The organism is Paracoccus sp. Arc7-R13, from assembly GCF_004010775.1.
Lineage (GTDB): Bacteria > Pseudomonadota > Alphaproteobacteria > Rhodobacterales > Rhodobacteraceae > Paracoccus > Paracoccus marcusii.
In genome coordinates this window covers 2,795,005-2,905,629 of the sequence record NZ_CP034810.1, presented here as the reverse complement: position 1 = coordinate 2,905,629, position 110,625 = coordinate 2,795,005, and the positions used below count along the sequence as shown (strand labels likewise).

General features: G+C 68.6%; 110 protein-coding genes and 1 tRNA gene (2 of these 111 cut by a window edge). 61 read left to right on the top strand and 50 right to left on the bottom strand.

The genetic code is table 11. The annotated features are described in order from the left end of the window. The 7 genes from EOJ32_RS14410 to EOJ32_RS14380 all read left to right on the top strand — a co-directional run. Window positions 1–647, top strand: partial view of an ABC transporter permease gene (locus EOJ32_RS14410; protein ID WP_127899033.1) — the 3' portion only. Its footprint begins 235 nt before the window's first position; 647 of the gene's 882 nt are visible here — the last part of the coding sequence; the start codon falls outside the window, past its left edge; its stop codon occupies window positions 645–647. After that, window positions 644–1,468 carry an ABC transporter permease gene (locus tag EOJ32_RS14405; protein ID WP_127899032.1) on the top strand — a complete coding sequence of 275 codons (825 nt, stop codon included), beginning with the start codon at window positions 644–646 and terminating at the stop codon, window positions 1,466–1,468. Before EOJ32_RS14410 ends, EOJ32_RS14405 begins: the two co-directional genes overlap by 4 nt. A gap of 4 nt (window positions 1,469–1,472) precedes the next feature. Beyond that, on the top strand, window positions 1,473–2,804 hold the full coding sequence (locus EOJ32_RS14400; RefSeq protein WP_046001093.1) for a glutamine synthetase family protein: 1,332 nt from the start codon (window positions 1,473–1,475) through the stop codon (window positions 2,802–2,804). A gap of 84 nt (window positions 2,805–2,888) precedes the next feature. Next, window positions 2,889–3,386: an Lrp/AsnC family transcriptional regulator gene (locus EOJ32_RS14395; RefSeq protein ID WP_127899031.1), complete on the top strand. Its 498-nt coding sequence runs from the start codon at window positions 2,889–2,891 to the stop codon at window positions 3,384–3,386. Between the two features lie 170 nt (window positions 3,387–3,556). Continuing rightward, window positions 3,557–4,699 carry a glycine cleavage T C-terminal barrel domain-containing protein gene (locus EOJ32_RS14390; RefSeq protein WP_045981978.1) on the top strand — a complete coding sequence of 381 codons (1,143 nt, stop codon included), beginning with the start codon at window positions 3,557–3,559 and terminating at the stop codon, window positions 4,697–4,699. Window positions 4,700–5,084: 385 nt separating this feature from the next. Continuing rightward, the gene (locus tag EOJ32_RS14385; protein ID WP_127899030.1) at window positions 5,085–5,660 is read left to right on the top strand and encodes a methylenetetrahydrofolate reductase C-terminal domain-containing protein; all 576 of its coding nucleotides are present in this window, start codon (window positions 5,085–5,087) and stop codon (window positions 5,658–5,660) included. Beyond that, entirely contained in the window at window positions 5,657–6,643 is a 987-nt protein-coding gene (locus EOJ32_RS14380; RefSeq protein WP_127899029.1) for a methylenetetrahydrofolate reductase, read from the top strand. Before EOJ32_RS14385 ends, EOJ32_RS14380 begins: the two co-directional genes overlap by 4 nt. A gap of 6 nt (window positions 6,644–6,649) precedes the next feature. Here the strand turns inward: EOJ32_RS14380 and EOJ32_RS14375 are convergent, their stop codons facing one another. Next, a complete protein-coding gene (locus EOJ32_RS14375) occupies window positions 6,650–6,928 on the bottom strand; it encodes an SH3 domain-containing protein (RefSeq protein WP_045982978.1) in 279 nt (92 codons plus the stop codon). 352 nt (window positions 6,929–7,280) lie between these two features. On the opposite strand from EOJ32_RS14375, the gene dctP reads away from it, so the two are divergent. Genes dctP through EOJ32_RS14360 form a run of 3 tightly spaced genes read left to right on the top strand, consistent with a single transcriptional unit; the run spans window position 7,281 to window position 10,109 of the window. Beyond that, window positions 7,281–8,276, top strand: coding sequence for a TRAP transporter substrate-binding protein DctP (dctP, locus tag EOJ32_RS14370; RefSeq protein WP_127899028.1), 996 nt, complete (start codon window positions 7,281–7,283; stop codon window positions 8,274–8,276). A 10-nt stretch (window positions 8,277–8,286) separates the two neighbouring features. Further along, window positions 8,287–8,844, top strand: a complete 558-nt coding sequence (locus tag EOJ32_RS14365) for a TRAP transporter small permease (RefSeq protein WP_127899027.1) — start codon at window positions 8,287–8,289, stop codon at window positions 8,842–8,844. After that, window positions 8,841–10,109 (top strand): TRAP transporter large permease, encoded by a 1,269-nt coding sequence (locus EOJ32_RS14360; RefSeq protein ID WP_127899026.1) that lies wholly within the window; start codon window positions 8,841–8,843, stop codon window positions 10,107–10,109. Before EOJ32_RS14365 ends, EOJ32_RS14360 begins: the two co-directional genes overlap by 4 nt. A 39-nt stretch (window positions 10,110–10,148) precedes the next feature. Here the strand turns inward: EOJ32_RS14360 and EOJ32_RS14355 are convergent, their stop codons facing one another. After that, the gene (locus EOJ32_RS14355) at window positions 10,149–11,039 is read right to left on the bottom strand and encodes a hydroxymethylglutaryl-CoA lyase (protein ID WP_127899025.1); all 891 of its coding nucleotides are present in this window, start codon (window positions 11,037–11,039) and stop codon (window positions 10,149–10,151) included. Then, window positions 11,036–12,247 (bottom strand): CaiB/BaiF CoA-transferase family protein, encoded by a 1,212-nt coding sequence (locus EOJ32_RS14350; RefSeq protein WP_127899024.1) that lies wholly within the window; start codon window positions 12,245–12,247, stop codon window positions 11,036–11,038. The genes EOJ32_RS14355 and EOJ32_RS14350 overlap by 4 nt, the downstream gene beginning before the upstream one ends. A gap of 197 nt (window positions 12,248–12,444) precedes the next feature. Between EOJ32_RS14350 and EOJ32_RS14345 the strand changes: the two genes are divergently transcribed. From EOJ32_RS14345 to EOJ32_RS14320, 7 genes are all read left to right on the top strand, one after another. Beyond that, window positions 12,445–13,152 carry a GntR family transcriptional regulator gene (locus tag EOJ32_RS14345; RefSeq protein ID WP_127899023.1) on the top strand — a complete coding sequence of 236 codons (708 nt, stop codon included), beginning with the start codon at window positions 12,445–12,447 and terminating at the stop codon, window positions 13,150–13,152. Window positions 13,153–13,271: 119 nt separating this feature from the next. Beyond that, window positions 13,272–13,784 carry a GNAT family N-acetyltransferase gene (locus EOJ32_RS14340; RefSeq protein ID WP_127899022.1) on the top strand — a complete coding sequence of 171 codons (513 nt, stop codon included), beginning with the start codon at window positions 13,272–13,274 and terminating at the stop codon, window positions 13,782–13,784. Window positions 13,785–13,996: 212 nt separating this feature from the next. After that, window positions 13,997–15,127, top strand: a complete 1,131-nt coding sequence (locus EOJ32_RS14335) for a glycosyltransferase 61 family protein (protein ID WP_052714852.1) — start codon at window positions 13,997–13,999, stop codon at window positions 15,125–15,127. 52 nt (window positions 15,128–15,179) lie between these two features. Continuing rightward, window positions 15,180–15,308 carry a hypothetical protein gene (locus EOJ32_RS20540; protein WP_255352789.1) on the top strand — a complete coding sequence of 43 codons (129 nt, stop codon included), beginning with the start codon at window positions 15,180–15,182 and terminating at the stop codon, window positions 15,306–15,308. A gap of 310 nt (window positions 15,309–15,618) precedes the next feature. Next, a complete protein-coding gene (locus EOJ32_RS14330) occupies window positions 15,619–15,846 on the top strand; it encodes a hypothetical protein (protein WP_127899021.1) in 228 nt (75 codons plus the stop codon). Window positions 15,847–15,857: 11 nt separating this feature from the next. Beyond that, entirely contained in the window at window positions 15,858–16,319 is a 462-nt protein-coding gene (locus tag EOJ32_RS14325; protein ID WP_127899020.1) for a hypothetical protein, read from the top strand. A gap of 30 nt (window positions 16,320–16,349) precedes the next feature. Beyond that, complete coding sequence (locus tag EOJ32_RS14320) at window positions 16,350–17,036, top strand: hypothetical protein (protein WP_127899019.1); 687 nt, start codon at window positions 16,350–16,352, stop codon at window positions 17,034–17,036. A 54-nt stretch (window positions 17,037–17,090) separates the two neighbouring features. On the opposite strand, the gene EOJ32_RS14315 is transcribed toward EOJ32_RS14320, so the two are convergent. Then, window positions 17,091–17,166 (bottom strand) — tRNA-Ala (locus EOJ32_RS14315). 190 nt (window positions 17,167–17,356) lie between these two features. Further along, window positions 17,357–17,674, bottom strand: coding sequence for an FYDLN acid domain-containing protein (locus tag EOJ32_RS14310; protein ID WP_045982970.1), 318 nt, complete (start codon window positions 17,672–17,674; stop codon window positions 17,357–17,359). Window positions 17,675–17,771: 97 nt separating this feature from the next. On the opposite strand from EOJ32_RS14310, the gene EOJ32_RS14305 reads away from it, so the two are divergent. From EOJ32_RS14305 to EOJ32_RS20275, 4 genes are all read left to right on the top strand, one after another. Next, entirely contained in the window at window positions 17,772–18,467 is a 696-nt protein-coding gene (locus tag EOJ32_RS14305) for a M48 family metallopeptidase (RefSeq protein ID WP_127899018.1), read from the top strand. A gap of 31 nt (window positions 18,468–18,498) precedes the next feature. After that, complete coding sequence (locus EOJ32_RS14300; RefSeq protein WP_084693866.1) at window positions 18,499–19,143, top strand: GntR family transcriptional regulator; 645 nt, start codon at window positions 18,499–18,501, stop codon at window positions 19,141–19,143. Between the two features lie 66 nt (window positions 19,144–19,209). Further along, window positions 19,210–19,476 (top strand): hypothetical protein, encoded by a 267-nt coding sequence (locus EOJ32_RS20280; RefSeq protein ID WP_205963153.1) that lies wholly within the window; start codon window positions 19,210–19,212, stop codon window positions 19,474–19,476. A gap of 9 nt (window positions 19,477–19,485) precedes the next feature. Then, window positions 19,486–19,923, top strand: coding sequence for a hypothetical protein (locus EOJ32_RS20275; RefSeq protein ID WP_205963152.1), 438 nt, complete (start codon window positions 19,486–19,488; stop codon window positions 19,921–19,923). Here EOJ32_RS20275 and EOJ32_RS14290 read toward each other — a convergent pair. Together EOJ32_RS14290 and hemB are read right to left on the bottom strand one after the other, a co-directional pair. Further along, window positions 19,920–20,546 (bottom strand): YSC84-related protein, encoded by a 627-nt coding sequence (locus EOJ32_RS14290; RefSeq protein WP_045982966.1) that lies wholly within the window; start codon window positions 20,544–20,546, stop codon window positions 19,920–19,922. The genes EOJ32_RS20275 and EOJ32_RS14290 overlap by 4 nt on opposite strands. A gap of 70 nt (window positions 20,547–20,616) precedes the next feature. Then, a complete protein-coding gene (hemB, locus tag EOJ32_RS14285; RefSeq protein ID WP_045982965.1) occupies window positions 20,617–21,612 on the bottom strand; it encodes a porphobilinogen synthase in 996 nt (331 codons plus the stop codon). A gap of 94 nt (window positions 21,613–21,706) precedes the next feature. Here hemB and EOJ32_RS14280 point away from each other — a divergent pair, with 94 nt between their 5' ends. From EOJ32_RS14280 to EOJ32_RS14265, 4 genes are read left to right on the top strand one after another with little or no spacing between them, the layout of a single operon-like run. After that, window positions 21,707–22,279: a hypothetical protein gene (locus EOJ32_RS14280; RefSeq protein ID WP_127899017.1), complete on the top strand. Its 573-nt coding sequence runs from the start codon at window positions 21,707–21,709 to the stop codon at window positions 22,277–22,279. Between the two features lie 40 nt (window positions 22,280–22,319). Further along, window positions 22,320–25,802 (top strand): transcription-repair coupling factor, encoded by a 3,483-nt coding sequence (gene mfd / locus EOJ32_RS14275; RefSeq protein ID WP_127899016.1) that lies wholly within the window; start codon window positions 22,320–22,322, stop codon window positions 25,800–25,802. After that, window positions 25,799–26,929 (top strand): aminodeoxychorismate synthase component I, encoded by a 1,131-nt coding sequence (locus tag EOJ32_RS14270; protein WP_127899015.1) that lies wholly within the window; start codon window positions 25,799–25,801, stop codon window positions 26,927–26,929. Before mfd ends, EOJ32_RS14270 begins: the two co-directional genes overlap by 4 nt. Further along, window positions 26,890–27,531 (top strand): aminotransferase class IV, encoded by a 642-nt coding sequence (locus EOJ32_RS14265; protein ID WP_164871451.1) that lies wholly within the window; start codon window positions 26,890–26,892, stop codon window positions 27,529–27,531. The genes EOJ32_RS14270 and EOJ32_RS14265 overlap by 40 nt, the downstream gene beginning before the upstream one ends. A gap of 164 nt (window positions 27,532–27,695) precedes the next feature. On the opposite strand, the gene clpA is transcribed toward EOJ32_RS14265, so the two are convergent. Continuing rightward, complete coding sequence (gene clpA, locus EOJ32_RS14260) at window positions 27,696–30,020, bottom strand: ATP-dependent Clp protease ATP-binding subunit ClpA (RefSeq protein ID WP_127899013.1); 2,325 nt, start codon at window positions 30,018–30,020, stop codon at window positions 27,696–27,698. A 216-nt stretch (window positions 30,021–30,236) separates the two neighbouring features. Then, a complete protein-coding gene (gene gloB / locus EOJ32_RS14255) occupies window positions 30,237–30,983 on the bottom strand; it encodes a hydroxyacylglutathione hydrolase (RefSeq protein ID WP_127899012.1) in 747 nt (248 codons plus the stop codon). Between the two features lie 57 nt (window positions 30,984–31,040). Here gloB and EOJ32_RS14250 point away from each other — a divergent pair, with 57 nt between their 5' ends. The 7 genes from EOJ32_RS14250 (at window position 31,041) to EOJ32_RS14220 (ending at window position 37,428) form a co-directional block, all read left to right on the top strand. After that, entirely contained in the window at window positions 31,041–31,814 is a 774-nt protein-coding gene (locus EOJ32_RS14250; RefSeq protein ID WP_046001073.1) for a methyltransferase domain-containing protein, read from the top strand. A gap of 273 nt (window positions 31,815–32,087) precedes the next feature. Continuing rightward, the gene (locus tag EOJ32_RS14245; protein WP_045982959.1) at window positions 32,088–32,654 is read left to right on the top strand and encodes a F0F1 ATP synthase subunit delta; all 567 of its coding nucleotides are present in this window, start codon (window positions 32,088–32,090) and stop codon (window positions 32,652–32,654) included. Next, window positions 32,654–34,189, top strand: coding sequence for a F0F1 ATP synthase subunit alpha (gene atpA / locus EOJ32_RS14240; protein WP_045982958.1), 1,536 nt, complete (start codon window positions 32,654–32,656; stop codon window positions 34,187–34,189). The genes EOJ32_RS14245 and atpA overlap by 1 nt, the downstream gene beginning before the upstream one ends. 11 nt (window positions 34,190–34,200) lie before the next feature. Continuing rightward, a complete protein-coding gene (locus EOJ32_RS14235; protein WP_045982957.1) occupies window positions 34,201–35,073 on the top strand; it encodes a F0F1 ATP synthase subunit gamma in 873 nt (290 codons plus the stop codon). Window positions 35,074–35,094: 21 nt separating this feature from the next. Further along, the gene (gene atpD / locus EOJ32_RS14230; protein ID WP_045982956.1) at window positions 35,095–36,519 is read left to right on the top strand and encodes a F0F1 ATP synthase subunit beta; all 1,425 of its coding nucleotides are present in this window, start codon (window positions 35,095–35,097) and stop codon (window positions 36,517–36,519) included. A gap of 9 nt (window positions 36,520–36,528) precedes the next feature. After that, window positions 36,529–36,978: a F0F1 ATP synthase subunit epsilon gene (locus EOJ32_RS14225; protein ID WP_045982955.1), complete on the top strand. Its 450-nt coding sequence runs from the start codon at window positions 36,529–36,531 to the stop codon at window positions 36,976–36,978. Between the two features lie 102 nt (window positions 36,979–37,080). Beyond that, window positions 37,081–37,428 (top strand): H-type lectin domain-containing protein, encoded by a 348-nt coding sequence (locus EOJ32_RS14220; RefSeq protein ID WP_045982954.1) that lies wholly within the window; start codon window positions 37,081–37,083, stop codon window positions 37,426–37,428. Here EOJ32_RS14220 and EOJ32_RS14215 read toward each other — a convergent pair. Further along, the gene (locus tag EOJ32_RS14215; protein WP_127899011.1) at window positions 37,425–38,201 is read right to left on the bottom strand and encodes an alpha/beta fold hydrolase; all 777 of its coding nucleotides are present in this window, start codon (window positions 38,199–38,201) and stop codon (window positions 37,425–37,427) included. The two genes, EOJ32_RS14220 and EOJ32_RS14215, sit on opposite strands and share 4 nt — an antisense overlap. Next, complete coding sequence (locus EOJ32_RS14210; RefSeq protein WP_127899010.1) at window positions 38,198–38,794, bottom strand: 2-hydroxychromene-2-carboxylate isomerase; 597 nt, start codon at window positions 38,792–38,794, stop codon at window positions 38,198–38,200. The genes EOJ32_RS14215 and EOJ32_RS14210 overlap by 4 nt, the downstream gene beginning before the upstream one ends. 84 nt (window positions 38,795–38,878) lie before the next feature. Between EOJ32_RS14210 and EOJ32_RS14205 the strand changes: the two genes are divergently transcribed. Further along, window positions 38,879–39,898 (top strand): ribose-phosphate pyrophosphokinase, encoded by a 1,020-nt coding sequence (locus EOJ32_RS14205; RefSeq protein ID WP_045982951.1) that lies wholly within the window; start codon window positions 38,879–38,881, stop codon window positions 39,896–39,898. Between the two features lie 63 nt (window positions 39,899–39,961). On the opposite strand, the gene purD is transcribed toward EOJ32_RS14205, so the two are convergent. Beyond that, window positions 39,962–41,218 carry a phosphoribosylamine--glycine ligase gene (purD, locus tag EOJ32_RS14200; protein ID WP_127899009.1) on the bottom strand — a complete coding sequence of 419 codons (1,257 nt, stop codon included), beginning with the start codon at window positions 41,216–41,218 and terminating at the stop codon, window positions 39,962–39,964. 62 nt (window positions 41,219–41,280) lie between these two features. Between purD and xseA the strand changes: the two genes are divergently transcribed. Further along, complete coding sequence (gene xseA / locus EOJ32_RS14195; protein ID WP_127899008.1) at window positions 41,281–42,864, top strand: exodeoxyribonuclease VII large subunit; 1,584 nt, start codon at window positions 41,281–41,283, stop codon at window positions 42,862–42,864. Window positions 42,865–42,866: 2 nt separating this feature from the next. Here xseA and EOJ32_RS14190 read toward each other — a convergent pair whose 3' ends face one another. Together EOJ32_RS14190 and eda are read right to left on the bottom strand one after the other, a co-directional pair. After that, a complete protein-coding gene (locus EOJ32_RS14190; protein WP_127899007.1) occupies window positions 42,867–44,063 on the bottom strand; it encodes an MFS transporter in 1,197 nt (398 codons plus the stop codon). Between the two features lie 2 nt (window positions 44,064–44,065). After that, on the bottom strand, window positions 44,066–44,707 hold the full coding sequence (gene eda, locus EOJ32_RS14185) for a bifunctional 4-hydroxy-2-oxoglutarate aldolase/2-dehydro-3-deoxy-phosphogluconate aldolase (protein WP_045982919.1): 642 nt from the start codon (window positions 44,705–44,707) through the stop codon (window positions 44,066–44,068). Window positions 44,708–44,968: 261 nt separating this feature from the next. Between eda and rpsB the strand changes: the two genes are divergently transcribed. Next, the gene (rpsB, locus tag EOJ32_RS14180; RefSeq protein WP_045982920.1) at window positions 44,969–45,751 is read left to right on the top strand and encodes a 30S ribosomal protein S2; all 783 of its coding nucleotides are present in this window, start codon (window positions 44,969–44,971) and stop codon (window positions 45,749–45,751) included. A gap of 84 nt (window positions 45,752–45,835) precedes the next feature. Then, the gene (gene tsf, locus EOJ32_RS14175; RefSeq protein WP_127899006.1) at window positions 45,836–46,747 is read left to right on the top strand and encodes a translation elongation factor Ts; all 912 of its coding nucleotides are present in this window, start codon (window positions 45,836–45,838) and stop codon (window positions 46,745–46,747) included. 187 nt (window positions 46,748–46,934) lie between these two features. Here tsf and EOJ32_RS14170 read toward each other — a convergent pair whose 3' ends face one another. After that, entirely contained in the window at window positions 46,935–47,693 is a 759-nt protein-coding gene (locus EOJ32_RS14170) for a LuxR family transcriptional regulator (RefSeq protein ID WP_127899005.1), read from the bottom strand. A gap of 210 nt (window positions 47,694–47,903) precedes the next feature. On the opposite strand from EOJ32_RS14170, the gene EOJ32_RS14165 reads away from it, so the two are divergent. After that, on the top strand, window positions 47,904–48,491 hold the full coding sequence (locus EOJ32_RS14165) for a d(CMP) kinase (RefSeq protein ID WP_127899004.1): 588 nt from the start codon (window positions 47,904–47,906) through the stop codon (window positions 48,489–48,491). A gap of 37 nt (window positions 48,492–48,528) precedes the next feature. Here EOJ32_RS14165 and ade read toward each other — a convergent pair whose 3' ends face one another. The 5 genes from ade to EOJ32_RS14140 all read right to left on the bottom strand — a co-directional run bounded on the left by ade (window position 48,529) and on the right by EOJ32_RS14140 (window position 53,546). After that, window positions 48,529–50,223 carry an adenine deaminase gene (gene ade, locus EOJ32_RS14160; RefSeq protein ID WP_127899003.1) on the bottom strand — a complete coding sequence of 565 codons (1,695 nt, stop codon included), beginning with the start codon at window positions 50,221–50,223 and terminating at the stop codon, window positions 48,529–48,531. A 61-nt stretch (window positions 50,224–50,284) separates the two neighbouring features. Next, window positions 50,285–50,914, bottom strand: coding sequence for an imidazole glycerol phosphate synthase subunit HisH (gene hisH / locus EOJ32_RS14155; RefSeq protein WP_127899002.1), 630 nt, complete (start codon window positions 50,912–50,914; stop codon window positions 50,285–50,287). Beyond that, the gene (hisB, locus tag EOJ32_RS14150) at window positions 50,914–51,501 is read right to left on the bottom strand and encodes an imidazoleglycerol-phosphate dehydratase HisB (RefSeq protein ID WP_046001062.1); all 588 of its coding nucleotides are present in this window, start codon (window positions 51,499–51,501) and stop codon (window positions 50,914–50,916) included. Before hisB ends, hisH begins: the two co-directional genes overlap by 1 nt. 45 nt (window positions 51,502–51,546) lie before the next feature. After that, window positions 51,547–52,893: a TrkH family potassium uptake protein gene (locus EOJ32_RS14145; RefSeq protein WP_240542445.1), complete on the bottom strand. Its 1,347-nt coding sequence runs from the start codon at window positions 52,891–52,893 to the stop codon at window positions 51,547–51,549. Next, entirely contained in the window at window positions 52,890–53,546 is a 657-nt protein-coding gene (locus tag EOJ32_RS14140; protein ID WP_045982927.1) for a TrkA family potassium uptake protein, read from the bottom strand. Before EOJ32_RS14140 ends, EOJ32_RS14145 begins: the two co-directional genes overlap by 4 nt. Window positions 53,547–53,751: 205 nt before the next feature. Here EOJ32_RS14140 and EOJ32_RS14135 point away from each other — a divergent pair, with 205 nt between their 5' ends. The 4 genes from EOJ32_RS14135 (at window position 53,752) to EOJ32_RS14120 (ending at window position 56,803) form a co-directional block, all read left to right on the top strand. Continuing rightward, window positions 53,752–55,521 (top strand): BCCT family transporter, encoded by a 1,770-nt coding sequence (locus tag EOJ32_RS14135; RefSeq protein WP_127899001.1) that lies wholly within the window; start codon window positions 53,752–53,754, stop codon window positions 55,519–55,521. Between the two features lie 104 nt (window positions 55,522–55,625). After that, on the top strand, window positions 55,626–56,096 hold the full coding sequence (locus EOJ32_RS14130; RefSeq protein ID WP_052715294.1) for a hypothetical protein: 471 nt from the start codon (window positions 55,626–55,628) through the stop codon (window positions 56,094–56,096). 1 nt (window position 56,097) lies between these two features. Further along, on the top strand, window positions 56,098–56,460 hold the full coding sequence (locus EOJ32_RS14125; protein WP_045982928.1) for a cell division protein ZapA: 363 nt from the start codon (window positions 56,098–56,100) through the stop codon (window positions 56,458–56,460). 43 nt (window positions 56,461–56,503) lie between these two features. Beyond that, window positions 56,504–56,803, top strand: a complete 300-nt coding sequence (locus tag EOJ32_RS14120; RefSeq protein WP_127899000.1) for a hypothetical protein — start codon at window positions 56,504–56,506, stop codon at window positions 56,801–56,803. On the opposite strand, the gene EOJ32_RS14115 is transcribed toward EOJ32_RS14120, so the two are convergent. Further along, the gene (locus tag EOJ32_RS14115) at window positions 56,800–57,576 is read right to left on the bottom strand and encodes an alpha/beta fold hydrolase (protein WP_127898999.1); all 777 of its coding nucleotides are present in this window, start codon (window positions 57,574–57,576) and stop codon (window positions 56,800–56,802) included. The two genes, EOJ32_RS14120 and EOJ32_RS14115, sit on opposite strands and share 4 nt — an antisense overlap. 54 nt (window positions 57,577–57,630) lie before the next feature. On the opposite strand from EOJ32_RS14115, the gene EOJ32_RS14110 reads away from it, so the two are divergent. Then, window positions 57,631–58,029, top strand: a complete 399-nt coding sequence (locus tag EOJ32_RS14110) for a hypothetical protein (RefSeq protein WP_240542444.1) — start codon at window positions 57,631–57,633, stop codon at window positions 58,027–58,029. A 99-nt stretch (window positions 58,030–58,128) separates the two neighbouring features. Continuing rightward, entirely contained in the window at window positions 58,129–59,328 is a 1,200-nt protein-coding gene (locus EOJ32_RS14105; RefSeq protein ID WP_127898998.1) for an MFS transporter, read from the top strand. On the opposite strand, the gene EOJ32_RS14100 is transcribed toward EOJ32_RS14105, so the two are convergent. Continuing rightward, window positions 59,234–60,010, bottom strand: a complete 777-nt coding sequence (locus tag EOJ32_RS14100) for a DUF599 domain-containing protein (protein WP_046001060.1) — start codon at window positions 60,008–60,010, stop codon at window positions 59,234–59,236. The genes EOJ32_RS14105 and EOJ32_RS14100 overlap by 95 nt on opposite strands. 91 nt (window positions 60,011–60,101) lie before the next feature. Between EOJ32_RS14100 and EOJ32_RS14095 the strand changes: the two genes are divergently transcribed. From EOJ32_RS14095 to EOJ32_RS14080, 4 genes are all read left to right on the top strand, one after another. Beyond that, window positions 60,102–61,559, top strand: coding sequence for an FAD-linked oxidase C-terminal domain-containing protein (locus EOJ32_RS14095; RefSeq protein WP_127899412.1), 1,458 nt, complete (start codon window positions 60,102–60,104; stop codon window positions 61,557–61,559). After that, window positions 61,549–62,586 (top strand): FAD-binding protein, encoded by a 1,038-nt coding sequence (locus EOJ32_RS14090; protein WP_127898997.1) that lies wholly within the window; start codon window positions 61,549–61,551, stop codon window positions 62,584–62,586. The genes EOJ32_RS14095 and EOJ32_RS14090 overlap by 11 nt, the downstream gene beginning before the upstream one ends. Continuing rightward, entirely contained in the window at window positions 62,586–63,881 is a 1,296-nt protein-coding gene (gene glcF / locus EOJ32_RS14085; RefSeq protein ID WP_046001058.1) for a glycolate oxidase subunit GlcF, read from the top strand. The genes EOJ32_RS14090 and glcF overlap by 1 nt, the downstream gene beginning before the upstream one ends. Window positions 63,882–63,995: 114 nt before the next feature. Continuing rightward, the gene (locus EOJ32_RS14080) at window positions 63,996–64,448 is read left to right on the top strand and encodes an Hsp20 family protein (protein ID WP_045982934.1); all 453 of its coding nucleotides are present in this window, start codon (window positions 63,996–63,998) and stop codon (window positions 64,446–64,448) included. A gap of 96 nt (window positions 64,449–64,544) precedes the next feature. Here the strand turns inward: EOJ32_RS14080 and recR are convergent, their stop codons facing one another. From recR to EOJ32_RS14025, 11 genes are all read right to left on the bottom strand, one after another. Beyond that, window positions 64,545–65,144: a recombination mediator RecR gene (recR, locus tag EOJ32_RS14075; RefSeq protein ID WP_127898996.1), complete on the bottom strand. Its 600-nt coding sequence runs from the start codon at window positions 65,142–65,144 to the stop codon at window positions 64,545–64,547. A gap of 5 nt (window positions 65,145–65,149) precedes the next feature. Then, a complete protein-coding gene (locus EOJ32_RS14070; protein WP_045982936.1) occupies window positions 65,150–65,494 on the bottom strand; it encodes a YbaB/EbfC family nucleoid-associated protein in 345 nt (114 codons plus the stop codon). Between the two features lie 3 nt (window positions 65,495–65,497). Then, the gene (locus EOJ32_RS14065; protein ID WP_127898995.1) at window positions 65,498–67,282 is read right to left on the bottom strand and encodes a DNA polymerase III subunit gamma/tau; all 1,785 of its coding nucleotides are present in this window, start codon (window positions 67,280–67,282) and stop codon (window positions 65,498–65,500) included. A gap of 55 nt (window positions 67,283–67,337) precedes the next feature. Further along, window positions 67,338–67,997 carry an HAD family phosphatase gene (locus tag EOJ32_RS14060; RefSeq protein ID WP_046001056.1) on the bottom strand — a complete coding sequence of 220 codons (660 nt, stop codon included), beginning with the start codon at window positions 67,995–67,997 and terminating at the stop codon, window positions 67,338–67,340. A 91-nt stretch (window positions 67,998–68,088) separates the two neighbouring features. Further along, on the bottom strand, window positions 68,089–70,110 hold the full coding sequence (locus EOJ32_RS14055) for a bifunctional sugar-binding transcriptional regulator/dihydroxyacetone kinase subunit DhaK (RefSeq protein ID WP_127898994.1): 2,022 nt from the start codon (window positions 70,108–70,110) through the stop codon (window positions 68,089–68,091). Next, on the bottom strand, window positions 70,107–70,769 hold the full coding sequence (dhaL, locus tag EOJ32_RS14050) for a dihydroxyacetone kinase subunit DhaL (RefSeq protein WP_127898993.1): 663 nt from the start codon (window positions 70,767–70,769) through the stop codon (window positions 70,107–70,109). The genes EOJ32_RS14055 and dhaL (EOJ32_RS14050) overlap by 4 nt, the downstream gene beginning before the upstream one ends. A gap of 57 nt (window positions 70,770–70,826) precedes the next feature. Beyond that, window positions 70,827–72,578, bottom strand: coding sequence for a dihydroxyacetone kinase subunit DhaL (gene dhaL, locus EOJ32_RS14045; RefSeq protein ID WP_127898992.1), 1,752 nt, complete (start codon window positions 72,576–72,578; stop codon window positions 70,827–70,829). Window positions 72,579–72,589: 11 nt separating this feature from the next. Beyond that, entirely contained in the window at window positions 72,590–73,345 is a 756-nt protein-coding gene (locus tag EOJ32_RS14040; protein ID WP_127898991.1) for a GolD/DthD family dehydrogenase, read from the bottom strand. 62 nt (window positions 73,346–73,407) lie between these two features. Then, window positions 73,408–74,388, bottom strand: coding sequence for a substrate-binding domain-containing protein (locus EOJ32_RS14035; RefSeq protein ID WP_205963219.1), 981 nt, complete (start codon window positions 74,386–74,388; stop codon window positions 73,408–73,410). A gap of 58 nt (window positions 74,389–74,446) precedes the next feature. Beyond that, on the bottom strand, window positions 74,447–75,454 hold the full coding sequence (locus EOJ32_RS14030; RefSeq protein ID WP_232303354.1) for an ABC transporter permease: 1,008 nt from the start codon (window positions 75,452–75,454) through the stop codon (window positions 74,447–74,449). A 50-nt stretch (window positions 75,455–75,504) separates the two neighbouring features. Beyond that, window positions 75,505–76,986 carry a sugar ABC transporter ATP-binding protein gene (locus EOJ32_RS14025; protein WP_127898989.1) on the bottom strand — a complete coding sequence of 494 codons (1,482 nt, stop codon included), beginning with the start codon at window positions 76,984–76,986 and terminating at the stop codon, window positions 75,505–75,507. 199 nt (window positions 76,987–77,185) lie between these two features. Here EOJ32_RS14025 and EOJ32_RS14020 point away from each other — a divergent pair, with 199 nt between their 5' ends. Continuing rightward, window positions 77,186–77,689 carry a cell wall hydrolase gene (locus tag EOJ32_RS14020; RefSeq protein ID WP_045984169.1) on the top strand — a complete coding sequence of 168 codons (504 nt, stop codon included), beginning with the start codon at window positions 77,186–77,188 and terminating at the stop codon, window positions 77,687–77,689. 7 nt (window positions 77,690–77,696) lie between these two features. Here EOJ32_RS14020 and EOJ32_RS14015 read toward each other — a convergent pair whose 3' ends face one another. From EOJ32_RS14015 to EOJ32_RS14000, 4 genes are all read right to left on the bottom strand, one after another. Continuing rightward, window positions 77,697–78,626 (bottom strand): bile acid:sodium symporter family protein, encoded by a 930-nt coding sequence (locus EOJ32_RS14015; protein ID WP_127898988.1) that lies wholly within the window; start codon window positions 78,624–78,626, stop codon window positions 77,697–77,699. Between the two features lie 265 nt (window positions 78,627–78,891). After that, a complete protein-coding gene (locus tag EOJ32_RS14010; protein ID WP_127898987.1) occupies window positions 78,892–79,917 on the bottom strand; it encodes an HlyD family secretion protein in 1,026 nt (341 codons plus the stop codon). Next, window positions 79,914–81,521, bottom strand: coding sequence for an MFS transporter (locus EOJ32_RS14005; RefSeq protein WP_127898986.1), 1,608 nt, complete (start codon window positions 81,519–81,521; stop codon window positions 79,914–79,916). The genes EOJ32_RS14010 and EOJ32_RS14005 overlap by 4 nt, the downstream gene beginning before the upstream one ends. Further along, a complete protein-coding gene (locus EOJ32_RS14000) occupies window positions 81,518–81,946 on the bottom strand; it encodes a MarR family winged helix-turn-helix transcriptional regulator (protein ID WP_045983896.1) in 429 nt (142 codons plus the stop codon). Before EOJ32_RS14000 ends, EOJ32_RS14005 begins: the two co-directional genes overlap by 4 nt. A gap of 221 nt (window positions 81,947–82,167) precedes the next feature. Here EOJ32_RS14000 and EOJ32_RS13995 point away from each other — a divergent pair, with 221 nt between their 5' ends. Beyond that, entirely contained in the window at window positions 82,168–83,673 is a 1,506-nt protein-coding gene (locus EOJ32_RS13995) for an ABC transporter substrate-binding protein (protein ID WP_127898985.1), read from the top strand. A gap of 33 nt (window positions 83,674–83,706) precedes the next feature. Here EOJ32_RS13995 and EOJ32_RS13990 read toward each other — a convergent pair whose 3' ends face one another. Continuing rightward, the gene (locus tag EOJ32_RS13990) at window positions 83,707–84,843 is read right to left on the bottom strand and encodes an alpha-D-ribose 1-methylphosphonate 5-triphosphate diphosphatase (RefSeq protein ID WP_127898984.1); all 1,137 of its coding nucleotides are present in this window, start codon (window positions 84,841–84,843) and stop codon (window positions 83,707–83,709) included. 95 nt (window positions 84,844–84,938) lie between these two features. Here EOJ32_RS13990 and EOJ32_RS13985 point away from each other — a divergent pair, with 95 nt between their 5' ends. After that, a complete protein-coding gene (locus EOJ32_RS13985) occupies window positions 84,939–85,604 on the top strand; it encodes a DUF1045 domain-containing protein (RefSeq protein WP_127898983.1) in 666 nt (221 codons plus the stop codon). On the opposite strand, the gene phnN is transcribed toward EOJ32_RS13985, so the two are convergent. The 8 genes from phnN to phnG are packed head-to-tail and all read right to left on the bottom strand — an operon-like array spanning window position 85,580 to window position 91,047. Then, window positions 85,580–86,107, bottom strand: coding sequence for a phosphonate metabolism protein/1,5-bisphosphokinase (PRPP-forming) PhnN (gene phnN, locus EOJ32_RS13980; protein ID WP_127898982.1), 528 nt, complete (start codon window positions 86,105–86,107; stop codon window positions 85,580–85,582). The genes EOJ32_RS13985 and phnN overlap by 25 nt on opposite strands. Further along, entirely contained in the window at window positions 86,104–86,787 is a 684-nt protein-coding gene (gene phnL / locus EOJ32_RS13975) for a phosphonate C-P lyase system protein PhnL (RefSeq protein WP_127898981.1), read from the bottom strand. The genes phnN and phnL overlap by 4 nt, the downstream gene beginning before the upstream one ends. Before the next feature lie 2 nt (window positions 86,788–86,789). Beyond that, window positions 86,790–87,548, bottom strand: coding sequence for a phosphonate C-P lyase system protein PhnK (gene phnK / locus EOJ32_RS13970; RefSeq protein WP_127898980.1), 759 nt, complete (start codon window positions 87,546–87,548; stop codon window positions 86,790–86,792). Beyond that, window positions 87,545–88,405, bottom strand: coding sequence for an alpha-D-ribose 1-methylphosphonate 5-phosphate C-P-lyase PhnJ (locus EOJ32_RS13965; RefSeq protein ID WP_127898979.1), 861 nt, complete (start codon window positions 88,403–88,405; stop codon window positions 87,545–87,547). The genes phnK and EOJ32_RS13965 overlap by 4 nt, the downstream gene beginning before the upstream one ends. Beyond that, the gene (locus EOJ32_RS13960) at window positions 88,402–89,001 is read right to left on the bottom strand and encodes an HAD family phosphatase (protein WP_127898978.1); all 600 of its coding nucleotides are present in this window, start codon (window positions 88,999–89,001) and stop codon (window positions 88,402–88,404) included. The genes EOJ32_RS13965 and EOJ32_RS13960 overlap by 4 nt, the downstream gene beginning before the upstream one ends. Continuing rightward, window positions 88,998–90,065: a carbon-phosphorus lyase complex subunit PhnI gene (locus tag EOJ32_RS13955; RefSeq protein WP_127898977.1), complete on the bottom strand. Its 1,068-nt coding sequence runs from the start codon at window positions 90,063–90,065 to the stop codon at window positions 88,998–89,000. The genes EOJ32_RS13960 and EOJ32_RS13955 overlap by 4 nt, the downstream gene beginning before the upstream one ends. Beyond that, window positions 90,065–90,613 (bottom strand): phosphonate C-P lyase system protein PhnH, encoded by a 549-nt coding sequence (gene phnH / locus EOJ32_RS13950; RefSeq protein WP_127898976.1) that lies wholly within the window; start codon window positions 90,611–90,613, stop codon window positions 90,065–90,067. Before phnH ends, EOJ32_RS13955 begins: the two co-directional genes overlap by 1 nt. Next, window positions 90,610–91,047, bottom strand: a complete 438-nt coding sequence (gene phnG, locus EOJ32_RS13945) for a phosphonate C-P lyase system protein PhnG (protein ID WP_127898975.1) — start codon at window positions 91,045–91,047, stop codon at window positions 90,610–90,612. The genes phnH and phnG overlap by 4 nt, the downstream gene beginning before the upstream one ends. 87 nt (window positions 91,048–91,134) lie before the next feature. Here phnG and phnF point away from each other — a divergent pair, with 87 nt between their 5' ends. Then, window positions 91,135–91,842 (top strand): phosphonate metabolism transcriptional regulator PhnF, encoded by a 708-nt coding sequence (phnF, locus tag EOJ32_RS13940; RefSeq protein ID WP_127898974.1) that lies wholly within the window; start codon window positions 91,135–91,137, stop codon window positions 91,840–91,842. On the opposite strand, the gene phnE (EOJ32_RS13935) is transcribed toward phnF, so the two are convergent. The 4 genes from phnE (EOJ32_RS13935) to phnC all read right to left on the bottom strand — a co-directional run bounded on the left by phnE (EOJ32_RS13935) (window position 91,839) and on the right by phnC (window position 95,794). Beyond that, window positions 91,839–93,152, bottom strand: coding sequence for a phosphonate ABC transporter, permease protein PhnE (phnE, locus tag EOJ32_RS13935; protein ID WP_127898973.1), 1,314 nt, complete (start codon window positions 93,150–93,152; stop codon window positions 91,839–91,841). The genes phnF and phnE (EOJ32_RS13935) overlap by 4 nt on opposite strands. After that, window positions 93,149–93,994 (bottom strand): phosphonate ABC transporter, permease protein PhnE, encoded by an 846-nt coding sequence (gene phnE, locus EOJ32_RS13930; protein ID WP_127898972.1) that lies wholly within the window; start codon window positions 93,992–93,994, stop codon window positions 93,149–93,151. Before phnE (EOJ32_RS13930) ends, phnE (EOJ32_RS13935) begins: the two co-directional genes overlap by 4 nt. A 62-nt stretch (window positions 93,995–94,056) precedes the next feature. Beyond that, on the bottom strand, window positions 94,057–94,956 hold the full coding sequence (phnD, locus tag EOJ32_RS13925) for a phosphonate ABC transporter substrate-binding protein (protein WP_127898971.1): 900 nt from the start codon (window positions 94,954–94,956) through the stop codon (window positions 94,057–94,059). 19 nt (window positions 94,957–94,975) lie between these two features. Beyond that, window positions 94,976–95,794, bottom strand: a complete 819-nt coding sequence (gene phnC / locus EOJ32_RS13920) for a phosphonate ABC transporter ATP-binding protein (protein WP_127898970.1) — start codon at window positions 95,792–95,794, stop codon at window positions 94,976–94,978. 200 nt (window positions 95,795–95,994) lie between these two features. On the opposite strand from phnC, the gene EOJ32_RS13915 reads away from it, so the two are divergent. From EOJ32_RS13915 to EOJ32_RS13870, 10 genes are all read left to right on the top strand, one after another. Further along, entirely contained in the window at window positions 95,995–97,929 is a 1,935-nt protein-coding gene (locus EOJ32_RS13915; protein ID WP_164871450.1) for a TonB-dependent receptor domain-containing protein, read from the top strand. Between the two features lie 156 nt (window positions 97,930–98,085). Beyond that, a complete protein-coding gene (locus EOJ32_RS13910; RefSeq protein WP_127898968.1) occupies window positions 98,086–102,705 on the top strand; it encodes a DUF3320 domain-containing protein in 4,620 nt (1,539 codons plus the stop codon). Between the two features lie 30 nt (window positions 102,706–102,735). Next, window positions 102,736–103,419, top strand: coding sequence for an HAD family phosphatase (locus EOJ32_RS13905; RefSeq protein WP_127898967.1), 684 nt, complete (start codon window positions 102,736–102,738; stop codon window positions 103,417–103,419). After that, window positions 103,416–104,372 (top strand): sugar-binding transcriptional regulator, encoded by a 957-nt coding sequence (locus EOJ32_RS13900; protein WP_046001030.1) that lies wholly within the window; start codon window positions 103,416–103,418, stop codon window positions 104,370–104,372. Before EOJ32_RS13905 ends, EOJ32_RS13900 begins: the two co-directional genes overlap by 4 nt. 132 nt (window positions 104,373–104,504) lie before the next feature. After that, window positions 104,505–105,830 carry a sugar ABC transporter substrate-binding protein gene (locus EOJ32_RS13895; RefSeq protein WP_127898966.1) on the top strand — a complete coding sequence of 442 codons (1,326 nt, stop codon included), beginning with the start codon at window positions 104,505–104,507 and terminating at the stop codon, window positions 105,828–105,830. 68 nt (window positions 105,831–105,898) lie between these two features. Continuing rightward, window positions 105,899–106,768, top strand: a complete 870-nt coding sequence (locus EOJ32_RS13890; RefSeq protein WP_127898965.1) for a carbohydrate ABC transporter permease — start codon at window positions 105,899–105,901, stop codon at window positions 106,766–106,768. 10 nt (window positions 106,769–106,778) lie between these two features. Beyond that, window positions 106,779–107,603, top strand: a complete 825-nt coding sequence (locus EOJ32_RS13885) for a carbohydrate ABC transporter permease (RefSeq protein ID WP_045982117.1) — start codon at window positions 106,779–106,781, stop codon at window positions 107,601–107,603. A 10-nt stretch (window positions 107,604–107,613) separates the two neighbouring features. After that, window positions 107,614–108,618 carry an ABC transporter ATP-binding protein gene (locus EOJ32_RS13880; RefSeq protein ID WP_045982118.1) on the top strand — a complete coding sequence of 335 codons (1,005 nt, stop codon included), beginning with the start codon at window positions 107,614–107,616 and terminating at the stop codon, window positions 108,616–108,618. Continuing rightward, window positions 108,615–109,385 (top strand): L-iditol 2-dehydrogenase, encoded by a 771-nt coding sequence (locus EOJ32_RS13875; RefSeq protein WP_127898964.1) that lies wholly within the window; start codon window positions 108,615–108,617, stop codon window positions 109,383–109,385. Before EOJ32_RS13880 ends, EOJ32_RS13875 begins: the two co-directional genes overlap by 4 nt. Before the next feature lie 81 nt (window positions 109,386–109,466). Further along, window positions 109,467–110,625, top strand: the 5' portion of a protein-coding gene (locus EOJ32_RS13870) for a mannitol dehydrogenase family protein (protein WP_127898963.1). 323 nt of this gene lie beyond the right edge of the window; only the first 1,159 of its 1,482 coding nucleotides appear in the window; its start codon is at window positions 109,467–109,469; its stop codon lies off the right edge, out of view.

Genomic DNA, 110,625 nt, shown 5'->3' with positions numbered 1-110,625 from the left:
TGCCGGACATCATCTTCTTCCTGTTCGTGCCGATCGCGCTGGACCAGGGCTTCGAATGGGTGCGCCATCAGGTCCTGTGCGACAGCAATGCGCCCGTCCGGCAGGGCAACGATTTCGTCGTCTGCGCCGCGGCCAAGCTGCCGCTGAACGATGCCGCGCCCTGGGTGCATGACGTCTATGGCATCTTCCTGGCGGTCATTGCCTTCTCGATCGTCTTCGGTGCCTTTGCCGCGAACGTGCTGTCCGGCGCCATGGCGGCCGTGCCCCGCGCCCAGCTGGAGACGGCCGAGGCCTATGGCATGTCGCCCGCGCAGGTGAACCGCCGCGTGCTGATACCGCAGATGTGGACCTATGCCCTGCCGGGCCTGTCGAACCTGTGGATGATCCTGATCAAGGCCACGCCGCTTCTGTTCCTGCTGGGGGTCGAGGACATCGTCTATTGGGCGCGCGAGCTGGGCGGGTCCAAGACCAGCGCCTTCACCTATCCGCATCCGGACTGGCGGCTGTATTACTTCCTGGCGATCCTGGTGTTCTATCTGGGCATGACCTGGATCTCGGAACGCGTGCTGGGCCGCGTCACGCGGCGGCTGTCGCGCGGCCAGGCCACGCTTGGCGGCGAGGCCGAGCGCAAGGGAGCCCCGGCATGAGCTGCGTGCAGACCATCCAGGACTATGCCCTGCGCTCGATCGGCTATGGCGAACGGCTGTTGCCGCGCGAGGGATATGACCTGTGCCAGCAGGCGGTGCTGATCGGGTCGGGCCTGATCTGGAACCTGTACTTTGCAGTGCTGGCGTTGTCGGTCGGCTTCTTCATCGCGACGGGGTTGGCGCTGGCCAAGGCCAGTGCCAACCCCTGGCTGCGCAAGCCCGCGAACGCCTTCATCTTCGTCTTCCGCGGCAGTCCCTTGTTCATCCAGTTCTTCATCGCCTATGAATCGCTGGTGCTGCTGCCGCGGGCGGGCATCGACGTCTTGGGGATGACCATCCAGACCAGCTGGCTGACGCGGGCCTGGGCCGGGGCGCTGATCGTGCTGATCCTGAACACCGCGGCCTACAGCGCGCAGATCTTTCACGGCGCGCTGATGTCGGTCCCCAAGGGAGAGGTCGAGGCCGCCGACGCCTATGGCCTGACCGGCTGGAAGCGGTTCCGGCGGATCGTCTGGCCCACCATGCTGCGCCTGGCCTGGCCCAGCTACACGAACGAGGCGATCTTCCTGTTCCACGCCACGACGCTGGTCTATTTCAGCGGCTTTCCGGCGTTCCAGCAAAAGGGCGACGCGCTGTACTATGCCAGCTACTTCGCGGACCGGACCTTCAACCCCTTCGTCGCCTATCCCATTGCCGCCGCTTATTTCATCGCTGCCACCTTGGCATTGATCTGGCTTTTCGGCAGGGTGAACAGGCGGCTGAACCGGCATCTGCCGGGTGCGACCAGCCGCGTCCGGTACCGTCCCCAGTTGATGAGATAATCCCATGGAATGGCTGCGCGAACACCCCGAGGTCAAGACGATCCGCGTCGCGGCAGCAGACCTGAACGGTGTCGCGCGGGGCAAGCGCGTGCCCGCCCGCTATGCCGGCAAGCTGCTGGAGGAGGGGACCAAGTTTCCCTATTCGGTCCTGAACCTGGACATCTGGGGCGAGGATGTCGAGGACAGCCCGCTGGTCTTCGAATCCGGCGACCCCGACGGGCTGCTGCTGCCCACCGAACGGGGGTTCCTGCCCATGCCATGGCTGGACGCGCCCACGGGGCTGCTGCCCTTGTGGATGTTCCATCCCGACGGCACCCCCTATGACGGCGACCCGCGCCAGGCGCTGGCCCGCGTGGCCGAACGCTATGTCGCGGCCGGGCTGGTGCCGGTGGTGGCGACCGAGCTGGAATTCTTTCTGATCGACGACAGCGGCAAGACGCTGCGCGTGCCGCCCAGCCCGAAATCCGGCAAGCGGCGCACCGGCGGCGAGGTCCTGTCGCTGCGCGCGCTGGATGCCTTCGACCAGTTCTTCACGACGCTCTATGACGCCTGCGAGGCGATGGACATTCCCGCCGACACCGCCATCTCGGAGGCGGGGCCGGGACAGTTCGAGATCAACCTGATGCATCAGGCCGATCCGCTGAAGGCCGCCGACGACACCTGGCTGTTCAAGATGCTGGTCAAGGGCATCGCCCGGACCTACGGCTTTGCCGCCAGCTTCATGGCCAAGCCCTACGAGATGTTCGCGGGCAACGGGATGCACATGCATTTTTCGATCCTGGACCGGGCCGGGCGAAACATCTTCGACAATGGCGGAGAGGAGGGGACCGAGGCGCTGCGCCAGGCTGTCGCCGGCTGCCTGCGCGCCATGCCCGGATCGACCCTGCTCTTTGCCCCGCACGAGAACAGCTTTGACCGCCTGGTTCCCAACGCCCATGCCCCGACCGGCATCGGCTGGGCCTATGAGAACCGCACCGCCGCGATCCGCATCCCCTCCTCGGGCCCCAAGGCCCGGCGGATCGAGCATCGCGTGGCCGGCGGCGACGTGAACCCCTATCTGACCATCGCCGCCATCCTGGGGGCCGCGCTGAACGGGATCGAGGACCAGCTGGTCGCCCCCGCGCCCTTCAAGGGCAACGCCTATGACCAGAAGCTGGCGCAGCTGCCCGGCGACTGGGGCGCCGCGATCGAGGCGTTCGACAGCTGCCCCGAGATCCGCCGCATCCTGCCCGCGCATCTGGTCGACAACTATCTGATGACCAAGCGCCAGGAACTGCATTACATGGCCGAGCTGTCCGACGAGGAGACGGTCGAGCTGTACCTGGACACGGTCTGATCGCGACGATGGGCCGTCCGCCTGTTTCCGGGCAGCAGGGCCGTGGGCAATGTTCGCCGTCCGTGACGGCAAGTGAGGCGGTGGATGAGCAGGCCAGGCCTTGATGCGACCGACATCCGCATCCTTGCGGCCGTGCAGCAGCACGGGCAACTGAGCAAGGCGCGACTGGCCGAGCTGGTGAACCTGTCGCCCACCCCCTGCTGGGCGCGCCTGACGCGGCTGCGCGAGGCCGGGCTGATTCGGGGATACCGGGCCGACATCGCGCTGGAGCGCATTGCCAATGTCACCCAAGTCGTCGTCACCGTATCGCTGGCGCAGCACCGCAAGGTCGATTTCGACCGGTTTGAAGGCCATATCGGCGCCCTGCCGGAGATCACCGAATGCATCGCGACCGGCGGCGGGATGGATTATGTCCTCAAGGTCGTCACCCAAAGCCTGACGGCGTTCCAGACCCTGATGGAATCGCTGCTGGAGGCCGATCTGGGGATCCAGCGCTATATGACCTATATCGTCACGCGACAGGTTAAGGCAGCACAGCCCGACCTCAAGGCGCTGACGCGCGCGCCCGCGCACCCCGCCTGACCCGGCGCGGGATTCTCCGGCCAAGATCGTCCGGTCTGCAGTCCACCCCAAGAACAGCCCGACCGGCCTGTTTGCGCGCCGGATTTGGCCCGTGCGTCGTCCGCATCCGCGCTTAGATGGCAGATGTCCCGCCCCGGCCACCGGCCCATTTTCGTGGAAGAAGACGTCAGATGACCCAGATCCAAGATTTCGGTTTCGGAACCCAGATCCGCAAGTCCCCCTATTTCGACGCGACCGTCCGATGGGGCGCCACGGGGTTCTCGGTCTATAACCACATGTACATCCCGCGCGACTTCGGCAATCCGGTGCAGAACTTCTGGAACCTCATCAACGACGCGATCCTGTGCGACGTCGCCGTCGAGCGTCAGGTCGAGATCACCGGCCCCGACGCGGCGCGGTTCGTCCAGACGCTGACCCCGCGCGACCTGTCCACGATGGCGGTCGGACAGTGCAAATACGTGCTGATCACGAATGCCCAGGGCGGCATCCTGAACGACCCGGTCCTGCTGCGGCTGGCGGAAAACCATTTCTGGATATCGCTGGCCGACAGTGACATCCTGCTGTGGGCGCAGGGGGTCGCGGTGCATTCGGGAATGGACGTCACGATCAGGGAACCGGACGTGTCGCCCCTGCAGCTGCAGGGGCCGAAATCGGGTGCGGTGATGCGGGCGCTGTTCGGCGACGCGATCATGGACCTTCGCTATTACTGGTTGCGCCGGGTCGATCTGGACGGCATCCCGCTGATCGTGTCACGCACCGGCTGGTCCAGCGAGCTGGGATACGAGCTGTATCTGCAGGACGGCAGTCGTGGCGACGCGCTGTGGGAGCGGATCATGGCCGCGGGTGCGCCCCTGGGGCTGAAGGCAGGCCACACCTCGTCGATCCGCCGGATCGAGGGGGCGATGCTGTCCTATCATGCCGATGCCGACATCGACACCAATCCCTATGAGCTGGGTCTGGACCGGCTGGTGGACCTGGACATCGAGGCCGATTTCATCGGCAAGGACGCGCTGCGCCGGATCAAGGCCGACGGCCCCGCCCGCCGCCAGGTCGGCCTGGTGATTGACGGCGCGCCGCTGAAGGGGCCGAACACGACCTTCTGGCCCGTCACCCGTGACGGCCAGGTCGTGGGCAAGGTCACCTCGGCGATCCATTCGCCGCGGCTGGATCGCAACATCGCGCTGGCGATGCTGTCGGCCGGATCGGCACAGATGGGCGCCCAGGTTCAGGTCCGGACCCCGGACGGCACGCGGTCCGCGACCATCGTCGAGCGGCCCTTTCACGACCCCAAGAAGACCATCGCCGTCGCCTGACCCTGCCCCCGGATCACGGAGCCTCAGTCATGTCCGATCTGTTCTGCCCCACAAGGTGCATTGTGTCCCTGTCCGGGAGCCGCCGGGTACTGATGCCTGGGAATGCAGATGCCCGATAAGGCGATGTCGCTGCAGCCCCCCGGGGCAGGGCGCACCTTTCCGGCGACGCGTGGTGCACTGTCGTCCTGCGCCCGCAAGGGGCCGGCCGCGTGCGGGCGGGTGATCAGGGTTGCCCCGGTGCGTCGCCGGTCTGGCACCCGGCGAACACGCCCGACCAGTTCAATCACCCCGCCCGATCGGAATGCGCGTGCTGCGCGATCGGGTCGGGCGACTGAACGCGGCGACATGATGGGCAACCGGCCTTCCCTGCGGCGGGGCGGATAGCATGTACCACCTTCGCCGTCTTGCCGTCCGTCATGCCCGCGCCTTCGAATGGGTCTATGTCCGGTTCGAGGCCGCTCTGGTCGCCCTGGACCCGCTGTTCCGGCGCATCGGGTATCACCGGCTGGAACGCCCCGTCGCCGCGGTCGAGCGGTTGACCAAGGGCCTGCTGTTCGACTGCCGGATGTGCGGGCAATGCGTGCTGTCCTCGACCGGCATGTCCTGCCCGATGAACTGCCCCAAGACATTGCGGAACGGTCCCTGCGGCGGCGTGCGCCCCGGCGACTTCTGCGAGGTCGATCCGCAGATGCGCTGTGTCTGGGTGATGGCCTGGGAGGGGGCCGCCCGGATGCGCGACGGCGCGCGGATCGGCGACGTCCAGCCGCCCGTGGACCGCAGCCTGCAGGGGTCGTCGTCCTGGCTGCGCGTGGCGCGCGAAAAGGCGGCGCACCCGGCCGGGCCGTCCGACGCCCCCCGCGGCACCATCGCCCGCGCCTTTCCGCAGGCCCGCGCCCATGAACCAGCGGCCGCGCCCCTGGCGGTCGAGCCGCGACCGGCCGACCGGGGGCCGCGCCGATGACCGACATTCCGCCCGTCGATTTCGACCGCTGGCAGCCGTCCTATGACCCGCCGCCGCCCGGCCATGTGTCGGGCAGCCGGTTGGAGCGGGTGCTGCGCCAGGGTCATTTCGCGGTCACCGCCGAACTGAACCCGCCCGACAGCGCAGACCCCGCGGATGTCTTTGCCGCCGCGCGCCCGCTGGCCCGGGTCGCCGACGCGATCAACGCGACGGATGCGTCGGGGGCCAACTGCCACATGTCGTCGATCGGCATCTCGGCCCTGCTGACGCGGGCGGGGATCGGGACGGTCTATCAGATATCCTGCCGCGACCGGAACCGCATCGCGATCCAGGGGGACGTGCTGGGGGCGGCGGCGATGGGGGTGCGCAACGTGCTGTGCCTGACCGGCGACGGGGTGGGGCTGGGCGATCAGCCCGGCGCGCGACCGGTCTTCGATCTAGATTCGATCTCGCTGCTGCGCACCATCCGGACGATGCGCGACGATGGCATGTTCCTGTCGGGCCGCCGCATCACCAGCCCGCCGCGCATGTTCCTGGGCGCGGCCGAGAACCCCTGCATCGCGCCGTTGGACTGGCGTCCCGACCGCTTGGCCAAGAAGGTCGAGGCGGGCGCGGACTTCATCCAGACGAACTATATCTTCGACGTCCCGACCTTCGCGCGCTTCATGGCGCGGGTCCGCGACCTGGGCCTGAACCGGCGGGTGTTCATCCTGGCCGGGGTCGGCCCGCTGGCCTCGGCCAGGGCCGCCCGCTGGATGCGCAGCAACGTTCCCGGTGTCCATATCCCGGACGCGGTGATCGCCCGGATGGAGCGGGCCGCCGATCCCGGCGAGGAGGGCAAGCGCCTGTGCATCGAGCTGATCCAGCAGATCCGCGCGATTGCGGGCGTCAGCGGCGTACATGTCATGGCCTATCGCCGCGAACACCTGGTGTCCGAGATCATCGCCCAGTCCGGGGTGCGCGACGGGCGCCCGGCGGACTGACCGCCGTCAGCGATGCGCCAGGTACTCTGCCGCCACATAGCCCGAGACGCTGGGCCGGTCGGCAAGCATCACCCTGCACCAGACCTTGCCGTCGGTGGTCACGCAGTTCTGGCGCGTCAGGCGCGTGCCGTCGGGCAGGCCGATGATGATCCTGTGGTTCAGCCCCGGCCCCTCGCGCAGCTTGAGAAGGTCGTCGGGGCCGGCACCCTGCACCACCGCGCCGGAGCCGACCGCGCAGGCCGTGACCGTCATGAGCGCAAGAAAGGCGGCAAGATATGGTCGCATTGTAGGTCCCTGATCGTTTCGCCGCCGATACGACACCATCGCGCCCATGACGGCAATCGGGTTCGCACCGGTCGCGGTCGATTGACGCTGCTTTGGATGCCGGGAAGGTGGCGTTGCTCAAAGCATTGGGGCCACCGGTCAAGGGACGAACCCTTGACGGAAATTGTGTGCAAGGCGAGTTGGGTGGCCGATACTATTATTCGTCGATGCCCTTTCTGCACGTTGAACGGCGATACCAGATCGTCTGCGCCGCTTTACAGCAAAAATATTGTATGCATTATCTGAAAGTATCGGCACTCGGGGAGGAGCGGCCGGATCACGGCGAGGGGCCGGGAATATCAGGGAGGAAGTGATGAAACACGCGATAGCGGCTGCCGTCATGAGCGGCGCGATGTGCCTGATGGCCGGGGATGCGTCGGCCGAGCGGACCTTGCGCATGACCGTCCAGGTCGGTGCCAACCATCCCGTCGGCGCGAACACCCATTATTTCGCCGAGCAGCTGAACGAGATTTCCGGCGGTGAGATGACCGTGCGCGTCTTTGACAGCGCCTCTCTGTTCAAGGGGCAGGAGGTGCCGCAGGCGATCTCCAGCGGCGCGATCGACATGGGCATCGTGCTGGCCGACGAATATGCGGGGTCCGTCCCGGCAGCCGGCATCTTCTCGGTCGCGTTCATGTTCCCGGACTATCAGATCCTGGCGCGCGCCGCCGACCGTGAGGGCGCGTTCCGCACGACCTTTGACAACCTGCTGCTGGAGGCCGGGTCCAAGGTGCTGTGGTGGCAGGATTACGGCCCGGTGCAGATGCTGTCCAAGGGCGCGCCGGTCGTCTCTCCGGAGGACATGCGCGGCAAGATGGTGCGTGCGACCGGCAAGCCGACCGGCGATCTGATCGAGGCCGTAGGCGGATCGGCGGTGGTCGTCGGCGGCGCCGAGCAGTTCGTGGCCTATCAGCGCGGCCTGGTCGATATCGGGATGAGCGGGACCACCGCGGTCAAGTCGCGCGCGCTCTATGAGGTGATGGATCATGTCACCATGACCAGCCACGGCCTGGCCGAATTCATCGCGGTCATCAACCCGGCCCTGTGGGACAGCATGTCCGAACAGGAGCAGGCCTGGATGACCGAGGCCGCCATCCGCGCCGAGGAGAAGATGCGCGCCGAGACCGAGGCCGAGAATGTCGAGGCCGCGCAGTGGCTGGCCGAGAACGGCCATGCGACCGTCACCGAACTGACGCCCGAGCAGATCGCCGTCTGGCAGGAGGCCACCCGCCCCGCGGTCGAGCAGTTCCGCCAGGAGGCGGGTGAGGCGGGAGACCAGCTTCTGACGGCGCTGGACGCGCTGCGCTGAGGGCAGGGGCATGACTGCATCCCGTGGCGCGCTGCGCCTGGCGGACGGGCTGTCGCTGATCGCGGCGCGCCTGTCCGAGGTGGGCATCGTCGCCATGACGATGCTGCTGACCTATGAGGTGGTGGCGCGCTATGTCTTTCGCGCCCCCACGCATTGGACATCGGACGTCGCGACTACGGTGATGATCTGGCTGACCTTCCTGGCGATGGGCTATTGCCTGCGCGACGGGCACATGATCCGCATCACTGCCGTCATCGGGCAACTGCCCCCCGCAGGCCGCAAGGCGGCCGAGGCGCTGAGCCTTGTGGCGATCCTGGGGTTCTCGATCTTTGTTCTGTGGGTCGCCACGGGATCGATGCTGGACTCGATCGCCTTCGGGCGGCGCCAGCCCTCGATGCTGCGGATGCCGACCTGGATCGCCGAACTGCCGATCATCCTTGGCTTTGCGATCCTGGCCTTGCAGGCGCTGGCGGACCTGATCCGGCTGCCGGGCCGTCCCGCCCCCGATTTCGCCAGCAGCACCGAACAGGAGCTGTCGCACAACGCTCCTGGGGAGGCCGGACGATGACCCCGTTCCTGATCTTCGGCGCGCTTCTGGCGCTGCTGATGACCGGCATTCCGGTGGCCTTCACGCTGGGCATCCTGGGTGCGGGGCTGTTGGCCATCGACGGGTTGCCGCTGTCGATGGTCGCCAGTACGCTGTTCGGCGGCATCAACGATTTCGTGCTGCTGGCCATCCCGCTGTTCCTGCTGATGTCGAACCTGCTGCTGCGCGGGGGGATCGGGCGCGACCTGTTCGTCGCGATGCAGAACTGGGTCGGGCATTGGCCCGGCGGCCTGGGCATCGCGGCGCTGCTGTCCTGCGGGGTCTTCTCGGCCATTTCGGGCAGCTCGATCACCACGGCCGCGACCGTCGGCACCGTCGCCATCCCCGAGATGGTCAAGCGCGGCTATTCGCGCAGCCTGACATTGGGCCTGATGGCGGCAGGCGGCACGCTGGGGATCATCATTCCGCCCTCGGTTCCGCTGATCATCTATGGCGCGATCACCGAACAAAGCATCGGTCAGCTGTTTCTGGCCGGCGTCGGTCCGGGCATCCTGCTGATCGTGCTGTTCGGCGTCTATGTGGTCATCGCATCGGCGATTCAGGGCACCCATCAGGCGATGCCGCGCGCGACCTGGCCCGAACGCCTGGCCGCGACGCGGCGCGCCCTGCCGACGCTGCTGCTGGCGGGCACGATCCTGGGCGGCATCTATGGCGGGATCTTCACCCCGACCGAGGCCTCGGGCATCGGCGCGTCCGTCGCGTTGCTGATCCTGGCGGCAGGCGGACGGCTTAGCCGCGCGGTGTTTCTGGGCGCGGTGCGCGACACGGTCAAGACGACGACGGTCATCTTCCTGATCGTCATCGGCGCCAAGATCTTCGGCCAGGCGATCACCCTCTATCAGCTGCCCGCGCAACTGGCCTGGCTGTTCGAGGACTACTTCAACACGGCGACGCTGGCGCTGCTGCTGATCGCGGTCATGCTGATCTTCATCGGCTTCTTCCTGGAAAGCATGTCGATGCTGCTGATCATGGTGCCGGTGCTGATGCCGACGGTGATCGCGCTTGGCATCGATCCGATCTGGTTCGGCATCTTCTTCGTGCTGCTGATCGAGGTCGCGCTGATCACCCCGCCGGTCGGGCTGAACCTGTTCGTGATCCAGTCGCTGGACCGTGCGCCATTGTCGGTGGTGGCCAAGGGCGCGCTGCCCTTCGTCGCGATCATGCTGGGGTCGGTGTTCCTGATCGCGCTGTTCCCGCAGATCGTCCTGGCGATACCGGGGCTGTAGTGATCGGCGCCCGGCCGGACGGCCGGGCGCCGATGCAGGTCAGGCGCCGAACCAGCCTGCGCGGGCCAGCTGGCCGGTGATCTTGTCCGGCACGCGTTCGGCCAGCCACTCCACCAGCAGGGCCAGCCGGTCGTGATCCAGACCGGTGTCGATCCCCTCGCGGTGCAGCAGGTAATGCACGTCCTCGGTCGCGATGTTACCGGTGGCGCGGGGCGCGAAGGGACAGCCGCCAAGCCCCCCGATGGACGCATCGATGATGCCGGCGCCGCGTTCCAGCGCGGTCATCAGGTTGGCATAGCCAGTGTTGCGGGTGTTGTGCAGGTGCACGCCCCAGGCAATGCCGTCCAGCGCGTCGCGGCAGGCGTCATGGACCCGCGCGATGTCGCGGGGGGCGGCGACGCCGATCGTGTCGGCCAGCACGATCCGGTCGGCGCCCGCCGCGCGCAGCGCCTCTGCCATCTGCGCGATCCGCGCGGGCGCGATCTCTCCCTCGAACGGGCAGCCATAGGCGGTGGCGATCACGCCGGTCAGCTGCCGCCCGGCCTGGCCGACCATCGGCGCCACGGCGGCAAAGGCCGCGAGGCTGTCGTCGCTGCCCATGTTCTGGTTGCGCCGGCAGAACGTGTCCGACGCGACGACCGCAAAGCGCAGTTCGCGCACCCCGGTCGCCAGGGCCCGTTCGGCCCCCCTGCGGTTCAGAACCAGGGCCGACAGCTGGACCGCCGTCAGAGACGGCAGCGCGTCCAGCACCGCCTCGGCATCCGCCATCTGCGGGACGCGGGCCGGGTTTACCATGCTGACGGCCTCGATCTGGCGCAGCCCCGCGGCTACCAGTTCGGCGATCAGATGCGCCCGCTCCTGAACCGAGAACAGGCGCGGCAGGTTCTGCAGCCCGTCGCGCGGGCCGACCTCGCAGATCGTGACGCTCATATCACGCCCCGCGCCTTGAGATCCTCGATCGTCTCCTCGCCAAGGCCGATCCGGGCATAGATCTCGGCGTTGTGCGCGCCCACCTGCTGCGGGCCCAGCCAGGCGATGTCGCCGGGCGTCTCGGACAGGACCGGGAAGACGCCGGGGATGGTGATCGTGCCGAAGTCATCGTCGTGATGGTCACGCACCATGCCGCGTTCGCGGAAGTGCGGGTCCTGGACCACCTCGGCGATCGAGTTGATCGGGCCGAAGACCACGCCGAACTGTTCCAGCCGCGCGGTCAGGTCGGCCACGTCCAGCGACGCGGACCAGGTCGCGATCATCGAATCCAGCAGCTCCGCGTTCTCGCCCCGCGCGATATGGGTCACGAAGCGCGGATCGTCCGCCAGATGCGGCTGGCCCATCGCCTGCGTCAGACGGCGGAACATCGCATCCACATTGGCCGCGATCACCACATAGGTGCCGTCCCTGGCCGGATAGATGTTCGACGGCGCGATCTTGGCAAGCCCGGTGCCGGACGGCTGGCGGACCTCTCCGGCCTTGGAATATTCCGTGACCGTGCTTTCCAGCATCGCAAAGCAGCTTTCGGTGATGGCCGCGTCCACGACCTGGCCGCGCCTGCCGTTCCGGTCGCGGTGATACAACGCCATCATCATCCCCTCGAACGCGAACAGCGCCGTCAGCGTGTCGCCAAGCGAGATGCCATAGCGCGGCGGCGGCATGTCCGGATAACCGTTGATATAGCGCAGGCCAGACATCGCCTCGCCCACCGACGCAAAGCCGGGTCGCGCCGCATAGGGGCCGGTCTGGCCAAAGCCCGAGACCCGCACGATCACCAGCCCGGGGTTCAGGGCGTGCAGCTGCTCCGGGCTCATGCCCCACCGTTCCAAGGTGCCGGGCTTGAAGTTCTCGATCAGGACATCGGCCTGCGCGATCAGCGACCGCGCCAGCTCCTGCCCCTCGGCGGCACGCAGGTTGATCGAGACGGATTTCTTGTTGCGTGCCATGATCGGCCACCACAGCGTCTTGCCCTCGTGCTGCAGGCGGCCCCAGCTGCGGATCGGATCGCCGCTGCCCGGCGCCTCGACCTTGATGACCTCGGCCCCGAAATCGGCGCAGCGGCTGCCGACGAACGGTCCCGCCAAAAGCTGCCCCATCTCGACGACCCGCAGACCCTGCAGCGGCCCGAACGGTGCTTTCCCTGTCATCGCCATCCCTCCCTGATGCGTTCATGACGGTTTTAATCCGCGCGGCCTAAAATTTGTATCCATTTTTGTGGCTGAAGATCGATTTTCTATGGTACCAGTGAAGCATGCCGGATTTCCTGCACTCATTGCCGGGGATTGTAATGCCCCCGACCAGATGATGAACTGCGCCCCAGCAGCACGTGGCGGAAGGGTTCGAGATGCAGCCGGAATCAGCCGAAAGTGCGTCCAGGCGGGCCTATCGCGAACTGCGCCAGGCGATCCTGGAGCGACGCCTGCCGTCCGACCGCAAGGTGACCGAGGTCGGGCTGGCCGAGGACCTGGGCATCTCGCGCACGCCCATCCGCGAGGCGATCAAGCGCCTGCTGCTGGAGGGACTGCTGGAGCGTCGCAAGGGGCAGGGGCTGTGGTGCGTGGTCCCCGACGCCGACGAGGTCCGCGAGATCTTCGAACTGCGGTTGCGGCTTGAATCCTATGCCGCCGCCAAGGCCGCCGAACGCGCGACGCCCGCCCAGATCGAGGCGCTGACCGCCTCCGCCCACCGCATGCAGGCGCTGGCGCAGGTCGCCAAGGACAGCGAAGCCCTGATCGCCGGCATCGACCAGGAGAACGCCCGGTTCCACGCGCTGATCGCCGAGGCGACGCAATCCCCCAGGCTGATGCACCTGATCCGCGCGACGGTCGACGTGGCGCTGGTCACGCGCACCTTCCGCCGCTTCACGCCCCAGCAGCGGCGCCGTTCGGCCCAACATCACCTGGAGATCGCCGCCGCCATCGCCGCCCGCAAGCCGCACTGGGCCGAACGCATGATGCAGGTCCACATCCTGTCCGCCGAGGATACGATGGACAGCGATCCCGCCCCGGACGCGTCCGCCGAAAGCCTGTTCCAGGCTGGCGGCCATGACTGATCGCACCCGACCAATCATCGGAACGCGGCCATCTGCGGTGCCGGTATCCTGCCGGATTTGCGGCGTATGAACTGGTTGCCGGTGGGCCCGCACGCAACGTCCCGATCAAAGGCGATGGCATGAGATTTCGCCTGGCCGAACCTTCCGATGCCCCGATGCTTGCCGCCATCTCGATCGAGGTCTGGCTGGGCACATACATCCGTCACGGCGTCAGCGACGCTTTTGCCACTTGCGCCCTGACACAGTTCACACCCGCAAGGCTGGCCGCGGTGATCGGCGACCCGGACGAACATGTCATCGTCTCTCAGAACGACGACGGGCCGGACGCGTTCATCCGCATCAGCAGCGGAAAGGCGGCGCCCGTCGCTGGCTGCTCCACGACCGAGATATCCACCCTCTATATCCAGCCGCGTCACCAAGGCCGCGGTCTGGGTCGGGCGCTTCTCCACCAGGGATTGGATCATGCGGCGGGCAAGGGCGCCGGTTCGGTCTGGCTGACCACGAATGCCGAGAACGCCCCGGCGATCGCCTTCTATCAAGGGAACGGGTTCGACAGGGTCGGCACCACGGCGTTCCGGATCGCCGATCAGGCCTATCCGAACGCCGTGTTCAGCCGCGCCACCGCCCGATAGGGCCACGACACCACGGCGCGCCGGACGGGAATGCCGCCGGGGTGGATTGCGGCGGTCATCCCATCCGTCCGAACGGCATTTGCTGCATTTGAGCGTGGCCGGGGCGCGTAGCGGCTGGACCGGATCGCTCCGGTCCTGTACCGTTCTCTCCTAAGTTGAAGCATCATGTACCATTTCACCCCGAAGATTTGCAGCCATCGGAGCGTTTGACGATGTTCGACCTCGAAGCCCCCGACGATCTGGTTCTTGTTCAGGACGCGATCCTGGTGCCACCGCCCGTTGACGGGCGGGGCCGCCAGCAGGCGTCGGGCGTTCTGACACCCGACGGGCGGATGGTCGAAAACTCGATCAGCTGGTCGAACAGCCGGGAGCCCGTGAACGCTGCGCCCGCCATGCCCGACACGGTCGAAACCCTGTCCGGCTGCTGGATGTTCGGGGGAACGCTGTACGGTCATTTCGGCCATTTCATCACCGAAAGCTTTGCCCGTGCATGGGCGCTGGACGCGCTGCGGGGCCAGATCGATGGCGTGCTGTTCACGCCCAAGCAAAGCTCGGCCAACCTGGAACCGATGCTCAAGGCCCTGCGGCCGCTGATGGATTCGCTTGGACTGGATGTGCCGGTCCGCTGCATCACCACGCCCACCCGGGTCGAGCGTCTGCACGTGCCGCGCCAAGGCGTCGGCATGGGCGATCTGACCGTCGGCAGCGCCAAGTTCCGCGACTTTGTCGGCGCGCATGCCGGCGCGGGGATCGACCCGGCGGGGCCCGAACGGATCTATGTCTCGCGCAGCCTGCTGCCCGCGCAGCGCGGCGGCCTGATCGCCGAAAGCTTGCTGGAAGGGTATCTGGCCCAGGAAGGCTATCAGATGTTCCATCCGCAAAAGCACCCGGCCGCGGTCCAGATCGCGCATTACAAGGCGGCGCGGGACATCATCACGGTCGACTGCTCTCCGCTGCACATGATGGCCTATGTCGGCAATGCCGCGCAGCGGGTGGCGATCCTGACCCGGCGCAGCATGGACTTTGCACCCGGCTTCGTCCGCCAGCTGCAGACCTTCACCGGCATGACCGCGTTCGAAATCAACACCTTGGAACGCGACTGGGTTCAGGGCGGCGCGCTGCGCCCCGGACGTGGGTCGTTTGGCGAGATGGACTTTCCGCGGACTTGGCGGATGCTGCGCGATCGCGGCATGATTAGCGGCGACACGCCATGGCCGGCACTGACCGACAGCCAGCGCGACGCGGATCTGCAGCGAATCGCCGACCTGCACGGACAGGCCTTCAACCCGTTGGACGAAAATCTGGAACGTCACGCCAGAAGAACGGCCAAGGTCTCGGCATGAGGGGCCATGATCTCTCGGCATCGGGCAGGTCCGGCCGGGTGTCGCCGGCCCGATGACCGGCAGCAACGTGTCCGACGGCTCGACCCCGGGGTCGGATGGCGCATCGGTGCCCGCGCCCATGGTCCTGACGCTGCCTGACACCCCGGACAGTCAGGTCGCCGCGGTCACGCTGCGGGGCTAGCGCGACCTTTCGCTCAGGGCGCATCCGCCCGGCACGGTTCTGTCCGCCGGGCCGGATAGGATCGATATTGTCCAGGGCACCAGCCTGCGATGCGTCCTGCCTGCGACGGCGTTGCTGCAGGCAGAGGCCATTCTGGTCGAAATATGCTTTTCACAGAAAGAGCCATCTCCGCACGGCACCCTGCTGTCATTGATCGATCAGAGCGGGCTGAGTTTGTCGTTTCGCGATATGGGAACCCGTTGGGTTGCGAGGGTCGGTACCGCCCGGGTTGATTTCGCAAGCAAGCTGAACACGCGCCGGACGGTCTGCTTTGTATTTTACCGCGTCCGGCCATCTGCTGACCTGTCATGACGATGGACTGATCGAAGAGGCCGCAGCCTTCGATGCAATGCCGCTGTTGCAGATTCGACAGATTCACGCCGGTACCAAGGCCGCCGTGACACTTCATGATCTGACGCTTCAGGTTCTGAACGAAACCGATATCGGTGCACTGCGCGACTGGCTTTCGTCCCGCCGGGCGGGGCAGGCGAAGCGGTAAGCGGATCACCGTTGCTGATTCATTTCAATGGCCAATCCTTGGCCCTTGGTCCCGATGTCCCGGCTGTCGACAAGCTTGCGCTGGCTGACATCGCTCGTCTGAATGTGCAAATGCTGAGCGGAATCCACACCGGGCCCGAGCGTCGCATCATTGAGCTGCAGGGCTTGCAGAAGCGCAGCGGTCCTGTTGCGCTGTCTGAGGCCGAGTTCACGCGTGTCAGGATATCCAAGCCGGTTCCGCCGGCCCTGCCAATGGCGCGGGCCCTGGTTGGACACGGGGATGAGGCAGAGGACGTGCAGCGTTTCGCGCCGATCAGCATCTCCGGAAATCCTGTCGCCGGTCAGTCGATCGCGCTGTTGGAGGACCCCGACGGGTTGGTCCGTCACAACATGGACATAATCATCGACGGCACGCACCTTGCGTATCTGCGGGAGGGGAGCGCGCCAGAGACGGTCGTCTATTTCTGGATCTAGGGAGAAGCCGACCGCCAGGCCGCGCCGGGTGTGTATCTGAACGCCTTGCAGGCGCACTGGAACCGCATCCGGGCCCGGCTGGACGATCTTTACCCCGCCGCGCGCAAGATGATCCTGTTGATGCAGACCGCGGGGTCGGACCAGTCGCATCACGGCAGCGACACGAACCATGCCGCCGCCGATCAGCTGGCCTTCGTGGCCGGGCGCGACGATGCCGTGATGGTGGGGCCGATCTATCCCTCGGCCTTGTCCGACCGCGTGCACCCGGACCTGCATCATTCCCGCATCATGGGAGAGCTGGCGGCATGGGCTTTGCAAGAAACCATGGCAGGGCGCGGCTGGACGATCCCGCGCCCGACCGCACGGCGTCAGGGCGACCGGATCACGTTGCGCTTTGCCCTGCGCCCGGACGAAGCCCTGGCGGGCCATCAGGCCTCGCCCTATGGCGGCCGGGGCATCGACGCGTTTCTGGGCGTCGAGGTCACCGGCGGCGGCATGATCACCGCGCTGGCCCTTGACGGCCATGATCTGCACCTGACCATCGACGGGCCGGTTACCGGCGTACGCTATGCGATGCAGCGCCAGAACATGCGGGTCGAGGGGAATGCCCATCCGGCCCGCCGCGGCCTGTTGCGCACGACGCTGTCGCGCCCGGCCGTTCACCTGCCGGGGACAATGCTGCACCGCTGGCTGCCAGGCTTCGAGATCGACGTCTAGACAGGCCGGCCCTGCGGGTCGGCTCATCTGTCTGAAATATCAAAGAAAGTCTAATGGTGGAGCCAAGGGGAATCGAACCCCTGACCTCTTGAATGCCATTCAAGCGCTCTACCAACTGAGCTATGGCCCCACCGTGAGGTCCGCGAAGCGCGTCTGCGCCGCCGCGTGTGGGGTCTATAGGAGGGGGCGCGGCGGGGTGCAAGCGGAAAATCGGCGGCGCCGTGCAGTTTCCGGAAATTCCCCCGGCAGGCCTGTGCGGCGCTCCGCATCGATGCGCCGCAACGAAGAAGGCCGCGCCATTTCGGGCGCGGCCTTGGGTCTTATTCCTCTTCGTCGCCCGCGACATCGGCGATGTCGTCCAGCGACACGTCGCCGTCGTCGTCGTCCTCTTCCAGCAGGTCGTCGTCGATCTCGCCCGCGTCGTCGGCGATATCCTCTTCGTCGTCGACCAGTTCGTCGTCATCGTTCGCCGCGGCCGTCTTCTCGGTCACCAGCGTCTTGCCACGACCGTCGGTCAGGCTGGTCACCGTGAATGTGTTCCCGCAGGCCGGGCAGGTCATCGGATCTGCCTTCAGGTCGTAAAAGCGGGTGGCGCAATGCGGGCACAGGCGTTTGGTGCCCCATTCCTCTTTGGGCATGGTATTCTCCTTCAGCCGCGATTAGGGGAAATCGGGTGATCCCCTGCCACAGAGGCCAAGGGGTGTCAAAGGCTTTATCTGGCAGGCCAAGGCGGGCATGGCAAGCGGCGATCAGCGGATCATCATCGAAGAGGGGCTGGCGGTGCGTCTGCGACGGTCGCCGCGCGCACGGCGGATGACCCTGCGCGTGCCCCGCGACGGGTCGGGCGCGGTGCTGACCCTGCCCGTGGGGGTGCCCCTGGCCGAGGGGCAGGATTTCGCGCGGTCGCGCCGGGACTGGCTGCGCGCGGCGGTGGGCCGGCTGCCCCTGCGACAGGCGGCGGTGCCCGGCGCGGCCCTGCCGGTCGAGGGGCGGGCGCTGATCCTGACACCGGCACCGGTGCTGCGCGCCCAGGTTCAGGACGACCGCCTGCTGATCCCCGAAGGACGCCCGGCGGGCGCCGTTGCGGCCGCCTGGCTGAAGCATCTGGCGATGCTGCGCCTGCGGGTGGCCTGCGACCGGTTCGCGGAGGCACTGGGGCGGCCCTATGCCGCCATCGCCCTGCGCGACACGCGGTCCCGGTGGGGCAGCTGTACCCATGACGGGCGGCTGATGTTCTCGTGGCGCCTGGCGATGGCGCCCCCGGTCGTGCTGGCCTATGTCGCCGCGCACGAGGTCGCGCATCTGGCGCATATGGATCATTCGGCCCGGTTCTGGGCCCAGGTCGAGGCGCTGATGCCCGGTCACGCCCCGCATCGGGCGTGGCTGCGCGCGCAGGGGGGAGATCTGATGCTGTGGCGGTTCCGCGATTGACGCAGCCCGGATTTGTGATCACATCATAGCCATGAGCCCGACCGACCCCACCGCCCATGAACGCCTGTATCGGAGCCTGCGCAGCCAGATCATGCTGGGGGAACTGCCGCCGGGCAAGGCGCTGACGCTGCGCGGCATCGCGCGCGATCACAACCTGTCGATGACCCCCGCGCGCGAGGCCGTGCGCCGCCTGGTCGCCGAAGGCGCGCTGACCCTGTCGGGATCGGGACGCGTGGCCACACCCGCCCTGTCCGACGATCGGATCGAGGAATTGGCCGCCCTGCGCGCGCTGATCGAGCCCGAGTTGGCCGCCCGCGCCCTGCCGCGGGCGCATTTCGCGCTGATCGACCGTCTGGCGGTGATGAACGGGCGGATCGCGGATGCCGTCGAGCGTCACGATGCCGTGGGTTATATCCGCTGCAACCTCGATTTTCACCGCATGCTGTATCTGCGGGCGCAGGCTCCCGCGATGCTGGCCATGCTGGAGACGATCTGGCTGCAGCTGGGTCCGACGATGCGCGCGCTTTATGGTCGTGTGCGGCGCAACGAACCGCCGCGCCATCACCGCATGATCCTGGCCGCGCTGCGCGCCGGCGACGAGCCCGCGCTGCGCCTGGCGGTGCGGGCCGACGTGACGCACGGCCTGCGGCACCTGACCTCGACCGAGGGCGCCTGACGGCAATGTGACTTTGCCCGCGCGCCCCGCCGGGCATCATGGCATCCCGACCACAGGAGATGCCCGATGATCGACCGCCGTCAGCTGTTGCGAAGCCTGGCCATCGCCGCGCCGTCCGTGCTGGGCATCGGGGCGGTGGGGCAGGCGCTGGCCCAGGATGCCCGTGCCGCCAGGCTGATCGCCGCGAACGTCTGCCAGGTGACCCCGGCGACGACGCAGGGGCCGTTCTACTTCGATCCGCGCCTGATGCGCGGCGACATCCGCGACGGGCGTGCCGGCTATCCGCTGGCGCTGCGGTTGCAGGTGGTGGATGCGGCCTGCCGGCCCATCTAGGGCGCGCGGGTGGATGTCTGGCATTGCGACGCGCAGGGCAACTACAGCGGCTATCCCGGCCAGCAGCAGGGCGACCTGAGCGGAGAGACCTTCCTGCGCGGCGCGCAGGTGACCAACCAGGCCGGGCGGGCGGCGTTCCGCACGATCTGGCCTGGATGGTATCAGGGCCGCACGGCGCATGTGCATTTCAAGGTGCTGCTGGGGGAACGCGACCTGCTGACCGGTCAGATCTTCTTTCCCGACCGCTTCAGCCGTGCGGTCTTCGACCAGCTGCCCGATTACGCCCGCGACAGCACGCGGGGGCGGATCTTCAACGATCAGGACGGCATCGCGCGCCGCGCGGGGCAGGGCGCCTATGCCGAGGTCACGCAGGTCGATGGCGGGTTCGAGGCCGCGATGGTCATCGGGCTGGCCGATGACCGCGGGGCGCTGTTGTCGCGGTCCTAGCCCTGCACGCCCATCGGCGGCAGGCCCAGATTGCCGAACTGGACGTTGGGCAGGGCCGAGGGGATGACGCGGGTGTATTTCGTCCCCTCGATCGCCGCACCGGCGATCAGGCCCGACTGGCCGAAGATCATCGCCACGACCGGGAACTGGGCGCTGAACGTATCGGCACCCACCGCCATGCCGCCCGACGGCAGCGCGTAATAGGCCCCGGCACCCGCGGTCCAGCCCGGTGCCGCACGGAACGCGGTCAGCGCCTGTTCGTCCTGGAAGATCAGCACATGCGCGTATTGCTGCGCACCCGCCTGAAGCCCCACGGTCGCGCGGGTGGCCGAGTAATAGTCGACCGTCTGCCCGCCGATCCGCAGCGCGCCCTGGCCATAGGCGCCGCCAAAGCCAAGCGCGGCCTCGGTCATCAGGGGCATGTACAGCACGCCGCGGGCGTTCTGCAGCAGGGGTTGGGATGCAGGATAGGTGGTCACCAGATACTGGTGCGTCTGGTCGACGCGCGCATCCAGCTGGGCGGCCGCGTCGCTGCCGACCGCGTTGCTGCAGCCGGCGGCCAGTAGGGCCGCGCCCCCGGTCAGCAGCAGGTTGCGACGGGACAGGTGGATCGGGTGGGTCATGTGTCGCCTCGTGTCGGGGTGCGGGGCTCGTCTCGGCCCGTTGGCGCGCAAGATACGCCAGCCACCGGCGTCATGCCAGCATTTCGGCCACCGTCGGCGCAAAGTAGCTAAGCACCCCGTCGCAGCCCGCGCGGCGGAAGCCCAGCAGGCTTTCCACCATCGCGTCGCGCGACAGCCAGCCGTTGCGGATCGCCCCCTCGATCATCGCGTATTCGCCGCTGACCTGATAGGCGAAGGTGGGCGCACCGAATTCGTCCTTCACGGCCCGGCAGATGTCCAGATAGGGCATGCCGGGTTTCACCATGACCATGTCCGCGCCCTCGGCCAGGTCGCGCGCGACGCAGCGGATCGCCTCGCCGCGGTTGGCGGGGTTGATCTGATAGGTCTTCTTGTCGCCCACCAGCCTGCCCGACGCACCCACCGCGTCGCGGAACGGCCCATAGAACGCGCTGGCGAATTTCGCCGCATAGGACAGGATCGCGACGTTCTTGTGGTCATGGCGTTCCAGGGCGGCGCGCAGGGCGGCGATGCGCCCGTCCATCATGTCGCTTGGCCCCAGGATGTCCGCGCCGCAATCGGCCTGGACCAGCGCCATGCGCACCAGCGCCTCGATGGTCTCGTCGTTCAGGATCTCTCCGTCCCGGACCAGCCCGTCATGGCCGTTGGCGTTATAGGGGTCCAGCGCGATGTCGGTCATCACGACCAGATCGGGGACCTCCTCCTTGACCGCGCGGATGGCCAGGTTGCCGATATTGTCGGGATCCCATGCGCGGGCGCAGTCGTCGGTGCGGCTGGCCTGGTCGGAATGGGGAAAGATGCAGATCGCGGGGATGTTCAGCCGCGCCGCCCGTTCCGCCGCCCGGCGCGCGCCGTCCAGGGTCAGGCGTTCGACCCCGGGCATCGAGGCGATCTCGCCCTCGGCGCCGGCGACCTCGGTCACGAAGATCGGCCAGATCAGGTTGGCGGGGGTCAGGTTCCGTTCCGACACCATCGCGCGGATGTTGGCGTTGCGGCGCAGCCGGCGCAGGCGGCCGGCGGGGAAGGGGGCGATGATGGGACTGGCCATGGGGGCCTCCTGTCTGGGGTGGGGCAACCGTGCCGCTTTTCCTTGATTGAAACCCGTTCTAAGGTCGCGCGCAGACAAGGACAAGGAACTGCCCGTGCCGCAATTCGACAACCTGATCGGGCTTCTGGGCAGCCGGTCCTTTTCGACGATCTGGTTCTGGCTTGTGCTGATCGGCATGTGGTCGGTCGCCGGCCGCAGCGTGCTGGGCATCCCGACCGTGGTCCTGGCCCGCGCCCGGGCGTCGCTGGCGGGCGACGATGCGCAGGGACCGGCGGTCATCACGCTGCTGGACTGGCTGTCGCTGATCCTGCCCCGCTGGCAGCTGCGCCCGCGCGAGGGGGCGGCCTTTCTGGGCGTCACCAGCTTCCTGATGACCTCGCTGGCGGTGCTGGGTTTCGTCTTCTGGCTGGAGATGGCACAAGCGCTGACGCTGCTGCTGCTGCCGTTCTGGGTGCTGTTCTGGATGCGGGTGCGCCTGGCACGGCGTCTGGTGCCGCTGGTCCATGCCGCGCAGGAGGGGCGCGCCCCCGTGTCGCAGGCCGCGGGCGATGCGGCCCGCGCGATGGTCTGGCACAAGCGGTTCGTGACAATCCTGTCGATGATCGCGGTCGCGGTGACGGCGTTGTGGGGGGCATTGTGGACGGTCCTGCATCCCGTGGGCTTCTGACCCGCTTGACTTCCCCGCGCAGCCGCTTAGGTCAGCATCCATGTCCGACAAGCTGATCCTGTCCGGTGCGCCCGAAGGCTATGACGCCGCGCTGATCGCGCGCGAGGCGGCGCGACCCGAGAACCGCGGCGCGCCCGTGATCCACGTGGCCCGCGACGACCGCCGCATGGAGGCGATGCGCCAGGCGCTGACCTTCATGGCACCGCATCTGCCGGTGCTGGATTTCCCGGCCTGGGACACGACGCCCTATGACCGCATCTCTCCGGCGCCCGAGGTTCAGGCCGCGCGCATGGCGACGCTGGCGGGGCTGGCGCAGGGGCGCATCAAGGGACCGTTCGTCCTGCTGACCACGCTGAACGCCGTGCTGCAGCGGGTGCCGGCCCGCGATCTGGTCCGCGGCACCGCCTTCATCGCGCGCGTGGGCGACCGCATCGACGAGGTCGCCCTGCGCGAGTTCCTGGTGCGCATGGGGTTCGCGCAGACCGCGACCGTGACCGACCCGGGCGATTACGCGATCCGCGGCGGCATCATCGACATCTATCCTCCCGGCACCACCGGGCCGATCCGCATGGACCTGTTCGGCGACGTGCTGGACGGCGCGCGGCGGTTCGATCCCGACACGCAGCGCACCACCGAAAAGCTGGACCGGATCGAGCTGGCGCCGATGTCCGAGGTCATCCTGGACGAACCCTCGATCACGCGGTTCCGGCAAAGCTATCGCACCGAATACGGCGGCGGGACCAGCGACCCGTTGTACGAAAGCGTCAGCGCGGGCCGCAAGACGGCCGGCATGGAACATTGGCTGCCGTGGTTTCACGACCGGATGGAGAGCCTGTTCGACTATGCCCCCGGCGCGTCGGTGGTGCTGGACGATCACATTGGCCAGGTGATCGACGCCCGCCGCACGATGATCCGCGAACAGTTCGAGGCGCGTCGCGCCGCGATGGCCGCCAAGGGGCGGGCCGACACGGTCTATAAGCCCGTGCCACCCGACGCGATGTTTCCGACCGATGCCGAATGGGACGCCTGGCTGGCCCCGCACCGGGTGCTGCGCCTGTCGGTCCTGCAGCAGCCGCCCGGGCCGGGCGTGCTGGACGCGGGCGGCCGGCAGGGGCGCAACTTTGCCCCCGAACGCCAGGCCGAGCAGATCAACCTGTTCGGCGCGCTTGCCGATCACGTCAAGGCGCTGGCGCGCACCCACCGCGTCATCATCGCCAGCTTTTCCGACGGCGCACGCGAACGCCTGTCCGGTCTTCTGACGGACGAGGGGCTGGCCGGGGCCAAGCCCATCGCGGACATCCGCGACCTGCCGGACCAGCCGGGCAGCATCGGCCTGACCGTCTGGCCCCTGGACGAGGGTTTCGTGGCCGACGGCAGCGCCTTGGGGCGGCTGGCGGTGATCTCGGAACAGGATGTGCTGGGCGACCGGCTGATCCGTGGCGCCAAGAAACGGCGCAAGGCCGACAATTTCCTGAAGGACACCCAGACCCTGTCGCCGGGCGATCTGGTCGTGCATGTCGAACACGGCATCGGCCGATACACCGGCATCGAGACGATCATGGCGATGAAGGTGCCGCATGACTGCGTGGCGCTGGAATATGCAGGCGGCGACCGGCTGTTCGTGCCGGTCGAGAACATCGAGCTGCTGTCGCGGTACGGCCACGAGGAGGGCCTACTGGACCGGCTTGGCGGCGGAGCTTGGCAGGCCCGCAAGGCCAAGCTGAAGGAACGCATCAAGCTGATCGCCGACAAGCTGATGCGCGTCGCCGCCGAACGCCTGCTGCGTCCCGCCCCGTTGCTGGAGCCCGACGATCACGACTGGCAGGCCTTTGCCGCGCGCTTCCCCTATAGCGAGACCGACGACCAACTGTCCGCAATCGAGGACGTAGCCGGCGATCTGGCCATCGGTCGCCCGATGGACCGCCTGATCGTGGGCGACGTGGGGTTCGGCAAGACCGAGGTCGCCATGCGTGCGGCTTTCATCGCGGCCAGCCAGGGGATGCAGGTCGCCGTCGTGGCCCCCACGACCCTGCTGGCCCGCCAGCATTACCGCAGCTTCGTCGAACGGTTTCGCGGCACCGCCATCACCGTCCGCCCGCTGTCGCGCTTTGTCAGTGCCAAGGACGCGTCGGCCACCCGCACCGGCCTGTCGGACGGCAGCGTGGACATCGTCGTGGGCACTCATGCAGTGCTGGCCAAGGGCGTGCGGTTCAAGAACCTGGGCCTGCTCATCATCGACGAGGAGCAGCATTTCGGCGTCGGCCACAAGGAGCGGCTCAAGGAGCTGCGCAGCGACATCCACGTGCTGACCCTGACCGCGACGCCCATTCCGCGCACGCTGCAGCTGTCGCTGACGGGGGTGCGCGACCTGTCGGTGATCGGCACGCCGCCGGTCGACCGCCTGGCGATCCGCACCTATGTCAGCGAATTCGACACCGTCACCATCCGCGAGGCGCTGCTGCGCGAGAAGTATCGCGGCGGGCAGTCATTCTTTGTCGTGCCCCGCCTGACCGACCTGCCCGAGATCGAGCATTGGCTGACCGAGAACATGCCCGAGCTGTCCTATATCGTGGCGCATGGCCAGCTGGCGGCGGGCGACCTGGACAGCCGCATGAACGCCTTCTACGACGGCAGCCACGATATCCTGCTGGCCACGACCATCGTCGAATCGGGGCTGGATATCCCGACCGCGAACACGATGATCGTCTGGCGCGCCGACATGTTCGGCCTGTCGCAGCTGTACCAGATCCGCGGTCGCGTGGGTCGTTCCAAGGCGCGGGCCTATGCGTATCTGACCACCAAGCCGCGTGCGCCGCTGACGCCGCAGGCCATGCGGCGGCTGAAGTTCCTGGGCAACATCGACGGCCTGGGAGCGGGCTTCAACCTGGCGTCCCAGGACCTTGACCTGCGCGGTGCCGGCAACCTTCTGGGAGAGGAGCAGTCGGGCCACATCAAGGAGGTCGGGTTCGAACTGTACCAGGCCATGCTGGAGGAGACGATCGCCAAGCTGAAATCCGGAGAGCTGGAGGGCACGCCCGAGGATGAATGGGCGCCGCAGCTGAACCTGGGTGTGCCGGTGACCATTCCCGACAGCTATATCCCCGATCTGGACGTGCGGCTGGGTCTGTATCGACGCCTGGCCGACCTGACGACCAAGGTCGAGCTGGAGGGCTTTGCGGCGGAACTGATCGACCGCTTCGGCCCGCTGCCGCGCGAGGTCAACACCCTGCTGCTGGTGATCCGCATCAAGGCGATGGCAAAGCGCGCCAACATCGCCAAGCTGGACGTGGGCCCCAAGGGCATCACGGTCCAGTTCCATCAGGACAAGTTCCCCAACCCCGCCGGGCTGGTCGATTTCCTGTCCGACGAGCGCGGCACGGCCAAGGTCACCGACAACAAGGTCGTGCTGAAGCGCGACTTTGCCACCGACGGCGAACGCATCAAGGGCGCCTTCGCCGTGGCGCGCGATCTGGCAGCCAAGATCAAGGAAGGCCGCGCCGCCGCGAAAAAGGCCGCCACGTGACGGGCGGGCATATCCGGTTCGACACCGGGCCCCTGGGCGACGGCACGCTGTTCCGCGCCCCGCAGGCGATCATCTGGGCGGACAGCGCGGCGGGCGTGGGTCCGGCCCTGGCCGCGATGCAGGCGGCGACCGAGCGGGGTTGCTGGCTGGCGGGGTATCTGTCCTATGAACTGGGTCACGCGCTGATCCCACGGCTGGCCGGGCTGATGCCGGCGGACCGGCAGATGCCGCTGATCCTGATGGGGGTCTTTGACGGCCCGCACCCGGCGGATCCCCTGCCGTCGCCCGACGGCGTCGCCATCGGCGCGGTGCGCCCCCTGTGGGATCGCGCGCGCTATGACGCGGCCATCGCGGCCGTGCACGGGCTGATCGAATCAGGCGACACCTATCAGATCAACCTGACATTCCCACTGCAGGCCGAGGTCGAGGGCGATCCCTTGGCGATCTATGCCGCGCTGGCCGCCCGGCAGCCGGTGGGCGAGGGGGCCTTTGTCGATCTGGGTGGGCCGGTCGTCCTGTCGCGCTCGCCCGAGCTGTTCTTTGCCGTCGATGCCGACAGGGGTATCACCACCCGCCCGATGAAGGGCACGGCCGCACGCGGCGACACCCCGGCAAATGACGCGCAAGCCGCGCAGGCGCTGCATGGATCGGCCAAGAACCGGGCCGAGAACCTGATGATCGTCGATCTGCTGCGCAACGACATCAGCCGTATCTGCCTGCCCGGCACCGTTCGCGTCCCGCAGCTGTTCAATGTCGAGACCTATGCCACCGTGCATCAGATGGTCTCGACAGTGCAGGGTCAGCTGGCGCCCGACGCGGGGCTGGCACAGATCCTGGCGGCGCTGTTTCCCTGCGGGTCGATCACCGGAGCGCCCAAGGTCAGGTCGATGCAGATCATCGCCGATCTGGAGGGCGCCGCGCGCGAGGTCTATTGCGGGGCCATCGGATGGGTCGATCCGGCGGGGCCTATGCGGTTCAGCGTGGCGATCCGGTCCCCTTGGGTGGAAACGCCGGGAATGTTGCGCCTGAATGTCGGCGGCGGCATCGTGCATGACAGCCAAGCCGGGTCCGAATGGGAGGAAGCATTGTGCAAGGCCGCATTTCTGGGCCGATCCCCGACGGCCTGACCGTCTTCGAGACCATGCGCGCCGAGGCGGACGGCTGTATCGCCCTGTGGCCGCGCCATCTGGCACGTCTGCGCCGCGGCTGCGCGACGACCGGGATCGCGCTGGACGAAGACAGCGTCACGGCGGCGTTGGCGCGACTGCCGCGTGGTGCGGTTCTTCGGGCGCGGCTGTCGGTCGATCAGGCAGGGCAGGTCGCCCTGACCCATGCGCCGCTGCCGCCGAACCCGGCGGTCTGGCGGGTGGTCCTGTCGTTCATGCGCCTTGAGGCGGGCGACCCATGGTTGCGGATCAAGACGTCGCATCGACCGATCTATGACGCCGCCCGCGCGGCGCTGCCCCCCGGCATCGATGAAGGGCTGCTGAGGAACGCAGACGGGGAGCTGTGCGAGGGCACGATCACCAATATCTTCCTGCGCCGCGATGGTCGCCTGCTGACGCCGCCGTCGCGAAGCGGGTTGCTGCCGGGCGTCCTGCGCGAGACGCTGCTGGCCGATGGTCGGGCACAGGAGGCCGTGCTGACGGTGGCGGATCTGCAGCACGGCCAGCTTTACTGCGGCAACGCATTGCGCGGCTTGATCCCGGCACGGCTGATCACACCTTGATCGGAAGAGGGGCGGACCCCCATCGAGGGGGCCCGCCCCGCGCGGGGGGGCGTCGCCCCCGCATCCCTTGTCGCGATCGTCGGTTCTGGTTCATGGCCGGCGGCGTTCAGGAACGCCGGCCCATAACGAAAAAGGCCCCGCCGTCGTGGCGGGGCCTTTCGCGCTTATTCAGCAGTCAGCAAGGGCGTCTTGGACTTGCCGATCCGTGGGGCATCGGGGCCGGTGATGTCGAAGGCCGGCTTATCGTCCTCGATCTTGACGCGGACCACGCCGCCCTTGGTCAGGCGTCCGAACAGCAGTTCCTCGGCCAGGGGCTTCTTGATGCTTTCCTGGATCACGCGGCCCAAGGGGCGGGCGCCCATGCGGTCGTCGTATCCCTTTTCGGCCAGCCAGTTTGCAGCCTCGGGGGTCAGCTCGATATGGACATTGCGGTCCATCAGCTGCGCTTCCAGTTGCAGGACGAACTTCTCGACGACATGAACCACGACGTCACGCGACAGCGGCGCAAAGGAGATGATGGCATCCAGACGGTTGCGGAACTCGGGCGTGAAGGTCCGCTCGATCGCGGCCGTGTCCTCGCCCTCGCGCCGGTCGCGTCCGAAGCCGATCGCGGCCTTGGCCTGATCCGCGGCGCCCGCATTCGAGGTCATGATCAGGATCACGTTGCGGAAATCGACGGTCCGGCCGTTATGGTCGGTCAGGCGACCCGCATCCATGATCTGCAGCAGGATGTTGAACACATCCGGATGCGCCTTCTCGATCTCGTCCAGCAGCAGCACGCAATGCGGGTGCTGATCCACGCCGTCGGTCAGCAGGCCGCCTTGGTCGAAGCCGACATAGCCCGGAGGCGCGCCGATCAGGCGGCTGACGGCATGCTTCTCCATGTATTCCGACATGTCGAAGCGGATCAGCTCGACCCCCAGGCTTGAGGCCAGCTGCTTGGCCACCTCGGTCTTGCCGACGCCCGTCGGGCCCGCGAACAGGTAGTTGCCGATGGGCTTCTCCGGCTCGCGCAGGCCCGCACGGGCCAGCTTGATGGCGCTGGACAGCATCTCGATGGCATTGTCCTGACCAAAGACGACCCGCTTCAGACCGGCATCCAGGTCGCGCAGGACCTCGGCGTCGTTCTTGCTGACGTTCTTGGGCGGGATGCGGGCTATCTTGGCCACGACGGCCTCGATCTCCTTGGGGCTGATCGTCTTGCGGCGCTTGCTCTCGCTGACTAGATGCTGGGCGGCACCGGCCTCGTCGATGACGTCGATGGCGCTGTCCGGCAGCTTGCGGTCGTTGATGTAGCGTGCCGCCAGTTCTACCGCCGACTTGATCGCGTCATTGGTATAGCGCAGGTCGTGATGCGCCTCGAAATGCGGCTTCAGACCCATCAGGATCTTGATGGTGTCCGGCACCGAAGGCTCGTTCACGTCGATCTTCTGGAACCGGCGGCTCAGCGCGCGGTCCTTCTCGAAGTGCTGGCGATACTCCTTGTAGGTCGTCGAGCCCATGCAGCGCAGCTTGCCGCCCGCCAACGCGGGTTTCAGCAGGTTCGACGCATCCATCGCCCCGCCCGAGGTCGCGCCCGCACCGATCACGGTGTGGATCTCGTCGATGAACAGGATGGCGTCGGGATGCGCCTCAAGTTCCTTGACGACGGCCTTCAGCCGCTCCTCGAAGTCGCCGCGATAGCGTGTGCCGGCCAGCAGCGCGCCCATGTCCAGCGAGAAGATCGTCGCCCCGGCCAAGACCTCGGGGGTCTCGCCGCGGGTGATCTTCAGCGCCAGGCCCTCGGCGATGGCGGTCTTGCCCACGCCCGGATCACCCACCAGCAGCGGGTTGTTCTTGCGCCGGCGGCACAGGACCTGAATGGCCCGCTCGACCTCGGATTCGCGTCCGATCAACGGGTCCACGTCGCCCTTCTTGGACTTGACGTTCAGATCGACGCAGTACTTGCCAAGCGCGGTCTCGTCCTTGGGGTCGGGGGCGGCCTCGGCCTTGCTCTGCTCGACCGGCTCCTCCGATCCGACCACCTTGCGGGGCTCGTTGAAGGACGGGTTCTTGGCCACGCCATGAGCGATGAAGTTGACCGCGTCGTAACGGGTCATGTCCATCTCCTGCAGGAAGAAGGCCGCATTCGATTCGCGCTCGGCGAAGATCGCGACCAGCACGTTCGCGCCGGTGACCTCCTGCCGGCCCGAGCTTTGCACGTGGATCGCCGCGCGCTGGATGACGCGCTGGAACGCGGCCGTGGGCACGGCCTCCGAACCTTCGACGTCGGTGATCAGGGTCGACAGGTCATCCTCGATGAAATCGACCAGCGTCTTGCGCAGATCCTCAAGGTCCACGTTGCAGGCGCGCATAACCTTGACCGCATCGGGTTCCTCGGTCAGCGCCAGCAACAGGTGTTCCAGCGTCGCAAGCTCGTGTCGATGTTCGTTCGCCAGCGCAAGCGCTTGGTGAATGGCCTGTTCCAGGGAGGTCGAGAAACTTGGCACGGTCGTCTCCTGTCAGTCGGCTGGCGGTATGGGCTGTTCGCGGCCCACCTGCCCAGACTGTCACGGTAGGGTTAAGAATTGGTGGATTTCGTTCGGCTTCAAGTGATTTTTCAGACAGGTGCCACGATTTTCCCACGCTTGAGGCAGATGTGATGTCGCAAAGCCCGCATTTCAAGCGCGGGGCCGGCACGCCCCCGCGCGCCGATGCCGCAGGCCTCAGAAATTGTCCTTCATCCGGCGCAGGCGGGCAAAGACCTGCGCGTCATCCGCCCCCGCCATCCCAAGCGCCGGTGCCAGCGCGGCGGCGCGCAGGAAGGGGTTCGTGGCGCGCTCCACCTCCAGCGTGGCGGGGGCGCAAGGGATGCGCGCTTCGGCGATGGCTGACAAGCGGTCCTGCAGCGCCGCGTTGTCGGGATCGACCGACAGGGCAAAGGCGCCGTTGCCCGTGCAATAGTCGTGCCCCGAACAGATCAGCGTGTCGCTGGGCAGGGCGTTCAGCCGCGACAGGCTGTCCCACATCATCGCAGGGTCGCCCTCGAACAGGCGACCGCAGCCCAGGGCCATCAGGCTGTCGGCGGTGAAGGCCATCGCACTGTCCGGAAAATGAAACGCTACGTGGCCCACGGTATGGCCCGACACGTCGATCACGTGGACGGGTTCGCCCAAAACCTCCAGCGGCTCTCCTGGCACGACGCTGACGTCCAGCGGCGGCAGGCGATGCGCATCGGCGGCGGCCCCGATGACCCGAGCACCGGTGGCGGCGACGATCTCCGGCACGGCCTGGATGTGGTCGTCGTGGTGATGGGTCAGCAGGATCGCGTCCAGCCCCCAGCCCCGCGCCTCCAGCTCGGTCAGGACCGGCATGGCCTCGGGGGCGTCGATCAGCACGGTGCCCGCGTCCGAATGCAGCAGATAGGCGTAGTTGTCCTTGAGACAGCGCAGCGTGACCAGTTCCAGCGGCATTGGCAAATCCTTGACCATGTGTTCACCTGAGCCTGTCAAAACCGGGACCTGCGCGCAATGCACCACGACATCGACCAGCTGCGACGGTTCTATTACCAACGGGCGTTGGGGCGCGTGGTCCAGCGGATCCTGCGCGACCGGCTGACGGCGCGGTGGGACCCTGCGCGCAGCAGCGGCATGACCGTGGCAGGGTTCGGGTTCGCGGCGCCGATGCTGCGACCCTATCTGCCGACCGCGCGGCGGGTGACCGCGCTGATGCCCGGCCCGCAGGGGGTGATGGGCTGGCCCGCGGGCATGCCCAACCATGCCGTCCTGTGCGACGAGACCGCCTGGCCCATCCAGACCGGCAGCCTGGACCGGTTGGTCATGCTGCACGGGCTGGAAACCAGCGAGCATCCCCGCGAACTGCTGACCGAGGCATGGCGCTGCCTTGGGCCGGGCGGGCGGATGATGCTGATGGTGCCGAACCGGGCGGGCCTGTGGGCCGCGTCGGACCGCACGCCCTTCGGCTTTGGGCGGTCCTACACCACCGGTCAGATCGAGGCGCAGATGCGCCGCGCGGGGTTCCAGCCCGATTGGCATGGCAGCGCCATCTACATCCCGCCCTCGGACCGGCGATTCTGGCTGCGCAGCGCCCAGTTCTGGGAACGCACCGGCGCGCGGATCAGCCGGGTGCTGATCGCCGGCGTCATCATGGTCGAACTGTCCAAGCATGCCCGCGCGCCGGTCGGTCCCGGGGTGCGAATCCATGTGCCAAGTCCGCTGGAGATCCTGGACGGGGTGGCCCGACCGCGTCCGCAAGCCGCCCCGACGGCCCGCGAAATCGACTGAAACCGGCCTCTGATGCGACATCCTGCCGCACGGTGCGCGGGCCCGGGATGCGGGGTGTTAGCGCTGTCCCCGTGGGGTTTCGCCGATCCTGCGCCGTTTGTCGCAAAGGCCCGCGTTTCAGGGCCCTGGACGGTTGCCGGGCGTCAAATCACCTGCTAGAGACGCCCCAGATTTGCGCGCGACCTTCCATCAGCCGCGCGACCGCGACCCGCACCCCGCGACAGACCAGGCAGCAGCCCGGCCCGCCAGCGGGGTTTGCGCAAACCGTAAAGGATGACCGTGGCCAACTCTGTTTCCATCTCCCAGAGCATCGCCGGACGCTATGCGCAGGCCGTCTTCGAGATCGCGAAGGAAAGCGGGGGCATGGACGCCCTGGCCACCCAGACCGACGATCTGAACGCCGCCCTGCACGACAGCGCCGAGCTGCGGGACCTGATCGCCAGCCCGATCTATTCCCGCGACCAGCAGGCGGCCGCGATCGGCGCGCTGTCGACCCGCATGGGCCTGTCGCCGGTGCTGGCCAACACGCTGCAGCTGATGGCGAAGAATCGCCGCCTGTTCGTGCTGCCGCAACTGACCGCCCGCCTGGCGGAGCTGATCGCCACGGAGCGGGGCGAGGTCACCGCCGACGTCACCAGCGCCATCGCACTGACCGATGCGCAGATGGACCGCCTGAAACAGACCCTGGCCGAGAAATCCGGCAAGACGGTCAAGCTGAACACGCGCGTCGATGAGACCCTCATCGGCGGCATGATTGTCAAGTTGGGCTCGCAGATGATCGACAGTTCGGTCCGCTCGAAGCTCGCTTCCCTGCAGAATGTCATGAAAGAGGTCGGATAATGGGAATCCAGGCTGCCGAAATTTCGGCGATCCTCAAGGAGCAGATCAAGAACTTCGGCCAGGACGCCGAAGTTGCCGAAGTTGGTCAGGTCCTGTCCGTCGGTGACGGCATCGCGCGCGTCTATGGTCTGGACAAGGTCCAGGCCGGCGAGATGGTCGAGTTCCCCGGCGGAATCCGCGGCATGGTGCTGAACCTCGAGACCGACAACGTCGGTATCGTGATCTTCGGCGACGACCGCTCGATCAAGGAAGGCGACACCGTCAAGCGCACGCGCTCGATCGTGGACGTTCCGGTCGGCAAGGCCCTGCTGGGTCGCGTCGTGGACGGCCTTGGCAACCCGATCGACGGCAAGGGCCCGATCGAGACGACCGAGCGCCGCATCGCCGACATGAAGGCCCCCGGCATCATGCCGCGCAAGTCGGTCCACGAGCCGATGGCGACCGGCCTGAAATCCGTCGACGCCATGATCCCCGTCGGCCGCGGCCAGCGCGAGCTGATCATCGGCGACCGTCAGACCGGCAAGACCGCGATCGCGCTGGACACGATCCTGAACCAGATGAGCTACAACGGCCGCGAGGCCGAGGGCATGAAGACCCTGCACTGCATCTATGTCGCCGTCGGCCAGAAGCGCTCGACCGTGGCCCAGCTGGTCAAGAAGCTGGAAGAGACCGGCGCCATGGCCTACACCACCGTGGTGGCAGCGACCGCGTCCGACCCGGCGCCGATGCAGTTCCTGGCGCCCTATTCGGGCACCGCGATCGGCGAATACTTCCGCGACAACGGCATGGACGCGCTGATCATCTATGACGACCTGTCCAAGCAGGCCGTGGCCTATCGCCAGATGTCGCTGCTGCTGCGCCGTCCGCCCGGACGCGAAGCCTATCCGGGCGACGTCTTCTATCTGCACTCGCGCCTGCTGGAGCGTTCGGCCAAGCTGAACGAGGCCAACGGCTCGGGCTCGCTGACCGCGCTGCCGATCATCGAGACGCAGGCGGGCGACGTGTCGGCCTATATCCCGACCAACGTGATCTCGATCACCGACGGCCAGATCTTCCTGGAGACCGAACTGTTCTTCCAGGGCGTCCGCCCTGCCGTGAACACCGGTCTGTCGGTCAGCCGCGTGGGTTCGGCCGCCCAGACCAAGGCGATGAAATCCGTCGCGGGTCCGGTCAAGCTGGAACTGGCGCAGTACCGCGAGATGGCCGCCTTCGCCCAGTTCGGTTCGGATCTGGACGCCGCGACGCAGCGCCTGCTGAACCGCGGTTCGCGCCTGACCGAGCTGATGAAGCAGCCGCAGTACCGTCCCCTGACCAACGCCGAGATCGTCATCGTGATCTATGCCGGCACCAAGGGCTATATCGACAACGTGCCTGTGCGCGACGTCGTTGCCTGGGAAGACGGTCTGATCCACTTCCTGCGCGGCCAGAAGTCCGACCTGCTGGACGACATGACCCGCAACGACCGCAAGGTCAGCGGCGAGCTGGAAGCCTCGATCAAGGCGGCGCTGGACGAATACAACCGCACCCGCGCCTGAGGGGGGAATAGATGCCCAGTCTCAAGGATCTCAAGAACCGGATCGGAAGCGTCAAGAACACGCGGAAGATCACCAAGGCGATGCAGATGGTCGCCGCCGCGAAACTGCGCCGGGCGCAGGACGCGGCGGAAGCCGCGCGTCCCTATGCCGACCGCATGGCGGCCGTCATGGCCGGCCTGACCGCGAATGCGGCAGGCCAGTCCGGCGCGCCCCGCCTGCTGGCCGGAACGGGCGACGACAAGCGTCATCTGCTGGTCGTGATGACGGCGGAACGCGGCCTGGCCGGCGGCTTCAACAGCTCGATCGTGCGTCTGGCCCGCCAGCACGCCGACCGGCTGCGCGCCGAGGGCAAGGACGTCGCGATCCTGACCGTCGGCAAGAAGGGCCGCGAGCAGCTCAAGCGCGACTATGGCAGCCTGTTCGTGCACCATGTCGACCTCTCCGAGGTCAAACGCATGGGCTATGACACGGCCCGCGCCATCGCCGACGAGGTGCTGACCCGCTTCGACACCGGCGATTTCGACGTGGCGACGATCTTCTACAACCGGTTCGAATCGGTGATCAGCCAGGTTCCGACCGCGCGCCAGATCATCCCCGCCGAAGTCCCCGAGGGCGCGTCCGAGACGAACGCCCTCTACGACTACGAACCGGGCGAGGAAGAACTGCTGGCCGATCTGCTGCCCCGTTCGGTGGCCACGCAGATCTTTGCGGCGCTTCTAGAGAATGCGGCGTCCGAGCAGGGCGCGCGGATGAGTGCCATGGACAACGCCACGCGCAACGCGGGCGACATGATCGACAGGCTGACGACGCAGTACAACCGCTCGCGTCAGGCTGCGATCACCACGGAGCTGATCGAAATCATTGCGGGCGCCGAGGCGCTCTGACCGTAAAGCAAAGGTGACAACATGGCAGAGGCCACTGGTAAAATCACGCAGGTGATCGGCGCCGTCGTTGACGTGCAGTTCGAAGACCGGCTTCCCGCGATTCTGAACGCGCTGGTAACCCAAAACAACGGCAAGACGCTGGTGCTGGAAGTTGCCCAGCATCTGGGCGAGAACACCGTCCGCACCATCGCCATGGACGCGACCGAAGGTCTGGTCCGCGGCGAGGTCGTGACCGACACCGGCAACCCGATCATGGTGCCCGTGGGCGACGTGACCCTGGGCCGCATCCTGAACGTCGTGGGCGAGCCCGTGGACGAGGGTGAAGCCCTGGCCACCAGCGAGACCCGCGCCATCCACCAGGCCGCTCCGGACTTCGCCGCGCAGGCGACCAGCTCGGAGATCCTGGTGACCGGCATCAAGGTCATCGACCTACTGGCCCCCTATTCCAAGGGCGGCAAGATCGGCCTGTTCGGCGGCGCCGGTGTGGGCAAGACGGTTCTGATCATGGAACTGATCAACAACATCGCCAAGGTGCACTCGGGCTATTCGGTGTTCGCCGGCGTGGGTGAGCGCACCCGCGAGGGCAACGACCTGTACCACGAGATGGTCGAATCGGGCGTCATCGTTCCCGACAACCTAGTCGATTCGAAAGTGGCCCTGGTCTATGGCCAGATGAACGAGCCGCCGGGCGCCCGCATGCGCGTCGCCCTGACCGGTCTGACCCTGGCGGAGCAGTTCCGCGACGCGTCGGGCACGGACGTGCTGTTCTTCGTGGACAACATCTTCCGCTTCACCCAGGCCGGGTCCGAAGTGTCGGCTCTGCTGGGCCGCATCCCGTCCGCTGTGGGCTATCAGCCGACGCTGGCCACCGACATGGGCGCGATGCAGGAACGCATCACCTCGACCAAGAACGGCTCGATCACCTCGATCCAGGCCGTCTACGTCCCGGCCGACGACCTTACCGACCCGGCGCCCGCCACGACCTTCGCCCACCTGGACGCCACGACGGTTCTGTCGCGCGCGATCTCGGAACTGGGCATCTACCCGGCCGTGGACCCGCTGGACTCCAACAGCCGCATCCTGGACCCCGCCGTCGTCGGCGAGGAGCACTACCAGGTGGCGCGCGATGTGCAGGGCATCCTGCAGAAGTACAAGTCGCTGCAGGACATCATCGCGATCCTGGGCATGGACGAACTGTCCGAAGAGGACAAGCTGACCGTGACCCGTGCGCGCAAGATCCAGCGCTTCCTGTCGCAGCCCTTCGACGTTGCCAAGGTCTTCACCGGTTCCGACGGCGTCCAGGTGCCGCTGGAGAAGACCATCGCCTCGTTCAAGGCGGTCGTCGCGGGTGAGTACGACCACCTGCCGGAATCGGCCTTCTACATGGTCGGCGACATCGACGACGTGAAGGCCAAGGCAGAGCGTCTGGCCGCAGAAGCGGCGTAAGGGGGCAGAATGGCCGATACCATGCAGTTCGACCTCGTGTCGCCGGAACGGAGCCTCGCCTCCGTTCCCGTGCGCGAGGTGCGCCTGCCGGGCAGCGATGGCGATCTGACCGCCATGCCCGGCCATGCGCCCACGATCGTGACCCTGCGTCCGGGCATGGTGATCCTGGTGGGTGCCGACGGCACCACCAGCGAATTCGCCGTCACCGGCGGCTTTGCCGAGATCAACCAGGACAGCGTCAGCCTGCTGGCCGAACGCGGACACCCGCGCGAGGAGATCACGCAGGACGTCTACAACGACATGATGAAGGACGCCCACCGCGCCCATCGCAGCGCCAAGGATCGGCGCGAACATGTCGGCGAAGAGGTCGTGACCGCCGCCGTCAAGCTTCTGGGCGACATGCAGGCGCTTGGCACCCATATCGGGCTGGACCCCAATCAGTCGACGGTTCCGGACTGATCCGTCCGACCATCGACATCTTGAAAGGCCCCGGCACTGCCGGGGCTTTTTTTTCACCCTGGCCGCCGCTAGCATCGCCGCGCGGGTGACGGGAAGGACCGGATGATACGATTTGCAACCCACGAGATCGGGATCGCACGCGGTGCAGTCACGATGGTCTCTGATTTCGACACGCAGGGGCCGATGTGGACCGAGACGGGCGATCGGTCGCACCGCCAGCGTGTCGAGTTCGGCGACCGCTTCGTGGCGCCGCCTGTTGTGCATCTTGGCGTCGGGATGTGGGACCTGGACAGCGATCGCAACCAGCGCGGCGACCTGCAGGTCGAGAACGTGACCCTGACCGGGTTCGACATCCTCTTCCGCACCTGGGGCGACACCCGCATCGCGCGGATGCGGGTGGAGTGGATGGCCATTGGGGCCGTGCCCGACGAACAGGACTTCATCCTCTAGGCGCGGTCCAGGTTGACCCCGATCAGTCCCGCGACCTGTTCCGGATGGGTCAGGGGCGCCATGTGGCCGGCACCGGGGATCGTGGCGCGCCCGACATCGGGCAACCGGCCCGCCAGCGCGTCGATGATGCCGCCGATCACCGCCGGGCTGTCGGCCCCCTGGATCAGCAGCACCGGGGCGTCGACCTGCTCCAACCCGCCCTCGCGCAGGATGCGGGCGCTGTCATGGCGAAGCGCGTCGCCGGTCCCGGCCACCAGCCGGATCTGGCGCACCATCTGGGCGCGGGCCTCGGGGGGCAGACGGTCGGGGTCCTGCGCGCCCCAGACCGACAGGAAGGCCGCCATGGCCTGGTCGTCCTGGCCCTGGTCCAGAAGGTCGGCCATGCGGGCATCCAGCGCGTCCTGGGCCGGGTCCGGGCAGGCGGCGAACAGCACCGGTTCGATCAGGGTCAGGCTGCGCACGGCATCGGGCGCCGCGACCGCGATCCGCAGCGCCACGGTCGCGCCGAAGCTGTGGCCGATCAGGTCCAGCGGCCGGTCGATCATCGCCGCCGCCAGACGCGTGACCGCGGTGTGATAGTCGGGGCCGTCGGGCTGGGGCTGCCAGTCGTCGCTGCGCCCGTGGCCCGGCATGTCGAAGCCTCGCAGATCGACGCGCCTCTCCAGCAGCCGCGCGATCGGACCCCAGGCCGACCCGCTGCCCATCATGCAATGAAGCGCCAGTGCCGGGCGATCCGGATCGCCCGGCCAGTGCCGCAGGTGCAGTCCGCTCATAGCGCGGCCAGATGGCGGTCCAGAAAGTCCAGCCGGTCCTGGCCCCAGAACCGCTGATCGGTCTCGCGCACGACATAGAAGGGGGCGCCGAAGGCCCCGGCGGCCACTGCCTGTTCCAGGTTGCGGCCGTAGGTCTCGGCGCCCACGAACAGGCCCGTGTCGGCCAGGGACGGGTCGAACCCGTTGGCGCCCAGGATGTCGCGGATCACCGCGTCGTCGCTGATGTCGCGTTCCTCGGCCCAGACCGCCCGCAGAAAGCTCTGGGCCAGCGCGCCGACATCGCCCCCCGCCGCCTGCGCCGCGATGATGGCATAGGACGACGGCGCCATGTTCACCGGCCAATGCGCGGGCTTGAGGTTCAGGGGCATGTCCAGATGGTCGGCCCACCGGGGCAGTTCCTGGTTGCGGTAGTCCATCCGGCTGGCATGGCGCTGCGCCGGGCGCACCCCGCCGGTCCGGTCGAACAGCTGCAGCAGGTCCAGCGGCTTGTAGGTGATCTGCGCGCCGTGCCGGGCGGCGATCTGTTCCAGGCGGTCGCCGGCAAGATAGCACCAGGGGCTGATCGTCCCTAGATAATAGTCGATATGGGCCATGGCCTTGTCCTTTCCGGGTTTGCCCGCAGGCTAGCCCGGTGCTAAGGCAACCGCAATCTGACGCAACCGCCAAAGGCCCGCCCCATGCCCGTCATGACCGAACCCAAGCTGATTTCCGGAAACGCCAACCGACCGCTGGCCCAGTCCATCGCGCGGCGCATGTCCCTGCATCGCGGCATGAGCGTCAACCTGCTGGACGCCCGCGTCGAACGCTTCAACGACCAGGAGATCTTCGTCGAGGTCTACGAGAACGTCCGCGGCGAGGACATGTACATCATCCAGCCCACGTCGAACCCGGCCAACGACAACCTGATGGAGCTGCTGATCATGACCGACGCGCTGCGCCGGTCGTCGGCCGCGCGCATCACGGCGGTGATTCCCTATTTCGGCTATGCCCGCCAGGACCGCCGCGCCAAGGCCCGCACCCCGATCAGCGCCAAGCTGGTCGCGAACCTGCTGACCGAGGCGGGCGTGGACCGCGTCCTGACGCTGGACCTGCACGCGGCCCAGATCCAGGGCTTCTTCGACGTGCCGGTGGACAACCTCTATGCCGCGCCGGTCTTTGCGCTGGACGTGCAGCATCACTTCAAGGGGCGGATGAACGACCTGATGGTCGTGTCGCCCGACGTCGGCGGTGTGGCCCGGGCCCGCGAACTGGCCACCCGGATCGGTGCGCCTCTGTCCATCGTCGACAAGCGCCGCGAGAAGGCCGGAGAGATCGCCGAGATGACCGTGATCGGTGACGTGGCGGGCAAGGCCTGCATCATCGTGGACGACATCTGCGACACCGCCGGCACGCTGGTCAAGGCGGCGCAGGTGCTGACCGACAACGGCGCGACCGAGGTCCATGCCTACATCACCCACGGCGTCCTTTCGGGCCCGGCGGTCGAGCGGGTCACCAATTCGGTGATGAAATCGCTGGTCATCACCGATTCGATCCAGCCCACCGATGCGGTCAGGAACGCGCCAAACATCCGCATCGTGCCGACCGCACCGATGTTCACGCAGGCGATCCTGAACATCTGGAACGGCACCTCGGTCAGCAGCCTGTTCGAGACGGACACCCTTCTGCCGATCTACGAAGGGCTGTATTCGCCGATCTGACCGGATCGTCCCGACGGCGTCCAAGGGCCGGCCCCGTCGCGGGGCCGGCCCTTTGTCATGGGTTCACAGCGCGCGCCAGCCGATGTCGCGGCGGCAGAAGCCCTGCGGCCAGTCGATCGCGTCGACCAGCGCATAGGCGCGCTGATGCGCCTCGGCCAGGGTCGCGCCGCGCCCGGTGCAGGCCAGCACGCGCCCTCCGGTGGCGACAACCGCGCCATCGCGGTCGGCCGTGCCCGCGTGGAAGGTCATCTGAAAGCTGGTTTCGGGCAGGGCCTGCAGGCCGCCGATGACGGTCCCCTTGGCATAGCTGCCGGGATAGCCCTGGGCCGCCATGACCACCGTTAGGGCGTGATCGTCGGCCCAGGTCACGGGGGTTTGAGCCAGCCGCCCTTCGGCGCAGGCCAGCAGCACGTCCAAGACCTGCCCACCAAGCCGCATCATCAGCACCTGGCATTCCGGGTCGCCGAAGCGGACGTTATATTCGACCAGCCGCGCCTGTCCGTCCGCGATCATCAGCCCGGCATAGAGCACCCCCTGGAAGGGCATGCCGCGCCGCGCCATCTCGGCGATGGTGGGGCGCACGATGCGCTCCATCACCTGGTCCTGGATCGCCTGCGTCAGCACCGGGGCGGGGCTGTAGGCGCCCATGCCGCCAGTATTCGGGCCGGTATCGCCGTCGCCCACGCGCTTGTGGTCCTGGGCGGTGCCGATGGCCAGGCAGTCGGTGCCGTCCGAGAGGATGAAGAAGCTGGCCTCCTCTCCGTCCATGAACTCCTCGATGACGACGGACATGTCGCCGAAGGCCCCGTCAAAGATGTCGTCGATGGCGGCATGGGCCTGGTCCACCGTCTCGGCCACGGTGACGCCCTTGCCGGCGGCCAGCCCGTCGGCCTTGACCACGATGGGCGCCCCCTGGGCGGTCACGTAATCGCGCGCCGCGGCGGCATCGGTGAACCGGGCCCAGGCCGCGGTGGGGGCGGCGCAGGCGTCGCAGATCTCCTTGGTGAAGGTCTTGGAGGCCTCCAACTGGGCCGCGGCCTGCGACGGGCCAAAGACCAGGAAGCCCGCATCGCGCAGCGCGTCGGATACGCCCGCGGCCAGGGGCGCCTCGGGGCCGACGATGACGAAGTCGACGGCGTTCTCCTGCGCGAATTCCAGCACTTCGGCCCGCGACAGCACGTCCAGGTCGGCGCATTCGGCCACGCCCGCGATGCCCGCATTGCCGGGTGCCACGATCAGGCGGTCGCATTTCGGGTTCTGCCGGATCGCCCAGGCCAGCGCATGTTCGCGCCCGCCGCCGCCCAGGATCAGGATATTCATCTGCCGCCCTTTCGCTTGACCTTGCGGCGTTCTAGTCTGGCCCGGACAAGGGAACAAGACGCATGGACCTGCTGGACGACGACATGGACGATGCCCCGGAACCGGGCAGCAACGCGCATGAATTCACCGTGTCCGAACTGTCCGGCGCGGTCAAACGCAGCATCGAGGATCAGTTCGGCCGCGTTCGCGTCCGGGCCGAGGTCGGGCGCGTGTCCCGTCCCGGATCGGGGCATCTGTATTTCGACCTGAAGGACGACCGCGCCGTGCTGGCCGCCGTCACCTGGAAGGGGCAGGCCGCCCGCCTGATCCAGCGCCCCGAGGAGGGGATGGAGGTCATCGCCACCGGCCGCCTGACGACCTTTCCGGGCCAGTCGAAATACCAGATGATCGTCGATCAGATCGAGCCCGCCGGTGCGGGCGCGCTGATGGCCATGCTGGAGAAGCGTCGCAAGGCACTGGCGGCCGAGGGGCTGTTCGACCAGGACCGCAAGCGCGCCCTGCCGTTCCTGCCGCGTGTCATAGGGGTGGTGACCTCGCCGTCCGGTGCGGTGATCCGCGACATCCTGCACCGGCTGCGCGACCGCTTTCCGACCCGCGTGATCATCTGGCCGGTGGCCGTGCAGGGGGAGGGTTGCGCGCCGCAGGTCACCGCCGCGATCCGGGGCTTCAACGCGCTGTCGCCGGGCGGGCCGATCCCTCGGCCGGACCTGATCATCGTGGCGCGCGGCGGCGGGTCGCTGGAGGATCTGTGGGGCTTCAACGAAGAATCGGTCGTGCGGGCGGCGGCGGACAGCGCCATCCCCCTGATCTCGGCCGTGGGGCATGAGACGGACACGACGCTGATCGACTTCGCCTCGGACCGGCGCGCGCCGACGCCCACGGCTGCGGCCGAGATGGCCGTCCCGGTCCGCGCCGACCTGGCCGCGCGCCTGGCCGAGACCGGGGCGCGGATGGCGCGCAGCAATGCGCAGGCGATCCAACGCCCACGTCAGCGTCTGCGCGATCTGGCCCGCGCGCTTGGTCGTCCTGCTGCGCTGACCGAAGGCGCGCGGCAGCGGCTGGACCTGTGGGGCGGACGGCTGGAACCCGCGCTGCGGCAGCTGGCCCGGGCGCGGCGGCAGCAGCTGGCCTCGCGGCCCATGCCCGCGGCGATGCTGCGGCAGTTCACCCACGGCAAGCGCGCCGGGTTGGACCGGGCGCTGATGCGGCTGGAGGGCGCGCGCGCCCGACGGCTGGAGCGTCCGCGCGACCGTCTGGCGCAGCTGCGCCAGCGCCTGGACAATTCACTGGTGCGGGTACTCGCTGACACGCGGCGGGTGACAGCGCAGCAGGGCGCGCGTCTGGCCGATCTGGACCGGCGGCTGGTGGCGGCGATGGCCCGCATCCGCCGTCAGCGGCAGGATGCGCTGGTTCGGCTGGACCGGATGCGGCTGTCCCTGGGGCATGAACAGACGCTGCGGCGCGGCTTCGTGATCCTGCGCGACCCGGAGGGCGGGGTGATCACCACGCCCGAGGTCGCCGCCCGGACCCCGCGGATGGAGGTGCAATTCGCGGGCGACCGCCGCGTGGCCGTGCGCCCCGACGCCACGCCCGAGAAGCCCAAGCGCCGCAAGCCCGCGCCGCCCGAGCAGAAGACCCTGATCTGACCTCAGGCGGGGCGGCGGCGCATGACCAGCCAGAGCAGCGCCCCGCCCGCCAGCGCTAGGAAGGGCAGCATCGCCAGGTTCACCGCGTTCCAGCCCGCGACGATGGACCCGCCCGAACAGTTCATCAGCCCGCCCGACGACAGCGACGCCAGGAACACGCCGCCGAAGACCACGAAATCGTTCATGCCCTGAACGCGGCCGCGTTCCTCGGGGGTATGGGCGCGGGTCAGCATGGTGGTGGCGCCGATATAGCCGAAATTCCAGCCGATCCCCAGCAAAATCAGGGCGATGAAGAATTGCTCTAGTTCCACCCCGGACAGGGCGACGGCGCCCGCGGCGGCCAGGATCGCCAGGCCCAGCCCGACGATCCGCTCCGGTCCAAAGCGCGCGATCAGGTGGCCGGTGACGAAGCTGGGCGCGAACATGGCCAGCACATGCGCGCTGACGATGTTGGCGGCATCCGCCGTGTCATAGCCGCAGCCCACCACCGCCAAGGGCGTCGAGGTCATCACCAGGTTCATCAGCGCATAGGAGACCATGCCGCAGATCATCGCCACGGCGATGGCGGGGGTGCGCAGGATCTGCCCCATCGGGCGCCCCGTGGATGCGCCCGCCACCGGCGCGCGCGGCTTGGGGATGTCCAGGAAGGCGAACAGCAGCGGTCCTGCCAGGTTCAGACAGATCACCGCCAGATAGGTCGCCAGGAACGGCACGGCGGTCAGGTCGCTGGTCATGCGCACCAGCGCAGGCCCGATGATGGCGGCGGCCAGGCCCCCGGCCATGACCAGGCTGATGGCCTTTGGGGCGTAATCCTCGGGCGCGGTGTCGGTCGCGGCAAAGCGGTAGAAGCCCTGCGCCGACATGTAGATGCCGGTCAGCCCAGACCCCACCATGAACAGCGCGAACGAGCCCAGCCACAGCCCCGCCGCCGCGATCGCCGCGCCCAAGGCCCCCGCCGCCACGGCCAGCAGGAACCCCGCCTGCCGCCCGCGCGCCTGCATGAAGCGCGCCAGCGGCCGTGCCGACAGGGTCGAGCCCAGGATGATCATCGACAGCGGCAGCGTCACCAGGCAGGGATGCGGCGACAGGATCTGTCCCGCAAGCCCGCCCACGATGAAGATGACCGACATCTGCGCGCCCAGGATCGCCTGTGCCAGCACGAGGACCGTGACGTTCCTGCGGGCGCGCGCCAGGTCCATGGTCAGCCGCGCAGGGCGGCGGCGGTGCGGGCGCGATCCTCGATCGCCTGCCAGTTGCCGGCGGCCATGTCGGCATCGGTCACGATCCAGCTGCCGCCGACACAGATCACGTTGGGCAGGGACAGATAGCTGCCCGCGTTCTGGGGTGTCACGCCGCCCGTGGGGCAGAAGCTGATGCGGGGCAGGGGGCCCGCCAGCGATTTCAGCGCGGGGGCGCCGCCCACGGCCTCGGCCGGGAAGAACTTGAGCATGTCGAAGCCCGCATCGGCGGCCCGCATCACTTCGGAGGCGGTGACGGCGCCCGGCAGCAGCGGCAGGGCCAGATCCTCGCAGGCGGCGATCAGCCGGTCGGTCAGGCCCGGAGAGACCGCGAAGCTGGCGCCCGCGTCCTTGGCACGCTTGGCGTCATCCGGGGTCAGCACGGTGCCCGCGCCGACATGGCCGCCCGCGACACCGCTCATGGCGCGGATCGCGTCAAGCGCGGCGTCCGAGCGCAGCGTCACCTCCAGCACAGGCAACCCGCCCGCGACCAGCGCACGGGCCAGCCCCTCGGCATGGGCCACGTCCTTGATGACGATGACCGGGATCACCGGCGCCAGCTGGCACAGGGCTTTTGTCTGCCGGGACTGATCTTGGGGGGTCATGGCGGGCCTATCGCTTATGAATGGAACTGCTGCGAACCTGAACCCAAGCCCCGCCCGATGCAAGGGTGCCGCCATGCCGATGTTACCGCTATCTGCAGGAATGCCACAGCGAATCCGCTTGCCTTTCATCCGCACAGGGGCTATCGCGCGCCTACTTCACAGGCAGGGGAGGGCCTTGCGGGACATATCCGCAACGGTCCACCGGTTGGGGCGTCCGCCCTGAGACCCCCTGCCAAGGCGCAAACCGGAAAGGAACTCCTCATGGCGCTTCCCGAATTCTCGCTGCGTCAGCTTCTTGAAGCTGGCGTCCACTACGGTCACCAGACCCAACGCTGGAACCCCCGCATGGGCGAGTTCATCTATGGCGACCGCAACGGCATCCACATCCTGGACCTGACGCAGACCGTGCCGATGCTGGACGCGGCCCTGCAGGTCGTGCGCGACACCGTCGCCAAGGGCGGCCGCGTGCTGTTCGTCGGCACCAAGCGTCAGGCACAGCGTTCCATCGCGGAAGCGGCTGAAAAGTCGGCGCAGTTCTACATGAACCACCGCTGGCTGGGCGGCACGCTGACCAACTGGAAGACCGTCAGCCAGTCGATCAACCGCCTGAAGGCGATCGACGAGACGATGGCCGGCGGCGCCGAGGGCCTGACCAAGAAAGAGCGCCTGCAGCTGGAGCGCGAGCAGACCAAACTGCAAGCCTCGCTGGGCGGCATCCGCGACATGGGCGGCCTTCCCGACCTGCTGTTCGTCATCGACGTGAACAAGGAAGACCTGGCCATCCTGGAAGCCAAGAAGCTGGGCATCCCGGTCGTGGCCGTGGTCGACACCAACTGCTCGCCCGACGGCATCGACTACATCATCCCGGGCAACGACGACGCGGCCCGCGCCATCGCGCTGTACTGCGACCTGGTCAGCCGTGCGGCCCTGGACGGCATGACCGCGCACATGGGTGCGTCTGGCGTCGACCTGGGTTCGCTGGCCGAAGCGCCGGAAGAGCTGCTGGACGAGCCGGCGACCGAAGAGGCCGCAGCCGAGGCCTGATCCGCCCCGGAACCACCCATTCATCGGATTGTCGTCAGGCGGGGATATGCCCCGCCTGACGCGTTGAACAGATAGGAGACGGATATGGCAATCACCGCAGCGATGGTGAAGGAACTGCGCGAGACCACCGGCGCAGGCATGATGGACGCCAAGAAGGCCCTGACCGAGAACGACGGCAACATGGAAGCGGCCATCGACTGGCTGCGCACCAAGGGCCTGGCGAAAGCCGCCAAGAAGGCCGATCGCGTCGCCGCCGAAGGTCTGGTGGGCGTGCAGGTCTCGGGTGGCCGCGGCGTCGCCGTCGAGATCAACTCGGAAACCGACTTCGTCGCCAAGAACGCCGATTTCCAGCAGCTGGTCCGTGACATCACCGGCGTCGCGCTGAACGGCGCGGGCGAGATCGAGGCCCTGAAGGCCGCCGATCTGGACGGCAAGCCCGTCTCGGACGTCGTGACCGGCGCCATCGCCCGCATCGGCGAGAACCTGACCCTGCGCCGCGTGCAGGTCCTGGAAGGCGAGACCGTCGTGTCCTACGTGCACAACGCCGCCGCCGACGGCCTGGGCAAGATCGGCGTGCTGGTCGCACTGTCGGGTCCGGCGGACAAGGCGCAGACCGTGGGCAAGCAGTTCGCGATGCACATCGCGGCGACGAACCCCGTCTCGCTGTCGGAAGCGACCATGGACCCCGCCGCGCTGGAGCGCGAACTGCAGGTCCAGACCGCCAAGGCGCTGGAAGAGAACGCCTCTTCGGCCAAGCCGAAGCCCGAGGCCGTCATCCAGAACAACATCATCCCGGGCCGGATGAAGAAGTTCGTGGCCGAGAACACGCTGCTGGGTCAGGCCTTCGTGATGAACCCCGACCTGACGGTCGAGCAGGCAGCGGCCGAGGCCGGCGTCCAGATTACCGGCTATGCCCGCGTGATGGTCGGCGAAGGCATCGAGAAGAAGGAAGAGGATTTCGCAGCCGAGGTTGCCAAGACCCTCAGCGGCGCCTGATCCTTTCTTGATCGAACGACACGAATGCCGGCCCCCTGGGCCGGCATTTCGCGTTCCGGACCTTGGTGGCGGCGCCCGGCCAAGGCAACCTTGCCGCACGCCGCCTGTTCCTGACACTTGCGTGTCACCACTCACGGAACGCTACGATGTGACGCGGTTTCGGGGGCGGGCGAAACGGTGGAAAACCCTACCCCTGGCCCCCCAGCCTCAGCGAGGCGGCGGCAGGCTGGAACAGCTGATGCGTCACATGGGCCTTGAGCACGGCCTGGGGCGTCGTCTCGACCCCCAGGGCCTCGCGGGCCAAGCGCATGTGCTTTTCCACGGTGGCGGCGGTGATGCCCAAAATCACCGCGATCTCTCCGACGGTCTTGCCGGCCGAGCGCCAGCCCAGGACCTCGCGTTGGCGCGGGGTCAGGGTGGCCTTGGGCAGGTTGCGCTGCATCGTCGCGATGCGCATGTGCATCACCCAGGACAGCACCCGGACCTCGCGGCCCGACCGCGCCCAGGACGCCTGCAGGTTCTGCGCATCGGCACCCCGCCGCGGCATCACCACCACCGCGCCCACGCTGTGGAGGACCTTGTCGCGCAGGCTGATGATGCGGGCATGGCCCAGCCCGTGTTCCGCCGCCAGCCCGAAGGACCGCGACGGGCCGAATTGGTCCTGCAACGCGTCGGACGCGATGTCGCCGTCATTGTCGCGCACCCATTCGACCCAGGGGTCCTGATCCAGATCGCGCAGCCGCTGGGCTTGTTCGATCAGATCGGGGGGTAGGTTGCTGAAGACCACGGGGTTGTCGCGCAACAGCGCCCTGGGCACCGTCAGCATGAAACGCGCGGCATAAAGGGCGTGATCGTAGCCAAGCTGGCCGACCGCTTCCAGAAATACGGAGCGGATGTCGGCAATGGTCGGGGCGTCCAGAAGACGTTCGATAAAACCTGATAACATCTATGTCTAAAACTCAATGCGTTCTTAAAGTCCCATAGGACGGCGCAGCGCAGAGATTGCCAAGGGGTAATGTCGTGAAAATATCGCGATGGCCGGTGATCTGAATATTGCGCGTGGCGGTCCGGGGGCGGGGGTGCTGGACGCGTGACCCCGGGCATGCGAAGGGTGCGGGACATTCCGTTCTCAACGCCAACCGACAGATCGCCTGCCATGCCCTTCATCATCGCCATCGACGGACCGGCCGCATCGGGCAAGGGCACCATCGCCCGCGCGCTGGCCGACCGGTTCGGATTTCACCACCTGGACACGGGTCTGCTGTACCGGGCGACCGGCGCCAAGGGGGGCGATCCTGTCGCGGCGGCCCATTCGTTGAACGCGGAGGATCTGGCCCGCCCGGACCTGCGCAGCGCCGAGGCGGGTCAGGCCGCCAGCCGCATCGCGGCCATTCCCGACGTCCGCGCGGCCCTGGTCGCGTTCCAGCACCGCTTTGCCGCGCAGGACCCCGGCGCCGTGCTGGACGGGCGCGACATCGGCACGGTCATCTGTCCCGATGCGGCGGTCAAGCTGTACGTAGTCGCCTCGGACGAGGTGCGGGCGGCGCGCCGCGCGGCGGAACTGGGCGCCGACCCCGAGGAGATGCTGGCCCAGCTGCGCGAACGCGACCTGCGCGACAGCCAGAGGGCGACGGCGCCGCTGCGCCCGGCCGAGGATGCGGTCGTGCTGGATACCAGCACGCTGAGCATCGACGATGCCGTCGCGCGCGCCGTGGCCGAGGTGTTGCGCGTCCGGGGCGACTGACGGGCCTGGTGCCCCTCCCGCACCGATACCGGCGGGGTCAGGGGGCGATGATCTCGAATTTCGCGACATCGACCATGCCGCGATCGGTGATCTTCAGCGCGGGAATGACCGGCAGGGCCAGGAAGGCCAGCTGCAGGAACGGCTCCTCCAGCGTCGTGCCCAGGGTCCGGGCCGCCTCCCGCAGGGCGATCAGCGTGTCGCGCACGGTCTCGAACGGCTCAAGGCTCATCAGCCCCGCGACCGGCAGGGGCAGTTCCGCCAGGATACGGCCGTCGCAGGCCACGACGAATCCCCCCTCCAGATCGGTCAGCCGGTTGGCCGCCAGCGCCATGTCCGCGTAATCGACGCCCACCACGGCGATGTTGTGATGATCATGGCACAGCGTCGAGGCGATGGCTCCGCGCGCCAGCCCGAACCCCTGTACGAAGCCGGTGGCGATGTTGCCGTTCCGCCCATGCCGCTCGATCACCGCGATGCGGGACAGATCTCGGGCGGGATTGGGGCGCTTGTCGCCGTCCTGCGGCGGGATGTCGTGGGTCAGGTGTTCGGTGATGATCTTGCCTTCCAGGATGCCGATCACCGGGGTTTCCGTGCGGTTGCCGGTGCAGCGGAAATCCTGCGGCGTCACCTTGGGCGCCTTGACCGAGGCGCGGCCCACCGGCGCCACCGTCCCGCGCGCGGCGAAGGCCGCGTCATCGACCACCCGCCCGCCGGTCAGGACCAGCTGCGCGTGGCACTCCTCCAGGCTGTCGATGGCCACGATATCGGCACGCAGGCCCGGCGCGATCAGTCCGCGATCCTTCAGCCCGAAGGCCTCGGCCGCCGACAGCGATGCCGCGCGATAGGCCGCCAGCGGCGATGTGCCAAGCGCGATGAGCCGGCGGATCATGTAGTCCAGATGCCCATGCTCTCCGATGTCCAGCGGATTGCGGTCGTCGGTGCACAGGCACAGATAGGCGCTGGTCGCCTCGGTCAGGATCGGCTGCAGCGCGTCCAGGTCCTTGCTGACCGAGCCTTCGCGGATCAGGACGCGCATCCCCTTGCGCAGCTTCTCCAGCGCTTCCTCGGCGGTCGTGGCCTCATGCTCGGTGCGGATGCCGGCGGCGACATAGGCGTTCAGGTCCAGACCCGTCAGCTGCGGGCAATGCCCGTCGATATGGCCGCCCGCGAACAGGCGCAGCTTGGCGATGGCGGCCGGATCGCGGTGGATCACGCCGGGATAGTTCATGAATTCGGCCAGCCCGATGGCCGAAGGGTGGCCCATGACCTGCGCCAGATCCCCGGCCTCGATCCGCGCGCCGGATGTCTCCATCTCCGTGGACGGCACGCAGGAGGACAGCTGCACCCGCAGGTCCATCAGCAGATGCTCGGAGGCGGCCTGGAAATACCGGATGCCGTCCAGGCCGATGACATTGGCGATCTCGTGCGGGTCGCAGATGGCCGTGGTGACGCCGCGGGGCGTCACGCAGCGGTCGAACTCGAAGGGCGTGACCAGGCTGCTTTCGACATGCAGATGCGTGTCGATGAAGCCCGGCACCAGGATCAGCCCGCTGACATCGATCACGCGGGTGCCGTCGTAATCGCCGATGCCTGCGATGCGGTCGCCGCAGATCGCCACGTCGCCCGTCATCATCGTGCCGGTGATCAGATCGAAGACCCGGCCGCCGCGCAGGATCAGGTCGGCGGGCTGATCGCCCCGGGCCACGGCGATGCGGCATTCCAGATCATCCATCACTCTCTCCTGTCCGTTTGCGGCACATGACCGCAAACGGCGCCGGAGGTCCAGTGACCCCTCAGGGGTTCCAGCGCAGGAAGTTGGCGATCAGGCGCAGGCCCACGGCCTGGGACTTCTCGGGGTGGAACTGGGTGCCGACGATATTGTCGCGTCCGACCACCGCCGTCACCGGCCCGCCGTAATCGATATGCGCCAAGAGATGCGCGGGGTCCGCCACCTGGAACTGCCAGCTGTGGACGAAATAGGCGTGATCGCCGGTCGCGATCCCCTCCAGCACGGGGTGGGGGCGGTCGATGACCAGATCGTTCCAGCCCATATGCGGCACCTTGAGGCCGGGGGCGGCGATGGCGCGGATCTCTCCGCCGATCCAGTCCAGGCCGGGCGTCTCGCGGTATTCATGCCCCGTGGTCGCCAGCATCTGCATGCCGACGCAGATGCCCATGAAGGGCACGCCGCGGGTGATCACCGCGTCCTGGATCGCCTCGGCCATACCGTCCACCTCGCCCAGGGCGGTGCGGCAGGCGGGAAAGGCCCCGTCGCCGGGCAGCACGATGCGGTCGGCACGGGCGGCGACCTCGGGGTCCGAGGTCACGACGACCTCGGCGCCCGCGTCGCGGCCCATCAGCTGGAACGCCTTTTCGGCCGAATGCAGGTTGCCGCTGTCGTAATCGACCAGCGCGACCCGCATCACAGCGCCCCCTTGGTCGAGGGCAGCACGCCCGCCATGCGCGGATCGGGCTCGACCGCCTCGCGTAGCGCGCGGGCGACGGCCTTGAAGGCGGCCTCGGCGATGTGGTGGCTGTTCAGCCCGTGCAGGCGGTCCACATGCAGCGTGATGCCGCCATGCGTGGACAGCGCCTGGAAGAATTCGCGCACCAGTTCGGTGTCGAACGTGCCGATCTTTTCCGACGGAAAGTCGACGTTCCAGACCAGATAGGGCCGCGCCGACAGGTCCAGCGCCGCGCGGACCAGCGAATCGTCCATGGCCAGCAGGAAGCTGCCGTAACGGCGGATGCCCTTCTTGTCGCCCAGTGCCGCGACCAGGGCCTGGCCGATGGCGATGCCGGTATCCTCGACCGTGTGGTGGTCGTCGATATGCAGGTCGCCCTCGGCGCGGATGGTCATGTCGATCAGCGAATGGCGCGACAGCTGGTCCAGCATGTGATCGAAGAAGCCCACGCCGGTCCGGTTATCATAGACCCCGGTGCCGTCGAGGTTCAGCGTCACCTCGATCGAGGTTTCCGAGGTCTTGCGGGTGATGGTCGCCTGGCGCATGGGATGTCCTTCCTGTCAGGGCGCCTTATAGGGGCGGCAGGCGCATCAGCCAAGGTGCACTTGGCCCGCGGGATATCGCACCCGCGGCACCATCCGCGTGGCCAGGAAGAACCCCAGGGTCAGCGGTCCGACCCGGCCCAGGAACATCACCACCATGATGACCGCACGCCCGAATTCGGACAGTTCAGGCGTATAGGCCCGCGACAGGCCGACCGTGCCGAAGGCCGACGACACCTCGAACGCGATGTCGACGAAATCGCCGCCCTCGCTGATCAGCAGCAGAAAGATCGCGGTGACGATGACGGCCGAGGCCATCGCCATCAGCGCCATCGCCTTGAGCACGTCGCCAAGGGGGATGGACCGGCCGAACCCCGTCACCTCGGTCCGGCGGCGCAGGAACGCCCAGGTCGCCAGCAGCATCACGAAGACGGTCGTCACCTTGAGCCCGCCGCCCGTCGAGGTGGGGCCGGCACCGATGATCATCAGGATCATGTATATGAACGAGGTGGAATCCTCCAACCCCGCGATGTCGGTCGAATTGAACCCCGCGGTGCGGGTGGTCACGCCCTGGAACCACGCGACGGTCAGGCGGGCGGTGATGCTGTGATACTGTGCCAGCGTGTTGGGGTTGTCCCATTCCAGGATCGCGGTCATGGCGACGCCGCCCACGATCAGGATGGCGGTGCCGACCATCATCATCCGCGTGTGCAGCGACCAGCCGCGCCAGAACGCGCGCTGGTACAGGTCGGCGATGACGACGTAGCCGATGCCGCCCGCGATGAACAGGACCGGGATCACCACGTTGACCACCGGGTCCAGCGCGTATCCCGTCAGCCCCGGAGAGAAGGTCGAAAAGCCCGCGTTGTTGAACGCCGAGACGGAATGGAAGATCGCATGCCACAGCCCCGGGCCCAGCCCGTGATGGGGCATGAAGGACAGGCACAGCAGCATCGCGCCCGCGACCTCGGCCATGACGACGATGCGCAGGATGGTCCAGACCAGCCGCGTCAGCTTGCCGTACGAGGTCTGGTTCAGGTCCTCGCGCAGATAGGTGCCCTGGGTGATGCCCAGGGGGCGGCCCAGGGCCGACCAGATCAGCACCGCAAAGGTCATCAGGCCCAGCCCGCCCAGCTGGATCAGCACCGCGATGACCAGCTGTCCCCAGAACGCATAGACCAGTTCGGTGTCAACCACGTTCAGCCCCGTCACCGTCACCGCCGAGGTCGAGGTGAACAGCGCATCCGACAGCGTGATCGGCGTGTGCGTCATCGGCGGCAGCATCAGCAGCAGGCCGCCCACCGCGATCAGGGTCAGGTACCCCACCGCCAGCACGGCCGGCGGGGGCGTGCGCGCCAGCCAGCGCCGCAGCGCCGAGGGGCGGGGCCGCTTCACAGCCGGTCGCCGAAACCGGTCAGGTCCACCCGCTTGCCCAGCAGCAGCAGGCGGTCGTTGGCCTGCAGGACCGGGTCCTCTCCGCGGATGTCGCGATATTCGGTGCCGCGCATCATGCCCAGGATCTCGATCCCCGGGCCGGGGTTCAACTGCGACAGGGTACGGCCCGACAGGCGGTGCGGGATCATCAGGTTCACCACCGAATAGCCGTTGCCCAGGCTGACATAGTCCTGGACCGCCGGGTTGTTCAGCATCTGCGCGGTGTGGCGGCCCATCTCCAGCCCCGGCATGACGACGCGGTCGGCGCCGATCTTGGACAGGATGCGGTGATGGGTGCGGTTGTCGGCCTTGGCCCAGACCGTGCCCACGCCCACCAGCCGCAGGTTCATCGCGGCGATCACGTTGCTTTCCAGGTTGTTGCCGATCGACACCAGCCCCACGTCATAGCGGTCGACGCCCGCCTCGCGCAGCGCGCCTTCGTCGGTGGCGTCCAGGATCAGCGACGCGGGCAGCTGTTCTGCCAGCGCCGCCACCCGCCGCGGGTCCTTGTCGATGCCCATGACCTGGTTGCCGAAGCGCGCCAGTTCGGCGGCCACGACGCTGCCAAAGGCGCCAAGCCCGATCACGACAAAGCTGCGGTTCACTTTTCCCATCGGGTCCTCGCCACGGCGCAAAACGCGAATGCTTGGTCACGGTCGCCGGCAAAGTCAACGGTCGGACCGGGCAGGCCGGTGGGAACCAAATGTCCGGCAGTGGCCTTTCTGACCGAAATGTGAGAAGGAGTGAGCCTCCGCGGCGGATTTCCGCCAAGGGTCCAAGGACCTGCCACCCGTTCGAGACCAAATCTGAAAGGGACAGATGTCACAAACACCACCGAAAGGTCCGGGAACGCCGGGCACCCCCCGCGACCGGACGCGCGAACAGGACGCCCTGAGCGGCCGTTACCCGTCCCATGCCCCCAAGGCCCCGCCGCCCAAGGCAGAGCCTGCACCCGCCCCCGATGACGGCATCGAGCCGCTGCCCGAGCCCGAAGGCCCGACAGAGATCATCGAGACCGACTATACCATCGGTCAGGACAACATCGAGCATCAGGGCAAGGTGCCCTTCGACATCCACAACCCGGTCTTCGGCATCTCTGCCGCGGCGGTGGTGCTGTTCACCGTTGCCACGCTGATGTTTCCCGGCCAGCTGGAACCCCTGTTCGGGGGCATCCGCGACGGGCTGACATCGAACCTGGACTGGTTCTTCATGCTGGCCGGCAACGTCTTCGTGCTGTTGTGCCTGGCGCTGATCGTGTCGCCGCTTGGCCGGATCCGTCTTGGCGGACCCGAAGCCACGCCCGATTTCAGCCTGACCGGCTGGTTCGCGATGCTGTTTGCGGCGGGCATGGGCATCGGCCTGATGTTCTATGGGGTCAGCGAACCGCTGGGCCATTTCGAGGCCGCGTTGGGCGGTCCGGTGACCGAGGGGGGCGTGCGCACCGACTGGGCCCCGCTGGGCGGCGCCGTCGACGACCCCGAGGCCGCGCGCGGCATCGGCATGGCCGCGACGATCTTCCACTGGGGTCTGCACCCCTGGGCGATCTATGCGATGGTGGCGCTGGCACTGGGCCTGTTCGCCTACAACAAGGGGCTGCCGCTGACGCTGCGCGCGGTCTTCTATCCGATCTTCGGCGAACGGATCTGGGGCTGGCCGGGCCACATCATCGACATCCTGGCGGTGCTGGCCACGATCTTCGGCCTTGCGACCTCGCTGGGTCTGGGCGCAGAACAGGCGATGGCCGGGCTGGCCTATCTGTTCGGGTTCCAGAACACCGGCCTGAACAAGATCCTGCTGATCGTCGGCATCACCTTCGTCGCCGGGGCCTCGGTCGTCCTGGGCGTGGAAAAAGGCGTCAAGCGCCTGTCCGAGCTGAACATGATCCTGGCCATCGTGCTGCTGATCTTTGTCATCGCGGTGGGGCCGACCATGGCCATTCTGGGCGGCTTCTTCAGCAACCTGGGCGCCTATGGTGCGGAGCTGATCCCGCTGTCGAATCCCTTCGGCCGCACTGACGACAACTTCCGCCACGGCTGGACCGCGTTCTATTGGGCATGGTGGATCAGCTGGTCGCCCTTCGTCGGCATGTTCATCGCCCGCGTCAGCCGCGGCCGCACCGTGCGGCAGTTCCTGATCGCGGTGCTGATCGTGCCGTCGCTGATCTCGATCCTGTGGATGACGGCGCTTGGCGGCACGGCCATCGACCTGACCGTCAGCGGCTTCTCGGGCATCCTGGATGCGCCGCTGGAACTGGAGCTGTTTACCATGCTGGGGCAGCTGCCCTTGGCCTCCATCACCTCGCTGGTGGGGATCGTGCTGGTGATCGTGTTCTTCGTGACCTCGTCGGACAGCGGATCGCTGGTCATCGACACGATCGCGGCGGGCGGCAAGATCAACGCCCCCGTCCCGCAGCGCATCTTCTGGGTCGCCATCGAAGGGGCGGTCGCCATCGCCCTGCTGGTGGGCGGCGGCCTGGTCGCGTTGCAGGCGATGGCGGTGTCGACGGGCTTTCCCTTCGCCATCGTGCTGCTGGGCGCGTGCTATGCCCTGGTCAAGGGCCTGATGGCCGAGCATCGAGAGCTGCGCTGACCCCTGGATAATCGAAAGGAACGGGCGGGTTTTCCCGCCCGTTCTTGTCTTACCGGGCCCGCAATGCGAAAACGTCTTTCAGACGCCACCAAAGGATCCGCGCCATGAGCGACATCACTGCCAGCGAACGCAGGCTGCGCGCCGCGCTTGACCGGATGGATAAGATGCTTGACGTGCCCCCACGTCCGGCCGAAGCGGCGGCACCAGCCCCGTCCAGCGCCGCCGATGACGGCGCCCTGGCCGAGCTGCAGGCCCGTCTGGACGCCGCGACGGAACAGGCCGCGGGCCTGTCCGCCGCCAACGAGGAACTGATCACCGCCAACCGCGACCTTCTGGAGGCGCAGGAGACCGGCGGCATCGGGGCCGACGAACAGATGGCCGCCCTGCAGGCCGAACTGTCCGCCCTGCGCGCCGCCCGCGCCGCCGAGATGGCGCAGATGAGCGAGATCATGGCAGAGCTGGAGCGCCTGCTGGCCGACGAACCGCCGATCCTGGACGGCGCCGTGCCGGACGAGGCCGGGGGCGATGCGGGCGGTCTGCCCGAGGATCTGCCGCCCAACCATGAGGAGCGCTGACATGGCCGAGGTCGAATTCACCATCGGACACAAGGAATACCGCGTCGGCGCCGCCGATGGCGAGGAACGCCTGCTGCAACGCGCCGCCGCCATCCTGGACGGAGAGGCGCGCCAGATCCTGGAACAGGCCGGTCGCGTCCCGGAGCCGCGCCTGCTTCTGTTGGCCGGGCTAATGCTGGCCGACCGTTTCGCTACGCTGGAGGATCGCGCCGAAAAGGCCGAACGCCACATCAATCGGCTGCAGCAGAACCCGCCCCGCGTCGAGGTTCCAGTGATTCCCTCTGACCTGCGAGAGGCGATGGCCGAACTGGCCGCCCGCGCCGAATCGCTGGCCGACCGGCTGGAGGAGCAGCGGCAGGATTAACCTGCGGTTAACCTTGCCGGGCGATGATGGGGGCATGATGCGCATGACCGTCCCCCTTGTCCTGATGCTGGCCCTGTCGGGCTGCACCACCCCGTCGCCCGGCTTTCTGGCCGCCGCGCGTCAGGACGTGACGGTCGACGGCATGCGCTTTGCCGTCTATCCCCGCGGGACCGAGGCGCAGGTAATCAGGCTGGACCGCCTGCGCCGCGCCGATCGCGGCCGTATGCCCGACCTGATGATGCGCGCGGCCGCCCAAGCCACCGGATGCCGGCCCATCGACAACAGCCTGACGCCGCAGGGCGGCCCCCATTCGGCCGTCGCACTGGTCGATCTGCGCTGCTAGCGGCCGTCGCCCAGAAAACTGACCAGCGTTTCGGCCACGGCCTCGGGCGCGTCGGCATGCAGCCAGTGCCCGGCATCCTTCAGCGTGACGATGCGCACCTGCGGAAAATGGGCGCGCAGGGCGGCCTCTCCGGCATCGGCGACATAATCGGACCGCGCCCCGCGCAGGGCCATGACCTTGCCGGGAAAGCTGCCTTGCGGCAGGTCGTCGGGCCAGCCCACGATCTGCGGCATCGCCGCGCGCAGCGCGGGCAGGTTCAGCTTCCACGCGGGCGGCGTGGCCTTGAGGTCCAGGTTCTGCAGCAGGAACGCCCGCACGCCCGGTTCGGGCACGTCCGCGGCCATCGCCGCATCGGCCTGGCTGCGACGGGTGATCGCGGACAGATCCAGCGCCTCCATCGCGTCGATATAGCGGGTCTGGTCATGGTCGTAAGCGACGGGCGCGATGTCCATGATCACCAGCCGCCGCACCAGGTCGGGCTGCGTCAGCGCCAGCACCATCGCCGCCTTGCCGCCCATCGAATGGCCGACCAGATCGACCCGCCCGCCCAGATCGCCGATCAGTCGGGCCAGATCGCCCGCCAGCGCGGCATAGTCGGCATCCATGTCCTGGGGGCTGTCGCCGTGGTTGCGCAGGTCGACCGTGACCACGCGGCGCGTCTGTGCCAGCCTGCGGGCCTGCGCGCCCAGGTTGCGGCCCTGGCCGTACAGTCCGTGCACCAGCAGGACGGGAAGGGCGCCTTCGGGGCCCGCGACGGTGTGATTCAGCTTCATGCGGGCAGCTTACGGCGTCTGGCGCGCGGCTGCCATCCCGTCTATCCTGACCCGATGATGCGCAAGGGTCACAGCTTCGAAGACATTCCCGTCATGGCCGACGAGATCGCGGTCCTGATCGCGTCCCGGTTCGGCGGCGCCCGGCGCGGCGAACGGCCGCCGCTTTCCGTGATGCTGAACCGCCGCGGGGGGGCGCTGCCGGCGCGCCTGCGCCGTCGTGCGGCCCGCCTGGCCGAGGCCGACCGCCTGTCGGCCCAGCCCAAGGTCGCGCGGCAGCTGCCCGCCGAGCGTCTGGCGCGCGATCACGCGGCGCTGGCCGCGCATCTGCGCCCCTTGGGCGAGATCACCCGCTGGCAGGGCAGGGCGGTCAGCTTTGGCGCCTCGGTCGCGTTCGGGGTGCTGGTGGTGGCCGCGCTGGCGATCTGGGTCGCGGTTCAGCGCGGGCTGCTGTGACGCCTTGCACATGATGCAAGGCTGACCTGTCCGCGCAGGGCTTGCCAAACCCCGCCCAAGCTGGTGTGAGGGCTAACACCCCCGTCCCAGGAACTCCGCATGACCTCTACCCCTGATTTTCGCGCCGCGATCCTGGCGCTGGCGCTTGGCGCGTTCGCCATCGGCACGTCCGAATTCGCGGCCATGGGCCTGCTGCCCTATTTCGCCGCCGACCTGGCCCTGACCGAACCGCAGGCCGGTCACGTCATCAGCGCCTATGCCCTTGGCGTCGTGGTCGGCGCGCCGGTCACCGCGATGCTGGGCGCGCGGCTGCCGCGCAGGCGCTATCTGGCGGCGCTGATGGCCTTTTACGGCGTCGTGAACCTGCTGGCGGCCTTCATGCCGGGCCTGGCGACGCTGGTCGGGGTGCGGTTCCTGGCCGGCCTGCCGCATGGCGGCTTTCTGGGCGTCGCGATGCTTTACGCGGCGGACGCGCTGCCCGTGGGACAGCGGGCCCGGGGCGCGGCACGGGTGCTGCTGGGGCTGACCATCGCCAACATCGTCGGCGTGCCGCTGGCGGGCTGGATGGGGCAAAGCATCGGCTGGCGGTGGGGCTTTGCGCTTCCCGGCGTGATCGCGCTGCTGTCGGCGTGGCTGATCCTGCGCGTGGCGCCGCGCGTCGGTGGCAATCCCGACGCCCGCCCGTGGGACGAACTGGCGGCGCTGCGCAACCCGCGCGTCCTGTGGGTGCTGGCCGTGGGGGCCATCGGGTTCGGCGGGCTGTTCGCGGTCTATGCCTTCATGACGGCGGCGATCCTGGCCACCACCGACGCGCCGGGATACGTGATCCCGCTGACGCTGGCGGCCTTCGGCGTGGGCGGCACCTTGGGCACCTGGGGCGCCGGCCGCCTGACCGAGATCCTGGGCATCGACCGTGCGGCATTCGCCAGCTTGGCCGCGATGGCCGCGACCCAGGGGTTCGCAGCCCTGGTCGTGGGCAGCTGGCCGCTGATGGTGCTGTCGTCCTTCCTGATCGCCGCCGGTGCGGGGCTGGTCATTCCGCTGCAGACGCGGCTGATGGACGTGGCGGGGTCGGCCCAGAACATGGCGGCGGCGATGAATCACGCGGCCTTCAACGCGGCCAACGCGCTTGGGCCCTTCCTGGCCGGGCTGGCGCTGGCGGCCGGATGGGGGTGGCGCGCGCCGGGGCTGGTGGGCGTGGCGCTTACGGCCGCGGGGGCGGTGGTGCTGACGATCGCTGTCCGACAGGACCGGAAAGCCCGGCGGACAGCATCGGGGGCGGCAGCGACCGCAGGATGACCTGGCGCGAGGTCGACGCGAACTCGCGCCGCCACGTGACCCACAGCACGATCGCCGTGCCCAGCATCAGCGTCCAGGCACCGGTCAGCCAGCCAAGCGCGCCAAGCGCGAAATAGACGCTGCGCAGCCCGGCGTTGAAGCTGCGGGCGGCGGTGATGTTCAGGTCGGCCGCCTGCATGGCGCGGTCCATCGTCTCGGGGTGGTCGGCGCGGTTCGGGACCGCCGCCATCATCACCGCGCAATAGCCGAACAGCCGGTGCGCCCAGACGAACTTGAGGAACGCGTTCACCACGAAGAACATCGGCACCAGCAGGCGCAGTTCCCACCCCGTGCCGGCGGTGGGCGTCAGCTCCAGCCCGCTGGCGACGCTGCGCAGCCGCTCGCCGTTGCCGATCAGCGCCAGCAGGCCGCCCGTGGCGATCATGCAGGCGCTGGCAAAGAACGCCGTCCCCTCGCGCAGGCTGGCCAGGATGTTGCCGTCGAAGATGCGCGGGTCGCGCTCGACGAAATGGCGCATCCATTCCCGGCGATAGCGCGTCATCAGCACCGAAACCGACGGCCGCCCCGCCGGCGGGCGTTCGGTGAACCAGCCGATCCCCAGCCAGGCGACGAACAGGAACGCCAGCGCGGCCATGTCGCGCAGGGCCATCGGAGCGGCGGAAATCTGGTCCAGCAGGTTCATGCCGCGACATTAGGGCCGGACGTCGCGCCTTGAAACCCCCCGTGACGCGGCATACCGTCGGGACGACAGGCAGGGAGGAGAACCGGCCATGATGCAGATGCCCCCACCCGACGCGACGGTCCTGTCGCGCAGGCAGGCGATCACCGAGGCGCTGAAGGCGGCCTTGCCCGGCGCGGTCATCGACGACCCGGCGGAAACGCGGGCCTATGAATGCGATGCGCTGTCGGCCTATCGCTGCGCGCCTCTGGCCGTGGTCCTGCCCCGCAGCACCGAGGAGGTGTCGCGCCTGCTGCGCCTGTGCCACGACCTGCGCGTGCCGGTGGTGCCGCGCGGCGCGGGGACAAGCCTTGCGGGCGGGTCCATGCCCACCGCGGATGCCGTCGTCATCGGCCTGTCGCGCATGACCGACGTGCTGGAGATCGCCCCCGGCGACCGGCTGATCCGGGTCCAGGCGGGGCGCACCAACCTGTCGGTATCGGGTGCGGTGGACGGGCTGGGCTTCTTCTATGCGCCCGATCCGTCCAGCCAGCTGGCCTGCGCCATCGGCGGCAACATCGCCATGAATTCGGGCGGCGCGCATTGCCTGAAATACGGGGTCACCACCAACAACCTCCTGGGCGTCACGGTCGTGCTGATGGACGGCTCGGTCGTGCATCTGGGCGGCCCGATGGGCGAGGGGCCGGGGCTTGATCTTCTGGGCGTCGTCTGCGGGTCCGAGGGCCAGCTGGGCATCGTGACCGAGGCGACCCTGCGCATCCTGCCCAAGCCCGCAGGCGCGCGGCCCGCGCTGATCGGCTTTGCCGCAGCCGAGACCGCGGGCGCCTGCGTCGCTGCGATCATCCGCGCGGGCATCATCCCGGTCGCGATCGAGTTCATGGACGCCCCCTGCATCAAGGCGACCGAGGAGTTTTCGGGCGCGGGCTATCCCGACTGCGAGGCGTTGCTGATCGTCGAGGTCGAGGGCACGGGCCCCGAGATCGACGAACAGCTGACCCTGATCCGCGACATCGCCATGACCTTCGACCCGGTCGAGTTCCGCGAGAGCCGGTCCGACGACGAATCCGCCCGCATCTGGAAGGGCCGGAAATCGGCCTTTGGCGCGATGGGCAGCATGGGCGACTATATCTGCCTGGACGGCACGATCCCGGTGACGGCCCTGCCCACGGTCCTGGCGGGCATCGGCGATCTGTCGCGGCAATACGGGTTGGCCGTGTCGAACGTGTTTCACGCGGGCGACGGCAACATGCACCCCCTGATCATCTATGACGCCAACAAGCCGGGCGATCTGGACCTGGCCGAGGCGCTTGGCGCCGACATCCTGCGGCTGTGCATCAAGGTCGGCGGCTGCCTGACCGGCGAACATGGCGTGGGCATCGAAAAGAGAGACCTGATGAGCGAACAGTTCGCCCCCAACGACCTCGAGGCGCAGATGCTGGTCAAGGATGCGTTCGATCCGCACTGGCTGTTGAACGCGGCCAAGGTCTTTCCCTTGGACGTTAGCGCCCCGCGCCGCGACCGCCGCCTGAACCGGCCCGCCGATGCGGCCTGAGACCGAGGGCCAGCTGGCCCAGATGATCCGCGACGCCCGTGGCCCGATCGCCGTGACCGGTGGCGCCACGCGCCTGTGGCCCGGAGAGGGGCAGGGGGACCGGATCGACACGACCGCCCTGACCGGCGTGACGCTGTACGAACCCGAGGCGCTGACGCTGGTCGTCCGTGCGGGCACCCCGGTGGAGGAAGTGCGCCAGACCTTGGCCGCCGAAGGCCAGATGCTGGGGTTCGAACCCCCGGTCACGACCGGCTCGACCATCGGCGGCGTGGCCGCGACGAATGCCAGCGGCCCGCGCCGGGTTCAGGCCGGGGCCGCGCGCGACGCGATGATCGGCGTCCGCTTCGTGGACGGGCAGGGCCAGATCGTCAGCAATGGCGGGCGGGTGATGAAGAATGTCACCGGCTATGACCTGGTCAAGCTGATGGCTGGCAGCCGCGGTACCCTGGGCGCGCTGACCGAGATCAGCTTTCGTACGGCCCCCATCCCGCCCGTGACCGCGACCCTGGCTTTGCCGGACCTGGACGCCGCGGCCGCCATCCCGGCCCTGTCCAGCGCGCTTGGCGGCCCCTTCGACGTGTCCGGTGCGGCGTGGCTGCCCGGCCACGGCGCGCTGATCCGGGTCGAGGGGCTGGCGGCATCGGTCAAGGCACGCGCGGCGGACCTGACCGCGCGCCTGTCCGACTTCGGTACCGTGCAGGAGGGCGACCCGGAGGCCTGGGATCTGCTGTGCCGGACCAGCCACCACCCCGACCTGGACACCTGGCGCATCACCTGTCGGCCAAGCGAGGCGCCGGCCCTGCTGGCGCGCCTGCCGGAACCCCGGTCGCTGGACTGGGGCGGGGCATTGATCCATGTCCGCCTGCCGCGCGGGCAGATGCCCGACCTGCCGACCTTTTCGGGCCATGCCCGCCGCATCAGCGGCGCGCCGGGCATCCTGCCCGCCCCCGACCCCCTGACCGACCGGCTGGAGCGTGACCTGCGGGCACGGTTCGACCCGCGCGGCCTGTTTGGAAATCTTGCCTGATGCAGACCCATTTCTCGCCCGAACAGCTGTCCGACCCGCTGACCGCGCGGTCGAACAAGATCCTGCGGACCTGCGTGCATTGTGGCTTTTGCACGGCGACCTGCCCGACCTATCAGGTCTTGGGAGACGAGTTGGACAGCCCCCGCGGCCGTATCTACTTGATCAAGGAGATGCTGGAATCCGGCCGGCCGGCGGACGAAAAGACGGTCAAGCATATCGACCGCTGTCTGGGCTGCCTGTCCTGCATGACGACCTGTCCGTCGGGCGTGCATTACGGTCACCTGCTGGAACATGCACGAGAGCATATCGAGGAGACCTATCGCCGTCCCGTCGCTGACCGCTTCCTGCGGTGGGTGCTGAAATTCGTGCTGCCGCATCCGGGCCGGTTCCGGCTGGCGCTGATGGGCGCGCGGATCGCGCGGCCTTTCAAGGGGCTGATGCCGGACCGCCGCCTGCGCGCGATGCTGGACATGGCGCCCAGGTCGATCCCCCCGGTCAGCCGAAACGACGACGGCCAGACCTTCCCGGCGCAGGGCACCCGTCGCGCGCGGGTCGCGCTGATGGTCGGCTGCGCGCAGCGGGCGCTGAACACCGACATCAATGATGCCACCATCCGCCTGCTGCAGCGGGCGGGGGTCGAGGTGGTGATCCCGCAGGATTTCGGCTGCTGCGGCGCGCTGACCCTGCATATGGGGCAGGAGGCCGACGGCAAGGCCCGCGCCCGCGACAGCATCCGCCGCCTGCTTGCGGCCGAAGAGGGGGGTGCATTGGACGCGGTGATCATCAACACCTCGGGCTGCGGAACGACGATCAAGGATTACGGGCACCTGTTCAAGGGCGACCCGATGGAGGCCGACGCGCGCCGTGTCGCGGGCCTGGCCCGTGACGTGACCGAGTTCCTGGTCGGGCTGGGCCTGCCCGCGCGGGCAGGCGATCAGGGGCAGGGAATGCGCGTTGCCTATCATTCGGCCTGTTCGCTGCAGCACGGCCAGCAGATCCGGTCGGCGCCCAAGGACCTGCTGTCGGGGATGGGCTTCACCGTGCTGGAGCCCGCGAACCCGCATCTGTGCTGCGGGTCGGCGGGGACATATAACCTGCTGCAGCCGGAACTGTCGTCGGAGCTAAAGGCGCGCAAGGTCGAGACGCTGGAGGCGGTCGCACCCGAGGTGATCGCGGCGGGCAATATCGGCTGCATGATGCAGATCGGCGGCGGGACGCAGGTGCCGGTGGTGCATACGGTCGAACTGCTGGACTGGGCCACGGGCGGGCCGAAACCTGCCGCATTGGGGTCTTGAAACGCGGTTCGAGCGATCTAGATTCAGGAAACCGGCGGCCATGACGGCGTCGGTTTCCCTGCCCGCCCGGTTTCGGGGGGCAACTCTGACATCGCTTTGAACAGGATGTGACACATGCGTAATTTCGACCTGACCCCGCTGTACCGGGCCTCTGTCGGCTTCGACCGTCTGGCCGACGTCATGGACCGCGCCATGACCGCTGACGTGGCCAGCACCACCTATCCCCCCTACAACATCGAGAAGACCGGCGAGGACGCCTATCGCATCTCGATCGCGGTGGCCGGCTTTGCCGCCGACGACCTGAACGTCGAGGTCCGCGATGGCGCCGTGATCGTGTCGGCCCGCAAGGCGGACGAGGACGAGGGCCGGACCTTCCTGCATCGCGGCATCGCCACGCGTGCGTTCGAGCGCAAGTTCACGCTGGCCGACCATGTCCGCGTCGATGGCGCCAGCCATGTCGACGGGATGCTGCATATCGACTTGGTCCGCGAGATCCCCGAGGCGCTGAAGCCGCGCCGGATCGAGATCGCCAAGACCCCGGCACGTGTCGGCAAGCTGGACGCCTGATCGCGTCCCGCGACGGCCGGGGGGCCAGCCCCCCGGACCCCCCGTCCGCCCAAGATCCGATGGAAAGGCCGCGTCCCCCGACGCGGCCTTTTGTCGTTACAGCCTGCGGCGCGCGCGCAAGGCGGCGGTGATGGTGCCGTCGTCGAGGTAATCCAGCTCTCCGCCGATGGGCACGCCCTGGGCCAGGCCCGTCACCGTCACCGGTGACCCCTCCAGCACATCGGCGATGTAATGCGCGGTGGTCTGACCGTCGACGGTGGCGTTCAGCGCCAGGATCACCTCGGTGATGCTTTCGTCGTCAATGCGCGCCAGAAGGGTGGGGATCCCCAGGTCCTCCGGTCCCACATCGTCCAGCGCCGACAGCGTGCCGCCCAGCACGTGATAGCGGCCGCGAAAGGCCCGGCCGCGTTCCAGTGCCCACAGGTCGGCCACGTCCTGAACCACGCAGATCTCTCCGGTTGCGCGGGCCGGATCGGTGCAGATCGCGCATTCGTCACGGTCGGTGATGTTGCCGCAGACCACGCATTCGCGCGAGTTCTGCGCCACCCGGTCCAGCAGTTGCGACAGCTGCACCATCTGCTGGCTGCGCCGGCGCACCAGCTGCAGCACGATGCGGCGGGCGGATCGCGGGCCCAGCCCGGGCAGCCGCGCCATCAGCGCGATCAGCGCCTGGATGTCGTCGCTGCCCTGTTCCATGCCGCTCAGAAGGGCAGCTTCATGCCGGGGGGCAGGCCCAGGCCTTCGGTCATGCGCGACATCTCGGCCTGCATCTTCTCCTCGGCGGCGCGTTGGGCGTCCTTGATGGCGGCCAGAATCAGGTCCTCGACCACCTCCTTCTCCGACGGCACGAAGATCGACGGGTCGATCTCCAGCGCGGTCAACTCGCCCTTGGCGGTGCAGGTCGCGCGCACCAGGCCCGCGCCGGATTCGCCGGTGACGGTGATGCGGGCCATGTCCTCCTGCATCTGGCCCATCTTGTCCTGCATGTCCTTGGCGGCCTTCATCATCTTGGCCATGTCGCCAAAGCCGCCCAATCCCTTGATCATCGTTCAGTCCTCATCCTCGAAGGGGTCCCATTCCTCAACCTCGGCCACCGGGCCTTCGGTTCCGTCATGGGGATTGGCCGCACCCTCGGGCAGGTCGGCGACCTGGGCCTCCGGGGCGACGCGGGTGATGCCGGTCAGGGTCGCGCCGGGAAAGGCGGCCAGCACCTGCTGCACGATGGGCAGGGCCAGCGCACGGTCGCGGTCGGCACGGGCCTGCGCCTCGCGGGTTTCGGCGATGGTGGGGGCGCCGTCCTCGTTCGTGATGGTGACGGCCCACCGCTGTCCGGCGGTCCAGCCGCGCAGGCGCTCGGCCAGCCGCTGCGCCAGATCGGCGGGCGGGTTGTCGCGGGGCTGATACTCGATCCGCCCGGGGCTGTAGCGCACCAGCGACACGTGGCGTTCCACCAAGACCAGCAGCGTCATGTCGCGCATCCGGGTGATCAGCTCGATGACGGACGCGAAATCGGGGTAGCTCTCGACCAGTTCGGGCGTCACGGCCAGGGCATGCGCCGCGGCGCCGTGCGCCTGGACCGCCGGCGCGGGGCGGGCGCGGCGCATCGCCTGCGGGGCTTGGGCCGCGGGCGCGCCCGCCACCGAAGGTCCGCGCGCGAACTCTCCTGCCGTCTGTGCCTGCTGGACGCGGCGGATCAGCGCCTCGGGGTCGGGCAGGTCGGCGACATGGGTCAGGCGGATGATCGCCATCTCGGCGGCCATCATCGCGTTGGGCGCGGCGGAGACCTCCTCCAGCGCCTTCAGCAGCAACTGCCACATCCGCGACATGACCCGCATCGGCAGCCGGTCGGCCAGGTCCTTGCCCCGCGACCGTTCGTCCGGAGAGATCGTCGGATCCTCCAGCGCGTCCGGCGTGATTTTGACGACGGAAATCCAGTGCACGATCTCGGCCATATCGCGCAGCACCGCGACCGGATCGGCGCCATCGGCATATTGCGACTGCAACTCGGTCAGCGCCGATGCAGCGTCGCCGCGCATCACCATCTCGAACAGGTCGATCACGCGGCCGCGGTCGGCCAGGCCCAGCATCGCGCGCACCTGGTCTGCGGTGGTCTCGCCCGCGCCATGGCTGATCGACTGGTCCAGCAGGCTGGTCGCATCGCGGGCCGATCCCTCTGCGGCGCGGGTGATCAGCGCCAGCGCGTCGTCGGTGATCGTCGCACCCTCAGCCGCGGCGATCCGGCGCAGCAGGGCGATCATCACCTCGGGCTCGATCCGGCGCAGGTCGAAGCGCTGGCAGCGTGACAGGACGGTCACCGGCACCTTGCGGATCTCGGTCGTGGCAAAGATGAACTTCACATGCGGGGGCGGCTCCTCCAGCGTCTTCAACAGCGCGTTGAACGCGCTGGTCGACAGCATGTGGACCTCGTCGATGATGTAGATCTTGTAGCGCGCGGACGCGGCCCGGTAATGCACCGATTCGATGATCTCGCGGATGTCGCCCACGCCGGTGCGGGACGCGGCATCCATCTCCATCACGTCGACATGGCGGCCTTCGGCGATCGCCACGCAATGCTCGCACACGCCGCAGGGTTCGGTCGTGGGGCCGCCCTGGCCATCTGGGCCAATGCAGTTCATGCCCTTGGCGATGATGCGCGCGGTGGTCGTCTTTCCGGTGCCGCGGATGCCCGTCATGATGAAGGCCTGCGCGATGCGGTCGGCGGCGAACGCGTTCTTCAGCGTGCGGACCATCGCGTCCTGTCCGACCAGGTCGGCGAACGTTTCGGGCCGGTATTTCCGGGCCAGAACCTGGTAGGCGGGCTTGGTGTCGGTCATCGATCCCTCGGGCACAGCGCCACCTTAGCGGGGCGCCGCGGGGGCCACAACCGGGTCAGGCAGCCAGCAGGCCGATGCCCCGGGCGCCCGCGATCAGGTCGGTCGCCAGAAAGTCAGCGTTCTCTCCCGACAGGGGCACCATGTCGGGCACCTGCACGACCGTCATCCCGGCCGCGCGTGCGGCGATGGCGCCGACATCGCTGTCCTCGAAGGCCAGGCAGCGGGCAGGCTCGATCCCAAGCCGCCGGGCCGCCAGCAGATAGACGTCGGGGGCGGGCTTGGGGCTGGGCACGTCGCTGCGCGTCACCACGATGTCAAAGCTGTCGGTCAGCCCCGCCGCCGCCAGCTTTTCCCGGGCCTGATCGCCGGTGCTGGAGGTCGCGATGGCAAAGGGCAGTCCCGCCGCCCGCAGCGCGTCTAGCAGCGTGTGGACATGCGGGCGCAGCGGGATGCCGTCGCGGTCGCGCCGTTCGATCATCGCCTCGGCCCACATCCGGTCCAGGTGCGGAAAGTCGAAATCCGCGCCCAGGTGGTCGCGCAGGATCCCGCGCGAGGTCGGCTCGTCGATGCCCACCAGCGATGCCAGCAGCCCGTCGGGGGCCACGCGCCCCATGCGGGCCAGCGCCGCCTCTCCGGTCTCGATGGTCATCTGTTCGGTGGCCAGCAGGGTGCCATCCAGATCAAAGATCACGGCATCGAAACGGCGGGCGGTCATGGGTCATCCTTTCAGGTCTGTCAGGCGCTAACATGGCGATTTGCGCGGCGATCGGCAAGGCATGGCTGGGTTGCAGGCCGCGACGGGCCACCTAGGGCTGCGTCCAGGCCGGGGAATGGCAGGGGTGGTCGATCAGGGCGGTCAGTTCCTCGTCCAGGTGCAGCGCGGTGATCGACACGCCCGCCATGTCCAGCGAGGTGTAGTAATGTCCGATCAGCGTGCGATGCACCTGCACGCCCCGTGCGCGCAGACGTTCACGCAGCCGGCGGTTCAGGATGTACAGCTCCATCTTGGGCGTGCCGCCAAGCGAATTCACCAACAGGGCGACCCGGTCGCCCTCGGCGGGGCGCATCTCGTCCAGGATGCGGTCCACGATCAGGTCGGCGGCGCCGTCCGCGCTGGCCAGGGGCGCACGGGCGATGCCGCGTTCGCCATGCACGCCCACGCCGATCTCCATGTCACCTGCGCCAAGCCGAAAGCTGGGCTTCTGGCTGTCAACGGACGCGCCCGGTTCCAGCGCAATCCCCATCGTGTAGCAGCGCTGGTTGGCGCGCAGCGCCAGCCCCGCGCAGGTTTCCAGCGGCAGCATCCGGTCGCAGGCGGCCCCCGCGACCTTGAAGACGAAGACATTGCCCGCCACCCCGCGCCGCGCCGCCCGCGTGTCGACGGGGGCCGAGGCGATGTCGTCGGTGGTCACGATGGTGCGCACCGGCACGCCGCGGGCGGCGGCCATCTCGGCCGCCATCTCGAAGTTCATCAGATCGCCCGAGAAGTTGCCGAAGATGTGCAGCACGCCCGCCCCGCCATCCGCGGCCAGCGTCGCCGCCAGGATCGGGTCGGGCGGCGGTGCGGCAAAGACGTTGCCGATCGCCACCGCATCCGCCAGCCCGCGCCCGACATAGCCGAAGAACCCCGGCTCGTGCCCCGACCCGCCGCCGATGACCAGGCCGACCTTTCCGGCCCGAGGGGCGCCCGTGGCCCGCAGGGCGCGCGGCGCGCCGGTGATGGGGGCCAGCATGTCCTCATGCGCCAGCAGCGCGCCGGCCACCGTCTCGTTCACGGCGTCCTGGGGGCGGTTGATGAACTTCTTGACCCGCAGGCGTTCGGGCAGGGGCTGGGCTGCCTGGTCGCGGCGCCGCGCAGGCGTGTCGTCATGCCCTTCGGAGGTCAGGATGGCGCGGGCGGTGTCGGCATCGGTCACCATCACGTTGATGTAGTTCCCGCGCAGCGCGGCCAGGATCGCCTGGACCTTGTCCATGCCGCCTGCAACGCCGATCCGGCAGGGCACGGACCGCAGACCGCCCAGGTCGATGCCGATGGTCCGCCCCTCCAGCGGACCGTCGACGGGCTGGCCCTGGGCGTCGATCAGCCGCCCCGCGATGCTGCCCACCGCGGCGTGGTAATGGGCGTGCATGGCCACGTCGTCGAAAAAGCCGCTGCTGTGGATGGTGCTTTCCGGCCGCAGCGAGGAAATGCCCAGCACGATCCGGTTGGCCTGCGCCAGCACAGCCATCTGTTCGGCGACCACCGGCTCTCGCAGCAGCAGCGCGCGCATGTCGGGCGACGACACGATCGCCGGGGCCGAGATCGGGATGCACCGCGCGCCCATCGATTCCGCCAGCCGCGTCGCGCAGGCTTCGGGCGTCCAGGGGATCTTGGCGGTGGTCCCGCCCGTCGCCTGCACCACGCGCAGGTCCTGCAGCCCGGCGCGGTCGACGCGACTGGCCATCGACAGGACGGTCCGTCCCCAGGTCACCGCGATCGTGTCGGCCGATCGCGCCAGCCGCGACAGCACCTGTGCCGCGGCCGCGCCAAGCCGGTCGATCAGCGGGCTGTCGCCGCCTTCGGACGGGATCACCAGGCAGTCGGTCAGGCCGAAATGGTCCTGCATCGCCTGCGCCAGGCTCAGCGCGCGGAACCGTTCGGGGTCGATCTCGATCGAGACGATGCCGCGGGTGCGCGCATCCGCCAGATAAGCGTTCACCGAGGCGCGGGACACGCCCATCTGGGTTGCGATGTCGCCCTGGGTCAGGCCCTCCTGGTAATACAGCCAGGACGCCCACAGCAGCGGGTCCTCGCCAAAGCGCAGGGGCTGGCGGGGGGTGGTGGTCATGGGCGCGACCCCTCCGCACGGCGCCGGGCCCAGTGCGCGAGGCTGTCCAGCAGCGCCGCGGCAGATACCGCGCCGGGGTCCAGATGGCCCACGCTGCGCGGTCCAAGGCGGGCGGCGCGGCCGCGGCTGGCCATCATCGCGCGCGTCGCCTGTGCGCCGTCGGCTGCGGCACGAGCCGCGGCGGCCAGCACCTCGGCCGCGGGCTGGCCCGCCTGCAGGCCTGCGCGGGCGGCATGGGCGGCAGGCGCCCAGGCATCGACCATGGTCTTGTCGCCGGGCTTGCCCTGGCCGCGGGCGGCGATCCCCTCGGCCATGGCGACGATGACCTCTGGCAGGCGGGACAGGGGCACCTGCGTCTCGGCGCCAAGCGCCGACGCGGCGCGCAGCAGGGCGCTGGCATAAAGCGGGCCGGTCGTGGCGCCCACCGCGTTGTGCAGGGACGACGCGGCCAGCGTCAGCCCCTGTGCCAGCGTCTGGTCCGCCTCGCCCGCCTCGCCCAGGGCGCGCGCCGCGGCGGCAAAGCCCCCGGCCATCGCCACGCCGTGATCGGCATCGCCGATCTCTCCGTCCAGTTCGGCCAGATAGGATTGTTCCGCGGCCATGCGCTCGGCCAGGCTGCGGAACAGGTCGGTCAGATCATGGCGCGAGAACGTCTGCATGTCGGACCTCATTGGCACGGCCCGCCGCAGGGTTGCAAGCGGTCCCGGAACGGCACGTCACGGCTGCGACAGGCGGCGTTCCACGCTGTCGGCCAGTGTCGTCAGGATCAGGCAGCAGGACGTCGCCCCGGCATCGGGCACCCCCCGCGACCGTTCGCCCAACCGCGCCGCGCGGCCCAGCTTGGCGACCATGTCGACGGTGCTGTCGCGCCCCTGCTGCGCCGCCCGCGCCATCGCCCGCAAGGAGGCGGCGAACCCGTCGGGTCGTGCCGCGTCGAAGGCCGCAATGGCCGGGTCCAGGCAGTCGATCAGGGTCTTGTCGCCGACCTTGGCGGCGCCGGTGGCGGTGACGGCGGACAGCCCGGCCTGCAGCATGGTCAGGAACCCGTCCGCGTCGATGGCGGCGCGGTCGCGGATGGTGCGGCCCATGTCGCGGAACATAAAACCGTAAAGCGGCCCCATCGATCCGCCGATCTCGGACATCAGCACGTCCGACAGCACCAGGAAGGCCCCGTCCAGCGGCTGGCCCGACAGGCGTTCGGCCGCGCGGCCAAAGCCCTTGGCCATGTTGATCCCGTGATCGCCGTCGCCGATCAGGCCGTCCACCTCGGACAGGTGCGCCTTCTTGGCGACGATCACCGCGGCCAGTTCCGCCACGATGTCGCCCGATTGCGCGACGGACAGGCGGGGATGGCCCGCGGCCTCGGGCGCGCGGGGGGCGGTGTCGGCGGCCGCGGCGGCGGCGCGGTGGCGCGGACCACCCGCCAGGGCGCCCACCGGCGCGGGCCGTGTGCCCGCGACGGTCAGGCCGGGCGCCGCGCAGTCCATGTCCAGCAGGTGCTTCAGGTCGTCGTCAAGCGCCATGACCGTTAGCGTGGCCCCCACCATCTCCAGCGAGGTGAAATAGTTTCCGACGAAGGCCCGGTGCACCCGCAGGCCCGCGCGTTCCATCCCGACCTCGATCCGGTCGTACAGCACATAGAGCTCGTTCACGGGGGTCGCGCCCAGGCCCGAGACCAGCACTGCGACCTCGGTTCCGTCGGGCAGGGCGTGATCGTCCAGCACGATCCGGACCATGTCGTCGGCGACCTGGTCGGCGGTCTTCAGCGCTTCGACCCGTGTGCCGGGTTCGCCGTGATGGCCGATGCCGACCTCCATCGTGCCGGGCGCGATCTGGAAGTTCGGATGGCCCACCGCGGGCAGGGTGCAGGGGCCAAGGCCCACGCCCACCGACCGGCAGGCGTCGATCGCCCGCTGGGCCGCGGCCCGAACCTCGGCCAGGGTGCCGCCAAGCGCGGCCTTGGCGCCGCCGATCTTCCACATGAAGATCTCTCCGGCCACGCCGCGGCGCTTGGCGCGTTCGGATGCGGGGGCGGAACAGACGTCGTCATTGGCCACCACGGTCGCGACCTCGATCCCGTCCTCGGCCACCATGCCCGCGGCCATGCGCACGTTCATGTTGTCGCCCGCATAGTTGCCGTAGAGGACCGCGACCCCGGCACCGCCATCGGCGGCCCGGATCGCATCGGCAAAGCTTTTCGCGGTGGGTGACGAGAACAGCTCTCCGACGGCCACGGCATCGACCAGGTTGCGGCCCGCATAGCCGATGAAGGCCGGCTCATGCCCCGACCCGCCGCCGGTCACGATGCCGACCTTGCCGTCCTGGGGCGCAAAGCGCGACAGGACCACACGCGGGTTGGCCGGGTCCTTGCGCACCAGGTCGCGATGCGCCTTGATGAAGCCCGCCACCGTCTCGTCGACGATGTCGTCGGGGTCGTTGACGAAACGCTGCATCGCCTTGGTCGTCATGTCGTCCCCCATCATCGCACCGTGTATCCGCCGTCGACCAGCAGGTCGACGCCGTTGATCATCGCCGCCGCGTCCGATGCCAGGAACACCGCCGCAGCGGCGATCTCGTGGGGTTCGGCAAAGCGGCCGGCGGGGATCAGTGCCTTCATCGCCTCGCCCCTGGGGCCCTCCCAGGCCTTGCGGCCCAGATCGGTCATCACCACGGTCGGAGAGATGGAATTGACGGTGATCCCGTGCCCGCCCCATTCCAGCGCCAGCGTCTTGGTCACGCCGACGATGCCGAACTTCGACGCGCAATAGGCGACATGCCCCTCGATCGCGACCGAGCCTGCCTGGCTGGCCAGATTGATGATGCGCCCGCCCTTGGCCCGCGCGATCATCCCGCGCCCCACGGCCTGCGCCATCAGGAAGCTGCCGGTCAGGTTGACGGCGATGGTGCGCGTCCAGGCGCCGTCGCTCAGATCCTCGGCCGGGGCCAGGTCCACGATGCCCGCGGAATTGACCAGAATGTCGATGCCGTCAAAGGCCTGCGTCACCGCATCGACGGCCGCGCCGATGCTGGCCGCGTCGGTCACGTCGCAGGCAAAGGCCTGCGCGTCGGGCAGGGCGGCCGCGGCATTCGTCGCGGCGGCCAGGTTCATGTCCAGCAGCGCGACGCGCGCGCCCTGGGCGGCAAAGGCCTGCGCGATGGCGGCGCCGATGCCCGATCCGGCACCCGTCACCACGGCGGTCCGGCCGCCCAGGCTGAAATCAAGTGAAGCGGCCATCCGCAGTCCTTTCGTGGGTCAGGTGGCCCCTCCGGCAGGCGTGCCGCCGAAGGGGGTGGTCGTTACTGGCGCGTGGCCAGCAGTGCGTCGACGTTCTCGGCCGTCACCGGGGTCCAGGGCACGTTGTATTCCTTGTCCGCGCCGTTGTTCCACGGCATGTCGGGATACTGTTCCCAGATCGCCGACATGGGCTCATAGTCGGGCTTGACCGCCTTGATCGCCACGTCGATCGAGCCCAGGGCCTGGGCCTCGCCGTCCTGCAGGATCGAATCCATCTGGCCCGCCTTGACCGCGTTCAGCGCGTCGGTCACCCCGTCCACGCCCGCGATCGCGAAATCGGCCACGTCCATGCCGGCGGCCTTGATCGCCTCGATGGCACCCAGGGCCATCTCGTCGTTCTGGCCGATCACGCCCTTGATGTCGTTGCCATGCGCAGTCAGCCAGTTCTCCATCAGGGCCTGCGCCTCGGCGCGCGACCAGTTGCCGGTCTGGCGTTCCAAGATCTTAACGTCGGGGCATTCGGCCAGGGCCTTCTCGTTGCCCTCGCCGCGCTGGATTTCGCCGGACTGGCCGATCGGGCCCTCGATGATGACCACCGCACCCTGGCAGCCCATCTTGTCCAGGACGGCCTTGGCCTCCAGATAGCCGGCCTCGACGTCGTTCGATCCGACATAGGCGGTCAGCAGGTCGCTGTTGACCCGCGCGTTCGATCCGACGACGGGGATGCCCGCATCGACGGCCAGCTGGACGGCGGTGGCGCCGGCCTCGACGTCCATCGGCGCAAAGACGATCGCGTCGAAGCCTTGGGTGATCATCGTCTCGAACTGGTCCTGCTGCACCAGCGCGTCATAGCGGCCGTCAAAGATGGTCAGCTCGACCATGCCGGATTCGACCGCCGGGTGCTTTTCGCCCGCCGCCGACCACAGCTGCATGAACTCGGCATTCAGGCCATAGGCGGCCATGCCAATCTTGATCGGGTCGTCCTGCGCCTGCGCCGCGCCCAGACCCAGGCCAAGCGCCAATGCGCTGGCCGTCATCATCATCTTCGTCGTCATCTGGTTTCCTCCCTCGGTGACACCATGTCCCGGCACGCGCCGGATCTCAGTCTTCGGTCTTGCGGGACCGGTCCAGCATGACGGCGGCCACGATCAGCGCCCCCTTGATCACCTGCTGGTAATAGGATTCGACCCCAAGCAGATCGAGGCCGTTGTTCATCACCCCGATCAGCAGCGCGCCGATGACGGTCCCGGTGACCCGGCCCACGCCGCCCGCCAGGCTGGTGCCGCCGATCACGACCGCCGCGATGGCGTCCAGCTCATAGGCGACACCCGCCTGGGGCAGGGCCGAGCCGGTCCGCGCGGCCAGGATCATCCCCGCGATGCCCGCCAGCGCGCCCGATATGGCATAGACCGAAAACCGGATGGCGCGGACGGGCAGGCCCGACACCTTGGCCGCATGGGGGTTGCCGCCCACCGCATAGACGTGGCGGCCAAAGCGGGTCCGGGTCAGCACGAAATGCGACAGCGCGAAGACCAGGCCGAACAGGATGATCGGCACCGGGATGCCCGCGATGTCGCCCGTCCCGATCCAGCGATAGCCGTCGGTCAGCGCCGGGACCGGCCGCCCGCCCGAATAGATCAGCGTCAGCCCGCGCGCCGCCGACAGCATGCCAAGCGTCGCGACGAAGGCCGGGACCGCAAAGCGCGCGACCGCGATCCCCGACAGCGCGCCCATCGCGGTGCCGGTGATCAGGCCCACAGCGATCGGGATCAGCGGCATGTAGGGCGCGCCGGGAATGAACCCCGCCGCCGAGGTCGTGGCGAAGCTGGCCGAGACCACGCCCACCAGCGCGACCACCGATCCGACCGACAGGTCGATGCCGCGCGTCAGGATGACGAAGGTCATCCCGATCGCCAGGATCCCGTTGATCGAGGTCTGGCGCAGCACGTTGATGATGTTGCGCGAGGTCAGGAAATTCTCGCTGACGATCGACAGCACGATGCACAGCAGCGCCAGCGCGATCAGGATGCCGTATCGCTGCGCGTCACGTCCGATCCGCGCCGGGATCATGCGGCGCGGCTGCGCTGCGGTCTTGATCTGGTCTTCCACCCTGTCTCTCTCCCGTTCATGCATCCGTCGACGGCGTCCGTCCCGGCGCGTCAGGCCGCCAGATGCAGCAGTTTCTCGGCCGACATCGCGGCGCGATCCAACTCGCCCGCCACGCGCCCGTCCCGCATGACGACCGCGCGGTCGGCCATGCCCAGCACCTCGTCCGTCTCGGATGACACCATGATGACCGCCCCGCCCGCGCGGGCGAAATCGGACATCACGCGATAGATCTCGCGCTTCGCGCCCACGTCGACGCCGCGCGTGGGTTCGTCCAGCAGCAGGATGCGCGGCTCGGTCAGGAACCACTTGCCCAGCACGACTTTCTGCTGGTTGCCGCCCGACAGATGCGCGACGTTCAGCCGGTCCGACGCGGTGCGGATGTTCAGCGTTTCGATCATCCTGGTGGCGGCGCGGCCCTCGGCGCGGGCGTTCATCACCGGGCCCGCGGACATGCGGTCCAGCGTGGCCAGGCACAGGTTCTCGCGCACGTCGCCGGTCAGGACCAGGCCGGATCGCTTGCGGTCCTCGGTCACATAGGCCAGCCCGGCCTCGATCGCCTCGCGCGGGGTGGTGATGCGGGCGGGGCGCCCGTCGATGGTCACGGTGCCGGCCGTCTCGGCCGACAGGCCGAACAGTCGGTCGAAGATCTCGGTCCGGCCCGACCCCATCAGGCCGTACAGCGCCAAGATCTCGCCCTCGTGCAGATCGAAGCTGACGTCCCGGACGCCGCGATCGGCGGCAAGACCCGCGACCGACAGCAGGCGGCGCGCCTGCGGGGTGTTCTCCTTGACGAACTCCTCGGTCAGGGGGCGGCCCACGACCAGCTGGATCAGGTGGTCCTTGTCGATGTCGGCCAGGCTGCCCGTCTCGACGAAGCTGCCGTCGCGGAACACGGTATAGCTGTCGCAGACGCCGAAGATCTCGGACAGGCGGTGGCTGACATAGATCACCCCCTTGCCGCGCGTCTTCAGCGTGTCGATGGCGGCGAACAGCTGGTCGGCCTCGGCCTCGCCCAGGGCAGAGGTCGGCTCGTCCATGATGATGACCTCGGCGTCATAGCTCAGCGCCTTGGCGATCTCGACCAGCTGGGTCTGGGCCACGGTCAGGTCCATCATCAGGCTGTCCGCGCGGATGCCGAACTGGAACCCGTCCAGCAGCGCCTGGGCGCGGCTGTTCATCTCGCGGAACGCGATGCGTCCGAACATCCCCACCGGTTCGCGGCCCAGATAGATGTTCTCGGCCACGGTCATGGCCGGGACGGGGCTCAGCTCCTGCTCGATGATCGAGATGCCGTGCGCCAGGGCCTGGGACGGGTTGTCGAACACCACCGGGTGGCCGTTGCGCAGCAGGGTTCCCGCATCGCGGTGATGGATGCCCATCAGGATCTTGAGGAAGGTCGACTTGCCCGCGCCGTTGCCGCCGCACAGCGCATGCACCGATCCCGGCTCTAGCCGGAACTGGCCTAGCTTCAGCGCGGGAACGCCGTCGAAGGATTTGCGAAAGCCCGAGGCCTCCAACAGCGGCGTGGTCATGTCGTCCCCCCATGCCGGACGCCCACCAGGCGTGCCGATACATATGTCAGTCTCCCTCTGACATTTGCACGCTAAGCGGCGCGGGTGACTTCTGTCAACAGGGATGTGACATAGTTCAGATGCGCTCTGGCAGTTGTCCGCGCGGCCCGCCTGCTGCTAAGCCTTGCGAAACAACAAGGCTGCAAGGGCAGGGACAGGCATGAGTTTTTCGAAGGGGATGCTGCGCGGCGCCGCGCTGCTGGCGGTGCTGTCGTCGTTGGCCGCCTGCGGCGGTTTCAAGCGTCAGAGCGAACTGGAATGCATGGAACGCGCCATGTATTTCGAATCGAACCGGTCCAGCCGGGACGGGATGATCGCCGTGGGCAGCGTGGTGATGAACCGCGTCCAGTCAGGCAACTATCCGCGGTCGGTCTGCGGCGTGGTGGGGCAGAAGAACCAGTTCGCGCCCGGCGTCCTGACGAAGCGGATGGACCGCGCGTCGGCCCCGCGCCTGCGCGAGGCGGCCGTGTCCGTGCTGCGCGGCGAACGCCATCCGATGATCCAGAACGCCCAGTTCTTTCACGCGGCCAGCTATCGCGCGTCCTACAACAACATGCATTACGTCGTGACGGCGGGCGGCAACGCGTTCTATGAACGCCGCCGCCCGGAACTGGTGACCCAGCCCCGCGTGCTGCCGCAGATCGAGGGCATCACGGGGCGCTGAGGCGGATCTAGCGGGCCTTCATCCGCGACAGGATGTTGGCCACCAGCGCGCCTGAAATGTTGTGCCACACGCTGAAGATCGCCGCCGGCACCGCCGTCAGCGGCGAGAAATAGGCGGTGGCCAGTGCCGCGGCCAGGCCCGAATTCTGCATGCCGGTCTCGATCGCGATGGCCTTGCGCGCGGCCAGGTCCAGCCCGGCCAGCCGCGCCGCGATGAACCCGATCAGATAGCCCAGCATGTTGTGCAGCACGACCACGGCAAAGATCATCAGCCCCGACTGGACGATCGCGCCCTTGGATGCGCCGACGACGGCGGCCACGATCAGCACGATGCCCGTCACGCTGACCAAGGGCAGGGCAGGCACCGCCGCGCGCACGAAGGCCGGCAGCAGCTTTTGCGCTGCAAATCCCAGGGCCAGCGGGAACAGCACGACCTTGACGATGGACTGGAACATCGCCCAGGCATCCACGGGCAGGTATTCGCTGGCCAGCATCAGCATCAGGAAGGGTGTCACGATCGGCGCCATCAATGTGGTCACGCTGGTGCAGGCGACCGACAGCGCCACGTCGCCCTTGGCCAGATAGGTCATCACGTTCGACGACGTGCCGCCGGGGCAGCAGCCGACCAGGAATACGCCCGCCGCGACCTCGGGGGACATCGGGATGATCATGGTCAGCGCCACCGCCAGCAGCGGCATGATCAGGAACTGCGACGCGACGCCCACGCCGACATTGACCGGGCGGCGCAGCACCTCGGCAAAGTCGCGCCCCGAGATGGTCAGCCCCATCCCGAACATGATGATCCCCAGCAGGGTGACGATCCAGGGTGTCAGCTGGCGGAACAGGTCGGGCAGCAGAAAGCCCAGGACCGCGAACAGGACGACCCAGGCCGCAAAGGTATTGCCGACGAACCGCGAAAGTGATGCCAATGATTTCACCGATGCCTCCTCTGGCACAGCTTTCCTGCGCCCTGACGTTTCGGCATGGGCCATAGTGCCGCCCGTGGCGGGCTTCAACCCGTGGTGGCGGAAAAACCGGCCCGGCGCCGTGAGTGGTCTGGTCCGCGCCAGCGCATCATCCCGGCCTGGAGGCACTCCGGTTGCGTCCCGGCCCGGCTGCGCGTGCGCGCCGACTGCGTCCTTGCCGCGCCCCCGGGCCGGCTGCCCCCCTGTGCGGTCCGGTCTGTGCCGGGCCGTCGGCGGGTCAGGACCCGGCGCGGACCACGACAGACATGCCGGGGCGCAGGGCGGCGCGGTCCTGGTCGGGATCGATGGTGATGCGCACCGGCAGGCGCTGGGCGATCTTGGTGAAGTTGCCGGCGCTTGCGGTGCCCGCCATCAGGCTGAATTCCGATGCGGTCGCGGGCGACAGCGATTCGACCTGACCGGTGAACCGGCGGTCCTGCAGCGCGTCCACGGTGAAGCTGACCGACGAACCCGGCGCCAGGCCACGCATCGCGGTTTCACGAAAGTTGGCGATGACCCACAGGTCGGTGCCGACATGGGGGACCAGCGCGGTGCCGGGGGTCACGTACTGGCCGACATGGACGGCGATCTGGCCCAGGCTGCCGTCGGCGGGGGCATGGATGACGGTGTTGTCGACCTCGATCCGGGCCAGCTGGACGGCGGCCTCGGCGCTGGCGATGTCGGCGCGGCGGGCGTCCAGCGCGACATTGGCCGAACGGATCGCCTCGGTCTGGACGTCCAGGCGGGCGCCGGCCTGGATGCGGGCGGCCTGGGCCTGCTGCAGAGCCAGGCGGACCTGGTCGGACGACGACTGCGACGTCACGCCCCGGTCCAGCAGCTGCCCCGCGCGGTCGGCCTGCGATCGGGCATTCTCCAGCGCGCCGTCGGCGGCCTCGACGCCCGCCTGTTCGGCGCGGGCCACGGCCTCGGCCGACACGACGTCCTGTTCGGCGACCTTCAGCGCGGCCTGGGCGCCCTGCAGCAGGGCCTCGGCCTGGGCCAGCTTCTGGCGGGGGATGCGGTCGTCGATGCGGGCGATCACGTCGCCCTTCGCGACGGTCTGATAGTCCTCGACCTCGACCGCGGTGACATAGCCCGACAGCTGCGGGGCGATCATCGTGACCTCGGCGCGCAGATAGGCGTTCTCGGTCTGGGGGGCGGCGGTCGAGAAGGGCGGCAGGCCCCATGCGAACAGCAGCAGCAGCGTGCCCGCCAGGCCCAGGATCAGGGCAATGGCGGTCGGGACAAGGTTCTCTTTCTTCATGGCGTGGTTCCGGTGTTCTGGACGGCGGCCCGGCGGGCCATCACGTCGCGCAAAAGGTGAAGCAGCAGCACGGCCGCCGCCAGCAGGGCGGCCAGCGCGGTCAGCGCATAGGCATCGGCATAGGCGCTGACCCAGGCCTGGGCCGCGACCTGCTGGCCCAGATCGGTCGCCGCCTGCGCGCGGCGCGCGGCGGCATCGGGGATCTGGGCGGCCAGCATCGCGGCCCGGCCCGCCAGGGTCGCGACCGTTGCCGGATCGGTGGCGGTCAGCTGGACGGACAGGTCCTGCAGGTGCAGCGCCTCGCGACGGGTGGTGAAGGTGTTGAACAGGCCCGACCCCAGCACGCCGCCCAGGCTTTGGGTCGAGATGAAGACGATGACGAAGGACAAGATGTATTGCGGCCCCTTGGCCAGGGCCGACAGCAGGCCCGCCATCATCGCGGGCGGCATGAACAGCATCGCGGCAAAGCCGATCAGCGCCTGGCTGACCACCATCTGCGCGGGCCGGGTCAGCACGCCGGCGCCGCTGTCCAGCCAAGCGCCAGCGGCGATCAGCAGCAGGGCGGCCAGGTGGAACTGGGGCACGCGGGTGGGCCGCATCCAGGCGATGCAGGCCAGCGCGCCCATCAGGCTGGCCAGGGCGATCACGGCAAACAGGACGGTCATCTGCTGGGGCGCGACACCCAGCACCTGGAACATGCGCGGCGCGCCCGCCGACTGTTCCGACAGGATCAGCCGGAACAGGAACAGCGTGCCGGTCAGGTGCAGGATGGCCGGGCTGGCCAGCCAGCGGATGTCCAGCAGGGGGGCGGTGCGGTTCAGCTCCACGACCACCGCCAGGGTCAGAGACAGCGCCGCGCCGGCCAGCAGCCAGCCGATCCACGCGACATCCGTCCAGTTGTAGATGGGCCCCATGACAAAGGCCACGATCAGTCCGCCGAAGCCTGCGCCGATCAGCACGAAGCTGGCAAAGTCCAGCGGCTCGATCACCTTCTGGCGGGGGATGGGGCGCAGGGGCAGGCAAAAGACCAGCATCAGCGACACCAGCGCCATGCCCAGGCCCGTCACATGGACCGCCGTCATGCCCCCGTCGCCGATCAGGTACGGCCCCACGACGCGGGCCAGCGTCGGTCCGGTCATCAGCACCGTCATCGCCAAGGGCAGGCCCAAGGTCATCTTGGCCTGCGGGGACAGGGGCTCCAGCATGTAGAGGAAGGCCAGCGTCGACAGGGGCGCTGCGGCGGCACCCGCCAGGAACTGCAGCACCAGCGCCGAGCGGAAATCGACCGCCCACAGCGACGCCAGCGCCACCAGCGCATAGAGGATAATCCCCAGTTCCGCGAACCGCCGCAGCCCGTACTGGGTGCGGATCTTGATCAGCAGCACCGGCAGCGCCGCGCGCGGGATCATGTAGACCGCCAGCAGCCAGGCCGCGCTGGTCGTGGTGATGCCCAGATCGCCCGCAAGCTGGGGCAGGCTGGTGGACACGAAGCCCTGCTGCAGGCCCTGCGACAGGCCGATCACGGTGGCGGCCAGCATATAGGCCACGGCCTGCAATCCGGGCAGCGGCGGATGCGGCGGCGGGGGTGCGGCAGGGGCGCTCATGTCCGGTCCATCCGTTCGATGTTGCGGGCGATCCGGTCCAGCACCTGGGCCGCGCGGTCCAGGTCCTGCGGATCGATTCCCTCTAGCACTTCGCCGCGCAGGCGGTGCGTGAATTCGACGATGGCGCTGTCGCGACCGCGTTCGGTCACGACCAGCCCGTTCTTGCGGCCGTCGCCATCCAGAGGACGCCGTTCGACGAAACCGCCGGCGACCAGGGCGTCGATCTGGCGTTTCAGGGTCGGCGCCTCGATCGCCAGTTCGGCGGCCAGTTCGGTCTGGGTGATGCCGTCGTGATGCGCCAGCGTCGTCAGCGCGCGCGCCCGCGACAGGGTCAGACCCACGTCCCGCGCCCTGCGATCATAGCTGCGCCGCAGGGTCCGCATGACCCGCAGCAGGGTATCAAGGATCGGGCTTTCGCGGGGCATGACGCGTCCTTTCGGCTGGTTCGTTAGCTAGCTAAGGATATCGTCGGCCAGCATCAATGCCCCGACCGAAAGAAATTTGCAGGATGTGCAATTTCGAGGCGCAGACGCATCACGGTTGCCAGTCGCGGATCGTGAACCTTAGTATACACTAATGATCCGGTCCCATTTCGGGTTGGCCGCACAGGGCGTCGCCAAGCGCCGGAACCGATCGGGAGACATCGATGAAGCTGACCACCTTTCTGGCCACGGCCCTGGGCACCGCCGCCATCGGCGGCATGGCCGTCGCCGCCGACCTGCGCATCGGCCTGAACGAGGACCCGGATTCGCTGGATCCCGCACAGTCGCGGACCTTCGTGTCCTCGCTGGTCTATGAATCGCTGTGCGACCGGTTGCTGAACACCAATGCCGACATGGAGATCATCCCCGAACTGGCCACCGACTGGGCCTGGTCCGATGACGGCAGGACGCTGACCCTGACGCTGCGCGAGGGGGTGACGCATCACGACGGCACACCCTTTGACGCGCAATCCGCCCGCCGCGTGCTGGAGCGGAACATGACGATGCAGGAAAGCCGCCGCAAGGCGGAGCTGGGATCGATCGACCGGGTCCAGGCTACGGGCGATCATGAACTGACCATCACGCTGACCGCGCCCGACGTGACGCTGCTGGCGCAGCTGGCCCATCACGCGGGGCGGATGTATTCGCCCGATGCCGCCGATACGGCGGGCGCCGCCTTTGGCCGGGCCCCGGTCTGTTCGGGCCCCTATGCCTTTGTCGACCGGGTCGAGGGCGACCGGATCGTGCTGGAACGCTTTGCCGATCACTGGGACGCGGACCAGTTCCATTACGACCGGGTGATCTATCTGCCGATCCCGGACACGACGGTGCGGCTGGCCAACGTGCGGTCTGGCGATCTGGACATCATCGAACGCACCGCCCCCGCCGACGTGCCGGGCGTGCGGGCCGACGACCGCCTGCAGCTGTTCGAGGTGCCCAACATCGGGTATCAGGGCATCACCATCAACGTCGGCAACGGACCCCGCGCGGAGGCGCCGCTGGGCGCCGATGCCCGCGTCCGCCAGGCGCTGTCGCTGTCCATCGACCGCCAGGCGCTGAACCAGGTCGTGTTCGAGGGGGAATACGTGGTCGGCAATCAATGGGCCGCGCCGGGCACCCCTTATTACGACGACCGCGATCCGATCCCCGCGCGCGACCCCGATGCCGCCCGCGCCCTGCTGGCCGAGGCGGGTGTCCAGACCCCCATCCGCGTCGAGATGCAGATCGGAAACAACCCCATCGCCCAGCAGGTCGGCCAGGTGATCCAGGCCATGGCGGCCGAGACGGGGTTCGACATCTCTCTGCGCGCGACGGAGTTCGCGACGCTGCTGTCCGAGAACGTCGCCGGCAATTTCGACATGTCGCTGCAGGGCTGGTCGGGCCGGATCGACCCGGATGCCAACATCCACCCCTTTGTCGGGTCAGACGGGGCCAACAACGACCAGCATTACCGCAATGCGGAGATCGACGTCCTGCTGGCACAGGCCCGGTCTGAACCCGACACCGCGGCCCGCAAGGCGCTGTACGACCAGACGCGCGACATCCTGAAACAGGATCTGCCGCTGATCTATCTGTACCACATCAAGTACTTCTACACGGTGCGCCAGGGGATCGAGGGGTTCGAACCCTATGCCGACGGCATCATCCGGCTGCGCGGCGTGTCGGGCTGATCGCGGCCGCGCGCCCCCGGCGGGGCGCGCGGCTCAGGCGGCGGTCCGTGTCCACAGGCCCCGCACGGCCGCGGCGCCGCCGACCTGCGCCACGCGGATGACGTCGGCCCGCGCGCCCGGTGCCAGCCTGCCGCGATCGTGCAGGCCCACGGCCTGGGCGGGCGCCTGCGTCACGGTCGCGATGCCGCGCGCCAGATCGCCCCACAGATCGCCCAGCATCATCGCCCCCGACAGCAGCGACGACGGCACGTAATCCGACGACAGGATGTCCAGTAGGTCGGCCCGCGCCAGGTCGCTGGCCGCGACATTGCCGCTGTGCGATCCGCCGCGGATCAGGTTGGGCGCGCCCATCATCACGCGGATGTCGTGGTCGCGGCAGGCCTGTGCGGCATCCGCTGTGGTGGGGAATTCCGCGAAATGACAGCCATGCGCCGCGCTGACCGCGACCTGAGGGGCGGTGGTGTCGTCGTGGCTGGCCAGCACCGCGCCATAGCGGCGCGCCTCGGCCACGGCGGTCGCCTCGTGCAACTCGCCCACGCGGGCGCGCAGGGCCTGCTGGTCGGCGACATGGTCCAGGAACTGGGCATCCGACAGGCCCTTCTTGCCGCAGACATAGTCGCGCAGCTTGCCGATGTCGCGGAACTGGCGTTCGCCGGGGGTGTGGTCCATCAGGCTGACGATGCCGATGCGGTCCCGGGGGCCGAACTTGGCCATCTCCTCGGGCAGGGTCTGGGAACAGATCTCGGCGCGCAGGTGCAGGAAATGGTTGATCCGCAGCGCCCCCTGGGCGCGCAGGCCCAGGATCTCGTCGGCTAGGGCGCGGGCATATTCGCCGTAGCCTGCATTGTTCGACGTCACGACCGACCCCACGCGCAGCGCGTCAAAGACGGTGGTGATGCCCACGCTGGCCAGTTCGGCGTCATGGGCGATGATCGCATGGGCATGGGGCCAGTCGACGCCGGGGCGCGGCTCGATATGGCGTTCCAGGTTGTCGGTGTGCAATTCGATCAGGCCCGGCATCAGCAGGTCGCCCTGACAATCCAGCGCGCCCGCGGGCAGGGCGCGGCCCTGGCCGATCTCGGCGATCAGCCCGTCGCGCAGGACCAGGTGGCCGTGGATCACCTCGGTCGGCAGGACCAGGCGGGCGTTGGCAAGGATGATGTCGGTCATGCGGTCGGGTTCCGTCTTGAAGGATCATGTCGAAGGGCGTCATCTGGCAGACGGCTGTCACAGCCGTGTGACACAACGGGCTTAGGGTGCCGCGCATGCAGGATTTCACACGATATGCCGTCTACTACGCGCCGCAACCCGGCATCTTCGCGGACCGTGCGGCGGCGTGGCTGGGCTGGGACCTGGCGGGCGGCCATGCGGTCGATGATCCGTCCCTGCCGGCGCGCCCGGTGGGCCAGCCGCGCCGATACGGGTTCCACGGCACCATCCGCGCGCCCTTCCGCCCCGTCGTCCCCGAAGCGGACCTGATCGCGGCCGTCGACGCGCTGGCCATCAACCGTCCGGCATTGACCTGCGGGACGCTGGCGCTGCGCGATCTGGGCGGGTTCCTTGCGCTGATGCCCACCGGGGGCCAGCCCGACCTGATCGCGCTGGCCGATGCGGTGGTGCGCGCCACCGATCCGCTGCGCGCGCCGCTGACGGCCGAAGAGGTCGCGCGGCGGCGCCCCGACAGCCTGACCACGCGCCAGCGCGCCCTGCTGGACCGGTGGGGCTATCCCTTCGTGATGGAAGAATTCCAGTTTCACCTGACCCTGACCGACCGGCTGTCCGCCGCGGAACGACCCGCGGTGCAGGCCGCGGCTCAGGCCTGGCTGGGCCCTGTCCTGCCGCGGCCTTTCGTGATCGCCGACCTGTGCCTGGTGGCCCAGGATGCGCAGGGCCGGTTCCACCTGCGTCATCGCGCGCCCCTGTCGGGCTGAAGCGCGGCCAGAAGGCGTTCGGTCCCTTGCGCAAGGCAGGCATCGTTGCACACGGTCAGGTGGGCGATGCCCGGCGGCATGGCGAAGGCGGCGCGGCGCAGGCGGGCGGCGATGTCGGCCGACCCCTCGCGGCCGCGGTCGGCCAGGCGGCGCGCCAGCACCTCCGCCGGGGCGGTGATCAGGATCACCCGCAGGTCGGGCAGCCGGGCCAGCGCCTGCGGCAGGGCCGCGCGGCTGCCGTTGAAGATCACCGACGGCCCCGTCAGCTGATCGTGCGGGATGCCGTAGCACAGGCCATGCGCCCGCCAGTCCAGCGCGAAATGCCCGCCGTCGCGCAGGGCCGCGAAGCGTGCCGGGGTGACGCCATCGAAATCCTCTCCTCCGGCGTCGGAGGGGCGGGTGATCACCCGCCGCGCCAGGCGCAGATCGGGCCGCGCGGCGCAAGCCGCGGCGATCAGTGTGTCCTTGCCCGCGCCGGATGGTCCTACGACCGCCGCGATCATGCCGCGCGTCCCGGCGTGAACCCGGTCACGTCCACCAGCCGGTCGCAGACCGCGTCGCGCGCCTCGGCGTCGTGAAAGATGCCCAGGATCGCGGCGCCGCGGGCCTTGGCCTCGGCGATCAGGGACAGGACGACCTGCCGGTTCGCGGCGTCCAGGCTGGCCGTGGGTTCGTCCAGCAGCAGCACGGGATAGGGATGGACGAAGCCGCGGGCGATGTTGATGCGCTGCTGTTCGCCGCCGGAGAACGTGGTGGGCGACAGGCCCCACAGCCGGCGCGGAATGTTCAGCCGCCACAGCAGGCCTTCGGCCTGCGCACGCGCTGTCGCGGCGGGCACCCCAAGCGCGCGCAGCGGTTCGGCCACCACGTCCACCGCAGGCACCCGCGGCAGCACGCGCAGGAACTGGCTGACATGGCCCAAGGTGCCCCGCCGCAGTGCGGTCACGGTGCGGGGCGCGGCGCCTACCAGTTCCGTGCCGGCGATGCGGATGCTGCCGCCGCCCGGCAGATAGTTTCCCTGGATCATCCGCATCAGCGTGGATTTGCCCGCCCCGGACTGGCCCACCAGCCCCACGCATTCGCCGGGATCCACGTGCAGCGCGGCCCCGGCCATGACCGGGATGACCGTGCCGCCCTGATTGTGCAGGGTAAAGGACTTGGAAAGGTTTTCGACCTGGATCATCGTCACACCTGCAGGACGGAGGAGACAAGAAGCTGGGTATAGCCGTGCTGCGGATCGTCCAGCACCTGGTCCGTCAGGCCCTGTTCGACCACGCGGCCCGATTTCATCACCATCAGGCGGTCGGCCAGCAGGCGCACCACCGCCAGGTCATGCGTGACGATGACGACTGACAGACCCATGTCGCGCACCAGCCCGCGCAGCAGGTCCAGCAGCCGCGCCTGCACGCTGACATCCAGCCCGCCCGTGGGTTCGTCCATGAACACCAGCCGCGGCCCGGTCACCAGGTTGCGCGCGATCTGCAGCCGCTGCTGCATGCCGCCGGAAAAGGCCTGCGGGCGGTCGTCGACGCGGTCCTGGGCGATCTCGACCCGGTCCAGCCAGTCGATGGCGGCGGCGCGGATGTCGCCGTAATGGCGCTGGCCCACGGCCATCAGCCGTTCGCCGACATTGGCCCCGGCGCTGACGCCCATGCGCAGCCCATCGCGGGCATGCTGGTGGACATAGGCCCATTCGGTGCGCGCCAGCCGGCGGCGTTCGGTTTCGGCCATCGCCAGCACGTCGCGCCCGTCATAGGTGACGGTGCCCGCATCGGGGCGCTGATGCCCGGCCAGACAGGAGAGCAGCGTCGATTTGCCCGACCCGCTTTCCCCGACGATGCCCAGGACCTCTCCGGGCCACAGATCAAAGCCGACGCCGGTGCAGCCGATCCGCGCGCCATAGCGGCGTTCCAGGTTCCGGACGGACAGGATGGGGGCGCTCATGCGGCCTCCGCGGCCAGGCGGCCCCTGTGCCCGGCGGCGACCCGCGCGGTGCAGAAATCGGTGTCGGAACAGACGAACATCCGCCCGCCCGCGTCATCGGTCACCACCTCGTCCAGATAGCTGGCCTCAGCGCCGCACAGGTCGCAGGCGTGATCGGCCTTCGAGGGGCTGAACGGGTGGTCGTCGAAATCCAGGCTGACGACATGGGTATGCGGGGGCAGGGCATAGATGCGCTGTTCGCGCCCCGCCCCGAACAGCTGGATCGCCGGGCTGTCCGACAGTTTCGGGTTGTCGAATTTCGGGATCGGCGACGGGTCCATGACATAGCGCCCCTCGACCGTGACCGGATAGGCATAGGAGGTCGCGATGCGGCCGTGCCGGGCGATGTCCTCGTACAGCTTGACGTGCATCAGGCCGTATTCCTCCAGTTCGTGCATCTTGCGGGTCTCGGTCTCGCGCGGTTCCAGAAAGCGCAGCGGCTCGGGGATGGGCACCTGATAGACCAGGATCTGGCCCTGGGTCAGGGGCGTCTCGGGGATGCGGTGGCGGGTCTGGATCAGCGTCGCGTCGGCGGTGGCGGTGGTGACGGCGACCCCCGACGTGCGCTGAAAGAACGTGCGGATGCTGACCGCGTTGGTGGTGTCGTCGGCGCCCTGGTCGATGACCTTCAGGCGGTCGTCGGGGGTCAGGCAGGCGGCGGTCAGCTGCACCCCTCCGGTGCCCCAGCCATAGGGCATGGGCATCTCGCGGCTGGCGAAGGGCACCTGGTATCCGGGGATCGCCAGCGCCTTGAGGATGGCGCGGCGGATCATCCGCTTGGTCTGTTCGTCCAGATAGGCGAAGTTGTAACCGCTCATAGCAGCCCCCGTCGGATCAGGTCGTCCTCCAGCGCGGCGGGATCGGTGAAATGATGCGCGGCCATGCCTGCGTCGCGCGCGCCGGCGACGTTGCGGGGGCTGTCGTCGATGAACAGGCACTGGTCGGGCGCCACGCCCGCCCGGTCGCACAGCGTGGCGAAGATGCGCGGGTCGGGCTTCAGCACGCCCTCGATCCCTGACACGATGGTCACGCCAAAGGCTGTGGACAGCCGGGGATGGGTCGCAAGGCCGATAGGCCAGGTTTGCGCGGACCAGTTGGTGATCGCGTGGACCGCGTGGCCCCGCGCCCGCAGGCGGTCCAGAAGCGCCCATGTCCCCTCGATTGGCTCGCGGATCGCGGCCGCGTGTCCAGCCCGATAGGCCAGAAAGGCCGCGCGGTCTCGGGGATCGGCGATCGCCTCGGCCAGATCGTCGAAGCACGCGCCCCCGTCCGCGCGCTGGTTCAGCGTGGCGAAATCCACGCGATCAAGGAAAGCCAAGACCGACGCATTGTCGCCCAGCAGGGGCAGGAAGGCGGCCATCGGGTCCCACCGGACCAGCACGTTGCCGATGTCGAAAACGATCGCCTTGATCATTGCGCATCCTTTGCGTTGTCGTCCCGCAGCCGGCGCACCAGCTCCAGTTCGGCCTGGAAATCGACGTAATGGGGCAGCTTGATGTGCTCCAGGAACCCCGTCGCCTGGATGTTGTCGCAATGCGACAGCACGAATTCCTGGTCCTGCGCGGGGGCGCCGGTGAAATCCTCGCCCAGTTCCTGCCAGCGCAGGGCGCGGTCGACCAGGCTGACGGCGATGGCCTTGCGTTCCGACTGTCCCATGACCAGGCCGTATCCGCGCGTGAACTGCGCGGGTTCGGTGCGCGAGCCCTTGAACTGGTTCACGGTCTCGCATTCGGTCAGCGCGATCTCTCCGATGTCGATGGTCAGGTCCAGCTCGGGGATGTGCATCTGCACGGGGACACGGCCGATGCGCAATTCGCCGACAAAGGCATGGGTGCGCCCGTAGCCACGCTGGGTGGAATAGGCCAGGCCCAGCACGAACCCCTCGTCCGCGCGGGCCAGCGCCTGCAGGCGCAGCGGGCGGTTCGCGGGCAGTTCCAGCGGCTCGCGGGTCAGGTCGGGGGCGGGGGTGTCGTCGCGGGGGCTGGGTTCGATCAGCCCGTCGCGGTCCAGGATCGCCATGACGTGGGGCATGGCGCCGGCGTCGGGCGCGGCCAGCGGCGCGGGGTCCACCGCCGCCTGATTGGCAAAGTCCAGCAGGCGATGCGTGTAATCGAAGGTCGGCCCCAGCACCTGACCGCCCGGCACATCCTTGAACGTGGCCGAGACGCGCCGGTCCACCGCCATCGCGCCCGTGTCCACCGGCACGGACGCACCGAACCGCGGCAGCGTGGTGCGATAGGCGCGGATCAGGAACACCGCCTCGATCAGGTCGCCCCGTGCCTGGCGGATCGCCAGCGCGGCCAGGTCGGGGTCATACAGCGACCCCTCGGCCATGACGCGGTTCACGGCCAGGGCCATCTGCGCCTTGATCTGGTCGACCGACATCAGCGGCAGGTCGGGGTCGCCGCGGCGCTCCTCGGCCAGCCAGGCATGGGCGTTCTCGATGGCGCGTTCGCCACCCTTGACGGCGACATACATCAGGCGGCCTCCACGCGGGTGCTGCGCGGCAGGCAAGCCAGCCGGTCGCCGCAGGTCAGGATGAAGTCCAGGCCCATCGGGAACAGGGCGCGGTTGGTGCGGAACGGCGCGGTCGCGGGCAGGGACAGCGTCGCGCGGTCGCGGATGCCCGGCCCGCGCAGGACGGGACCGTCCGCGTCCAGCCGGTCCAGCTCGACGATCAGCGTGGCCGAACGGTCGGGATAATCGGGCAGGCCCACCGCAAAGCGGTCCAGCGGCAGCAGGTCGGGCCAGCGCCCAACTGCCAACGCGGCCGACGGTGCATCCGCCAGCGGGCAGCCTGCGTGAAACCGCAACCACGGGGCCAGGTCGGGCAGCGCGCCCGGCAGATGCACCGGCGTCGTCGGATCGGCCAGCAACAGCAGCACCGTCGCGGCGGCGGGGCCGACCCCGGGGGCATGGGCCTGATCCAGGCGGTGGATCGTGCCGGGCCGGGCCATGGCCTCCATCAGCACGCGGAACCCCTGGGCCGATTGGCGGGCGGGATCGGTGAATCCGTGGCCGGTCATGCGTCCTCTCCGCGTTGCAGGGTGAAGAATTCGACCCGGGTGGCGGCGGCCTTGGCGGCGCGGGTGTCGCGGGCGGCTTGCGCGTCGTCGCGCAGCGCGGCGATCAGGGGGGCGTGGGTGGCGGGGTCGGTCTGCATCAGCGCGTCCATCGCCGCGGCCCGCCGCGCATGGGCGTGCGACCGCCCCTGCACATGGCCGTGGCCCTGCGTGCCGCAGGGCAGGCGCAGGGCGCAGCGGGTCACGGTCATCTCTCCGACGTTGAAGGGCGCGCCGGTGGCGCCGATGCGGCCCTGAACCATCACGGTGCCGGTTTCGGGCGCGCGCAGCAGGGCGTGATCGGGCAGGTCGGGCAGCAGCTGCGCCAGCCTGTCGGGCGCGCTGCGGGCCAGGATCGACAGCCAGTCGCGGCGATGGGGAATGGGGGAAGCTGACATCTTGCCGGGGTGTCCCGTTATCTATACAACTAGACATGTGATAGCGCGCCTGCGCCATGTTCTCAACCGGAACCGTGTGAATTTTTGATGACGGACAAGACCCCCCTGTGGCAGGCCATCGCCGACACCCTGCGGGCCGAGATCACCTCGGGCCACTATCCCCCCGGCGACCGCCTGCCGTCCGAGGCGGCGCTGGCCACCCGTTTCGGGGTCAACCGCCACACGGTGCGCCACGCGCTGGCGCAGCTGGCCGACGCGGGGCTGGTCCATGCCCGGCGCGGGGCGGGGGTCTTCGTGACCGCGCGACCGACCGACTATGCCCTGGGCCGTCGGGTGCGGTTTTCGCAGAACCTGGCGGCGGCGGGGCGCACGGGGTCGCACCGCTTCACCCGGCTGGAAACCCGCCCCTGCGACGCGGTCGAGGCGCAGATGCTGGACCTGTCCCCCGGCGATCCGGTCCACGTGGTCGAGGGGCTGTCGCTGGCCGACGGCCAGCCGCTGGCGCTGTTCCGGTCGGTGCTGCCGGGATGGCTGGCGGGGTTCTGCGACCAGGCCCGCGACCATCAGTCGATCACCGCGGCGCTGGCCGCCTGCGGGGTGGCTGACTATACGCGGGCCAGCACCCGCATCACGGCCAAGCTGGCCAATGCCACGCAGGCGGTGGCCCTGCAGATCCCGCAGGGCGCGCCGGTGCTCCGCTCGGTGGCGGTGAACCTGGATGACCGAGGCCGGCCCGTGGAATACGGGCGGACGTGGTTCGCGGGCGACCGGGTCTCGCTGGTGCTGGCGGACTAGGACCCGCGGATCAGGCGGCGCCGCAGCCAGCCCGACAGGCCGTCCATCGCGATGACCAGCACCACGATCAGCAGGATGTAATAGGCGACCTTCTCCCAATCCTGCGTGGTCTGGATCGCCTGCGTCAGCATCAGTCCGATGCCGCCCCCGGTGATCGCGCCGATGATCGTCGCGCTGCGGGTGTTGCTTTCCAGAAAGTACAGCATCTGCGACAGCAGGACCGGCATCACCTGGGGGATGACGCCGAAGCGGTAGCGTTGCAGCGCGCCCGCGCCGGTCGAGCGGATGCCCTCGATCGGCTTGGCGTCCACGTTCTCCAGCGCCTCGGAGAACAGCTTGCCGAAGCTGCCGGTATCGGTCAGCAGGATCGCCAGCGCCCCGGTCAGCGGCCCCGGACCGAAGGCCCGCGACAGGATGATCGTGAAGATCAGCGCGTCCACGCCGCGCACGAAATCGAACACGCGCCGCACCGCGAACCGCAGCGCCCGCGACGGGGCAAAGTTCTGCGCCGCCAGGAACGCCAGCGGCAGCGCCACGAAGGCCGCGCCGAAGGTGCCCAGGAACGCCATCAGGATCGTCTCGAACAGGGCCCAGGCCACGGCGCCGTGCTGCCAGATGTCGTTCGTCCAGAATTCCGACAGGGCCAGCGACAGGTTGGACCGCGCCGGGTCGATCCGGTCGCCCCACAGGACCGCCGCCGCGACCTGTTCCGCGGACAGGCCTGCCAGCGGGCTGGACAGGTCGAAGAAGAACATCTCCCACCCCCAGAAATAGCGCAGGGTTTCCGTGCGGGCGCGGGTGGCGGTGACGCGGCCCTGATCGGTGGTGATGGTTACGCGGGCGGGGCTGGCGTTGATGAACGCGGGCACCTGCCCGTCGGGCGTGTCCAGCGTCACGCCGTCGCCGACGGTCAGCGTGACGGGGCCGTAATCGGGAATGTCATAGGTGGTGCGCGGCCCGTCATAGGTGACGACATGGCCCGCGCCCAGGTCGATCACCGTCCGCGACCCCTCTGCCGCGACCCAGTCCGGCAGGCGGTCGGGGGCAAAGGTGGCGCGGGCGCTGCCTTCGACGCTGACGGACAGGGCGTCGCGGCGGTTGTCGCGGGTCACGTGGATCTTGTGGCTGACCGTGTCGGCCATCAGCACGGCCGCGTTGTCCAGCCGCGCCCGCTGCGCCAGCCCCGCCAGATCGAAGCTGATCGCGGCATAGACCAGATAGGCCAGGATCAGCGCCGGCACCGCCAGCGCCATGCGCCGCCTGCGGTCCATGATGCGGATGGTGCGGTCCTGCAGGGTCATCGTGGTCATGCGGGGGCCCCATGCGTCAGGCGGTTTCGGGCCAGGCCCGAGATCTGGTCGACGACTACGATGGTCATGAACAGCAGCAGGAAGATCGCCGCCGCCTGATCGAACTTGCCCTGACCGAAGGTCATCGCGTTGCGCAATTCGTATCCGATGCCGCCCGCGCCGACGAAGCCCAGGATGGCCGATGCGCGGATGTTCACCTCCAGCCGCAGCAGGCCATAGGACAGATAGTTCGGCGCCACCTGCGGGAACACGCCCAGCCAGATGCGCTGCGACCAGGTGGCGCCGACGGATGCCAGACCCTCGACCGGTTTCAGGTCGACGTTCTCGTTCACTTCGGAGAACAGCTTGCCCATCGCGCCCGCGGCGTGGATCGCGATGGCGATGACGGCGGGGACCGGGCCGCCGCCCAGGATGAAGATCAGCACCAGCGCGATGACGATTTCCGGGATGGCGCGGCAGACGTCCGAAACCCGCCGCGCCACCGGCACCAGGCGCGGCCACCGGGCCAGGCCACGCGTGGCCGCCAGCGACAGGGCGGTGCCCGCGATGCAACCCAGAAGCGTGGCGACCAGCGCGATGTTCAGCGTCTCGACCAGGGCGGGCAGGGCGCGGATCATGTGGCCGGGCAGGTTGGCCGATTTCTGCACCGCCTCGGACACAAGGGCCGCGGGGAAATCGCCCACCTGGTGCAGCCCCTGCCAGAACCCGCCGGCGTTGCGGGCGTCGGCCACGCGGAACCCCGACACCATCATCGCCACGAAGATGACGACCAGCAACCCGCCATAGAGGCGTCGCCTCCGCGTCAGCGCCAGATAGTCGTGCTGGATTTCGGCCAGTGCCATGCTGCCTCCTGGATATGCGAAGGCCGGGCCCTGTGTGGGGCCCGGCCTGGATGGGGTGGCGATCAGTTCATCTCGGCGCGGCGGATGGCGATGATCGTCTCGTATTCTGCGTGGGTGACGGGGCTGAAGCCCGCGGTCTCTCCGGCGGCGACGCCATAGGCGCATTCGGGGTCCGATGCGTGCAGGCCTGCGACCAGGTCGATCATCGTCTGGCGCACGTCCTGGGGCAGATCCTTGCGGACGACCACCGGGCCTTCCGGGATGGGCGAGGATTTCCAGATCTCGACGATGTCGTTCATGTCGACGATGCCCGCATCGGCCGCCTTGCGCAGCGCGCCGGAGTTGTAGCCGTCCTCCCACGCGCCCTGGCCGTCGGCCCAGGTCACGCCGGCGTCGAAATCGCCGTTGACGACGCCGATGATCGACTGTTCATGACCGCCCGAAAACGCGATGCGGCTGAAATAGTCGCCCTCGGTCATCGAATAGCCCGCCTCGGGCAGTTCCACGTTCGGGATCAGGAACCCCGAGGTCGAGTTCGGGTCGGCAAAGGCAAAGCTCTTGCCCTCCATGTCGTCCAGCGAGGTGATGCCGCTGTCGGCGCGCGCGAAGCCGATCGAGTGATAGGTATAGCTGCCGTCCAGGTTGGTCTTGACCAGCACCGGCTCGACCGCCTCGGGGTCGGCGACGTACACGGCGGCATAGGCCGACGCGCCCAGCCATGCCATGTCCAGCGACCCGCCCAGCAGCCCCTGGATGACGCCGTTGTAATCGGCGGGGGTGAACAGGCGGACGGGGACGCCCAGGGCCTGTTCGGCATAGTCGCGCAGGCATTCGTTCGACGCCATGCGGTCCTGGGCGTTCTCTCCGCCCAAAAGGCCGATGCGGAATTCGGTGATCTCCTGCGCGTGCAGGGGGGTGGTCAGGGCGGCGGTGGCGGCCAGCAGGCTCAGCAGTCGGGTCATGGTGCTCTCCGGTTCGGGATCAGGCCAGCATGCGGGCGGCGTATTCGACATCCGCGCTGGTATCGGTGGGCATGGCGGTCGAGGTCGCGCTTTCGTTGAAATCCGCGTCGGCGCCATAGATGTCGCGGGCCACGCCCGTGGTCAGCTGCGACGGCAGCCCGTCGAACACCACGCGCCCGTCGCGCATGCCGATCACCCGGTCGCAATAGCGCCGCGCGGTGTCCAGCGTGTGCAGGTTGGCGATGACCATGCGGCCATCCTCGACGTTGATGCGGCGCAGGGTGTCCATCACGATCTGCGCGTTCATCGGGTCCAGGCTGGCGATGGGTTCGTCGGCCAGGATGATGCGGGGGTCCTGCATCAGCGCGCGGGCGATGGCCACGCGCTGCTGCTGGCCGCCGGACAGGGCCTCGGCGCGCTTGGGCGCCTGTTCGGCGATGCCGAGGCGGTCCAGGATCTCCAGCGCGCGAAGTATGTCGGCGCGCGGCCACAGGTTCAGCACCGTCTGCAACGTGCCGCGCCGGTTCAGGATGCCGTGCAGCACGTTCGACACCACGTCCATGCGCGGCACCAAGTTGAACTGCTGAAAGATCATCGCGCATTGGCTTTGCCACTGGCGGGCGGCGGCGCCGGTCAGGGCGGCGACGTCGCGCCCTTCGACCAGGATCCGGCCGCTGGTGGCGGGGGTCAGCCCGTTCATCATGCGCAGCAGCGTCGATTTTCCCGCGCCGGACCGGCCGATGATGCCGACGAAGGCCGGGCCGTCGATGCGGAAGGAAACATGGTCGACCGCCGCCTTGCGGCCGAAGATGCGGGTGGCGTCGCGAATGTCCAGCATGGGGCCTCTCGATGTCATGGGGGCCGTCTAGCGGCGGGGCGTGACACCCATCCGACGATGCGGTGACGATCGGGTGACAGGGGTGGCGTGCCCGCGCGCGATCCGGGCTTAACAGGCGGCGGCGTTGCCCCTATGAGGATGGCGTTGCCAGCCCGGCCCCGCGCCATCGCCAGCCATTGACCCGATGGATGGAGAACCCGATGACGCGACACCCCTTGGCCGCCCTGATGCTGGGCACCGCGCTTGCCCCCTTGCCCGCCCTGTCCCAGCCGATCCTGCTGGACGAGATCACCCTGACGGCCGAAGGCGAGGCCCCGGCCCGCATCGCCCCCAGCGCGGAACAGATCAAGGATGCCCGCACCGGCACCATCGAGGACGTGTTCCGCGCCGAACCCAGCGTGACCGTCAGCAGCGGCATCGCCATCGCGGAACGCGTCTTTGTCAACGGCATCGACGAACAGCAGCTGTCGGTCAGCGTCGACGGGGCCGCGCAGAACAACCGCATGTTCCACCATACCGGCACCAACATGATCGATCCGGGCCTGTTGAAGGCCGCGCGCGTCGATCCGGGCGTGGCGCCGGCGGATGCGGGCTTTGCCGCGCTGGGCGGCAGCATCGCGTATGAGACGAAATCGGCCATCGACATGCTGGAGGACGGGCGCGACCGCGGCGGGCGCGTCACCATCGGCTATGGCGACAACGGCGGCACGGCGACGGGGGCGGTGACGCTGTACGGGCGCCAGGGGCCGGTCGACGCGCTGATCTATGCCAAGCGGGCGACGGGCGACGCCTATCAGGACGGGAACGGCCGCACCGTGGCCCGCACGGGGGCCGACCTGAACAGCGAGGCGCTGAAGCTGGGGGCCGAGTTCGGCGACTGGCGGGCGGAGCTGGGTGCCATCCGGTTCCGGGACGACGCGCTGCGCCCCTATCGCGCGAACTTCACCGGCACGATCGGGGGCCGCCCGGTCCCCGAGACGCGCCGCTATGCGCTGGAACAGTCGACCCAGACGTTGACCCTGCGCCGCACGGTCGCGGACGGCCTGCTGGACCCCGAGATCCGCATCGCACGCAGCCGCAACCAGCTGGACACCGTCGACCTGCCCACGCCCGACGCCCCCGTTCCCGATTTCAACAATGGCGATGCGGATACCGTCAGCGTCGTCCTCCAGAACCGGATGACCGTGCACGGGGTCGAACTGACCGCGGGCCTGGACAACTATCGCACGCGCGCGACCTATGACGGGGTGTTCCGCGGCACGGCCGCCGCGTTCCGCGAGGACCGAACCACGACCGGACTGTTCCTGCAGGGGCGGGGCACGGCGGGGGACATCGACTACAGCGCGGGGCTGCGCCATGACTTAAGCCGGTTCACCGGCGCTGGGGGGCAGCGCCTGGACACCGACGGGACCAGCGCGAACGCCGCGGCCACCTGGCACGCCACCGATGCGCTGCGCCTGAACGCGGGCTGGTCGACGGTGTTCGGCGGCACGCAGCTGGCCTCGGTCTATGAGCTGGACGCGCCCTATGTCGCGCCCAGGGCCTATGACGCGCTTGAGCCCACGCGGGCGCGCAACGTGGTGATGGGCGTCGAATGGCAGCCGGGTGCGACGACCCTGGGGGCCGAGCTGTTCCAGACCCGCATCGAGGGGGTCCGCAAGGGGCTGGTGTCGCGCGATCTGGAAAGCCGGGGTTTCCGTCTGTCCGCCCGCCGCGACTGGCAGGGCGGCTTTGCCGCGCTGCGCTACAGCGACACAAAGGTCGAGCTGGACGGCCAGCCGTCCTCCAGCTTTGACCTGCGCGAACTGGGCACCGTGCCGGGCGGCATGCTGTCGCTGGAGGCGCGGCATGCCGTCATGGCCGGGCTGACCCTGGGCGGTGTCATCCAGCACGCGATCGAGGAGGACGGGCAGGGCGTGGATGTCGACGGCGACTGGCCCGGCTATACCGTCGTGGACGTCTTTGCCGAATACGAACCGGCCGCGTTCCGCAACGTGACCCTGCGCGCCGAGGTCAACAACCTGTTCGACCGTGCCTATGCCGACCGGGCGACCTATGGGGCGGATTTCAGCACCGTCGTGCAGCAGCTGGAACCCGGACGCAGCATCGCGCTGACGGCCGATCTGCGGTTCTGATGGCCCCCCGCGGTCCGGGAAACCGGGCCGCACCCCTCGAAATGTCCCGAGGAAGTGGCGTTTTCCGTCTGGAATCCCTCGTCTTTCGTTCAGGTTGCGGTTATGTTCCCCTTCCGCCCCCCTGGGGTCGGACGCGCAACGAGAAGACCTGGACCGATGACCCAATCCCAGCCCGCCGCCCTGACCCGCACCCTGGATGCCGCCCGCCGCAAGCTGCTGGAGACGGGGACGCGCAACCGCCTGATCCATGTGAACCGCGACAATCAGCGCGCCAGCTGCCTGAACATCATCCACGAACGCAACGACGAGGTCTGGCGCCTGCTGCGCATCCAGGGCAAACGCATGCGCTTTCGCGCCATGGGCAGCGACACGGCCACGCCCGAGGGCGTGCTGCTGCTGGCCGCGCCCGGTGCGCAGACCCAGTGCGACAGCCAGCTGGAGACCCCCCTGGGCCCCGAGGCGCTGGCCCGCCGCCTGCTGCGCCTGTCGCACGACGCCCGCACCGCGGAGGAGGAGCAGGGCCTGAACGTGCTGTACCTAGCGATGGGGTTCCTGCGCTGGCGCGAGGCGCCCGGATCGCAGGTCCTGCGCGAGGCGCCGCTGATCCTGCTGCCGGTGCAGCTGGTGCGCAACGACCGCAGCTCGACCTTCGACCTGATGGCGCGCGAGGACGACCTGACCGCCAATCTGCCGTTGCAGGAGCGTTTGCGCCAGGATTTCGGCATCCAGCTGCCCGAGATCGAGGAGGACGACAACTGGACGCCCGGCGACTATCTGAGCCTGGTCCAGGACGTCGTGTCCGGGCAGCAGGACTGGCAGGTGGACCGCGACGGGATGCAGCTGGGGTTCTTTTCCTTCGCGAAGCTGCTGATGCACCGCGACCTGGACCCCGCCAACTGGCCCGAGGGGGCGTTCGACGGCAACCCGCTGCTGGACGGGCTGCTGGCGCAGGGGTTCGCGGGCGACGCGCCGCTGTTCGGCGATCGCGACCGGCTGGACGACCGTCTGGACCCGGCGCGCATCATCCAGGTGATCGACGCCGACGCATCCCAGACCAAGGTCATCGAGGAGGTCCGCGCGGGCGCCAGCCTGGTCGTGCAGGGCCCGCCGGGCACGGGCAAGTCGCAGACCATCACGAACATCATCGCCGCCGCCGCCCATGACGGCAAGACGGTGCTGTTCGTGGCCGAGAAGATGGCCGCCCTGTCGGTCGTCCACGACCGCCTGGCCCGCGCGGGCCTGCGCGACATCTGCCTTGAGCTGCATTCGCGCAGCGCCAACAAGAAGGCCCTGGCGCAGGAGCTGGGCCGGACCCTGATGGCCGGGGCGCATCCGTTGCCCGCCACGGCAGACCCCGCGCGCCTGCGCCAGACGCGCGATATGCTGAACGCGGTCACGGGCCTGCTGCACGACCCGTTGCCGCCTTGGGACGAGGCGCCCTATGCGGCGCTGTCGCGGATCATCGGGTTCATCGGCCAGGGCGCCCGCCCGCCGGCCATCCCGCTGGACGGCCTGGAGGCGCTGGACGCCACCGCACGTGAACAAGCGGCGCAGGCCATCGCCCGGTTCGTGGCGGCGCGCGACCGGGCCGGTCCGCCCCAGGCCCATCCGTTTCGCGGCGCGCGGGCGCTGGACCTGCAGCCGACCGATCTGGCGCGGCTTGGCGACGACCTGCGCGCCGCGCTGGCGGCGCTGCAGGCGGTCGCGGCACAGGGCCAGCCGACGCTGGACCGGGCCGAGGCGCGGGTGCGGATGCTGCGTCTGCTGGCGCGCCCCCCACAGGGGGCGGCGGATCACGCCGCGACCCTGTTCGCGGCCGCCCGCGATCCCCGCCTGGTCCAGGCGCTGCAGGCGGGCGCCGAATGGGCGACGGCCCAGGAACAGGTGTTGACCCGTTTCACCCCCGCCGCGCCGGATCTTGACCCCGCGCCCCTGCGGGCCGGGCTGGCGCGCGGGGTGGGGTCATTCCTTGGTCGGCTGTTCGGCCCCTATCGTGGGGCGTCGGCGCAGCTGCAGACGCTGCTGGTCGGACCGATGCCGTCTGCGGCCGCCGACCGACTGGCGCTGGCGGATGAGCTGGTGGCGCTGCGCCGCCTGCGCCGTGTCCTGGCCGACGACGAAGCCTATCTGGCGGCGACCCTTGGGACCGACTGGCGGGGCGAGCGGACGCCCTTTGCGCGGCTGGCCGCGGTGGCGAGCTGGCTGGGAGAGTTGGACGGCTGCCTGCCGGATGGGGCGGCGGTGGTGCAGGCGCTGACCGACATTCCCGACCCCGCGGCACAGGGCGATGCGCTTGCGGCGGCCGTGCAGGATGCGCGAGCGGCGCTGGCGCGGGTTCGTGACAGGCTGGACCTGGACGCGGAGGCCGCGGGCCTTGCGGGCGATGCGCCGATCGCGGATTGGCAGGCGGCGCTGTCGGGCATGTCCGACGCGCCCGCCCGCTATGCCGAATGGGCCGATCTGGCGCGCGACGCGCAGGTGGCGGGCCGCCACGGCGCAGCCGCGGTGGTCGAGGCCGTGCGTGCTGGGCAACTGGCCCCGCAGGACGCCGCGACCGAGTTCGCCTATGCCTGCGCCGAGGCGCGCTGGAACGCCGCCCGCCAGGCGCGTCCCGCGCTGAACGATCTGCCGATGCTGGATCGCCACGACCTGGTCGGCCTGTTCCGCCAGCTGGAGGCCGAGCGGATCGAGGCCACCAAGACGCTGATTCTGTCGCGACATTTCGACCAGCTGCCCCGCGGCACGCAGGGAGAGATGGGCCTGATCCGCGGAGAGATCGCCCGCCGCCGCGCGCACAAACCGGTGCGCTGGCTGATGCGCAACGCGGGCGCGATGGTCCAGCGTATCAAGCCGGTGATGCTGATGAGCCCGATCTCGGTCGCCCAGTTCCTGCCGCCCGATGCGGTCAGCTTTGATCTGCTGGTCATCGACGAGGCGTCGCAGATCCGCCCCGAGGACGCCTTGGGCGTCATCGCGCGCGCGCGCCAGATCGTCGTGGTGGGCGACCAGAAGCAGCTACCGCCGACATCGTTCTTCGACCGCCTGGTCGACGATGCCGAAGACCAGGACGAACCCGAGGACGGCCCCCAGGGCGCGAACGTGGCTGACATGGAGAGCATCCTGTCGCTGTGCGAGGCGCGGGGACTGCGGTCGCGGATGCTGGAATGGCATTACCGGTCGCGCGACCCGTCGCTGATCCGGGTGTCGAACGCGGAATTCTATGACGACCGGCTGGTGCTGCCGCCGTCGCCACTGCAGCTGGACCCCGATTACGGGCTGAAGTTCTGTCGCGTGTCCGGCGCCTATGCCGCGCGCGGCAGCGGGCGGGGGCGCGCGGGGACGAACCGGATCGAGGCCGAGGCCGTCGTCGCCGCCATGGCCGATCACGCCCGCAACTGGCCGGGCCTGTCCCTGGGCGTGGTCGCCTTCTCCAAGGCGCAGGCCGACATGCTGACCGAGGTGGCGGATGCCGCCCGCCGCCGCAACCCGGCGCTGGACGCGCTGCTGCGCGAGGGCGGGGCCGAGGACGTGTTCGTCAAGAACATCGAGAACGTGCAGGGCGACGAACGTGACGTGATCCTGATCTCGGTCGGCTACGGCCCGTCCGAACCCGACGGGCCGCTGACCCGGATGCAGTTCGGCCCCGTGAACGGCGAGGGCGGAGAGCGTCGTCTGAACGTGCTGTTTTCCCGTGCGCGCATCCGCTGCGAGGTGTTCGCGTCCTTTGACCCGGGCCAGATCGACCCGTCGCGGACCACGCGTGAGGGGCCGCGCGTCCTGAAGCGGTTCCTGGATTTCGCGCAGTCGGGCATCATCGAGGAACGCCGCCCCACCGGTCTGGCCCCCGACAGCCCGTTCGAGGAGGATGTCGCGCGCGTGATCCGCGATCTGGGCTATCTGGCCGATCCGCAGGTCGGCAGTGCCGGGTTCCGCATCGATCTGGGCGTGCGCCATCCTGACCGTCCGGGCCAGTACCTGGCGGCGGTCGAATGCGACGGCGCCGCCTATCACGGTGCGTTGTGGGCGCGCGAACGCGACCGTCTGCGCCAGGACATCCTGGAGAATCTGGGCTGGCGGTTCCACCGCATCTGGAGCACCGATTGGTTCCACCGCCGCGAGGCCGAGATCGCACGGCTGCGCGACGCCCTGTCGCAGGCCCGCGATGCGGCGCAGGACGGCATCCGCCCGCGCGGCGCGAACCATGGGGCAGGGCCTGTCGTCCAAGACGACCCCGAACCGGTCCTGGAGATGGCGCCGCCCTCGCTGTCGGCGCCGCCCTATCGCCGCGCGGACCTGCAGGCCCCGCCGGAGGGAGAGCCCCATGACCAGCCCGACGCCGTACTGGCCGACCTGGCAGCGGCCGTCATCCGCACGGAGGGGCCGGTCCATGCCGACGAGGTGGCGCGGCGCATCGCCGCGGCCTTCGGCAAGGCGCGCACCGGCAGCCGGATCGGAGAGGCCGTGGCCCGGGCCACCGCACTGGCCCTGCGCCGCGATGCCGACCTGATGCGGCAGGGCGATTTCCTGATGACCCGGGCGCAGGCCGACAGCCCGCCCGTCCGCGACCGCAGCGCCGAGACGGGCAGCCTGCTGAAGGCCGCCTGCCTGCCCCCGCAGGAGATCGCCGCCGCCGCGCGGATGATCCGGACCGAGAACGGCGGCATGACGCCCGACCAGCTGACCCGCGCCGTGGCGCGCCTTCTGGGCTTTCAGCGCGTGGGGCCGGACCTGTCCGAGGCGATATCGGGGGTGCTGCTGGGCATGGCCGCGGCCTGAGGCCTATTCCCCGCCGGGCGGAATGCGATTATGGCTGCCGCACAAGGCAAGGGAGCCGGACCGATGCGCGTGGACCTGATCATCTTCGACTGCGACGGCGTCATCGCCGACAGCGAGGTGCTGTCCGCGCAGGTGCTGATCGACCAGCTGGCGCGTCTGGACATCGTCGTGACGCCCGACGACGTGCGCCGCGATTTCCTCGGGCGCAGCTTTCCCACGGTCGCGGCGTCGATCCGCGACCGCTTTGCCCTGACCCTGCCCGCCGATTTCGAGGCGACCTATCGGGCCCGCCTGCTGGCGCGGTTCGACACCGATCTGCGCACGACGCCGGGCTTTGCCGATGCGCTGGCGCAGATCCGGCTGCCGGTCTGCGTCGCGACCTCGTCCAGCCCGCCGCGGGTGGCGCGGACGCTGGCGGTGCTGGACCTGGCGCAGCGGTTCGGCGCGGACGTGTTCACGGCCAGCCAGGTGGCGCGCGGCAAGCCCGCGCCCGACCTGTTCCTGTTCGCGGCCGAACGGATGGGCGTCGATCCCGCCCATGCCCTGGTGATCGAGGACAGCCAGCCCGGCCTGCAGGCGGCCCGCGCGGCGGGAATGCGGGTCCTGCAGTACCGCGGCGGCGCCCATCTGGCGGGACAGCCCGCAACGGACGAGGGCTTTGACTGCTGGTCGCAGTTCCCCGACCTGCTGGCGCGCATCCAGGTGCCCGCATGAGCCAGAACCACTTCACCCCCGAAACGACCCGCCTGGACGATGCCGCCCGCGCCGGCTGGCTGTACTACGTCGCCGGAAACACCCAGGACGAGATTGCGCGCAAACTGGGCGTCAGCCGCCAGACCGCGCAGCGTCTGGTCGCGATGGCGCTGGCCGAACGGCTGGTCAAGGTCCGCCTGGATCACCCGATCGGACGCTGCATGGATCTGGCGCGCGCGCTGCAGGACCGGTTCGGCCTGTTGACCGCCGAGGTCGCGCCGTCGGACCCCGAGGCGCCGGACCTGTTGGCGGGCATAGCCATCGCCGCCGCCGCGCATCTGGAACGCGTGCTGAAATCGCCCGAACGGCGGATCGTCAGCCTGGGCACCGGGCGCAACCTGCGCGCAACGGTGGAACAGCTGCCCCGCATGACCTGTCCCCAGCATGTCGTCGTGTCCCGCCTCGGCAACATGATGGAGGACGGGTCGGCCACCCCCTACAACGCCACCATCCGGCTGGCAGAGCGCATCGGCGCGCCGCATTTTCCCTATCCGCTGCCGGTGCTGGCGCGCGACGCGGCGGAACTGGCGGCGATGCAGGGACAGCAGGCCGCCCGCAACACCATCGACCTGTGCGCACGCGCCGACCTGTCGCTGGTGGGCATCGGACAGATGGACATGACCGCGCCGCTGCATGTCGACGGCTTCCTGAGCGAGGCCGAAATGGCGCAGCTGGCCCGCGCCGGTGCCGTGGGCGAGATCACCAGCTGGGTCTATGACGCCCGGGGCCAGGTGATCGATTGCGACTTCAACCGCCGCGTGGCGTCGGCACCGCTGCCCTGCGGAAGCGACCGTCCGGTGATCGCCGTCGCCTCGGGTCAGGCCAAGCTGCCGGCCATCCGCGCGGCGATGGTGGGGGGGCTGATCAACGGCCTGATCACCTCGGAGGCGACGGCGGAACGCCTGCTGGCCTGAAGAACTGCACTGTCGTCAAGCCTTTACACCCTCGCTGCACTGCGGCGGGGAATCTGCGTTGACAGATTCGCAAGACGGGGCGAGTATATGCCCATCGGAAGGGCAAATGCCCAACCGCCAAGGGAGGACTACATGACCACGACATTCCGCGCCCTTCTGGGCGCTACGGCCCTGTGCGCCGTCGGCAGCATGGCCGCCGCGCAGGACAACGTGACCCTGACGATCGCGACCGTGAACAACGGCGACATGATCCGCATGCAGCAGATGACCGCGCCCTTCACCGAGGCGAACCCGAACATCCAGCTGGAATGGGTCACGCTGGAGGAGAACATCCTGCGCGAGCGCGTCACCACCGACATCGCCACCAGCGGCGGGCAGTATGACGTGCTGACCATCGGCACCTACGAGGTTCCGATCTGGGCGGCGCAGGACTGGCTGACGCCCCTGGACGACCTTCCCGAAAGCTACAACGTGGACGACCTGGTCCCCGCCGTGCGCGCCGCCCTGTCGGTGAACGACACGCTGTACGCCGCGCCGTTCTATGCCGAATCGGCAATGGTGATGTACCGCACCGACTTGGCCGAGGCTGCGGGCGTGACCATTCCCGACAACCCGACCTGGACCGACATCACCGCCGCCGCCAAGGCGATGACGGACAAGGAGAACGAGGTCTATGGCATCTGCCTGCGCGGCAAGCCGGGCTGGGGCGAGAACATGGCCTTCCTGACCGCCATGGCCAACAGCTATGGCGCGCGCTGGTTCGACATGGAATGGGCGCCCCAGTTCGACAGCCCCGAATGGCAGGCGACGCTGACCGACTATCTGACGCTGATGAACGAATACGGACCTCCGGGCGCGTCGTCGAACGGCTTCAACGAGAACCTGTCGCTGTTCCAGCAGGGCAAGTGCGGCATGTGGATCGACGCGACCGTTGCCGCAAGCTTCGTGACCGACCCCGAGGATTCGACCGTCGCGGACAGCGTGGGCTTTGCGCAGTTCCCCAACAAGGAAGGCGTCGACAACCACGGCAACTGGCTGTGGGCGTGGAACCTGGCCATCCCGGCCTCCAGCCAGAAGCAGGACGCGGCCAAGACCTTCGTGGCCTGGGCGACCAGCCAGGAATACACCAACATGGTGGCCGAGGCCGAGGGCTGGCGCGCCGCACCTCCGGGCACGCGCACGTCGCTGTACGAGAACCCCGACTATCAGGCCGAGGCTCCGTTCGCGGCGATGACGCTGGAATCGATCAACGCCGCCGACACGCAGAAATCGTCGGTCCAGGACATTCCCTATACCGGCGGCCAGTTCGTCGCGATTCCGGAATTCCAGGGCATCGGCACGGCGGTCGGACAGACCTTCTCGGCGGCGCTGGCAGGCCAGATGTCGGCCGAGGACGCCCTTGCGGCGGCACAGTCCAGCACCGCCCGTGAAATGGCGCGCGCGGGCTATCCCAAGTAAGCCGCGACCCGCGCCGCCCCCGACATGCGGGGCGGCGCACCCCCGCTTTCCCCAAAAGGACGCAAGCCATGGCCACCCGCCAGACCGCAAGTCTTGCGCGCCTGATGCGCGCACCTGCCATCATCCTGCTGCTGATCTGGATGATCGTCCCGTTGGGGATGACGCTGTACTACTCGTTCCTGAACTACAACCTGCTGAACCCGGCATCCGTCAGCTGGGCAGGGTGGTTCAACTATCAGTATTTCTACACCGATCCGGCCTTCTTCGACGCGATCTGGAACACGCTGGCCCTGGTGCTGGGCGTGCTGGCGATCACCGTCATCGGGGGCATCGCGATCGCCCTGCTGATCGACAAGCCGATCTTCGGGCAGGGGATCGTGCGGATCCTGATCATCTCTCCGTTCTTCGTGATGCCGCCGGTGGCCGCGCTGATCTGGAAGAACATGATCATGCACCCGTCCTATGGGGTCTTTGCCGACATCGCGCGCGCCATCGGCGTGCAGCCGGTGGACTGGTTCGCGCAATATCCGCTGACCTCGATCATCATCATCGTGGCCTGGCAATGGCTGCCCTTCGCGACGCTGATCCTGCTGACCGCCCTGCAATCGCTGGACGGCGAACAGATGGAGGCGGCCGAGATGGACGGCGCGGGCGCCGTCAGCCGGTTCATCCACCTGACCCTGCCGCACATTGCACGCGCCATCACCGTCGTGGTGCTGATCCAGACCATCTTCCTTCTGGGCATCTATGCCGAGATCCTGGTGACCACCAATGGCGGTCCGGGCAATGCCAGCACCAACCTGACCTATCTGATCTATCGCGCGGCCCGTCTGAACTTCGACATCGGGGGCGCGGCGGCGGGCGGCATCATCGCGGTCATCCTGGCCAACATCGTCGCGTTCTTCCTGATGCGCGCCGTCGGCAAGAACCTGGATTGAGGAGCATCCCATGGCACGCGCAGTAAGCACCCGCACCAAGGTCGGCTATACCATTGCCGCTTGGATCGTGGCCTTGGTGATCTTCTTCCCGATCCTCTACACGATCATCACCAGCCTCAAGACGGAACAGGAGGCCATTTCGGGCTTCAGCCTGATCCCGTCCTTCACCCTGTCCAGCTTCGAGGCGGTGCAGACCCAGAACAACTACTGGAAGCCCTTCACCAATTCGGTGATCCTGGCGGTGGGTTCGACCATCCTGGCGCTGATCGTCGCGATCCCGGCGGCCTGGGCGATGGCGTTCTCTCCCACCAAGCACACCAAGGACATCCTGATGTGGATGCTGTCCACAAAGATGATGCCCGCGGTCGCGGTGCTGGTGCCGATCTATCTGATCTTCCTGCGCACCGGGCTGATGGACACGCGGATCGGCCTGACGGTCATGCTGATGCTGATCAACCTGCCGATCGTGGTCTGGATGCTCTACACCTATTTCCGCGAGATCCCCGGAGAGATCCTGGAGGCCGCGCGCATGGACGGCGCCACGCTCAAGGACGAGATCCTGTACGTGCTGACGCCCATGGCGGTGCCGGGCATCGCGTCGACCATGCTGCTGAACGTCATCCTGGCCTGGAACGAGGCGTTCTGGACCATCCAGCTGACCACCACCAACGCCGCGCCCTTGTCGGCCTTCATCGCCAGCTTCTCCAGCCCGCAGGGGCTATTCTGGGCGAAACTCTCGGCGGCCTCCGTCATGGCCATCGCGCCGATCCTGATCATGGGCTGGTTCAGCCAGAAACAACTTGTCCGCGGCCTGACCTTCGGCGCGGTGAAATAAGGGGACCATCATGGGACGCATTACCCTTGAAGCAGTGACCAAGCGGTTCGGAGACGTCGAGGTCATCCCGCCCCTGAACCTGGACATCAACGACGGAGAGTTCGTGGTCTTCGTCGGCCCCTCGGGCTGCGGGAAATCCACCCTTCTGCGCCTGATCGCGGGGCTGGAGGACACGTCGGGCGGGCGCATCCTGATCGACGGCAAGGATGCCACCGACACGCCCCCGGCCAAGCGCGGCCTGGCGATGGTGTTCCAGTCCTATGCGCTGTACCCGCACATGTCGGTCAGAAAGAACATCGCCTTTCCGATGCGCATGGCGGGTGTGCCGCAGGACGAACAGGACCGCCGCATCACGGCGGCCGCCAAGGCGCTGAACCTGACCGATTACCTGGACCGCAAGCCGGGCCAGCTGTCGGGCGGCCAGCGCCAGCGCGTGGCCATCGGGCGGGCGATCGTGCGCGAACCGGCCGCGTTCCTGTTCGACGAGCCGCTGTCGAACCTGGACGCCGCCCTGCGCGTCGGCATGCGCCTTGAGATCAGCGAGCTGCACAACCGCCTGAAGACCACGATGATCTACGTCACCCATGACCAGGTCGAGGCGATGACCATGGCCGACAAGATCGTGGTCCTGCGCGCCGGCAACATCGAACAGGTGGGCAGCCCGATGGAGCTGTACCGCGCGCCCAGGAACCTGTTCGTCGCGGGCTTCATCGGCAGCCCCAAGATGAACCTGATCGACGGGGCGGCGGCCGCGGAATACGGTGCCCACACCATCGGCATCCGGCCCGAACACATCGCGGTGTCGCCCGATCACGGCAAGTGGCGCGGGCGCGTCGGCGTCAGCGAGCATCTGGGATCGGACACGTTCTTCTATGTCGAGGACACAGGTCTGGCCGACACCATCACGGTGCGTGCGGGCGGCAACATCGACCTGCATCACGGCGACACCGTCTGGCTGACCCCGGACGACGCGCAGATGCACCGCTTTGATGCCACGGGGGCGCGGGTGGCATGATGCTGTCGGGAAAGACCGCCCTGATCACCGGGGCCGCGCGCGGCATCGGGCTGGCATTCGCCCGCGCCTATCTGGATCAGGGCGCGCGCGTCGCCATCTGCGACATCAATCTGGAGGCCGCCCGCGCGGCGGCCGCGGGTCTGGGCGAGGGTGCCATCGCGGTGGCGCTGGACGTGACCGATCAGGCCAGCATCGACGCCTGCGTGGCCTCCGTGGAACAGCAGTTTGGCGGCATCGACATCCTGATCAACAACGCGGCCCTGTTCACCGCCGCCCCCATCGCCGAGATCACCCGCCCCGATTACGACCGCATCATGGCGGTCAACGTGTCGGGCACGCTGTTCATGATGCAGGCCGTCGCGCGGTCCATGATCGCGCGCGGTAAGGGCGGGCGGATCATCAACATGGCGTCCCAGGCCGGCCGCCGGGGCGAGGCGCTGGTCGCGGTCTATTGCGCCAGCAAGGCCGCGGTGATCAGCCTGACGCAATCGGCGGGCCTGAACCTGATCGCCCACGGCATCAACGTGAATGCCATCGCGCCCGGCGTCGTCGACGGCGAACATTGGGACGGCGTGGACGCGTTCTTCGCGAAATACGAAGGCAAGGCCCCCGGCCAGAAAAAGGCCGAGGTCGGCGCCGCCGTCCCCTTCGGCCGCATGGGCACTGCGGCCGACCTGACCGGCATGGCGGTGTTCCTGGCATCCGACGGGGCCGACTACATCGTGGCCCAGACCTACAATGTCGACGGCGGCAACTGGCTCAGCTGACTGCCGCACCCCCTGCAATTCCCGGCCCCCCGCGCGCATCCTGCGCCGCGGCCACGGGGCGATTTGACGAAAGGTCCGATCATGGCCATCCAACTGACCCAATCCGCGCTGGCCGGGCTGCCCGACACCGTGGCACGCCCCGCCTATGACCGCAGCGCCCTGACGGCGGGCATCCTGCATGTCGGCGTCGGCAATTTCCACCGCGCGCACATGGCGTGGTACCTGGACCGGCTGTTCGCCCAGGGGCGCGACCACAGCTGGGCGCTGATCGGCGCGGGCGTGCGTCCGGGCGACGCCGCGATGCGCGAACGGCTGGCGGCCCAGGACTGGCTGACCACGCTGGTCGAGCTCGACCCCGCAGGCCTGTCCGCACAGGTGCTGGGCTCGATGATCGATTTCGTGGCCGTGGACCCCGCAGCCACCATCGCCGCGATGGCCGATCCGGCGATCCGCATCGTCTCGCTGACCATCACCGAGGGCGGTTATTACGTCGACGCCAAGACCGACGGCTTCGATGCGGGCCATCCGGACATGGTGCATGACGCGGGCGCGCCGGATGCGCCGCGCACCGTGTTCGGCATGATCCTGGCTGCGCTGCGGGCGCGGCGCGCGGCGGGGCATGCGCCCTTCACCGTCCTGTCCTGCGACAACCTCCCGGAAAACGGCCATGTCTGCGCCCGCACGGTGACGGGACTGGCCCGCGCGCTGGACCCCGCGCTGGCCGATTGGGTTCAGGCCAACGTGGCCTTTCCGAACAGCATGGTCGATTGCATCACCCCGGCGACCAGCGACCGTGAACGCGCCCTGGTCCGCGACCGCTTCGGCATCCAGGACGCCGCCCCCGTCGTCTGCGAGCCCTTCCGCCAATGGGTGCTGGAGGACAACTTCCCCCAGGGCCGCCCGGCGCTGGAGGCCGTGGGCGCCGAATTCGTCGCCGATGTCAGCCGCCACGAGCTGATGAAGCTGCGCATCCTGAACGGCGGGCATGCGGCCATCGCCTATGCCTCGGCGCTGCTGGGGCATCATTTCGTGCATGACGCGATGGCGGACGCGGACATCGCCGCCTGGCTGCGCACGCTGGAGACGCGCGAGATCATCCCGACCCTGCAGCCCATTCCGGGCGTCAGCTATGATGAATACCTGGCGCTGATCGTCAGCCGCTTCTCGAACCCGGAAATCGGCGACACCATTCCGCGCCTGTGCCTGGACGGGTCGAACCGCCAGCCGAAATTCATCCTGC

Excerpts from the sequence above, each read along its gene's own strand:
- EOJ32_RS14405 (WP_127899032.1), top strand. The coding sequence starts at position 644 with ATGAGCTGCGTGCAGACCATCCAGGACTATGCCCTGCGCTCGATCGGC.
- EOJ32_RS14400 (WP_046001093.1), top strand. The coding sequence starts at position 1,473 with ATGGAATGGCTGCGCGAACACCCCGAGGTCAAGACGATCCGCGTCGCG.
- EOJ32_RS14395 (WP_127899031.1), top strand. The coding sequence starts at position 2,889 with ATGAGCAGGCCAGGCCTTGATGCGACCGACATCCGCATCCTTGCGGCC.
- EOJ32_RS14390 (WP_045981978.1), top strand. The coding sequence starts at position 3,557 with ATGACCCAGATCCAAGATTTCGGTTTCGGAACCCAGATCCGCAAGTCC.
- EOJ32_RS14385 (WP_127899030.1), top strand. The coding sequence starts at position 5,085 with ATGTACCACCTTCGCCGTCTTGCCGTCCGTCATGCCCGCGCCTTCGAA.
- EOJ32_RS14380 (WP_127899029.1), top strand. The coding sequence starts at position 5,657 with ATGACCGACATTCCGCCCGTCGATTTCGACCGCTGGCAGCCGTCCTAT.
- EOJ32_RS14375 (WP_045982978.1), bottom strand. The coding sequence starts at position 6,928 with ATGCGACCATATCTTGCCGCCTTTCTTGCGCTCATGACGGTCACGGCC.
- dctP (WP_127899028.1), top strand. The coding sequence starts at position 7,281 with ATGAAACACGCGATAGCGGCTGCCGTCATGAGCGGCGCGATGTGCCTG.
- EOJ32_RS14365 (WP_127899027.1), top strand. The coding sequence starts at position 8,287 with ATGACTGCATCCCGTGGCGCGCTGCGCCTGGCGGACGGGCTGTCGCTG.
- EOJ32_RS14360 (WP_127899026.1), top strand. The coding sequence starts at position 8,841 with ATGACCCCGTTCCTGATCTTCGGCGCGCTTCTGGCGCTGCTGATGACC.
- EOJ32_RS14355 (WP_127899025.1), bottom strand. The coding sequence starts at position 11,039 with ATGAGCGTCACGATCTGCGAGGTCGGCCCGCGCGACGGGCTGCAGAAC.
- EOJ32_RS14350 (WP_127899024.1), bottom strand. The coding sequence starts at position 12,247 with ATGACAGGGAAAGCACCGTTCGGGCCGCTGCAGGGTCTGCGGGTCGTC.
- EOJ32_RS14345 (WP_127899023.1), top strand. The coding sequence starts at position 12,445 with ATGCAGCCGGAATCAGCCGAAAGTGCGTCCAGGCGGGCCTATCGCGAA.
- EOJ32_RS14340 (WP_127899022.1), top strand. The coding sequence starts at position 13,272 with ATGAGATTTCGCCTGGCCGAACCTTCCGATGCCCCGATGCTTGCCGCC.
- EOJ32_RS14335 (WP_052714852.1), top strand. The coding sequence starts at position 13,997 with ATGTTCGACCTCGAAGCCCCCGACGATCTGGTTCTTGTTCAGGACGCG.
- EOJ32_RS20540 (WP_255352789.1), top strand. The coding sequence starts at position 15,180 with ATGACCGGCAGCAACGTGTCCGACGGCTCGACCCCGGGGTCGGATGGC.
- EOJ32_RS14310 (WP_045982970.1), bottom strand. The coding sequence starts at position 17,674 with ATGCCCAAAGAGGAATGGGGCACCAAACGCCTGTGCCCGCATTGCGCC.
- EOJ32_RS14305 (WP_127899018.1), top strand. The coding sequence starts at position 17,772 with ATGGCAAGCGGCGATCAGCGGATCATCATCGAAGAGGGGCTGGCGGTG.
- EOJ32_RS14300 (WP_084693866.1), top strand. The coding sequence starts at position 18,499 with ATGAGCCCGACCGACCCCACCGCCCATGAACGCCTGTATCGGAGCCTG.
- EOJ32_RS20280 (WP_205963153.1), top strand. The coding sequence starts at position 19,210 with ATGATCGACCGCCGTCAGCTGTTGCGAAGCCTGGCCATCGCCGCGCCG.
- EOJ32_RS14290 (WP_045982966.1), bottom strand. The coding sequence starts at position 20,546 with ATGACCCACCCGATCCACCTGTCCCGTCGCAACCTGCTGCTGACCGGG.
- hemB (WP_045982965.1), bottom strand. The coding sequence starts at position 21,612 with ATGGCCAGTCCCATCATCGCCCCCTTCCCCGCCGGCCGCCTGCGCCGG.
- mfd (WP_127899016.1), top strand. The coding sequence starts at position 22,320 with ATGTCCGACAAGCTGATCCTGTCCGGTGCGCCCGAAGGCTATGACGCC.
- gloB (WP_127899012.1), bottom strand. The coding sequence starts at position 30,983 with ATGCCGCTGGAACTGGTCACGCTGCGCTGTCTCAAGGACAACTACGCC.
- EOJ32_RS14250 (WP_046001073.1), top strand. The coding sequence starts at position 31,041 with ATGCACCACGACATCGACCAGCTGCGACGGTTCTATTACCAACGGGCG.
- EOJ32_RS14245 (WP_045982959.1), top strand. The coding sequence starts at position 32,088 with ATGACCGTGGCCAACTCTGTTTCCATCTCCCAGAGCATCGCCGGACGC.
- atpA (WP_045982958.1), top strand. The coding sequence starts at position 32,654 with ATGGGAATCCAGGCTGCCGAAATTTCGGCGATCCTCAAGGAGCAGATC.
- EOJ32_RS14235 (WP_045982957.1), top strand. The coding sequence starts at position 34,201 with ATGCCCAGTCTCAAGGATCTCAAGAACCGGATCGGAAGCGTCAAGAAC.
- atpD (WP_045982956.1), top strand. The coding sequence starts at position 35,095 with ATGGCAGAGGCCACTGGTAAAATCACGCAGGTGATCGGCGCCGTCGTT.
- EOJ32_RS14225 (WP_045982955.1), top strand. The coding sequence starts at position 36,529 with ATGGCCGATACCATGCAGTTCGACCTCGTGTCGCCGGAACGGAGCCTC.
- EOJ32_RS14220 (WP_045982954.1), top strand. The coding sequence starts at position 37,081 with ATGATACGATTTGCAACCCACGAGATCGGGATCGCACGCGGTGCAGTC.
- EOJ32_RS14215 (WP_127899011.1), bottom strand. The coding sequence starts at position 38,201 with ATGAGCGGACTGCACCTGCGGCACTGGCCGGGCGATCCGGATCGCCCG.
- EOJ32_RS14210 (WP_127899010.1), bottom strand. The coding sequence starts at position 38,794 with ATGGCCCATATCGACTATTATCTAGGGACGATCAGCCCCTGGTGCTAT.
- EOJ32_RS14205 (WP_045982951.1), top strand. The coding sequence starts at position 38,879 with ATGCCCGTCATGACCGAACCCAAGCTGATTTCCGGAAACGCCAACCGA.
- purD (WP_127899009.1), bottom strand. The coding sequence starts at position 41,218 with ATGAATATCCTGATCCTGGGCGGCGGCGGGCGCGAACATGCGCTGGCC.
- xseA (WP_127899008.1), top strand. The coding sequence starts at position 41,281 with ATGGACCTGCTGGACGACGACATGGACGATGCCCCGGAACCGGGCAGC.
- EOJ32_RS14190 (WP_127899007.1), bottom strand. The coding sequence starts at position 44,063 with ATGGACCTGGCGCGCGCCCGCAGGAACGTCACGGTCCTCGTGCTGGCA.
- eda (WP_045982919.1), bottom strand. The coding sequence starts at position 44,707 with ATGACCCCCCAAGATCAGTCCCGGCAGACAAAAGCCCTGTGCCAGCTG.
- rpsB (WP_045982920.1), top strand. The coding sequence starts at position 44,969 with ATGGCGCTTCCCGAATTCTCGCTGCGTCAGCTTCTTGAAGCTGGCGTC.
- tsf (WP_127899006.1), top strand. The coding sequence starts at position 45,836 with ATGGCAATCACCGCAGCGATGGTGAAGGAACTGCGCGAGACCACCGGC.
- EOJ32_RS14170 (WP_127899005.1), bottom strand. The coding sequence starts at position 47,693 with ATGTTATCAGGTTTTATCGAACGTCTTCTGGACGCCCCGACCATTGCC.
- EOJ32_RS14165 (WP_127899004.1), top strand. The coding sequence starts at position 47,904 with ATGCCCTTCATCATCGCCATCGACGGACCGGCCGCATCGGGCAAGGGC.
- ade (WP_127899003.1), bottom strand. The coding sequence starts at position 50,223 with ATGGATGATCTGGAATGCCGCATCGCCGTGGCCCGGGGCGATCAGCCC.
- hisH (WP_127899002.1), bottom strand. The coding sequence starts at position 50,914 with ATGCGGGTCGCGCTGGTCGATTACGACAGCGGCAACCTGCATTCGGCC.
- hisB (WP_046001062.1), bottom strand. The coding sequence starts at position 51,501 with ATGCGCCAGGCGACCATCACCCGCAAGACCTCGGAAACCTCGATCGAG.
- EOJ32_RS14140 (WP_045982927.1), bottom strand. The coding sequence starts at position 53,546 with ATGGGAAAAGTGAACCGCAGCTTTGTCGTGATCGGGCTTGGCGCCTTT.
- EOJ32_RS14135 (WP_127899001.1), top strand. The coding sequence starts at position 53,752 with ATGTCACAAACACCACCGAAAGGTCCGGGAACGCCGGGCACCCCCCGC.
- EOJ32_RS14130 (WP_052715294.1), top strand. The coding sequence starts at position 55,626 with ATGAGCGACATCACTGCCAGCGAACGCAGGCTGCGCGCCGCGCTTGAC.
- EOJ32_RS14125 (WP_045982928.1), top strand. The coding sequence starts at position 56,098 with ATGGCCGAGGTCGAATTCACCATCGGACACAAGGAATACCGCGTCGGC.
- EOJ32_RS14120 (WP_127899000.1), top strand. The coding sequence starts at position 56,504 with ATGACCGTCCCCCTTGTCCTGATGCTGGCCCTGTCGGGCTGCACCACC.
- EOJ32_RS14115 (WP_127898999.1), bottom strand. The coding sequence starts at position 57,576 with ATGAAGCTGAATCACACCGTCGCGGGCCCCGAAGGCGCCCTTCCCGTC.
- EOJ32_RS14110 (WP_240542444.1), top strand. The coding sequence starts at position 57,631 with ATGATGCGCAAGGGTCACAGCTTCGAAGACATTCCCGTCATGGCCGAC.
- EOJ32_RS14105 (WP_127898998.1), top strand. The coding sequence starts at position 58,129 with ATGACCTCTACCCCTGATTTTCGCGCCGCGATCCTGGCGCTGGCGCTT.
- EOJ32_RS14100 (WP_046001060.1), bottom strand. The coding sequence starts at position 60,010 with ATGAACCTGCTGGACCAGATTTCCGCCGCTCCGATGGCCCTGCGCGAC.
- EOJ32_RS14095 (WP_127899412.1), top strand. The coding sequence starts at position 60,102 with ATGCAGATGCCCCCACCCGACGCGACGGTCCTGTCGCGCAGGCAGGCG.
- EOJ32_RS14090 (WP_127898997.1), top strand. The coding sequence starts at position 61,549 with ATGCGGCCTGAGACCGAGGGCCAGCTGGCCCAGATGATCCGCGACGCC.
- glcF (WP_046001058.1), top strand. The coding sequence starts at position 62,586 with ATGCAGACCCATTTCTCGCCCGAACAGCTGTCCGACCCGCTGACCGCG.
- EOJ32_RS14080 (WP_045982934.1), top strand. The coding sequence starts at position 63,996 with ATGCGTAATTTCGACCTGACCCCGCTGTACCGGGCCTCTGTCGGCTTC.
- recR (WP_127898996.1), bottom strand. The coding sequence starts at position 65,144 with ATGGAACAGGGCAGCGACGACATCCAGGCGCTGATCGCGCTGATGGCG.
- EOJ32_RS14070 (WP_045982936.1), bottom strand. The coding sequence starts at position 65,494 with ATGATCAAGGGATTGGGCGGCTTTGGCGACATGGCCAAGATGATGAAG.
- EOJ32_RS14065 (WP_127898995.1), bottom strand. The coding sequence starts at position 67,282 with ATGACCGACACCAAGCCCGCCTACCAGGTTCTGGCCCGGAAATACCGG.
- EOJ32_RS14060 (WP_046001056.1), bottom strand. The coding sequence starts at position 67,997 with ATGACCGCCCGCCGTTTCGATGCCGTGATCTTTGATCTGGATGGCACC.
- EOJ32_RS14055 (WP_127898994.1), bottom strand. The coding sequence starts at position 70,110 with ATGACCACCACCCCCCGCCAGCCCCTGCGCTTTGGCGAGGACCCGCTG.
- dhaL (WP_127898993.1), bottom strand. The coding sequence starts at position 70,769 with ATGCAGACGTTCTCGCGCCATGATCTGACCGACCTGTTCCGCAGCCTG.
- dhaL (WP_127898992.1), bottom strand. The coding sequence starts at position 72,578 with ATGACGACCAAGGCGATGCAGCGTTTCGTCAACGACCCCGACGACATC.
- EOJ32_RS14040 (WP_127898991.1), bottom strand. The coding sequence starts at position 73,345 with ATGGCCGCTTCACTTGATTTCAGCCTGGGCGGCCGGACCGCCGTGGTG.
- EOJ32_RS14035 (WP_205963219.1), bottom strand. The coding sequence starts at position 74,388 with ATGATGATGACGGCCAGCGCATTGGCGCTTGGCCTGGGTCTGGGCGCG.
- EOJ32_RS14025 (WP_127898989.1), bottom strand. The coding sequence starts at position 76,986 with ATGACCACGCCGCTGTTGGAGGCCTCGGGCTTTCGCAAATCCTTCGAC.
- EOJ32_RS14020 (WP_045984169.1), top strand. The coding sequence starts at position 77,186 with ATGAGTTTTTCGAAGGGGATGCTGCGCGGCGCCGCGCTGCTGGCGGTG.
- EOJ32_RS14010 (WP_127898987.1), bottom strand. The coding sequence starts at position 79,917 with ATGAAGAAAGAGAACCTTGTCCCGACCGCCATTGCCCTGATCCTGGGC.
- EOJ32_RS14005 (WP_127898986.1), bottom strand. The coding sequence starts at position 81,521 with ATGAGCGCCCCTGCCGCACCCCCGCCGCCGCATCCGCCGCTGCCCGGA.
- EOJ32_RS14000 (WP_045983896.1), bottom strand. The coding sequence starts at position 81,946 with ATGCCCCGCGAAAGCCCGATCCTTGATACCCTGCTGCGGGTCATGCGG.
- EOJ32_RS13995 (WP_127898985.1), top strand. The coding sequence starts at position 82,168 with ATGAAGCTGACCACCTTTCTGGCCACGGCCCTGGGCACCGCCGCCATC.
- EOJ32_RS13990 (WP_127898984.1), bottom strand. The coding sequence starts at position 84,843 with ATGACCGACATCATCCTTGCCAACGCCCGCCTGGTCCTGCCGACCGAG.
- EOJ32_RS13985 (WP_127898983.1), top strand. The coding sequence starts at position 84,939 with ATGCAGGATTTCACACGATATGCCGTCTACTACGCGCCGCAACCCGGC.
- phnN (WP_127898982.1), bottom strand. The coding sequence starts at position 86,107 with ATGATCGCGGCGGTCGTAGGACCATCCGGCGCGGGCAAGGACACACTG.
- phnL (WP_127898981.1), bottom strand. The coding sequence starts at position 86,787 with ATGATCCAGGTCGAAAACCTTTCCAAGTCCTTTACCCTGCACAATCAG.
- phnK (WP_127898980.1), bottom strand. The coding sequence starts at position 87,548 with ATGAGCGCCCCCATCCTGTCCGTCCGGAACCTGGAACGCCGCTATGGC.
- EOJ32_RS13965 (WP_127898979.1), bottom strand. The coding sequence starts at position 88,405 with ATGAGCGGTTACAACTTCGCCTATCTGGACGAACAGACCAAGCGGATG.
- EOJ32_RS13960 (WP_127898978.1), bottom strand. The coding sequence starts at position 89,001 with ATGATCAAGGCGATCGTTTTCGACATCGGCAACGTGCTGGTCCGGTGG.
- EOJ32_RS13955 (WP_127898977.1), bottom strand. The coding sequence starts at position 90,065 with ATGTATGTCGCCGTCAAGGGTGGCGAACGCGCCATCGAGAACGCCCAT.
- phnH (WP_127898976.1), bottom strand. The coding sequence starts at position 90,613 with ATGACCGGCCACGGATTCACCGATCCCGCCCGCCAATCGGCCCAGGGG.
- phnG (WP_127898975.1), bottom strand. The coding sequence starts at position 91,047 with ATGTCAGCTTCCCCCATTCCCCATCGCCGCGACTGGCTGTCGATCCTG.
- phnF (WP_127898974.1), top strand. The coding sequence starts at position 91,135 with ATGACGGACAAGACCCCCCTGTGGCAGGCCATCGCCGACACCCTGCGG.
- phnE (WP_127898973.1), bottom strand. The coding sequence starts at position 93,152 with ATGACCACGATGACCCTGCAGGACCGCACCATCCGCATCATGGACCGC.
- phnE (WP_127898972.1), bottom strand. The coding sequence starts at position 93,994 with ATGGCACTGGCCGAAATCCAGCACGACTATCTGGCGCTGACGCGGAGG.
- phnD (WP_127898971.1), bottom strand. The coding sequence starts at position 94,956 with ATGACCCGACTGCTGAGCCTGCTGGCCGCCACCGCCGCCCTGACCACC.
- phnC (WP_127898970.1), bottom strand. The coding sequence starts at position 95,794 with ATGCTGGACATTCGCGACGCCACCCGCATCTTCGGCCGCAAGGCGGCG.
- EOJ32_RS13915 (WP_164871450.1), top strand. The coding sequence starts at position 95,995 with ATGACGCGACACCCCTTGGCCGCCCTGATGCTGGGCACCGCGCTTGCC.
- EOJ32_RS13910 (WP_127898968.1), top strand. The coding sequence starts at position 98,086 with ATGACCCAATCCCAGCCCGCCGCCCTGACCCGCACCCTGGATGCCGCC.
- EOJ32_RS13905 (WP_127898967.1), top strand. The coding sequence starts at position 102,736 with ATGGCTGCCGCACAAGGCAAGGGAGCCGGACCGATGCGCGTGGACCTG.
- EOJ32_RS13900 (WP_046001030.1), top strand. The coding sequence starts at position 103,416 with ATGAGCCAGAACCACTTCACCCCCGAAACGACCCGCCTGGACGATGCC.
- EOJ32_RS13895 (WP_127898966.1), top strand. The coding sequence starts at position 104,505 with ATGACCACGACATTCCGCGCCCTTCTGGGCGCTACGGCCCTGTGCGCC.
- EOJ32_RS13890 (WP_127898965.1), top strand. The coding sequence starts at position 105,899 with ATGGCCACCCGCCAGACCGCAAGTCTTGCGCGCCTGATGCGCGCACCT.
- EOJ32_RS13885 (WP_045982117.1), top strand. The coding sequence starts at position 106,779 with ATGGCACGCGCAGTAAGCACCCGCACCAAGGTCGGCTATACCATTGCC.
- EOJ32_RS13880 (WP_045982118.1), top strand. The coding sequence starts at position 107,614 with ATGGGACGCATTACCCTTGAAGCAGTGACCAAGCGGTTCGGAGACGTC.
- EOJ32_RS13875 (WP_127898964.1), top strand. The coding sequence starts at position 108,615 with ATGATGCTGTCGGGAAAGACCGCCCTGATCACCGGGGCCGCGCGCGGC.